This window comes from Paenibacillus sp. KS1, from assembly GCF_001680695.1.
Classification (GTDB): domain Bacteria; phylum Bacillota; class Bacilli; order Paenibacillales; family Paenibacillaceae; genus Paenibacillus_B; species Paenibacillus_B suaedae.
In genome coordinates, this window is sequence record NZ_MAIS01000012.1 from 1 (window position 1) to 90,449 (window position 90,449).

The following is a 90,449-nucleotide window of genomic DNA, read 5'->3' on the forward strand; positions in this document are numbered from 1 at the left end:
GAGGAATATAAAAAAGGAACAGTGCTCCTTAGACAAGGAGATGTCCCTACGAATTGCTATTTTGTATTACAGGGATGTGTAAGGCAATACTTGATTCATGAATCGGGCAAAGAGGTTACGATCAACTTCTATACCGAGGAGCAAGCCATCACCAGCATTAATGCTCACAAGCAGGATAAGTCGTCCGAGTACACCTTTATATGTCTGGAGGACACCGTGTTGGTTGTTGGCGAGCTGGCTGTTGAAAAGGACATGTTTCGAAAATATGGTCAATTGGAATCCTTAACGCGTCAGATGGTCGAAGAAAAGTTTGGCCAAGTCCAAGATGAATATGCTGCGTTTATCGCCTCGACGCCGGAAGAGCGCTTTAAGGCATTGCTGCGAAATCGGCCCGGACTAATCGACCGTGTGCCGCAGCACCAGCTGGCGAGTTATCTGGGCATTACGCCAGAGTCTTTAAGCAGAATCAAGAAGCGGGTACATCAAGGCAAGGAATAATCAATAGTCAGGCCGCAATAGGGGTCTTTCCGTCCTTCCCACCTTTGAACAGCATCCATAAACCTAAGCCTAATTCGCCGGCGATCATGGGTATCGTAAATACGTAAGTAAGAATGGTTTTAATCCCCTCATATTGAGGGAAGAACACGTTGCATAAGTGGACGAGCATGTAGCCTGTACCGGCAAGCAGCAGCAAGATACTGATGATTTTCGATATGTTGGCAGATCTCAGGGCCACACAACCGACAATCAACAGATGCCCGCCAAAAATAATTAGCCCAATTGACCAGATAGCGTCAAAAGCTCGTACATACAACATCGCTTGCGTCTGAAGCTGATCGGAGATTGCAGAATGATCTGGACTGCCCGTGAGCAACAGCACGAATAGTAAGTTTAGAATAGCGATCGCAAGTATTCCTGTATAGATGAGTCGGAACCATGCGCCGAGCAAGGAAAGTCCTTGATGGATAGGCTTTAGAACCATATAGAAAGCCCAGGCAACCACGATATCGGCTATCAGGATCAACAGCCAACCAAAGATCTCAGCCTTGAATAGCATGGTGGATGACAGAATGTTATGAAAGGTGGCGCTGGCATCTCCTTGTACCACAAGGCCAGCATGGACATAGCCGTATGAGAAAAAGGAAGCTAGCGTCATGATGATCAGCGCAATGCCAGCAGTCAGGGCAGCTGTACGCTGATCGGTTCGTTGCATGTGTGTCGTAACCATCATCAAATCCCTCCAGGTGTTCTTTATGAATCCTATTGTAAGCAGAGGGTGATGATGGAGCATTGACTTAAATCAAGAGGAAATGAAAAGTGCCTAAGAGAACGTTTAAGCGCCTAAGCCAAGGAAAGAAGTCTTCGGCTTAGGCGCTTAATGTCCTTGCCCCGCACTGATCCACTACAGGCTTAGGGCTGTTCATGGAAAGCATGAAAGAAACGATCATAGAATGTTGTTCGATCGCTACTAATTGGATGTTGTAGCAAATTCGATTCAGATTGATCGGATTCCTTCAAATGCGTTGATCACCAATTGTTGCACATAGGGCTCGTCCAACGCTTCGCCTGTTACAAGCAAGCGATAGAAAATTGGACCATAAATGAGATCAATGCATATACCAATGTCGAGATTTTTTTTCAATTCTCCGCGTTGAACCCCTTTCTCCAAAATACCCCTTGCTTCAAGTCGACGGGGACGGAAAAACCGAGCTCGATAGGCCTCCGCCAACCCAGAATCAAACTGACCCTCGCCTAATAATTCCGTAATGATAATACCTTCCCGACTTGTTAAAAACCGGGTTAAATTCGTTGCATGAATTTGAATATCTTGAAATGTCGAACCCGTATCAGGCACAGGCAATCTGGCCGTGGCGGCGTGCAGGAAGCTATCCATTATCACGGCAGCCTTGTTAGGCCACCATTTATAAATTGTGGCCTTACTAACTTGGGCACGATCGGCAATTTTATCGACTGTTACGGCTTGAAAGCCATTCTCCAACAATAAATCGTAAGATGCGGAAAGGATAGACATTTGCGCTTCTACATTACGCGGCCTACCTCTTTTTCCATTCATCTAATCATCACCTTTCATCCATACATATCTTGTCCGAGAAAAATAAACTATACGTTCAGTATACCAATTATGAATAAAAAATAAAGTTGAGGTCACCTATTTACAAAACTAAACGTTCAGTATATTATTTGGTTATCAAATTTCTAAACTAAACGTTCAGTATTTAAAAAAAGGGGAGGAATCTACATTGTCTGCTTCAAAAAAACAAACAGTCGAGAAGCATATCCCGACATGGTTAATCATGTTGCTGGCTGCCGCATGCGGTATCATTGTAGCTAATCTTTATTACGCGCAGCCCTTAGTTGGGGTAATTAGTTCTTCAATCGGGTTGTCTGCAAACAGTTCCGGATTTATCGTGACATTAACGCAGATTGGTTACGTAGTCGGGTTGCTATTTGTCGTACCTATGGGGGATATTATTGAAAATAAAAGACTGATTATCGTTTCCTTACTTCTTACAGCGGTTGCCCTTGCCATTACGGCATTGTCGAAGCAATCTTTGCCGTTTTTAGCCGCTTCGTTTGTAATCGGTGTAGGATCAGTCGCTGCACAAGTGCTCGTACCTTTTGCGTCATACCTTGCACCCGAATCTTCACGCGGTCGTGTTGTCGGCAATGTTATGAGCGGATTGTTACTTGGGATCATGCTCGCTCGCCCTGTATCTAGTCTGGTAGCTGACTTCTTCGGCTGGCATGCCGTATTCGCTTTGTCCGCTGCAGCTATACTTATTTTGGTGATCGTACTGTGGAAGGTGTTGCCTGCAAGAAAGCCTTCTTTAGATACTTCCTATACAGCTCTGCTGGGTTCGATGTGGCATTTGCTGCGAACAACCCCGATTTTACGCCGCCGGGCTGCATATCATGCATGTGTGTTTGCGACTTTTAGCTTATTTTGGACAACAGTTCCATTGCTTCTATCCAGCCCGATCTTTGGTTTTTCTCAGAAAGAAATTGCATTGTTCGCGCTTGTTGGAGTTGCGGGTGCAGTAGCTGCGCCTGTGGCAGGGCGTTTGGCCGACCGCGGCTGGACTAGACCCGCGACAGGGATTGCACTTGTCACTGTCATCATTTCGGTTCTGCTGCCGCTTCTGATCCGGACGGGCTCACCTATCGGAGTGGCTGTTCTCGTCATTTCGGCCATATTACTGGACGCCGGTGTATCCGCAAATCTGGTGCTTGGACAACGTGCAATCTTTTCATTGAACCCGGAAATCCGTGGTCGTCTGAATGGGCTCTTCATGGCCATTTTCTTCTTTGGCGGTGCTATCGGATCTGCAATTGGGGGATGGATATACGCCACGGGAGGATGGAGTGCCGCGTTATGGATCGGAATGGCATTCCCGATCATTGCCATCCTTTATTTTGTTACAGAGAAGAAGTAGGGGGACGATGACTCATTCGATCAGTGGGGGGAGGGTAAACATTTTACATTCTGTCCCCCAAAAAATCCCCTTTCCGTTCACTCGTAGCTCAGGGCGGCCTGATCTCACGTTGAGTGCGTAAAGGGGATACTGATTCATATCTATGCTTTTATTTTGTTGGCAGAAATACGCTCTGTAATTTCAGTAACATTTTGCAGACCAAAGTCCAAGTTTCTAGCCATATACTTCTCGAAAAAGCTTGGGTCAATTCCTGTCAAATGATGAAAGAAGGATACTTCAACCTTCCAATCGTGTTCGATCATGTGGCCAATATCCACTATTCCCTTTTTTGAAACGAAATCAATGATTGTTTTGATTTTCATTGGTTTCTGGATCGGAATGATATCATCAAGTGGCTCCATTTTCAAATAACCTTTGCGGTGCAGTGCTGCGTAGAAATTCCGATGTTCTTTGGCCTCAATGATTCCAAGGTTTGCGGCTCTATAGCCTAACACTTGCAGAGACGTCTTCCATTTCTTTTTTAGATCGATGTAGCCATCTGGATTGGTGGGTCGAGTAATATCCTTCATGTCTAGCGAGTATTCTTCTTCCGGCAACAACAAAGCTCCGGCGAATAGATTTGCTTCATTCTCTATATTCTTGTGCTCTTTCCGATCTAAGTTAATGAAGTCAAGCTTGTAATGGAGCAGCAAATGCCCGAGTTCGTGGGCAAGATCAAAGTTTCGCCTAGCGGCGGATCGCTTCATATTTCCTAACATAATATAGGGGCGTTCATTTCGAGTCCACAGGCTATAAGCATCGATCTCCTCGCCAATCGCCTTTTCGAACACGAACACACCGCTTTTCTCGATTTGGAACAGGAGATCATCATTGCTGGATGTCGATAAATCGAGCCGTTTCCTCGCTAAATGAGCAACATAGGCGATTTGGACAGATCTATCGTCATCCGTATGAATTACATAATCCATCACTTCGTCCCGAAGCTTGATGATTTTGAGGGTCGGATGGCTTACATTAGCCGTTGCATAGTTCACAAAAGAATCTAGATATTCGAGATGCTTTGCTTCGGCCTGAGTTTTTGAGATGACATTCAACACCTTGGAACGATAAGCAATATTCATGACGTCGACATTTGCAGGTGAGCTATATTTTGCAAGCATGTCTTTCGAATAAAAGTATTTGCTTTTTACGTTAAAAATTCGTTTCAATTCATTCACGATCTGCATTTTCGGTGTAGTATACGCGTTCTCGTATTGCCAGACTGCTTGTTCGGTAACACCTAACATGTCGGAGAGCTGTTTGCGCGAATATCCGTGCATGATCCGTAAATTGGCTAGATTTTCGCCAATGAACATGCCTGTCCCTCCTAACAGCAAATTTAATGGTATATAGACAGGTATATTTTAACAGATATAGGGTGTAAGGATATTACTTAGTCTATAAAAAACAAAAACCCCCTCCGCCATTTGGGCGGAGAAGGTCGGTTTAATAAGATAATGTTGTTTTAACTCGTATAATTATCGAAATAACCTTGGATAAAGATAATTGGTGTACCTTTATCTCCGCTGCCGGAAGTCAAATCGGACAGAGAGCCGATGAGATCGGTCAATCTGCGAGGAGTTGTGCCTTGCGCTTCCATCGCACCGACGAGATCTGCACCTTTATTGGTAATGTATTCGGAGATTGCTTGCTTCAACTCTTCACCTTTTAGATGCGCGAAGTTATTATCGGCAAGGTATTTCAGTTTCACTTCATTCGGAGTACCGTCCAGTCCTGCTGTGTAGGCTGGCGATACAACTGGGTCAGCAAGCTCCCAAATCTTGCCCACAGGATCCTTGAACGCTCCATCCCCGTAAATCATGACTTCAACCTGCTTGCCTGTCTTTTCCTTGATTGCGCGCTGAATATTGTCCACGATCGGCTGGCAGTTGCGCGGGAACAGCTTTACGCTATTCTCTGTCGATTTGTTGGAGCCTAACAGGCCATATGATTCATTGCATCCGCTGCCGTCAATCGATGCAGTCAGGATGTCGTCGAGACCATATACGTTTTCCCCGCCATTGGCCCTCAAAATCTTCTTCGTTCTAAAACGCGTATGAATGTCGCAAGTCAGCACGTTTTTCGTGTACTCCAAGATTGTCTTTGGATGGTTGGAGAAAATAACTTCGCATTCCACGCCGTACTCTTCGATCAACGATTTATAGTAATCGATATAATCGACGCCAGTAAAGGTATGCTTGTTATAGCCGAACAGATCACGGAATTGCTGTTCTGTCAGTACATCCGTCCAAGGATTGATCCCTTTTTCATCGAGCAGGTCAAGATCCACCAAGTGGTTGCCTACTTCATCCGATGGATAGCTGAGCATGAGCACGATTTTTTTAGCTCCCTTCGCAATACCGCGAAGGCAGATCGCGAAGCGATTGCGGCTCAAGATCGGGAAAATAACCCCAACTGTTGCATCTCCAAATTTAGCACGTACATCCTGCGCAATGTGATCGATTGTCGCATAGTTGCCTTGCGCACGAGCAACTATGGATTCCGTAACCGTAACGATATCTCTATCTTGAATGTGGAAGCCTTCCGCTTCGGATGCCTTCAACACACTATCTACTACAATATCCTCGATGCTGTCACCTTGATTGATGATGGGGCAACGAAGGCCTCTTACTACAGTTCCAACGACTCTTTCCAATATAATCGCTCCTTAGATCGCTTATAGTGAATACATGACATGGCGTTCCTATTTGTACTATACACCCGTCTAATGGTATAAGTGAAATTAATATATCGAATATTAGGTATAAGGAGTGCTTATGTAGTGAGTAAGTTAGATTTATATAAGGTATTTTGTACGGTTGCAAAACGTGAAAGCTTCTCTAAAGCGGCACAGGATATGTATATGACGCAGCCAGCCGTTAGCCAAGCAATCATGCAGCTGGAACGGGAGTTGGATACTCGTCTATTCACGCGGACATCGAAGGGGGTATTTTTGACGAACGAAGGCCGACTCCTATTCGAATATGCGAATTCAGCGATGAATCTAATTCACGTCGGCGAGGAAAAAATGCTGGAGTTAAAAAATTTAACAACAGGCGAGTTGAAAATAGGGGTTGGTGATACGATTTCAAGATACTTCTTGCTTCCCTATCTGGAGGAGTTCCATAATCGGTATCCCAATATTAAATTCAAGATTATTAATGGAACCACCCTTGAAATATGTGCGCTGATCAAGTCAGGCGGGGTGGATATTGGCATATGCAATTTTCCGCTGGAGGATCCTGCATTGGAGTTAAGACCGTGTGCGGACATTCAAGATATTTTTGTATACGGGGAAAAGTTCAAGCATCTGTTAACTGGCCCAATCAGTCTAGATACAATCGCCAAGCTGCCGCTCATTTTCCTTGAGTCGAAGTCCAATTCCAGAAAGTATGTTGAGGATTATATCTTGTCAAAAGGCATACAGATTTCGCCGGACTTTGAGCTGGGTTCACACCATTTGCTATTAGAGTTCGCCAAAATTAATTTAGGCGTCGCCTGTGTGACGAGGGAATTCTCCCAAGAGTATTTGGACAAGGGGATTTTGCAGGAGGTTCAATTGGTGGAGGAAATCCCGAAGAGAAGCATTGGCATATGTTTTTTGAAAAGCGTATCCTTGTCTCCAGCGTCAACGAAGTTCGTTGAGATTATCGAAAGTAAGAGACTTTGATTTTATGCGTCTATATGCGTCGAAATTGTTACAAAACTCCAAAATGAAGTTTCAATAAGAGAGTAGATGAATGGAGGAGAGGCCTGTCCTATGGTAGACTTGTGTTATTAATATTTACCAATTACTAATGAGATGAGGGAATAAGATGGGGTTTCTGAAGAAGGTATTCGGCGGCAAGAATAATGGGGAGAAAGCGAATGACGGCACTACCATTTACACATATGGCGAAAGTGCCAATGATGGTTATGAGCCGCCTGCACCGATGGAATACATGGAAGAAATCGTTGCCCATTTCGAAAAGGTATTTCCGGGGAGGAACAGTGGTGTCTTTCATGAGCTTTATATCCGATATTGTACATATTGATGTTAATGTAATGGAGCCTACGGAAGAAGAACCGTTCTGGGTACTGTACACGACCGGCATGAGTGATTTGCCGATGACGATTCCAGATGAGATACGAGCGGAAATGGATGGAAATTACGATCGGGCGGAAGTGATGATGTTCCTTCCGGCTTCGTGGGAGCTAACCGAAAATGCCTTTAAGGATGACAACAATTACTGGCCGATCCGACTTATGAAGCAGATGGCTCGTTTTCCACATGAATATAACACGTGGCTCGGATATGGACATACGATCCCGAATTTTCAGGACTACGAGCCTTATGCTGATGGGACAGGCTTGAATGGGGTTGTATTTTATCAATTAAAAGAGGAAATCAGTGTCATCCCGACCAAGGATGGCAATCACGTTCATACTTATTTCCTGATTCCTCTGTACAAGGAGGAAATGGATTATAAGTTAGAGCACGGTATGGATGCCTTAATAGACAAATTATCAGAATTGGAAGATGGAGTACTCGAGCTAGATCCGAAACGAATCAATACGTGCAAGTCATAATAAGTAATTCTAGTTCTTGTCTAGAATCTAAAACGCCAGCTCTTTCACATCATTGAGAGAGCTGGCGACTTTTTTAGGTTAAGTACCTTCCATTTTGTATGACCAAATCGCGGCAGTCGTAATACTTTCACCCTGTTCGCGTGGTGTGAAGTATGTGATGATGGATGCATCAAAGGTTTGAAGCCACTCGGCTTTGAGCTCTTGATTTTCAGGCTATTGCGATCCTTCCTTCTACATTCATTGGCGAACTAGGGTCGCAGCTTTCCTGAAGATGTTAATTAGGAAAGGGGGCATCCAGGCTATCATATTCCTTCCTTCTATTGAATCTTCCATTGAAATTAGGGATATGGCTTTCCTGGAGTCTTTTTTATGATGATGAATACCATCTATCTGCGAAGAGCGAATAAGTTGATTGTGAACCAAGGGCAAGGAGAATATCGAATCTCTAAATCCCATTTGGCTACGGCGTTGAAGAATATAGAGCAGCTTGGGTATACGTTCTCCAAGCCATTAATAAATGCTGTCCGTACTTTGTCCAGGGATCAGTTCACTGTGTTCTATCAGGAGCTGGTCGCGGATCTTAAGGTAATGGTAGGTGCCCATGTGGCATACACACCGATGTATCCGGATTTCCCGGAGCAGGTGATGCAGGAAGATGATGTAGAGCTGTACCTGAATGCGATTTATCATTATGTGACCTTGGATGTGCCGCGCTACGAGGCAGCGGATCGACCGCCTCTGCTCGATCAGATCGATCTGAAGGTAATTGGTCTGGGCAGCAGAGCAGAGTTCCATAGGATGATTCGCCAGCTTATTCAGGCTAAGGGATCCATTTCCGAAACAGATCAGAACGATATCGACGCCGCTATCGAAAATGCGGATGCAGATGAGTTGGGGGATATTCTCCCTGACGAGATTCCATTCAAGGAGAACGTCGGCTTCGTGGCCGGTTCCTTATTGAAGCATGACAAGGCGAACCTGAATGTGATCCGCCCGTACTTCAAGACGGCTACCGATGTCCTGCGCCTCGCGGTTGCTTGGTCGTCTGGCGACGTTAGTCTGGCTGAGCCTACGCGCTTCCGCAAGTTCAAGCGGCCGGAGAGACGGCTGCTGCTCGGCCTGCTGGAACAATGCGGAGCGATTACCGAGGATATGCTGAGATATAAGCAGCGCTGGATTCGGTTAGGCGAGATTTTGCATCCATCGGAATATAAGCAGCAATTTGCGAGCAGCAAGGAAGCCTTTGATATATTGCGCAATAACAAGCCCTTCACGACTTATAACAGCAGCGTGGAGCTTGCCTTCCAATATCAGAATGTGTGGACGCTGATTGATCTGTTGACGAAGCGCCCAGGCGAGTTCGCCAGAAGACTCGATCACCTGCTGCGCATTGCGGAACAAGCGGAGTACGTGGTATTGGCATTCGGTGAAATTGCGAATCAAGTGTCAACACCTGTGCTCATGCAAGTGAAGTCCCATTTTACCCATCGCAACGAGCCCAAGGAACTTCGTACCTTTTTCCCGAAAGGGAATGTTGCCAAGGCTGTAGCGATTCCCAATACGCTTCCAGAGCTCGATACAGCGGTATGCCAAGATATTGTGCAGCTGTGCGAACAGACGCTTATGGAGCGGTTCTCGGCGCTTCCATCGCTCGGAAAGGTGTATGTCGATGAACGCATGAAGCGGTATAATGTTCCGTTCTCCCAGCGTTCGGCGAGCAAGGCGCTGCGCACGATTGTTCGGGGAAGCCGCATGCCGATGGAAGAAGGGGATACGGTTCGCTTCTTCACCTGGTGGAAGGAAGGTAAGGTGAACGGCATTCCTACGGGCCGTGTGGATATTGATCTGTCCGCTGTCATGTACGATCACAATTGGCAGTATGTCGAGCATATCTCATACACGAATCTGCGATCCTCGAAGTACCGAGCTGTGCACAGCGGTGACATCGTATCCGCTCCACAAGGAGCCTGTGAATTTATTGATCTGCACATTCCATCCATTGTGGATTATGGCGGCCGATATATTGTCGCTTCACTTCACTCCTTTACGATGCAGCCGTATTGCGAATTGCCAGAGTGCTTCGCAGGTTGGATGATGCGCAAAAAGCCCGGTTCCGGCGAGATCTTCGAGCCAACGACAGTTTCCAATAAAATCGACGTCACAGCTGATACGAAAATCGCAATTCCTGTTATTTTGGATTTGGTAGAGCGAACTGTAATTTGGACCGATCTCTCGCTGACAAGGCATCCAGACTTCTCTAACAATGTAGAAGGAAATCAAAAAGGGATGGTATTGATCGGCAAGGCGATGACTACTCTGCAGAAGCCGAATCTGTATGATCTGTTCATGCTCCATGCCCAAGCAAGAGGGGAAGTCGTTGCATCGGCAGATCAAGCGGATACGATTTTCTCAGTAGACGAAGGAGTTACTCCATTCGATATCGAGCAGATTATGGCAGAATTCCTTGTATGAGTGCATATATTTAGGCTCTATAGATGGCGGCGAGCCAGGATCCGGTTATCCGGTCTTGGCTTGCCGCCCTTGTTTTTAATAGTAATCCGGTTTCACAACTCCTTTATCTTTCACGAATTTCTGAAATAGAAATCGAACGATTGGCCCTACAATAAGAAGCTGGAGCGGGAATGCGAAAATAAAGTTCTGGAACACCAGTGAATAGTAATTTTCCAACCAAGATCCGCTCATCAATGGATTCGACAAGTACGCGGTTCCCAATCCATACAGAGACATGCAGAGAACCATCCCGCATACCATAAAGAAAGCCACAGATACAATCACGAACAACTTCTTGGACTTGTCATAGGGTAAGGAGAAAGCAATCTTCTTCGCTATGGGCCCCACAATAAAAGATTCTAGTATGAAAGCAATGGAGAAGGTCAGAATGAGTTGAACCAGTATGTTTCTCCAAGACAGTGTTTCGAGCAGGCCGTGCATGTATAGGTTATAAAACGTCATGAATACGACCATCCCGGAGCACATCATTAGGCCGAAATAGAGCTGCTCTTTTTTTTGTTGTCGGCATTTGATCATCCTTTCTTTTTAGACTTCGTCATTATAGAGAAAGCAAACACCACCACATAAGTGAACAATTTGTGATTTTTTTGATCTACCGAAGAAAATTTCTTGGAAACGCACGAGGAAGCCCACTATATGCTGAACACAGCTTATGTGGGCTTCTGTATGTTCTTATTTGGTTTCACAGCATAATTCGAATTTCCCCATTCGATTCTTCGTACGTTCGCTTAACAGGAAGGAATAGGACGCTGTAACGAAAGCAATAAGCACCATTACACTGCTAATCCAACCGAAGTGGAAAATCGGCACTCGTTCAACCAGTACGCCTCCTACGGCCGCGCCTAAGGAAATGCCAATGTTCAATACGGCTGTCTGATAGCTTAATATGATTTCGGAAGCGGACGATTTTAAGGAAATGAGATAGATTTGATTGGCTGTGGTTGTCGTCCAAGAAGAGAAACCCCATATCATGATTGTGACCATAGCCCCCCAAGTCGAACCAAACGCCACAGGCAAAGCAATCAGCGCCAGTACGTGCAGGATGAGGCTGGATCGAATCGTTACGGCTGTGCCCCATTTGTCAGATGCATAGCCGCCGAAGCGAGAGCCGATAAAGGCAAATATCCCTAAAACAAGGAGTGCCGTACTAATCATTTCAACGGAAAAATGCCCTATCTCCTGTAAAAGCGGAGAAATGTAAGTAAACGTAATCGTATACCCAATGATCCAAAATAATGTCGTTAATAAACCACTGAAGATTCGCTTATCTTTCATAATCAGCAGATGCTGTTTTAGCGAAATGGGTGTCTGCCCTGGAGCAGTCGGGATCATCCGTCCAAGCATGATAAAGAGAAGCACGGTGATTGCACCTATGATAAGGAATATGAAGTGCCAATCCATGTATGACGTTAGCAGCGTGCCAATGGGCATTCCGAACACAAGTGCAGCGCTAAAGCCAGTAGTCACTGTAGCAATAGCAGCACCTTGCTTGCCAGGCGAGGCCAGCTTAGCAGCGAACACGGTAGCGATGACGGTGAACAGACCGCCGCTAGTAGCCAGAAGAACGCGTGAAACCATAAGCATTTCAAATCGGGTGCTTAGAAACGCTGTAAGATTGCCAACCAAAAAGATAGCAAGGGAATATAACAATACTTTTTTCCGTTCAAATCGGATCGTCAACGCTACGAGGATCAATGATCCGATAACAAATGAAATAGAAAAAATAGTGACAAGCTGGCCTGCCATCCCAATGGACACATTAATGTCCGCAGCTATCATATTCAAAATCCCCACCGTGATAAAATCCACTGTTCCGATAATAAAAGCGCCTAACGCCAATAAATAGATGCCTACACGATTCATCAACTTGGTCTCCTTTACTGTCAGGGCGCGCGCCAAGTATGAATATCGATTTCTTGCATCAGTATATATCCCGTGTTAGCATGAATCAAACAAATCCTATTCATATATGACATGAGGTTTTACTTATGACAATAGCCAGGTTTGAAGTTTTCTCCCATGTAGTGGAGCAGGGAAGCTTTACGAAAGCAGCGGGAAAGCTGAATATGACCCAGTCTGCCGTAAGTCACGCAGTAGCTAGTCTGGAATCGGAGTGGGGCGTTGCACTATTAATTCGTGATCGTCGAAGAGGTCTTCTGCTGACAGAGGTTGGCCAGAAGATGCTGATACCGATGCGAGAAATATTGAACCAAATGGAAACCATCAAGCAAGAAGCCGCCTTGGCTTCCAATCTGGAGGCAGGCACGATCCGGATCGGCAGTTTTCCCAGCGCATCAGCTAATATTTTGCCAAGCATCATTTCGAAGTTCAATCAAAAGCATCCCAACATTGCCTTTACATTTTATGAAGGAACCTATGAGGAGATTTTGGAATGGTTCGAGACAGGGGTCATTGATATCGGCTTCGTCATCCAGCAGAACAAGGAACTGAATTTGCATATCGTACCCTTAGTCAAGGATAAGATGGTTGTCGCTTTCCCTGCAGATCATCGCTTTCAGCATGAAGCTGTAATTGATGTGCATGACCTGCAGGAAGAGGACTTTATTATGCCAAAAGGGCTTTATCGCGCAAATGTAGAGGAAATTTTTGAGCAAGCTCAAGTTACTCCCCGTATCCGCTTCGAGGTGCAGGACTGTAACACCATCTCCAGCATGGTTCAGGAAGGGCTTGGTGTTACCATCGGGCCTGAGCTGTCGTTCAAAAATCAGCCCAACATCGGTATCGGTAATCTTAAGCAATCGAGTTGGCGTAAAGTGGCCTTAGCCAGTCCTCCTCTCCAATGCACGTCGCCAGCCGTACAAGCCTTCTTCGCTGTCGCAAAGACAATGTTTGTGCGCACAGGAGAGCATGCTCAAGTATCAGGATCGGCAGATGACGAATGTGCCTACACAGAGATGTCCAGTTTATAAGAGCAATCGTAAGGAGCAATTTCACCGAAATGTGCGGCAAATGCTAAAAATAGAGTAGCAGTGCATCTCTTGGCATAAAGGTAAGAAGGACATAGATTTCAATGACTGAAAACGCTTCAAAAAAAAGCATTGACTTAACAGCGCTGGGAAACTAATATTGGTTACGTAAACGTTTAACTAACAGATAATATATTCACTGGTCTTATTCAGTTTCGAATTATGAAAAACGTTTACCCACGAGAGGTGGTTAGATGGCAGCTACGATCAAGGATATCGCACGAGTTGCTGGTGTCTCTACCGCGACCGTATCGAGAGTCATTAATAATCTTGGCGGATATAACGAAGAGACGGAGAAGAAGGTTATCGCCGTAGCCAAGGAATTGGGATATCGAAAAAATGAAAATGCAAGAAGCTTAGTGCAGAAGTCGACCAATACAATAGGTGTCATTATGCCGGATGTGGCAACGTCCTTTTATGGGGATATTATTAAAGGGATTGAGGACACTTCGTATGCGCATGGTTACAGTGTAATTCTAACTCATGCCGGCAGCCATGGCTCCCGAATTCAGGATTGCCTGAAGTTGATGGGAGAGCGCAGAGTAGATGGGCTCATTATCGTGTCCATCGAGCTGCAAGAGGTTGCAATCGACGCTATGACGTCACTGAGTATTCCCTTTATTTTGCTATCTACCAAGTCGGATCGGGAAGATGTACCTTATCTCAAAGTGGATGATTTCCGTGCTGCATATACCGCAGTTCAGTATCTCACCCAGCATGGACACCGGAAGATAGGGATGGCCGGAGCCAATCCAAGAGATCCGATATCTGGTGCCCCGAGAATCGATGGATATACGCATGCATTGCGTGATCTGGGGATCAAGGTAGACTTGAACCTGATTAAGTCAGGGGACTTTAGTTTCGAATCCGGCAAACAGGCCATGCAGGAGTTCCTTGAAGACGAAGTCGATATTACCGCAGTATTCTGCGCAAGCGATGAGGCTGCACTAGGCATTATATCGACATGCTTTGAGCACGGCATTAGGGTGCCAGAGGAGTTGTCCGTGGTCGGCTACGATAACTCTAAAGTATCGCGTATGTCGATTCCCCCGTTAACGACAGTCGCACAGCCCTTGTATGATATGGGAGGAGAAGGCTGCCGGAAATTGATTGACGCGATTCAGCATAGGATAAAGATTGAGTCCGAAGCGATACCCCATGAATTAGTGGTACGCAAGTCGGTCAAATCATTGAATGCAAAGTAATGGTTTGTACAACATGCGCAATTGCGCGTGAATGACATAGAGATGCCCTTTACGCATTACGTAAACGTTTACGTTTCGTCAGATAGCTTCATATTTCAACCCGAGAGGATTGGTATCCGATGAGTGAAACAATGAAACAAGCAAAAGACGTGAAATGGTGGCAAACCGCCGTTGTCTATCAAATTTATCCGCGCAGCTTCCAAGACAGCGATGGAGATGGCATTGGTGATTTGAGAGGGATCATCAATCGGATCGATTATTTGAAGCTGCTAGGCATTACCGCAATCTGGCTGTCCCCTGTATATAAATCGCCGAATGATGATAATGGCTATGACATTAGCGACTATCAAGATATTATGGACGAGTTCGGTACAATGGATGACATGGATGAGCTGATTGCGAAGGCGAATGAGGCGGGCATCAAGATCATTATGGATCTTGTCGTAAATCATACCTCTGACGAGCATAAATGGTTCATTGAAGCGAAAAAAGGTAAAGACAACGAGTACCACGCTTACTATATTTGGCGTGATCCGGTGAACGGAGGCGTTCCAAACGGACTGGGTTCTATATTCAGCGGCCCCGCATGGGAGTTCGATGAAGCGAGCGGCCAGTATTTCCTGCACCTATTCAGCAAGCGCCAGCCAGACCTGAACTGGGAGAATCCCAAGGTTCGCCAAGAAGTGTATGACATGATGAACTTCTGGCTGGATAAAGGTGTCGGCGGCTTCCGCATGGACGTCATCGATCTCATCGGCAAAATTCCGGATCAAGAAATTACGGGCAACGGACCGAAGCTGCATGAGTATTTGCAGGAAATGCATGAAAAGACATTCGGCTCCCATGACGTCTTGACAGTTGGTGAGACTTGGGGCGCGACGCCGGAAATCGCAAAGCTGTATTCCGATCCGGCACGCAAGGAAATGTCGATGGTGTTCCAATTCGAGCATGTCGGATTGGATCAACAGGAGGGCAAGGATAAGTGGGATCTGAAGCCACTGGAAATTGCGGAATTGAAGCGAGTGCTGGCGAAGTGGCAGACTTCGCTAGGGGACCAGGGCTGGAACAGCTTGTTCTGGAACAATCATGACTTGCCGCGCATCGTGTCCAGATGGGGAAATGATAAGGAATACCATGAACAAAGCGCAAAAATGTTCGCTGTACTTCTGCACATGATGAAGGGGACGCCGTACATTTATCAAGGTGAAGAGATAGGGATGACGAATCGCCCTGTGCCGAGCATTGATGAGGTAGAGGATATTGAATCCATCAATATGTATCATGACCGTTTGTCCAAGGGATACGCGGCAGAGGACATTATCGCCTCGATCAATGCCAAAGGGAGAGACAATGCTCGTACGCCAATCCAATGGGATGACAGCAAGAACGGAGGCTTTACAACGGGTACGCCTTGGCTGCATGTGAACGACAACTACAAGACAATTAACGTGCAGCGTAATCTCGACAACCCGAATTCGATCTTCTATACGTACCAGCGCTTAATCAAGCTGCGCCAAGAGAATCCGATTATCGTATGGGGCGACTTCGAACTGATTGAGCATACGCCTGAAGAGGTATTTGCATACTACCGCATCTATGAAGGCGAGAAATGGCTCGTGGCAGCAAACATATCCGAGCAGGAGCATGGAATCGCTGTCGATGGTAAGGTATCCGAGATCATTATGAGCAACTATGATCGCGCTGAAATCGACGTTACTACATTTTCGATGAAGCCATACGAGGTGTTCGCGGTAAAATTATAATCGTATATGTGATGGAGGCTCACACATCCTTTGTGTGGGCCTTTTGTTTCGTGGATAATAGAGTGGGAGTGGGGATTTGTCGCCTCCAGACCTTTCACGTAAAGGATGAGCTACTATTGGCGGATGATATCATACAATCAATAAATTATAATCAGGCACCTGCAACCCTACGGAGAGAGATTGCCGTCTTGCTGCATCGCGTATGGCCGGAGGAGGATGGATTGCTGGAGGATACGATACCGGCTGCCCATCATGAAGCGCTGAATGCGCGTTCCTTCTATGCCTATGCAGATGGAAAATTAGTCAGCTATACGGGAGTTGTCTCCAAAGCGATCGAGCATGAGGGAGAGAAGTTCAGGCTATCAGGACTTAGCTGTGTAGCGACTGACCCTGACTATCGAGGTCAGGGATATGGGTTAAAAACGGTCGCTGCCGCTACCCGATGGATGGAGCAGAGCGGCGTGGATCTTGGCTTATTTACATGCCATCCAGATCTGGCTGGTTTTTACTATCAAGCCGGCTCCTGGCCGGCTGTGCCCGATGTAAGCCTTATTGGCAGTCGTGATGAAAGGGCGTTGACGAGCGACTCGCTGCAGGTCGCTGTGCTGATGCGCCTGTTTTCGGCAAAGGCTATTGCCCATAAGAAGGTACTCCGCAACACGACGATCAATCTTGATCTCCCTGTCGGAGAGTTTTTGTAGGGATGGTTCAAAGCCATCCCTTCTCCTCGGCAATGGATGCGGCCTGCTGTCTCGATTCAGCATCCAGCTTTTGAATGGCAGAAGATAGATAATTTCGTACTGTGCCAATCGTCAGGAAGAGGGATTTGCTGATTTCGCTTGTCGTCATGCCTTCCTTCGTAAGCCGCAGCATCTCCGCTTCTCTCTCGCTTAATGGATTCTCGTTGTTCATGAAGAGCACTGCAGCCAGATCGGTGCTGATCACCCGTTCTCCAGCCATGACCCTACGAATGGATTCAATGAGATAGTCGATCGGTTCATCCTTAAGCAGATAGGCATTCACTTGGGCATTCATTGCCTTTTGTAAATAACCAGGTCGTGCAAAGGTGGTAACGATCACAATTTTGCAGGGAAGCCCGGCGTTTCTGATTTGCAATGCCAACTCTAAGCCGTTCATGTGCGGCATTTCAATATCCATCACGCATACGTCTGGCTTATGCTGCTGTATGGCTTCCCATGCCTGCTTGCCATCCGCCACTTCCGCCAATACTTCAATATCGTCTTCGAACTTCAGCAATGAGGCAAAGGCACCTCGCAGCATCTGCTGGTCTTCAGCAATCACAACGCGAATCATGTAGCTGCACTCTCCTTTCCGAGATGATGGAGGGGGAGCATCATTGCAACCGCAGTCCCTCCGGCAGGCGAGCATTCCACTGTAAGAGTGCCGTTCAGCGCGTGCATTCGTTCCTTCATTGACAGGATGCCATTTCCGCCTTCTTTGTGGCTTAGCCCGACACCATCATCAGTTATGTATATGGTGTACCTGTTATCTATCATTTGAAGCTGTATCGTGCAGTGCTGCGCCTGACTATGCTTAATCGTATTTGTAATTGCTTCCCGCACAGAGAGAGCATTCATCGTTTCCTCGACACTGGATAGCAGTGGGGAAGGGCCATGCTCTATAATTTCAAGTTCAATGCCAGCCGTATGCAGCAGCTTGCGCGAATGTGTCAGCTCACTTGTCAGTGAAATGAACTTCATCTCGGAAACGAGTTCCCGTACTTGCTTAAGGGCAATTCGCGAGGTGTTGAGGATGTCGTTCAGCTCTTCTTTGGCCTGCTTAGGGTCTTTATCTACCCATCTAGCAGCCAGCTCGCTTTTCAGTTTGATCATCGTTAAGGTTTGTCCCAGCGTATCATGGAGATCGCGTGCGATGCGGTGCCTTTCCTCCTGCAGGGCATATTGTTCAAGCTGTTCATTGGCGGAATCCAGCTGGCCTTGCAGGCTGGCCGCTCTCGCTCTTATGTATAAGATTGAAGGCAGGAGTAACTGGATAATGATAATGGGGAGATGCATCATATACCTGGCATAGAAATCACTTACTCCCCATCTTGCGACTACCGCGTACATAAGGGCTATGGCTGCAGTTCCGACGCCGATTTGCCATTTGGACTTCGATCTGCCCAGCAGATCGGCAAATATAAATCCGAACATGAGAAGATTGGGGTCAATAAAGATACTGAGTACCGCAATCGTGCCGAGACCAGATACAACAGCTGCCAGCAGATAGATATTCCGATGCCATAATGCAATATAGAAGGAAATCAAAAATAAGCTTAGGATCATAAGGGATCCCAAGAGACCAAGATCGGAACGCGTGCTTAGGACAAAATAGCACAAATATACGATCGCAATTACATCTATGAGCAGAAACTGTTTCATCTGATCTCTTGGGTAGATCTTCATCGATAGCCTCCAGATTCACCTAGACTGAAAAATGCCTACCGCACGCTTGCGGACAGACTCCATAGGGCCAAGCTTGAAGATCCGCAGCCACCTTGAAGCGAACCATAGCTGGAACACGGAGATCTCAACCCAGATTGCGATAATGGTTAACGAATTCAACTTGCCGCCTAATGCTAAGCCCCAGCCATAACAGAGCACGGATGCAATCACATTTTGCATAACATAGCAGCTTAACGACATCTTCCCTGTGTTTTCAAGCAGGCGCCACAGTCGATCCAATTTGTTATATTGTACCATTATACCAATGAGTGCTATATACCCAATTGACAGAAAGGGGGCAAATAAATAGCGGACGGGCATGTCGAAAATGCCGCCGGGTATGAAGATAAGCAGGTTCAATGGCACTCCGACATAGATGCCCAACTTCATAAGCTTGCTGCGTTGCTTCTGCCCATTCTCATCTGGAGCGAACACTCCGGAGCGCATAAGGCGAACGCCGAGTAAAAACAGAAACACATTCAACGGAATGACAAAAATGGGCTCAAAGCGAAGCTGTGCGAAATGAGATAGTCGATATTGGACTTGCTCCAGCCATGAACCGTCCTTGTAGAGAGTGGCCACCTGATCAAAGTTCCCCAGTGACATATTGGCGCCCATTAGCCCAAGCAGAAGCATACCCAAAATTGCGATGACATGTACGCTGCCAATCACTTTCATCGTGTTGGATATGGCGCGATCGCCACCACGAATAATGAAGGCGGCAATCATGCCTGTTATGCCGTAGCTCATTAAGATGTCATACTCCATTACGAGAATAAAATGAAGCAAGCCTTCCAATAGCAAAACAAGAAGCACCCACATATAGACGCCCGGCCAGGCCTTGCCTGCGCGTTTCGCCTGCTGATACTTCATTTCCATGCCTACTCCGAACATGATCGTTAATAAGCCGAGCATCTTGCCATTTACGAAAAATAATACGATCATGCGGAGCAGATCATCGAGCTTCCACCAGCCCGTATACGCGTACGTAGTGAGATAAGATAAATCTCCTAGATGTGCAAATATCCAAATATTTGTCCCCAATGTGCCTAGAATTGCGAATCCCCGCAATATATCGAGCAGACGGATTCTCTCCTGACGTTGTTCCACAATTACTCATCCTTCCCTCATATTCATCATGCAGCTTTATTGTAGTGGGGAAGAGGGGCGGTGGAATATTCACAGCTGTAAAGGAATTAGGATGACAGGTGTCATATTGTTCGAATTTGGATAGCAAGGAATATTGTTGCGCAGGATAAGGCTACAGGATTTTGAAAGAAGGAGATAGCCGCCATATGGATCATATGATTTTTCAGGTTGGAACCGCCTTGCTGTTAGTTACCGCCGCCTCGCTAATCGCTGGGAAACTAAAGTTTTCGATCATACCATTCCTCATCGTTCTCGGTATGTTGGTCGGACCGCATGCTCCAGTGATTGGCTTGTTCGACTTAACCTTTATAGAGAGTCAGTACATAATAGCTTTTCTCGGGCGGATGGGAGTACTATTCCTGCTCTTCTACATTGGTCTAGAGTTCTCGGTTTCGAAGTTAATTAAGTCTGGGCGCAATATTGTATTTGGTGGTACCGTATATGTCGTACTGAACTTTGTGCTGGCAATGGCTTACGGATTTTTGGTTAATTTTCCGCTGTATGAAACGCTAATCATTGCAGGGCTGATGTCTGTATCCTCCACTGCCATCGTAGCCAAGGTTTTGGTTGATCTTAGACGTACAGGCAACTCCGAAACAGAGCTGATATTGGGCATGATTTTGTTCGATGATCTCTTTCTGGCCGTGTTCTTATCCGTTATGTCCGGCCTTCTACTTGGAGGGGCCACATCTATTGGCGGAGTTCTGCTCTCCGTAGGGATTTCCATGGGGTATATGCTCGTATTCTTCATCATCGCAAGAGTGGGGCCGCCAGTATTGAACAAGCTGTTAAATATCACATCGAACGAAATCTTTATTATAGTCGTGTTCTCCCTGCTATTCTTCATTGCCGGGTTCTCGGAAACTCTGCATGTAGCTGAGGCTATCGGTGCGCTCTTATTTGGACTTGCATTGTCAGAATCAGAGCACAGCAAACGAATAGAGCATCTGGTTGTTCCTTTCCGGGATTTCTTCGGTGCGATATTCTTCTTCAGCTTCGGTCTAAGCATAGATCCGCTGACGCTGGGTGATGCTGCATGGATGGCACTAGGGGCTGTGCTGCTCACGGTGGTGTCCAATATGGTTGCAGGCTGGATGGCAGGACGTAAGGCAGGATTATCCTATAAGGCTTCGACGAATATTGGACTTACTATTATGGCACGGGGGGAATTCACCATTATAGTGGCGAACTTAGGTATATCAGCCGGTTTGATGCCTTTACTTAAACCTTTCTCCGCGCTGTATGTACTCGTGCTGGCTATAGTTGGCCCACTGCTGGCGAAAGAGTCGAAACATGTGTATAGTGGTCTGAACCGCATATTCAAATGGAGCAATAACAAAGAAAAAGCAAACGTACCAAATAAATAGGATTGAAGGGAGATGTCAGGCCATATGGCAACGATAAGGGAAACGGAACTACCGGGTATCGGGAAAAAGTATCAGATGGAAGCTGCGTCGGGGGATAAAGTAGTCGTCGTTATCCATGATGATGGCAGAAGAGAAGTATACCATTTCGAAGATAATGATCCAGAGCAGAGCATTTCCCAAGTGACACTGGAGGATGAAGAAGCAAGACAGCTTGCGTCTATTATCGGCGGCATGAGCTATAAGCCGAAGGCGTTGGATACCATCCAAGTGGAGCTTGATGAACTGGTCATTGAATGGTGCAAGGTGGGGCCGTCCTTTCCATGCATTAATAAATCTATTGCCGAGCTGCAAATTCGCCAGCGCACGGGAGCGACGATCCTGGCTGCTATTGAAAAAGGAAAACAGTATATCAATCCCGATCCTGAGGTACAGCTTACGCCCAATATGACGCTTGTGATTGCAGGAGAGCGCAAACAAATCAAGCAGCTCAAAGAGCTGCTCGCACAAGGATAACGAATCATGGTAGTCGGAGAGCATCTGCTTGGATAAAAGCAGGTGCTCTTTTTTATTTTGCTGAGATAAGACTTACCTTTGTCTGCTGCCTCTCTCAATTTCCTTTCTAATGATCTGCATGAGCAGATTAGCAGAGGACGACTGCATATATTCCTGGGCGCCTCGCCTCTGCAAGAAGCCGATTTGAATCAGGGGATCGGCTATGGTGACATCAATTGCTATGACCTCCTTCGCCAGCGGTGTAGTATCCAATACGACGCCCACGGCAGAAGTATTCTTCACAAAGTGTGGAATTGAAGAAATCTGACTTACAGTGTTCAGGTTAGGTGATGATTCGAATCTGGCGAAATGCTTTGCTAAACGCAGCGAATATAAGCAGTTTGGTCCGCCAGCTATGATTGGGTAATGGAGAACCTCTTCCAATGAGGTGTTCTCCTGTGCACACAAAGGATGCGCCTGATCTGCAATGAACGTGATCCTCTCGTGATATAGCGGCTGAAAATAGAAGTGAGACGCGTCGGAAGGCTCGCCACAGATGGCAAAGTCCAGCTCCTTTTGCAGGATAGATTGGGAAAGGAAATCGGTATTTCCCGCCACAACGTGACATTGCATGTTCGGCTTATGCACTCGGAACTTCCGCAATGCATTAGGGAACACCGTCTCCATCATGGATTCAATTCCTCCAATCCGTACAGACCCAATTTCGTCCTGCTGCAATGCCTTCGCCTGTTCCGAGATATAGTTCCAATGCTGAATGAGACTGTCAATCTCCGCTGCCAGCATGTGGCCGGCACGGGTCAATTCCGCATCCCAGCCTCTGTTGAACAAGGGTATGCCCAGCTCTTTTTCCAAGCGTTGAATTTGACTCGTAATGGTAGATTGCGCGTAATTCAGCTTCTCGGCTGCTCGGGAGAAAGTCCCTTCTTCAAGTATGGTTTTGAATGCGGTTAGTTCTTTGAGATCCATTTGTTTGTTGTCACCTCTATCGAAATAATCGAATAAGATCATGATTTTATTCAATTATACAAATGAAATTAGCGGGCGTACAATGGAGGCATCTCAGAGAAGGAGTCGATCGGATATGCCATTCATTCGGGTTAGTTACATGGAGGAGCAATATGACACCCGCCTACTTGAACAAATCAGTAAGTCAACCATGTGCGCTTTAATAAGGCACTTCAATGTGCCGGAAGATGATTATTTTCAAGTCTTTCATGCCCATAGGGCGGGGGAATTTTTCTACAGCAAGAATTACTTGAATGTTGAACGGAGCGATGGCTTGCTCTATATCCATATCACACTTAAATCGGGGAGGACGGAACAGCAAAAAACAAGCTTTTATGCGATGCTGGCTGAGGAGTTGTCGAACACGGTGAGTATAAGAAAAGAAGATGTATTTGTCGTGCTTGTTGATAATGAATTCGATGATTGGTCGTTCGGCAATGGCATTGCTCAAATGCTGGATCGTCAGACAAAGAGGGGTGATTAGCATGGCACATCGAGCAATTAAACCACAGGTAAGCGAGTCGTTAAGAGAATTAGCTCCGGCATTTGTTGATTACTCGGAGAACGTGTTGTTCGGGGACTTGTGGCGACGGGAGCAATTATCGCTGCGGGATCGGAGTCTGATTACGATTTCCGCGCTAGTTGCCGGCGGATTGATGGAACAGCTCCCTTATCATTTGCGACTAGCGGTAGAGAATGGACTGCAGCAGGAAGAAATCGTGGAAGTGATAACACACCTTGCGTATTATGCAGGCTGGCCGCGTGCAGCCTCGGCGCTGCAGGTCGTAGAGGCGATCTTTCAGGAATAAGGCGTAATCATGGATAGAGAAAGCACAGCGCCTAGCGAGTGGCTAAGCACTGTGCTTTTTATGTTCAAGCAACTATTGCTGATCTACGAATTCTGTAGCTCCAAAGGCAAAAATGCATAATCTCCGTCCCTTACGATCTCACATTTGCGAACTGGAATCGGATGCTCAAATAGAGGGCCGTCGATTACGGTCGTATGGAACTCTCCACCTTCACCACATGGATCAATTCCGCGTGCGAGAAGCTCCTCCACGAACTCGTGAGTCAGCACACGTCCTAAATCTTCTTCCTTCATGCCCTTCGACAGATTGACTGTCACCAGCATCGTAACAAATCCGAGACTGATGAACTCCTGAACTGCCCCCAGATGATCCATTTCCCAGAGAGGCATTCCTAAGCCTAACCCTGCATTCTTTGTCACTCGATCATGCCAGCAGCCGTGTTCCGGTACGTCCAAGTCTCCCGTCACTAATACTGCGGCGCCTTGCTCCTTCGCATGCGCCAACAGCCCCATAAATACGGACTCATAGTCTGTCCAGCTTGCCGCACCTGCAAATATAGGCAGCCCGATGGACTCGGCTTGTGCACGGATAAGCTCAGGCGGCATGCCGTGAGAGCGGGAACGTTTGCCCTCTTCTTCAAGCATGACGATTAAGCCGACTGCTTCTCCGCCCTGCATGGCCTTATAGAGTGCCAATGTACTGTCTTTTCCTCCGCTGAAGGATGCAATGAATCTATGTCCGTGAGCACCGTTCTTCCAAGTTGTTGCGTCTGTCATGGTTGTACGCTCCTTTGTATGTGCAATGTAGATGTGGCTCGGTTGATAAAAGAATGTCGCACGACATGTGTTTTAGGTTTGGATACTTTATTTTAACACTATTAGGTGTGAAGAAATATGCGCAATGCAATAGTAGGCGTTTCTGATTTTAGGCATGAGAACCTTCGATGGAGACCGCCTTTTGATTGCAATTATAGTAAAATGGTAGGATGAACCAAGTTGAGGTGATAGAGATGATATATAATCTTGAAGCGTTACAGAAAGCGCACCAAGCGGGGAAGAAGTTCAAGTACTTATTCTTCTGGGGGCATACGCCTCCTGCTGACGGAAGCATCAATCAGAGCTGCTTCAGCCAATGGTGGACAGCTAGCTTTACAGTAGATGGCGATAAATATAGCTGCACGGAGCAGTATATGATGGCAGAAAAGGCAAGGCTGTTCGGTGATAACGAGATGTTGGAAGCCATTATGAACGCGAAGCATCCGAAGCAAATGAAGGCGTTCGGGCGCGCCGTGAAACGTTTTGACAACGAGGTGTGGAGCCGCGAATGCTATGACATCGTGAAGCGAGGTAACTTCGCGAAATTTTCGCAAAATGAGGAACTGTGTGCGTTTCTCAAGGCGAGCAAGCAGCGGATTTTAGTGGAGGCAAGCCCAGTCGACCGCATCTGGGGTATTGGAATGGCTAAGGATCATCCAGATGTGGAGAATCCGATGAAATGGCGGGGCAATAATTTGTTGGGATTCGCCCTAACCGAAGTGCGAGATCAGTTATTGGCGAATGGAACGGAGTGACGCCGCCACAGCCAAATAGGCTGCCCCTAATGTTAGAAGGCAGGGGGCAGCCTATTTACTTAACCGTTAGTGATTCTCCTTGTCAACCATAACGATAGATTGCCCACGATACATACATGCGGAGCTCCATTTTTATCGTAGTACCGGTAAGGCGAGCGCATATATCCCTGCCATGTAGATCGTACGCGGCTTATGCATCGTTGTGGTGCGATTCATTCGATTTCCCTCCCACTTATTTAAATCCGGTTAAGGCTGAGCCAGACTGCATGAAGTATTTCTGCCCGAAGAAGTAGAGGACGATCATCGGCAGTGTCATAATGGTGGAGGCGGCCATGAGCTTCTCCCACTGAGCCCCGTGATCCTGCTGGAAGCCTTGCAGGCCAAGCGTTATCGTCCATTTGGCTGAGTCGTTCAAATAAATAAGCGGCCCCATAAAATCCACGTACGACCATACGAAAGAGAACAATGCCACGGTAACGAGGGCGGGCTTCAGGATAGGCAGGATAATTCGGATATAAATTCGAATCTCAGAAGCCCCGTCTATCTTAGCCGCCTCAGACAGTTCTGTCGGTATACCCATTAGAAATTGCCGCAACAGGAAGATAAAGAAGGGCGCCCCGAAGAAAGCCCCGATCGTTAACGGCAAAATCGTATTCACCCACCCAAGCTTTGTGAAGATGATATATTGCGGGATCAACTGTACCTGTGCGGGCAAAATCATCGTGGCAACCACGATCGAGAAGATGATGCCGCGCCCTTTCCACGGTATTCTTGATATGGAATAGGCAACAAGCGGCGCTGCGAATAATTGTCCGACAATATTGACGGCACAGATGATGAGCGTGTTGGTCATATACCGGGCGAAGGGGATGGTTTCTAGTGCGGCTGCATAGTTGGACCATTGGAAAGTGTCCGGCAAAAGGTTAGGCGGGAGCTGAAAAATCTCGTCCGGTGTCTTTAGGGAGGTCATGACCAGCCATAGAAACGGAAATAGAAACAGAAACGAGAATAGAATAAGCACGGCATGCGGCAAAATCGATTTTCGAAGCTTCGCGGCCACGTCAGTCACCTCCGTAATAGACCCAGCGTGCCGAGGTCTTCATGAGCACGAATGTAATGAACAGGACAAGGATGAATAGAATCCAGGCAAGAGCAGAGGCATAGCCCATTTTCAAGTACACAAATGCTTCTTGATACAAGTTAACTGCATAGAACAGCAGGGATTGATCCGGCCCGCCGAGTGATTTGCCCCCGTCTACCTTCCCACCAGCCAGGATGTACGATTCCGTGAAAATCTGAAATGATCCGATCAAGCCCATAATGAGCTGGAAGAGGATAATAGGTGACAGTCCGGGAATGGTGATGTTCCAAAATCGATGCCACCAGTTCGCCCCGTCAACTTGAGCCGCTTCGTAATATTGCTTCGGCACGCCCTGCAAGGCAGCGAGGAAGATGAGAGCTCCTGCACCGGTTCCCCATAAGCTCATGAGAATTAATGAGGGCTTCGTTACTGGGGATCCAGCAGCCAAGCGGGATCGGGGAGTCCTAAGGAGCGTAGTAGGGTATTGATTAAGCCAAAATCCGGGTTCAGCATCCATGTCCATAAGAGGGCGCTGGCGACGATCGGAATGACGGAAGGCAAATAGAAAATCGTCCGATAATAGTTGATTCCCTTCACCTTCGTATTCAACAGCAGGGCAATCAACAGAGAGACAATAAGCGTAATAGGCACGGCAATGAAGGTCATGAACAAGGTGTTGCGAAGTGAACGATAGAAGCTCTCATCCTCAAATATTTGCTTATAGTTATTCAATCCAACCCACTTGGGCGAGCTGAACAGATCATACTCTGTCAGGCTGAAATATAAGGAACTGAAGAACGGATATACCGTAAAGGCTAGAAATCCGATAATCCATGGGGCAGCGAACGCTAGACCGAGGAGGAAAGTATGCCGCTCCTTCTTCGACCAGCCTCTCTTCTGCTTAGGTGGGGCAATGGATGAGGAGACGTTCATCTTGAGTGCCCTCCTTTCGTCAACAATACGTGAATCGGCCCTGGCTTTGCTGCAAGTAGCCGGATGCGAAGGCCATAAATCTGCACAACTTTATTTCACAAGCGGCTGAATCTTGTCTTTCACCTTCTTCAATCCTTCTTCCATGCTTACGGTACCCCTCAGAATGGCATCAACCTGTACGGCGAACTCCGCAATATACTCGTTGGCGAAGGAAGTGGCAGGGAAAGAGCGCAAGTTCTGGCTCGTGGAGTAATCCAAGAACTCCTTAAATCCAGGCACGTCATGATAGGCGGGATTCTTCAGCGCAGACAGCTTCGTCGGCAAATTCCCAATCGCTGCCGTGAATTCGGCCATCTGCTGCGGCTCTGTCATCCACTTCAAGAACTTCCAAGAAGCATCCGGATGCTTCACACCCTTCGGGATGTAGAATACGCTTGTCGTTACATTGCCCGGTTTCTTCAGCTCAGGGTGATTCTCGTCGTAAGGAATAGGGGCGATGCCGTAGTTGAGAGTAGGAGAGAACTGCTTAATGAAGGTTGGCAGCCATTCGCCGTCAATCGTCATGGCATACTTGCCGGAGAAGAACGGATTCTGAGCAGACATATACTGTCCGAGACCGGAAGAGAACCGATCCAAGTTAGCTGAGCCGTACTGATTCCAGATGCCCTTGGATAGTTCGAGTGCAGCTTTGACCCCAGCATTGTCGGGTGTTACCTGCTTCGCAGCCTCATCGTAGAACGAGCCATTGTACGCATTCGCGAAGGTGTACGTGTCCATTCCCGGCCATAATCCGAGCCGTTGCAGGCGGCCGCCACTTTCCACAATGCTAAGTGCCTTAATGTACTCCTTAAGTTGGCTGATCGTCTCCGGCGGCCCGCTGAAGCCGGCCTCTTTCAAAATATCTTTGTTATAAAACAGCATCGTTACATGCATGGCAATCGGTATGGCATATGTTTTGCCATCGTGCTGTGAAGTGCTTATAGCAGCGGGAACGAAGTCTTTCATATCGACGCCGTCCTTAGTGATGTAATCATCAAGCGGCATCATGGCACCGCGAAGTCCCCAAGGTACTACGTTTTGCCCGAATTGGGACGCGATATCGGGGGGATTTCCTCCCGTGATGGCGGTCAACTGCTTCTGATAATCACTCTGGGACAACCCCTTCACCTGAATATCCGGATTGGCAGAGTTCCACTTGGCAATCAGCTTCTCCAGCGCTGCTGCCTCCGGCCCAGTCCATCCATACCAGAAGCTTAGTTCTACCTTGTCCTTGGAGGATGAATTGCCAGACGCTCCTTCTTCGCTGGAGGTGTCCCCCCCAGAACAACCTGCAAGCATGGAGAACGCGAGAATGAATGCAAGACACCACATCAATGGCTTTCTTTTCATGACTTTTCCCCCTCCATCATTCAAAAATGTATACTTCCTCTCTTCTCCTATTACACAGAGTGTGCGCGTAGGGAATGCTGCCTGAAGCACCTGGAAGTGTTCAAATATCGTCGTCAATTTCCCTCCCTTCTGGGCTTGGAGTATTCCTATGGTAGCATGTATGCGCTTTATTTTGATTTCATTTTCGTGTGCAAAAGTGGGATTATCGTATGCGTGGCGTGCCTGGCTCCTGCTGGATCGCTTGCTTGCGGTAGGAGGTAGGGGAAATGCCGGTGTATTTCTTGAAGATGCGGCAGAAATAAGAAAGTTCGTTGAATCCGATCGCATAGCAGACATCGGTAACGGACAGTTCGGGCTGCTTCAACATCGTAAGGGCATGAAATATGCGAAGATCCGCTAGATAACGATTGAACGTCTTGCCTGTCCATGCCTTGAATATGCTGCAAAAGGTGGAGCGGGACAATTTCGCGAGCGAGCAGAGCGTGTCCAAATGGAGGTCCTCATGATAGGCTGCATGGATATAATCGATGACCCCTGTCATAATCGACCGATATTTCTCGGTTTTCTCGTATCCTTCCTGCACAAGATCCTTGTTAATTTCCCGGATGAGCATCGAGAGGAGGAGGAGCAGGTTGGATTTCAGTACGATTTGGAAGAAGGGGGATCGCCGCTCATATTCGGCAAGCATTTATTGGAGTACATGGTGGACGCGCATTTCCGTAATGTGTTCGAGCGTAATTTTTGATTGCACGCTATCATCGCGGCTGAGGAAATATTCCAGATAGGCCACATCGAAAAAGAGGGGTTCCATCGGCTTTTCCTCGAAGCGCTCGTTAATAAAAGAAGGCATAAACTCACAGCCATAGATTTCAATGTTCTGCTCAGGGGGAATATCAATACTGTGCAAGGTAAATGGGGGGATAACAAAAATATCACCCTGTTCAATCTCGAATCGCCGATTGCTGACGGTATGCCGGAAAGCTCCTTTCGCCACATACCAAATTTGAAAATAGTCGTGGCAGTGATAGGTCAGACTATGCTGCTTGTACAGCCTGTACATTTTGCAGGGCAAGTCTTCGAGCATTTCCATTTTGGATGTGAAGTAGATAATGCCTGAATGAGTCCATTTCCCAATGTCGGCTGCTTTCCACTGAATATCCAATGCCGTTCACTCCTTTGCATCTTGTAAATGGGGATCGTCTGAAGAGAATGCCATTCCATCAAGCATGCTAGTCAGTTAGCTGTAAGATGCAAATATCCTCCCGCAGAAGAAGTGCAGGAGGATATTTATCTTATTGCAAGTATATTCGCGTGCCCCTCGTAACCTTGACTACGTTTCACAGATTATAGGGTTTGTCCGCTGTCTACCGTGATGATTTGCCCCGTCATCGCTTCTTGCTCCAAGGCGGAGCAGATGAACTGAGCAATATCTTCTGGCGTGGAGATCCGCTGCAGCAACAGATTCGGAGCCAGACGCTGCATCCGTTCTTCCTGACCGAGCCACCATCTTGTCGCTACCGCCCCTGGAACGACGCAATTGACCCGAATGCTGGGTGCAAGCGCTCGAGCTAAGGATTTAGTCAAGCCATGGACTGCCGCCTTGGATACCGCATAGGGAAGGGAAGAGCCGAGTCCCGTCTGTCCAGCTATACTGCCGACGTTGACAATCGCGCCGCACTGCTTCTCCTTCATATATGGTGTGACGGCCCGCGCACAGTAGAACATCCCCTTCACATTCACGTCGAACATCTCATCCCATACGTCCTCCGTTGCAGCGTCGAGATCCTCCATCGGAATATGCTTTGTAATGCCTGCGTTGTTCACCAATACATCTATCGTCCCGAAGGCCTGCACAATCTTATCTATCATTGTTCTAACTTCATCATCTTGTGAAATATCGGCTTGAACCGCTATGGCGCGTCCGCCACTTGCACGAATAAGTTGTACGGTTTCTTCTGCATCGGCCTCGGAACGCGAGTAGTTAATGGCAACCGCTGCTCCACGCTTTGATAGAGCAAGAGCGACAGCCCTGCCAATTCCGGTGCCTCCGCCCGTTACGACTGCCACTTTATGCTTCAAGTTCATACGTATTCCCCTCTCCTTGTTCATCCTATGTCCATTGTATCGGCTGCCTGTCTATTTGTATAATTGAATGATATGAAGAGATGATTCAAAAATATTGAATTTATAAGGAGGAGTACGCTAATGGATATCAAAACATTAAAAACATTCCAGTGTATCGTTAAATACGGCAGCTTTAACCGTGCGGCAGAGGAAATGAACTACGCACAATCTACCATTACGATGCAAATACAGAAGCTGGAGAAAGAGATAGGCGCACAGCTTTTCGACCGAGGAAAAACGATTCAACTGACAGAGGCAGGCAGAATGTTCTTTGAGCAGAGTCTGGATATTGTACATCGCATGGAACAGCTGCAGATCAATATTGCGGATATGAACAACGGGGAAGCGGGATCAGTCCGCATTGGCGTAACGGAACCGACGGCTAGCCATCGGCTGCCTATTCAGATCGCACAATTCAAGAACAACTATCCGAGGATTCGTATTGCTATGGAAATTGCGAGCACGCCTGTATTAGCGGAGAAGCTGCTTCGCGGTGAAATTGATTTTGCGATTTGTTCGTCTCCAGAAGTAGGCACCGATCTTCACTTCGAACCATTATTCGTAGAGAAGTTTGTTCTGTTATTGCCAGAAAATCATTCGCTAACTGCACACAATGCCGTTCAACTGGCAGATATCGAGGGGCATCGCTTATTGATCACGGCAGCGACTTGTCCGTATCGCAAAAAGCTTGATTTCATCCTGCAGGAAGCCGGACAGATATCTATGGACACCATGGAGATTGGCAGCATGATGGCACTACAGCATTACGTACAAAGGGGGCTAGGAATTGCTTTAGTCCCAGAAATAATGGTGAACCCGATACCTGAAGGAATAACTGTACGAGCGATAGGCGGAATCGAAGTGGATATGCTGTCCGGCATGCTCAGTAGATCAGGGGAACATCCGTTAAGGTGTGCAGCCGCAAATATATATCAGTTTTTGGAAAAGGAACTTCGCCAGAACTGATGTGGAAGGGTGTTCAGCTTATCTGTAACAAGTCTGCAAGACGTTGCAATTATTGTTAAGGGGTCAATATTTATTGACTAACAATAAATATTGATCTACAATGGGTCTCAAATCCATAGAAAACGGAAGTTGAGGCTGGGGAAATGAAAACATCCATGAGTTCAAGAGTTGTGAACATCATTGTGGCATGCGGTATTGTGTTAACCTTGCTCGCGCTTTTGGCGACTCCTTTACTGCTGACTGCCTTTTTAAAGAGTGCCTATTCTATTCTCGATCAGGACATGGTGACCGTGATAACGTGCAGTATCTATTTATGCGCGGTGCCGTTTGTAATGGCTTTATTTCAGCTCAAGAAACTTAGTAAAATAGCGTTAGGGGGCAATCCGTTCACCCATCATACCGCAAAGGCATTGAAAGTCATTGCAGTCTGTGCATTTATTGAGATTGTCTTGTTCAATGGTTGTTCCGTATTTTTGATATACGCTTACGATCTATTCTTATATGCGGCGACTATCGTCCCGATGGTAGTCGTAACGTTCATTGCGCTAACAGGTGGGTTATTGAGCTTAACCTTGGCTCAGTTGTTTGAGGAGGCTGCGACAATCAAGGAGGAAAACGATCAAACGATATAAAGCGAGGTTATAGTTGTGGCAATTATCGTGAATCTGGATGTAATGATGGCCAAGCGAAAGATGAGCTCAACCGAGCTCTCGAAGCAATTGGGCATCACGATGGCTAACCTGTCGATATTGAAGACGAATAAGGCGAAGGCGGTGCGCTTCTCTACACTCGATGCACTATGCAAGATTTTGGACTGTCAGCCAGGCTATATTCTCGAATATGTTGAGGACGAAGAAGGGAATGAAGACAGCTCTCACATCTAAGAAGTGCGGGATATCCGTCAATAAGCTGAACACCACAAAAAGCAATCAACAGCCGTCCGAATGGCCTCGGGGCAAGTGGATTGCTTTTTTTGTTTTTTATTGTACCGTCACAATCGTAACACCCTTCATCACATTGGCGGGCTTATCCTTGTTATACAGCCAATAGGCAGGTGTATCCGCAATCTGTTGAATTCGCAGGAAGAATGTTGACTGTGGCAGTTGATCCGATTGGATGATAAGCATATTGCCGTCGACAGAAATAAGTTCTGGTGGGAGGGGGAGCTCTGCCTTGCCCGTCACGACGCTCACACTGCCGGGACGCTTGGCGGAAGCTTCATCAATCCGCTTTTGGAACGAAATCACGACCTTGTCTCGCTGTGGTCTGGCGACCGCAGTCGGAACAGGGGCTTCGTCGTACATATACTTGCCGAGATGATATTCATAGGCAGTCCAAGTAGAGAACCCCATGTCCTGTGCTACCTCGCCGAATTCTTGAAGCCAGCTGCGATCCTTCACCATTGACAGGGTAGAGCCAATATCGGCTTGCACACCTAGTGGGACGTTCGGATGGACGGCACGTATCTGATCCACGAAGTTCTGGTAGCTGCGAATATACTGTGGCGGCAGCTTGCTCTGCGGTTTCATCCAATCTGGCCAATGCGTCTGCAGGAAGTGAAGGTTAGGCTGAACGGCCGAGATCATCGCTGCAGCATCGAGTCCTTGCAGCTCGCGCAGTTTGGCAACAGAGTCAGGTCCGGCGTCTATCGCCAGCGACCAAGTAGCCACTAGGATGTCGCATCTGGCTTCTCGCACGCCTCCTTCTCCGTTCATGACCTCATTCAGGAAGCTATTCACCGCTTTGACGCGAAAATCGATCCAATCCTGATATAGCGCCTTATTGGTCAGATAATAGTCTGGATCGCGTGGATTGGTGAAGTTCGGTATGCGTGGGTGCCCGTACTGTTCCTTGAATGCCGCTTGGGCAAGGGGGCCGACATCTCCGTATACACCACGCTTAATTCCGTCCCATTCAGGGAAATACGGTTCTGCCACCTCGATCCCGTCAAATGGATAATCGCGTACCAATTGAGCGAGCTTCCGCTTCTTCCATTGGACATAGTCCTTACTATGCGGGGAGAAGCGGTAGTAACCGTCATTCACAGGCTTCAGCAGTTCCATCTGCCAGCTCGGCCATTCCGGCGGGAAACCCTCAACGGAGTAAGATCCGTTGCCGAGTACAAGCGCCCATACGTACAACCCTCTTTGTTTGAATGCCTCAATGAGTTCGCGATTGACGTTGTTTTCGTTCACGACGAAATAATGGACGCCCACAAAGCCATTCTGGATAATCTCATCGGCAATGCTGGCTGCAGAGCGATCTTGATAATAGCGGAAAGTCGGATCTACCTGAATCGTAGGCCCTACAAGGGCAGGGGAATGTTGCTTCGCAAGTGGTGAGCAGGGATGAAGCTTCTGCTTGGGCGATGTATTCGTGATCGATGACAGCAAGATGGGAGGAGGTAAGCGATCCGTATGGGAACCGGATAATCCGAAATTGCGAAACGAACGAAATGAAAACATCACAATACCTCCTCTTATGCCGCTTCTTGCTGCACTGCATCTGCCTCTTGTTGAACCAAGCTATTGCGGCTCAATTATTATTGTTCCTTTATAACGAATTGGTTCATGAAATGCAAATTGTCCATTCCACTCTTCACCTGCATTACGAATGGACAGCAGCGCACGGGAGCTCAATCCATTCATACGGCTGCTGCAATGCTTTCATTCCATTTTCAATAATGGAAATAATCGCAATCGTCTGCTCAGGCGGAACGGTCGCATGACCAGACGCGAAGAAAGCAACCAAGTCGCGGGCGAACAGCTGGAAGAAGTCCGATTCCGCCTTCAAGATGCGGCTGCTGCCAGAGCGATATTTCACCGCCATCGTAAATGGGCATTCGTCGCCAAGATGGCGAATTGTTGCTTGCCTGCCATCCCCGAATTCAATCAGCAGCGCAGGGGCTGTCTTCGTTCCGATAGACATTACTCGCTGCGCGTCTGCACCCATCAGCGAAACAATCGGTTCGATCTGATGGATGGAATAGTTATGAAATGCACCAGGCCCCAAGCTGGCTATTACTTCAATCCCATCACGATCTGTTTCGGTATATTCCGCTGCATAACGCAAGGCCGATGAGGAGTACAGCGGCGTGCCGTGCTTAGCAGCATGTTCGAACAAGCGAATGGCCGCAGCCCGATCAGGGGCGAACGTCTTATCAATATACGTCGGCTTGCCAGAAGCCAGCGGCAGCTCAGCAAGGATTTCGTGCTGCTCTGGATGGTCAGGGGCGAGCACGATTAGGTAATCACTCTGCACGACAACTTGCTCAATGCTGTCCAATAGCTGAACACCATGCTTCTCCGCCCATGCAGCATTGCTGAGTCCATGTTCCGAATCCTTCAGGCCATAGGCGTAGGCGACCTCCATGGTTCCACCAGAGGCATTGCGAATCCATGCTGGATAATTATTGGCATGCCATTCGTCTAAGTAATAATCGATAAATCCGATCTTCTTCATGCGAATGAACCTTCCTTCGCGAACGAAATTTCCTTTCTTTGCTCGGATGAATCGTAAATAGCTTGCAGCATCTTGGCAGTCAGAATGACCGTGTCAATATGGGAAGGAAGTTTCTCGCCGGATTGGATGCAGGAGATGAAGCTGTCAATCTCGTTCTGGAACATATCTGTCTTATTGAACTTCGGCGTGCTCTCCATCAGAGCCCCGTGCTTCGCGCTGTAGATCGTGAAGTCTGCGCCGTACTGCAGGCGGATGCCGGCCTTGTCGCCGAGGAAGTCGATGTACATTTCATCCACGCCAATGTTCTGCGCCCAAGCGCCATTGACTGTAATGGAAGGGCCGGAAGTGCGGATCATTGCCGTTACAAAGTCATCTACATCGTACGTGCCTGTATAATTCGGAGGCCCTGCCCACATGTTGATGTAGGAGTAGTTCTCCATATCCTTGCCCAGCTTGCTATAAGCCTGGCCGGTTACGGTCTGCGGATCTGGATCGCCCGTGCAGTACATTACGATATCAAGGAAATGTACGCCCCAATCGATGAGTGCGCCGCCGCCGGCAACAGCCTTGTTCGTGAAGTCCCCGCCAAGACCAGGGATCGAACGCTGGGAGCGGAAGCTGACGTAGACGTGGTACAGTTCGCCCAGATCGCCGTCGGCAATCATCTTTTTAATAATATTCACGCCTGTATTGAACCGATTTACGACCCCGATGTTAAGTGTCATGCCTGTCTCATGCTGTACCTTCTGCATCTCCAATGCCTCTGCATACGTTCTGGCAGCTGGCTTCTCGCACAGCACATGCTTGCCTGCACGCATGCAATCAATCGCGATGGAGGCATGGCAGTAGTTCGGTGTACAGATGGACACAGCTACGACTTCCGGATCATCGAGAATGATATGATAGTCCTCAATTGCTTCCCCACACTCGTGCTTCTCGACAGCTTGCTCTGCCCGTTCCTTGCGAATATCGCAGAAATACTTAATCTCCACCTCTGAATTCGCCATATAAGACGGGATGTGGGCACTGTTCGCAATCGTCCCGCAGCCGATAATGGCAACAATCGTTTTACTCATATCGAATCCCTCCAAGGTATGGGGCCAGTAAGGAACTAGGCCGAATTAGTTCTAGTGACTTGCGCAATAAGTACTCCCATGGTAGCATGTATGCGCTTTAATTAATTTGACTTTCGTATATAAAATTGGGATTATCGTTCGATTTTCGAGTAGGGATCGCCTCAATCTACGTCTTCTACAGAGCTGATACAATAGGCATGCATATTTTACAGATTCCGAACAAATCCCATATATAGTGGAATCCTTGCCATCTATCCCATATACTTAGAGCTTACTGATTTGAAAATATAAAATGAATGGGGATATGAATAATGTCTAATTTGCCTAACTGCCCTTCCTGCCAATCGGAATATACGTATGAGGATCGCAATATGCTGGTATGCCCGGAATGCGGGCACGAGTGGTCTGCGAATGCAGATGCTAGCCATTCGGAAGATGACAAGGTTATTCGCGATTCGAACGGCAATATATTGAACGACGGCGACACGGTATCTGTCATTAAGGATTTGAAGGTAAAGGGGAGCTCTTCCGTAATCAAAATCGGAACTAAGGTGAAAAATATTCGCCTTGGTGACGGCGATCATGATATTTATTGCAAAATCGATGGCTTTGGCGCAATGAAGCTGAAGTCTGAGTTTGTAAAAAAGATATAAGCGAGCAACGCCAAAAGGATAAACCCACCTAGATGGTCACAGGTGGGTTTTATTGTGTCCGCTATTCAATTTGTATGGGTTGAATTGGACATCGCTGAGCGACGAGTGTGTCACGCTGTCAACGTTGTTCTATATGCTCAGCTTTCAGTCATGATACCTCCATTTACATGAAGCACCTGACCTGTGACATAGGAGGAATCATCGGAAGCTAAATAAATATAAGTCGGTGCAAGTTCAAATGGCTGACCGGCACGTCTCATTGGGGTGTCACGTCCAAAGGTTGAGACATAGTCAGCTGAGTAACTGGATACGGTAAGCGGCGTCCATATCGGGCCCGGAGCGACAGCGTTGACGCGTATGCCTTTATTAACAAGCTGCAGTGACAATGAACGTGTAAAGGATACAACGGCTCCTTTGGTAGAGGAATAATCAACTAACAATGGAGCGCCTGCATATGCGGTTACAGAAGCGGTTGAGATGATGGAGCTTCCCGGCTGTAGATGAGGGAGGGCAGCTCTGGTCAAATAAAACATTGGGAATATGTTCGTGCGGAACGTATTTTCCAGCTGTTCGTCAGAAATGCAGAGCAGACTTTCCTGAGGGAACTGAACGCCCTGGTTCAGCACAAGCACATCGAGCCGACCATAGTGTTCGATTGTTCTGCGGACGACCTCTTGGCAGAATGCTGGCTGACGGAGATCAACTTCAAGCAGCAAGCATCGCGCTCCATAGCCTTCAACCATTTGGCGGGTTGCCTCTGCATCTATACGTTCGTATAGATAGGCGATCGCAACGTCTGCCCCTTCTTTGGCAAAGCCGATGGCAACAGCACGTCCGATGCCGCTGTCACCACCAGTAATAATTGCTACCTTGCCCGCCAGTTTGCCGCTACCCTTGTAACCTGGATTATCGGATATTGGCTGAGGGTGCATCAAATATTCAAGTCCTGGCTGCACATTCTGATGCTGCGGCGGGAAGGTAAGGGGGACTTGGCGACATTGTGTTTCGTAGCTGTAATAAGGAATCATAGGAATCATGACAAGATCCTCCTGTAACTTTGTAAACTTACAGGCAGGATATTCGCCTACTTCCAGATTGGTGCTTCGGAAGTACGATCGTGACACATGGCGGAGTCTTTATTGCGCAAACGGAATGCGAACAGGTTATACAAATAAGTTTAAGGAACCAGCAATATTCTTCCTGCGGATTGGCGTTGTTCGAAGCGGGAGTGAGCTTCGGCGGCTTCCGATAGCGAGTATTTGCGATCAATTGGGATATCGAGTTTCCCTTCCTGCAACCACTTAATCAGCAAGCTCATGAATTCGTGCCAATGCTGACGATAGGGCAAGCCGTTCGTGCGAGTAATGAACAGGGATCCCTTTTCTTGCAGCATCATAAGGTCTACAGGCGGTATGAAGCCGCTTGCTTGCCCGTAAATAATGAGGCAGCCGCCAAGACCAAGACTATCTAAGTTGGCCTCGAATGTATCTTTGCCGACGCCGTCATATACAACGTGCACACCCCTTCCGTCGGTAATTCTCCTAGCTTCCTCAGCTATATTTGATTCGGATGACACGATGACTTCATCCGCTCCGTATTGTCGGGCAATTTCACCTTTCACCGCTGTTGAGGTAACCGCAATAACACGGCCGCCCCGCAGCTTTATCATTTGCACGAGCAGAAGCCCCAGGCCGCCCGCAGCGGCTTGAACAAGGCACCAATCGCCTGGATTGACAGGATAGGCTCTGTGAGTGAAGGCGTAGGCAAGGAAGCCTTGGGTAAGACCGGCTCCAGCCTGATCGTCGTTTAGTTCGCTTGGTATTGGCATAACGCGGTCTGCCTTCGTGACGGCGTGTGTAGCATACGTACCAGTGCCGCCAAAGAGGAGAACCCGATCTCCTGCCGTAAGATGAGGAGGACAGTGAGATCCAAGCTGTTCGATTGTCCCGACACCCTGGCTTCCAAGCGTCAATGGAAGGAAAGTCGAAAGTCCGCCCTTCTCTTGGTAAAACGCTTGATGTACGAGTTCGCCTCGACGATGTTGAACATCAAGGAAATTGACGGAAGCTGCATGAATGCGGACAAGCACTTCACCTGATTCCGGAACTGGTGTTGGAGTTTCTTGAAGCTGCATGACTTCTGGCCCCCCGTAAGCGTGAATACAAATGGCCTTCATAGAAAATCGCTCCTCATTAAACATTATAGTTTCCTGGAAACAATAATAGCGGAACCTGCCTTTCTTTGTCAATATTGTTTCTTGGAAACTTTATTTGTGTTTTGTATATTGCTATACTGAAGAAAAGAATGAAACATAGGTGATTGGAATGGAAATAAATCATAATCAAGGATCAGAAGAAGAGGATAAGCGCCCGCTGATTGAGCAGGTTATGGTACTCGTTGAGCAAGTAGGGAAGCAAATGCAGGCAGAGGATGATGAGGAAAGCCGGTGGGCTTCAGCAGCATTGCACGAATCCGGAATTAGCTAAGATACTGAAGGAGATGACAGTCATGGAGCTTCATGTCATAGATGCGATTGGCCGTCTAGAGCCTGTAAACGGCATAACCATCTCGAAGCAGTTCGGTATCCTGAAGGGCAGCGTATCCAAAATTACGCGTAGATTAGTCGGGCGCAAGCTGCTGCAGACTGAGTTCCTCCCCAACAACAAGAAAGAAATTCTATATCGTACTACGCCTCTCGGCAAAGAGTTATTTAATCTCCATCATGCAATGCACCAGCAGATTGAGCGAAGCGCGACGCAGTTTTTGCAAAAGTACGAAAGCGGAGAATTGGAGTTCGTGATCCGTATCCTACAGGATGTGTTGGCGACGTCTTGGGTGAATCCTGATCGGAACGATAAAGACTGATTAGAGGCACATTGCCGTATCTTTGGCGATGTATGAATATCTCCTTTATGTAAGCCGTGCTGCGCCATTCTCGTATTTCCTCATTTTCATATACAGGGGGAATACATTTTCAGAGGGCTCTATTACATGGATGAACAAGAGAATGAGATAAATGGGATGGATTAATTGAAGAGATAGATTAACGAAAGCGATCAAGAAGATTTTGAAGAACATTGCCAGATAATGATCACACTCAAGCGGGGAGTTCGCATGGGCCTGTCAGGAGGGAGATGGTATAATACGAGGTAGAACAACAGGTTGAGGTGGCTATTATGGCAACGGCAATTTCCTTTTTTGCAGGTGCTGGTGGACTCGATACAGGCATTCACCAGGCAGGCTTCGATATTAAACTATCACTTGAAATAGAATCTGTATTTTGCGAGACGCTTCGGGCAAATTATCCGGATATGAATGTGGTCGAGGGCGATATTTCGGACTATTCTCGGGAACGCATCTATAGAGAGGCGGGCTTGGATGAGGGGCAGGACATTGATCTCATGTTCGGCGGCAGTCCTTGTCAATCATTCAGCACAGCGGGCAAAAGGCAGGCATTTGAAGATCCGCGCGGCAATGCGATGTTGAAGTTCGCGCAGCTGGTGGAGGAGACACGCCCCAAGGTATTTCTATTGGAAAATGTGCGCGGACTGCTGTCAGCTTCTTTGAAACATAGACCGCTGCGCCAGCGGGGAGAGGAGCATGCTCCGCTTGAGCCGGAGGAGATGCCCGGCAGTGCGCTCACACATTTGCTCCAGCATTTCCATGAATACAATGTGACCTATGAACTGCTGAAAGCAGCTGATTACGGGGTTCCTCAGTCGAGGGAGCGGGTATTCTTTGTTGGCGTACGCAAGGACTTGAGTACAACGTATGCGTTTCCTGCCAAGACACACGATGCTGAGGGCGGCGAAGGGCTGCCGAGATGGGTGACGCTTGGAGATGTTTTGCGCGACTTGAACGTAGAAGAGCACCATTACCCTCGGTATTCACCGGAAAGATTGTATTACATGCACATGATTCCGCAGGGTGGAGGCAACTGGCGAAGCTTGCCCGAGGAGTTCGTAGAACTGGCTATGGGCGGCGCCTATGAATCAGGCGGAGGCAAGGTAGGCTTCTATCGGCGCCTATGGGTCGATCGGCCAGCCCCAACGCTACTGACCTCGCCCATTCAGAAGAGTACGAATCTTGGACACCCGTATGAGGATCGTCCGATAAGCATTGAGGAATACATTGCCCTGCAAGAATTCCCGAAGGAATATCATGTAGCAGGCACATTATCTCAGCAGTATACGCAGATTGGAAATGCAGTTCCCGTCCGTCTTGCAAGAGTGCTGGGCAGTTCAATTATGCAGCTGCTTGAGCGCATTACAGAGATACAAGAGGCTAATCGAATGGAGGCAACAGCAAGCAGGTAACATGGGTTGCTAATAAGGTCTACAAGGACTTCAAGGTGCAGAGATCATTTCTGCACTTTTTTGTGCATCCATACGTGTAGAAAAATAAGTAGAATTACCTTTCGTGGTTAGGACTTTAAGAGGTTTACATGATTCATCCAATAACCCATATAGGCTGATTGACATGCATATGATACAATAGGTGAAACCAATAATTAGGAGGTCTATTCATTTGATCGGACGTAGCGGAAATCCAACACTTAATGAAGAAACGTTTGCAAATCAGGGTAACTATGAAAATCAAGAACGAATGACGATCGGCGGTACCGTCAATAAATCGTTCATGGCGCTGGCGCTGCTTGTTGGAGCGGCAGTCATATCGTGGACCATGTTCGCGAATGGATACAATATGAATCCATATTTAATAGGTGGAGTAATAGGCGGCGCGATTCTAGCACTTATTATCAGCTTTGTTCCGACAACGGCCCCGTTCCTTACGCCGATTTATGCGATAGCCAAGGGACTTTTCTTAGGTGCTATATCTGCAAGGTTCGAAGCATGGCAAGGAGGAATCACCCTTCAGGCAGTATTGCTGACAATGTGCGTATTCATGGGCATGCTGCTGGTGTACAGACTTGGACTAATCAAGGCAACAGACGGATTCCGTAAAGGTGTCATTACGGCGACAGCAGGGGTTGCCCTTGTCTACTTATTCAGCTTTATTTTAGGATTTTTCGGTATTACCATTCCTTATTTGCATGAGAGCTCGCTTATAGGCATTGGAATATCTGTCGTTATCATCATCATTGCAGCATTGAACTTCATTCTTGACTTTAATTTGATTGAAGAAGGTGCGGAACAGGGCGCTCCAAAGCATATGGAGTGGTATGGTGCATTCGGATTGCTCGTGACGCTTGTATGGCTGTACATTGAGATTATTCGTTTGCTTGCCAAGATCGCTAACCGAGATTAATAGATCTGCATGTATTTTTAAGCCATTCCTCTCTAGGGATGGCTTATTTCGTTTACTTCTGTAGAAATGAGTAGGCTGACATAAGCTGTTCACTCTTAGGCATATGGGGAGTGCTTTGCTCATTTACAGCTAATATAGGCTCCGTTTTCGTTAAATTTATCCCTCGAGTAGAGGAATTCACCCTTGTAGTGGCATCCTGTATCCCTCTACAATGTAAGCAATTAGACCTAGTAGTTATCGAGCCTGCATCACCAGCCACGAGCAGTCTCGGTACTACCGCTTATCCATTCCTATACTCACATCCAAATTTACTTTTACCCGAACAGACATTTTCCATTTTCTTATCACCGTGTAACGCAATCATCTTCTCACCTAGTTTCGTAAGCGCTTTATTTAATCGACTCTTCATTCATTTCGTAAGCGCTTTAATTATTGCCAGACCACACTTTTATATCTTCTCGGTAGCATTCGCCTACATCATGATCATATTTCATTCCACTTTTGACTCTGGCAAGGAGGTGATCGCTGCCACAATGACTGTGTAACATCCCCGTAACAATTCAAAAGAGGGTTATACCAACAACAGTCAACAAGATACAGCCTCATTTCGCTAACTCCAAGATACGCAGAAGCTTGAATGGTAGGATAGTGCCATTTTTTTAGGCTTGGACAAATTTGAACATGCGGGAGTGTTATGAGATGAAAAAAAGCTTGATGTTGTTAATGATTATCGCCTTGATGGGCATGATGGCTTTGTCTGGTTGCGGCAGTAAAGATGCGGGAAAACCGGCTGAACCAGCGAAGGAGCAGGCAACAACGACAACACCGCAGGAGCCTGCGAAGCAAGAACCTGCTAAAGAGGAGAAGGTTGAAGAATTCTCTATGGTCATTCGTCACATCAACGTTCGTGACACTGCGAAGGCGACGCTGAAGCAGCTGGAGGATGTTGTGGCGAAGACAGAACAGGATGTTCCTGGCTTGAAGTTCAAGTTGGACGGGGTAGAGGATACAGTTAACCGTGACGTGAAGCTGAAGGCGGAGATGTCTGCCGGTACACAGCCTCCGATCTTCAACCTGTTCGGTGGCGATGACACAGTGAAGTACTCTAAGGCTGGACGTTTGCTTGATTTGACTGGGATTTTGGATGAACTGGGCTTGAAGGATGCATTCTTCAACTTAAGGGAATTTACAGTGGACGGTAAAATTTATGGCCTCCCTGAGGCTGGTTATATTGAAGGCTTCTTCTACAACCAAAAACTGTTCAAGGATGCGGGCGTAGAAGTGCCTAAGACATGGGATGACTTGATCAAAGTGTGTGAAGCCTTGAAAGCAAAAGGTATTACACCAATCGCGTTGGGCTCAGGCGCAGGAGATGGCTGGGCAGCCAACATGCTTGTGAATTCTCTGTTCGTCGGCTTGGGCGGGCCAGAGCTGCAAGAAGGCTTTGCATCCGGAAAGACAAAGTGGACAGATCCAGCAATCATCGAGACATTTAAGCGTGTTCAAGACTTCAAAAATAAAGGCTACATTGACCCGAACGTACTTGGTCTCAAGTATCCACAAGGTCAAGCGAATTTCTACACTGGCAAGGCTGCGATGCTGTTCGATGGCAGCTGGGCAGCGAATGCAATTACAGGAGATACTTCTACAGTGAAGGATGTAGCTGGATTCTTCCGCATGCCGGATGTTGGCGGCCCTGGCGACGGCTTGATCAATGGTGGTTGGTCGAACGGCTATGGCTTCTCCGCTACGCTGAAGGACAATGAGCTGAAGGCTGTTAAAGCATTCATTAAAAATTTATACACGATCGAGGAACAAAAACGAAGCCTCGTTGAATCCAGCCGTATCCCTGCTATGAAGGGTGTGAGCGGTGTCGAGGGTGGTACGGAATTAGTGAAGGCGCTCGGCGAATCCCAAGGATCGGCGAAGGGTGCATTCCCGGCATTCGATGCGCTCGTACAGAAGAGCGTGAAGGTAACATTGGAGCAAACGGTACAAGAGGTTCTTGGCGGCAAGCTTACGCCTGAGAAGGCAGCTGAGCGTATGCAGCAAGCACAAGAAAAGGGAAATAAGGAAGGGAAATAATCTCGTCGTATTGCATAGTTGGGGGCCGCAGCAGCGCTGTGGTTCCCCTTTCTTATCAGGGTTGATGCGTACATGCTGGTTCGTTAGGCATTACAGCTCTGACCAGGAAGAAATAGCAGCTGCTCAGGCAGCTTCATCTATGAACGGACTCCAGCAGGTGTTTTCCTATCATTTTGTCCCGGTTATGGCCCCACGCTCACCGGATAATGGGAGATGTGAATCATGAACAAGATACTCCGGAATCGTGTCGCTTTCTTTCTGTTTGTAGTTCCGGCACTGGCACTTTACATTACGTTCTATTTAGTGCCTCTATTCAAGTCGCTTCAATATTCCGTAACGAGTTGGGACGGCATTACGGAGCCAGTCTTTAACGGATTCGATAACTTCGCCAAGGCATTGTCAGATGAGAAGTTCTGGATCGCGTTCAAGAACAATATTTATTTTGTGTCTTTCTCCGTATTCATTCAGGTACCAATTATTGTGTTCGTCTCCATATTGGTCAGCGGTGTAAGACGTATGCTTGATTTCTACAAGCTGACTGTATTTATGCCGAGTATCCTCTCAACCGCTTCGATTGCGGTTATTTGGCAGTTCATTTATTCACCCGATGCAGGTCTGCTCAATCAAATCTTGAAGGCAGCCGGCCTCGATACATGGACAAGATTGTGGCTGGGGGATGAGAATACCGCAATGCTGTCCGTGCTCGTGACCAATGCTTGGCAATGGACGGGATTCTACATTGTCCTTGTGTTGGCGGGCATATTCGCGATTCCGAAGGAAATGTTGGAGGCCGGAGAAATAGACGGTGCGGTCGGCTGGCGCAAGGCATGGCTGCTAACCATTCCGCTCATTCGCCCTGTCATTGTAGTAACGATGCTGCTCTCCATCACGGGTGCCATGAAGGCGCTGGATATTGTACTCATCATGACTAATGGCGGTCCATTCGGCAGCTCTGAAGTTATGGCGACGTACATGTATCAGCAGGCATATGCGCTTGGTGACTTCGGTTATGCGAATGCCATAGCGATCATCATTACGGTATTTACCGCAATTCTCTCGCTCATTTACCATATCATTAACAAGAAGACGTCGAAGGAGGCGGAATACTAATGAGGGCTTATCGATCCAAGCGTATTCTGTCTCATGTCGTGCTTCTCATCTACGTAGTCATCGTTATTTTCCCTATATTGTTCGTTGTGCTCTCTTCCTTTAAGGACAATACAGAGATCTTCAATAATCCTTGGGGATTGCCAGCGAAGTTAAGCTGGGACAATTATGATAATGCCTTGTCGAGTGCACATATAGGCCGATACTTCGTGAACAGCTTATACATTAGCGTGATCGCGACGACCGCGACCATACTTCTCTCTACAGCGATTGCTTATGCAGTTACACGGATGAGGTTCCCGTCTCTAAGCAAGCTCGTAATGGGGCTCCTGCTACTGTCGATCCTCATTCCACCCGCATCGCTGCTTATACCGCTGTATATGATGATTAAGGACTTCGGCATCTACAACACACCGTTCGCCCTGATGATTCCGTATGCGGCATTCGGCATCCCGTTAACGACATTCGTCATCGCTGCCTTCCTTAAGTCGATTCCGACAGAGCTTGAAGAAGCAGGGGTTATGGATGGACTGTCCACTTACGGATTGCTGCGCCGTATCATTATTCCATTGACGATGCCAACTCTTGTCACAGTCTTTATCCTGAATTTCATCAGCCACTGGAACGAGTACATTATGGCGAACCTGTTCCTGTCTGATCAGGAGCTGCGTACACTGCCGGTTGCAGTCGTATCCTTTGCCGACAAGTTCAATATGAACTATGGGGCACTTACTGCGGCAATTACGATCAGCGTCGTGCCTGTCATTGTCATTTATGGTGTTCTGCAAAAGCAAATTATTGAAGGTGTGACAGCAGGAAGCGTTAAGGGGTAAGCAATTTAGGAAATAGCTAGAATTGGGGAATAGGGCTGTCTTCTAGTCATAGAGGGCAGCCTTTGTCATGTTGGATAGAGGAAGTGGATTGCATACAATTGTGCTTGTTCGTCATCGCATATCGGTTTCAGTACCTTGAAAGGGATGTTTTGGGGAAGGAGGATGCCCTCTTCCCATACGCGAGAAGGCCTACCCATGAGAGCAGGCCTTTGTTCGACGGAGGATGATACGAGGGTGAATAGGCGTGATTAGATGATGGATAGAGAACCGCTTCTAATCAAGTTCAATGTGGGGGAACCTTCTGTAAGCACAAGCTTCTCTTCCGCATCACGCGCTTCTTGCTTGGGCTCGACAACATATCGATAGTTTACGGCATGTTCAAGCAGATACGGCTCTTCTCCATTCACGTAATCGAGATAGCGTGCACGCAAATTCGTAGTCTGTTCCACGTAGATGACTTTGTACATCCGATTATCCAACTGCTTAGTCAGGAAAACGAATATGCCGATTTCTTCAGGGATAAGCTCCGCTGATTCAGGGGTAAATGGCAGTACTCGCGACCAATCCGCCATCTTCATCGCCTCCATTTCGTTTCAAATAATTCAATATGGTCAATATGGCGTGTAAACAAGGCCGTCTGCAGATACCCTCAGGCCTAGCTCAGAATTGATAGCACAAATAGCTGAGCAGTCCCGCATATTCACGGTAGATGACCTTAGCCTCGCGTTCTGGTTCTCCGCTTCCTAGTGCGATCAGGATCGGAACGAAATGCTCCGGTGTAGGCACAGCAAGCTTCGCGTGGGGAGCGTCTTCGGAATAGTTGAATAGAGCATCATAGTTCTTGCGTTCAATGTTGTCGATCAGCCAATCGTCGAATTCCAGCGCCCACGATTCTGTTACGTCACTATGCAGGCTCAGATTATGAACGGTCACGCCGCTTCCGATAATGAGCACACCTTCATGCTGCAGCTCCCGAATGGCACGGCCAATCAAGAATTGATCCTTGGCGCTCAGATTCGGATTCACTGACAACTGTACGACAGGAGTGGAAGCGTTCGGATCGAACTGCTTGAGCAAGGACCATGTTCCATGGTCAAGGCCTCGCTCGGCATCCAGATCACTCTGGATATCGTGTTGGTTGAATAGATTGTGGATGCGGATAGCCAGCTCTTTATTTCCCTTAGCAGGATACTGCACAGCAAACATCTCATCCATCCACCACGGACCGAAGTCATGAATGGTGTGGTAGGTATCGTCCGTGTACGTTATTCGCGTGCTGGATTCGACCTCCCAATGCGCAGTGAATACGACGAAGGCAGTTGGCTTTACAGGCAAATCCTTGGCAAATTGGGCTAAAAAACGGGTATAGTCATTCTCCTGAATGGCGATGAGCGGCGATCCATGTGCAAGAAATAATACAGGCGCCGAAGTCGTTGTAGCGGTGGACATGATTCACACACCTTCCTTTTTTTATATCTCTTAGCGTTAAATCACATAATCGGCAGGTCGGCTGACACGGGAGAGGAACTGCTTCGTCCGCTCGTGCTTCGCAGCTCTGAAGATTTCCTTCGATGTTCCTTCTTCCACGATCGAACCCTGATCGAAGAAGATCACTTTATCTGCAATTTCCTGAACAAACCCCATCTCATGAGACACGATAATCATCGTCCGTCCTTCCTTGGCAGCTGACCGAATAACGGCAAGCACTTAGCCAACCATCTCCGGATCAAGTGCAGAGGTTGGCTCATCGAGCAGAATTACCTTCGGTTGAAGGGCGAGTGCCCGGGCAATGCCCACACGCTGCTGCTGACCGCCTGATAGCTCGCGAGGGTAGTAGTCTTTCCGATCCTGAAGTCCGACTCGATCCAAGTAGCTGCTTGCGATGTCATGGGCTTGCTGTGTCTTCATTCCTTGTACCGTCACGAGACCTTCCATAACATTTTCAAGAGCTGTCTTGTACTTCAGTAAATGGAACTGCTGAAATACCATTGCGGTATTGCGGCGCAAGTACAGAATGTCGCGCTTCGTCGCCTTGGACATATTAAGCTCGTAGTCGCCTAGTGCAATTGAGCCCGCTTGCGGTGTCTCCAGGAAGTTCAGGCAGCGAAGCAGTGTAGACTTGCCTGAGCCTGAAGGGCCGATGATGGCGACAACCTGACCTTCTTCAACCGTCAGATCCACATGGTGCAGCACGACATGTTTACCGAATGTTTTGTGTAAGCCTTGGATTCGGATCATCAGCAGCCACCCTCCTCTCGTTAACCTTCAGCCGCTTCTCCCAGCGCGCAATTAGGCGCTCTAACACAATTGTCACGAGCCAGTAAATGATTGCAAGCGACACATACACTTCGAAGAAGCGGAAATTGCGGGAAGCCATCAGCTTGCCTGCGGCTGTCATCTCCACAACCGAGCATACAAAGGCAAGTGAAGTGCCCTTAATCAACCCGAGCAGAGAATTGCCGAGGGTTGGCAGTGCAACGACGAGCGCTTCGGGCAAAATGATGCGGCGCAGAACCTGCGTTGTCGTCATTCCCATAGAATATCCGGCTTCAATGCCACCCTTATCGACAGATTGGATTGCAGCCCGAATACTCTCTGAGTTGTAGGCTCCTTCATTCAAGGCAAAGGTGACGAGCACGAAGATCATCGGTGGAATATGGTTCGTATTGTAGTCCGTCCCGTAATAATAATTGATATACTGCATAGCCATCGGAACCGCATAGAAGGCCAGATAGAGCTGAACGATAATCGGTGTCCCTCTCATGAAGGAGACATAGAATGCCGCGAGAGAGCGGAGCACGGGAATTTGCTTAATCTTGATAAGCGCCGTTGCGAGACCGATCAGCAGGCTAAGGAGCATGGATGCAAAGGCGATTCCTAGCGTGATCGGCAAGTAGGCAAGCAGTTCAGGAATTTGACTGAACACGAGTTCTACATCAAATAAATTGGGCATCGCACATCACTTCTTTATGGATATTTGGAATGGAGCCGGGCTTAATTATCTCGTATAGTCGGCTCCTAAATATTGAATGGACAGCTCCTTCAGCTTGCCATTGTCCAGCAGAGTGCGCAGCGCACCATCGAATGCATCACGAATGGCAGGGCCGTCGCCTGTTTTGCTGAATATGAAATAGGCTTTCGGGTTTTGAATCTTTTCGATTTCTTCCTTAGGAAGCTCTACGGTATCGAGCGCAATGCCGTATTCCTTCTCAATGTCTCTCAGCATGACTTTCTCCGCAAAGGTGAAATCGGCTGCACCATTGGCAATGTCTTGATAGGTTTTGATCTGATCTTGATCGGTGTAAGCAGGTTTGATCTCTTTGTCCGGATGCTCCTTGTTGAATTGTTCGACAAACAACTGCTCGAATCCACCGCCAGGGCTGATGGGGATCGTTTTTCCTGAAAGATCATTAATGGATGCAATGTCTGTACGGCCTTTCTTCACCACTACCACGGTGCGATTGAAGTAGTAGTATTCGTTGCCGAACAGATATTTCTCTTCGCGTTCCGGCTTCTTGGTGATGTTATTGGCGCCAATTTGATATCGTCCAGAGTCGATGCCAGCGAATATGCTTGGGAACTCAGTTTTCTCAAACTGAATGTCATATTGCGGCAGCAGCTTGTCAATTTCCGTCCAGACAGCAATGTCGTAGCCATCTAGGTTGTTGTTCTGATCCACATACACATAAGGCTTCGGTCCGCCGCTCGTGCCGACTAGCAAGGTCTTGACCTTCTGCTCGCTGGTAGATGATGCTTGATCGGCTGCCTTGCTGCATCCTGTGGCGATCACGGTGAGTGCCACTGCAGCTGTGAAGGTCAGTGCCCAGAGTATTCTTTTCTTCTTGTTCATATTCGGCGTTCCTCCCTCGATTTCTATATCCGAGTAATTCTATATGATTATTTGTTTGCCATCATACGGGATAATGGGGTGTAAATATAGTAAAAATCGGAACAGATCTAAAATTGTCGATGAGGACGAGGGCTTCAGATGTGAGGGATAACGAGGAGGGAATGGGAGACGAGGATTGACAGCACACCGAAGTTTTGATTTTAATAAGATTAATCCGATGGGAAAAATATAAATTATTATGGGGGTGATCGTTGTCATGAGTGAACTGCCTGACAGCATAGGATATTTCCCTCACCAGCCATCCTTTGAGCAGAAGCAGATGAACTATTTCGATAATCGGCTGTCGGCTTACCCCAAACCGATGGGGATTCAGTATTATACGTTTTCACTGAATGAAGCAAGCAGCCATTCGATGATGATACTGCCGGATGGAAGTATTGATATTATGATTTGCTGTGATCAGGATCGCCCAAGCGCTAACGTATGCGGAACAGTGACTTCAGGCAAGCAAGGCGGGTTCCGCCAAGGGAACTGTGATGTGTTTGCGATTCGCTTCTTCCCCGGCTATGGCAGGCATGTGCTTCGCTATCCCGCCCATGAGTTCACTGATCGCGAGATCCCACTAGCTGATGTGATCCGCAATTCCTCCATACTGCTGGAGCAAATTGCGGCAGCGAACAATATGCCAGCAAGAATCGCGATATTCGAATCGTTCTATCGCCAGCTTATCCAAGGGGAGGACGAGACACCGCCCTGGCTGAAGCATGTAACGGAGCAAATCATTAGCAGCAGCGGATCGCGAAGTATGTCCGATTTATCGCAGCATACAGGGTATTCGTCACGATATATTGCGAAGGTATTCCAGGAATATGTAGGCATGTCCCCGAAGCTGTTCAGCCGTATCGTGCGCTTTCAGTATGTATTGGATTCATTGCTGCGTTCGAACTATGAGGGGGTAATGGAGGAGATGACGGAGCTGGGGTATTACGACCAGAATCATTTCATTAAGGAGTTCAAGGAATTCAGTTCGTTTACGCCTAAAAAGTACATGGAACAGCTATGAGTTCATCCGCCGCATCAATCACCCGATAGTTCGAATAGGAATAAGCCAAGACGGAAGATTAGATATTCTGTTCTTCATGCACGGTACTTGGATATATAAAAAGCCCCTCTAACTCGTTGAAGGAGTAGGAGGGGCATAACACGTATACTACTTTTTCAATAATAAATAGACGAAATACGGTGCACCAATCAGTGCGACGACGATGCCGACCGGAATACCATCAGGCTCCAACACGTTGCGTCCAATCGTATCCGCCACCAGCAGCATCCAGCCGCCTAGCAGTATCGCTACCGGAAGGAACAGCTGGTGCCTTGGGCCGACCAATGCTCTGGCAATATGCGGCGCCATCAATCCAATGAAGGCGATTCCGCCAGTCACGGAGACGGCTGCGGCAGCTAGTGCAACGGCAGCAATCAGCAATGTCAGTCGTTCCTTCTCGATGGATACGCCTACTCCGATTGCGACAGGCTCATTGAGTGCCAGCAGGTTCAGACGATTCGCTTTATATAAGGTATAGGGGATCAATACAACCAACCAAGGCAGTATCGCCCAGATAAATGGCCAATCTGCACCCCAGACATTCCCCGCAAGCCACTTCGAGATGAAATCAACCTTGGCTCGTTCCGACGAGGAGATAAGTACGATCATCGTTCCTGACAATGCCATGGAGAAACCGACACCAGTCAGCACCAGCCGTACAGGCTGCAGCCCTGAAGTCCGTTGATACGAAAATAGATAGATAAGAGCTGCTGTAAGCACAGCCCCGATAAAGGCGACAAGAGGCAGCATGTATGCGAATGAGCCCATGTCTATGGGAACGAACAGGAAGAACACCGAAATAGATACACCGGCCCCAGCATTAATTCCAAGTATTCCGGGATCGGCGAGATCATTGCGAGTCACACCCTGCAGAATGGCTCCTGATAAAGCCAGAGCCATGCCGGATAGAAGTGTAATCAGGATGCGAGGCATTCGGATAGAGAACAGCACGAAATCCTCCTTGAACGTCCCCTGCCCAAGCAGGGTAGGGAGCAGCCGATCATAGGACAATGATGAGTATCCGAGACCCATTCCGACGATGATGGTTAGCAGAATAAGCCCGAGCAGCAATACGAGAATAAGCCGCTGCTTTCTCAACAGAGAGGGTAAGATCATGAGAATGCTTTGCCTCCTTTATGTACAATGAACAGGAAGAAGGGCAGACCCAGCATGGCAACGATGGCTGCTACAGGTGTCTCGTACGGGCTATTGATTGTTCGTCCAAGCGTATCGGCAAGCAGCATGAAGGTAGCGCCCGTAAAGATGGACATTGGCAATATAAATCGATAATCCGTGCCTACCATAGCTCGTACAATATGAGGAATCATGAGTCCGATAAAGGCCATATTGCCAACAAGTGCTACAGATGCGCCGGCAAGCAGAACGATGACGATAAATAGGATGATCTTCACCATGAGTGTTTTCTGGCCTAATCCCACAGCGACCTCTTCATTCAGGCTTAGGATGGTCAGCTGTCTAGAGAAGCCAATGGCAATCAAGATGCCGCCGAGGACCACAGGAACGATAATTTGAAGCTGACTCCAATTGGTACCGATAAGGCCGCCTGCAGTCCATAAGGAAATTTCCCGAGATATCTTAAAATAAAGCCCTGTTCCTTCCGCTACCGCGACAAGGAAAGCAGTGACGGCAGCACCAGCCAGCACGATACGAAGCGGGGAGAATCCCCCCTTCTTCATTGCACCGATGCCGAATACGATAAATGCACCAACCGCTGCACCAATGAAGCAAGCAATCGTAATCGCATAATAGTTGGCGCCAGGAATCAATGCCAGTGTAATGGCCAGCGCTGCATTGGCACCAGCAGTAAGCCCGAGCAGGCCAGGATCAGCAAGCGGATTGCGTGTCATGCCCTGCATAATCGCACCTGCTACAGCTAGGGCGGCACCGACGACCATCGCGCCTATTTCGCGTGGAAGACGGATATCTCGTAAAACGGAAATGTTGTCACTTGCAGCATTCGACGTAAGGGCAAGCCACACATCGCGCAGCGAAGTGTCAGCGGCGCCGAATACCATTGCCACGACGAACATTCCTGCACATAAGAGGATTCCGACAATTAATTTGCCTATAAACGGAATCGTACGTTGATTCGAGTTCACCATGCATAATGTCCCTTTCTCATAATGGTGCTTAGAATACAGGAAAAGGAATTCTTAAAAATAAGAATTCCTTCTCCAGACGTTACTTGCTTGCCGCGAAATCTTTAATGAATGTCTCCAATTGGAAGTCCAATGTGAGCGGGTCATTGAAATAGAATTCATTCATATTAACCTCGAACACGCGATTGTTCTTCACGGCAGGGATATTTTTATACGATTCCGTTTCTTGGAATGAGTTATCGCCAACTATGTTTCTACTGAGAATGACATAGTCGCCTGCGAATTGCGGAAGAACCTCAGTAGAGAGTGCGAAGTAGCCAGGTCCCAACGCTTTTTCTTTGACTTTTTCCGGCATGTTCAGCTTCATCTCTTGGTACAGAATTTCCGTTCCACGGCCCCAGTTGTTGCCGTACACATACAATTGCTTATTGAAATTCTCGATAACCGAGACAGTTGCATTTTCACCGATTTTGGCTTTAATGTCTTTGCCAGCTTGTTCAGCGCGCTTCTTGAAGTCGTCGATCCAAGCCTTCGCTTCAGCTTCTTTGTTCAAAAGCTTGCCGATCTCCAGATGCTGTGTTAAATAATCGACCTTGCCGTAAGTGAATGTAACGGTAGGGGCAATTTGGTTCAGCTTGTCAATATTTTTAATGCCCGACAAACCAATGATCAAATCCGGATTGAGTTCAATAATTTTCTCCAGGTTCTCATCAGACACTTCAGCAACATCTTTCAATTTCGATTCAAAGCGAGGGTTCTGCTTCGCCCATGTATCTACACCGACTAGATTCACGTTCAGTGCCATGACATTCCCTGCGAAGGAAGATAATACGACAACACGCTTCGGATCAGCAGGCACCTTCACTGGCCCATTTTCTGCCTGATATGTAATCGTGTCAGATTTGCTTTCTTTGTTCTCTGCTGCATCTTTCTTCGGCTCGGCAGCAGGGCTTGTGCAGGCGCTAATTGCGAGCACGAATATGAGCATAAAGGGGATGAACCACTTCTTCATGATGCTGTTGCTCCTTTAATTAAGTTATATGTGATACACATCGGCTTGTTCGTTCGAGGATCCCGTCCGATTTCAGCATCGATTTGAAACACCTTTTTCAGTACATCTGAGGTCATAACCTCTTCACAATCGCCAGCCTTAACGATCTCGCCGTTCTTCATTGCGATGATGTAGTCGGCGAATCGTGCTGCTTGGTTCAGATCATGGAGAACCATGACAATGGTACGCTCCTGCTCATCATTCAGGCGCTGCAGCAGCTCCAATACTTCAAGCTGATGAGCCATGTCCAAATACGTTGTCGGTTCATCGAGGAAAATGATTTCTGTCTCTTGAGCAAGTGCCATGGCAATCCAGACACGCTGGCGCTGACCACCGGAGAGGGCGTCTACAGGGCGATATTTGAAATCAATCGTTCCTGTCACTTCCAATGCCCAGTCGATGACCTCGATATCCCTCTTCGTTAAGCGTCCGAAGCCGCGCTGATAAGGGAATCGCCCATAAGAGACAAGCTCGCCAACCGTTAACCCGCTTGCACTTTCCGGGGTTTGGGGCAGAATAGCCATCTTCTTGGCCAGCAGCTTCGTATTTTCTCTGGCAATGTTCTCACCGTCGAGGATGACATTCCCGGATTGGTGGGGAATAATGCGAGTAATTGCTTTGAGCAGTGTAGATTTACCGCAGCCATTGGAGCCAATGATCGTTGTGATCTTTTTATCGGGAATAGGTACACTTAGATTTTTGACAATTAAGCGTTCACCGTAACCAATGCTTAAATCATCTGTATATAGGCGAGCCATGCTTCAACCTCCATTTATGGAAACCAACCACCGTTATCGACATTAATTGATAATGATTATCAAGATCATTTCTTTCCATAATATAAATTCCAGCATATCGGATGTCAATAGTAATTTTTGTTGTAAAAGGGTAATGAATCGGATATCATTGATAATGATAATCAATACCAACGAGTTTCTGAGGAGTGAAAGGGAAATGGATCAGGAACAATTATTTGATGTGACGGTCATTGGAGGAGGCCCAGCAGGGCTGTACTCTGCTTTTTATAGTGGACTTCGTGAAATGAAAACAAAGCTGATCGAGTATCAGCCGCAGCTTGGCGGCAAGGTGCATGTATATCCAGAGAAAATGATCTGGGATGTCGGTGGACTAACACCTCTCACTGGAGCACAGTTAATTAAGCAAATGGTGGCGCAGGGTTTGACGTTTGACCCTGAGGTTGTGCTTAATGAGAAGGTAGAATCGATTGCTCGCAACGAGGATGGCATTTTCGTTCTGGAGGCAGCCTCCGGTCAGAAGCATTACTCCAAGACGGTCATCGTGGCAGTCGGGGGCGGGATTTTGAACCCGACCAAGCTTGATATTGAGGGTGCGGAGCGCTTCGAAGTATCGAATTTGAATTATACGGTGAAATCACTCCGAAAGTTTAAAGATAAGGTCGTGGTCATTTCGGGTGGCGGAAATTCTGCCATTGACTGGGCGAACGAGCTGCAGCCTGTTGCGAAGAAGGTATACTTGACTTATCGGAAAGATAAGGAGTCTTTGTCTGGTCACGAGGCAACGATTACGCAGCTGATGAACAGCTCTATTGAATGCTTCTTCAATACTTCCATTACGAAGCTGATTGCAGCGGACAACCATGAGACAATTGAGCGAGTAGAACTGACCAATCAAGCGACAGGCGAGAAGGCAGTATTGCCGATTGACGAAGTGATTATTAATCACGGCTATGAGCGGGATTCGAGCCTCATTGGCAACAGTGCATTGAAGATTGAGCAGGTAGAGGATTTCTATGTGGCTGGCAATGCCAGCAGTGAATCTTCGATTCCTGGGCTGTACGCAGCAGGGGATATTTTGCATCATGACGGGAAGCTGCACTTAATTGCAGGTGCCTTCCAAGATGCGGCCAATGCGGTGAACAAGGCGAAGCAATTCATTCAGCCGGATGCAAATAGCTGGGGAATGGTATCTTCCCACAACGATGTGTTCAAGGAGCGCAACCGTGAACTGGTGAAGCAGATGATGAATTCTTAAGAAATAAGTATAGGACGCCACGGCTTGCTGCTGCAAGCTATGGGCGTCCCTTTTTGTTCTATATTGGGATATCAATCTTTCAGCTTATTATAAGTGTGTGGATTCTATTTTGCAGGATTATATCTAAGGGATATGATTAAGACTTAACTGCCTGAGGCGAACAAACTCTAGAATTTGTACCAACTCACGGAAATGTTGATTAGAGGTACGGTGGTACTGCGTTTGAATATGGAAGGGATCATGAACCGTTATTTCCTTCGGTGTTCCATTTGGGTGATAGTGGGCATGGAATTTTATAATCAACTGCTGATTATGCGCATACCAGTCATACCAATATAATTCGATGTCATTCCCAGCATCGTTTATTATTTCGGTACAGTACATTTTCGATAAATCATGAAAAAGAATTACTTTACGGATTGTGCGTTTATCGCTATATGGGACACCTACAACATTTCGAATCTCCAAAATAATATCTGAGAAGTTTTGTTCGATAAAAAAATAGTTACTCCTCGGAATTCCTAGGCTCAAGGTTCATCCTCCCCAAAAAGTGTTTCCAAACTTGAGCGTCGGATTGTTCTTCAGGTGATAAATTACTTTTTGCGCCGAGCGTTTGTTCGAATTTCCCTTTATACTTCGTTTCATATATTTCAATTTGACGAGAGTAGTAGGATAGAGAATTTTCTTCGGGAGCTGAGGTCACGAGTTGTTGCTCGCTCTCCCACATATGTACAATATCGCAGACAAGTAGTCTTTTCCCAGCTGGTGTTATATATATCGTGTCTGCGGAAATATGATTGCGTTTGTTATCTCCAGCCAGATCTACACCTTCGAAGCGTTTCTGTTTGATCCAATTATGAATAGTGACCATGCTAACCCCAAAAAATGTAGCCAGCTCTTTGGTCGTATATTCTTTGGCATACCTTGTTGGAGACGAGATGGGTTCAGGTGAGTCAGTGGCAGAATTGGAATTACACGCCTGTAAAAGGGCGTGGTGCAGCAATACGGAGAATTTCTCTTGAAAAACCTCTGTGTTGTCGAAAATAGACTCATCGAAGGAATCAATAATAGGTTCATTATTCTTTAATGCATGTGCGAGAACTTTAAATAGCAGTACACTATTTTCGTAAGTGTTCATTTCTAGTAATTCGACGGCGATTTCACGGCATTTCATATCAAATATTTTCTTCTCCGCATATGTTATCGACATTAGCATCACCTCACACCTCCATCATATCCCATTACTTACCATGTATCAATTATTCTGATAATATTTCTTTAAGAAACTTAAACTTAGTTAAATCTTATTAATCATTATTACGCATTATTCATCGATTCAACCCTGCTATTAAAGATACCACTATTCAAAAGGATTGACGGATACATTTCATAGGCGTACAATCAGTTAAAATTTCAGGGGGGGATGGCATGTTGGAATCATGGAGCACAGCGGATGACTTGGTAAATAACCCTTATTTTCAACGGGACGAGGTGCCGTTCAATCTGCTGTACCGCATTTGCGAGCTGGATGGGGCAACTTGTCTCAAGTCGAAGGATGGAATGATGATTTACGCGCAGTCCCCCGGACAAAATGGATAGTTATGGACGTCTGTGGAGCTTCGCGACTCGGAACATGACGAGCGTTTGAGGGAGCTTGCAGCAGTGATTGAACTGCATGATCTGCCTGGGATTACGGGATTGCCGCACACAGTGGAACGATTCGCCAAGCTGTATGCGAATGCAAGACAGCTGCACTATGACACCCACATGGGGATGGAATCGTATTGCTGTCCAAAAGTGCTCAAGCCACAGCATGTAGGCGGAACAATGGAAAAGGCCTTGGGAAATCGTACGGGTATCGTGGCTTCGTTTTTGGCAGGATTCTCGGAAAGTGCATATGGAGTAACCGTCACGCCTGAGAGCCAATTGTCGGCGGCTGAAGGATTGATTGGTCAAGGGGATCTATATTTCTGGATGGTCGATGGTCGGCCGGAATCGATGGCAAATATTGCGCACCGATCGCCACGCCATGGACGGATTAATGCGGTCTATACGCCGCCTGCATCACGGAAACAGGGCTATGCAAGTGCCCTTGTAGCGGAGGTATGTGAGCTGCTGCATAGAGAGTCCCTGCAGCCGATGCTGTATGCGGACATGACTAATCCCGACTCCAATAAGGTTTACCAGCAAATTGGGTTTGTGGACAGCGGCAAAGTGACAGACATTAGATTTAATAGAGGGTAAGCACAACAGGGGCAATCATTAATGCATTTATGATGTACCGAAGAACTGAAGCATTGAAGCTATCAGGCAAGCGTGCCTATAATACATAAGAAGGGAAGCCTTCGGCAGTTCAATCTGATCCGAAGGCTTCTTATTGTTTGCGTAAAGCATACAGCTAGTTGATTAGTCGAGCGCTTGTACCAAGCTTGCACCGAATTGTGCGGCGCCATCCGGGCCGTCGGCGGTAATAATGTCATCATGGGCAACCACATGCTGGGCGATATACGTAACATGATTCGCTTTCAATTGATCAATTTGGATATCAAGCGGGTAGCATGTTGCTTCTCTGTCTGCAAGCAGTCCAGTACGGGCAACCGTAACAGCGCCTGCGCAAATGCCAGATACAAGCACACGATCCTGATGCGCCTGCTTCAAGTATTGCTGGAGCTCCTTGTTATCCCATAGATAATCATTCGTTCCAGAGCCACCGATTACAGCTACGACGTCATAGTCGGCAGCAGACACATCGGAGAAGATGACTTCTGCCGTGGCTTTCCCTTGGAAGTCGCCTGTGATCTCACCGGTTATGGTGCTGGCAATGGTGACGTTCACTCCTGCCTGCTCCAAGGCAGCTTTTGGCTGGAACAGCTCGTCTTCATTAAATCGTTCAGGTGGTATAATAAATAAAGCTTTTTTATTCATAAAATATGGCCTCCTATTCGTGGTACACAGTTAAGTTGGTGCCAGGTACATGCTGCAGCATGTACGGAATCACTTCTGAATATGAAGTGGATTTGATATTGCGATCATCGCTGTAAGATGTGTCTTATTGTACCGACACCTTTCTATGCTGTGAAGAATGCACTTTTTTGTGCGGAGGTTACCTATAGGTTACTTATTGAAGAAATGAGGAGTTTTGAAATCGATGTCAGATACATTGCGAGAAGAAATAAAGAAGAAAATCGTGAACGGTGATTTTAACTGTGAGAAGGAGTTGACGTTGTCCATTATCAGTGGAAAGTGGAAGGTCGTCATTCTCTGGCACTTGGGTGTTGAAGGGCCGCATCGCTTCAGTGATCTCCAACGTTTGTTCCCGAAGGTATCCCATAAAATATTGACCAACCAGCTGCGCGAGCTGATGGAGGATGGAATTGTGCATCGTGAGGTATATCCAGAGGTGCCGCCCAAGGTTGAGTATTCCATGACGGAGCTTGGCATGACGCTGCTGCCTCTCGTGGAAATGATGTATGAGTGGGGAAAAATGCGAATGGATCAAATCAAGCAGGGGCTGGGTATTGCCCATGAGGGCTGTTCGCATGAACAATGCAAGGAGCGGTTCGACTGAATCAGATAGAAGCGTTTGGCCATCGTGGGCTAAAAGCTATCCAATCACCAACGCAAAAATGACACTATTTTAGTGTCATTTTTACCTTTATGCGTTTTTTTCGAGCTGAGGAAACCCCGCGTTCTATAAGTACTGCTGCCAGAACTCCATCATCTTCGTCCAGGCGTCGCGTTCAGCGTGCGCTACATCCCGGAGCTCGACTTGCGGGGATAAGCTGACCGGTGGCAGGTTCGGGATGTGAAAAGAGTGGCCGCCATTCGGATAACGAAGGTGGAACGTCTCATAAGGATACGATTCGCGCTGTAAGATTTGCATGGCCTCCGCGGACATTTCCGACGTTGTTCCTAATTCGTCTTTATCACCGGAGATAAGCAGCAGATGGCATTTCATCCGCTCAACGGGGATTTGCGATTTTTGCTTTGCTTCTGTATTCTCAAATGCCCGATTATGAATATCTCTCAGCTTGGATTTATCGAAATTCATGGCAGTCTCGTAATCATCTGGATACGGGAGGAAATCGAGTGGCTTGCCTTGATACGACCAAGAAGAGCTCTTCTCAGAAGAGCCGATACGAATTCCTTGCAGCACATACAGCGATGGTGCGAATGCAACTACCGCCTTCAGTTCCTCTGGGAACGTGGCGCCAAGCAACAGCACCAGTTCTCCTCCCTTGGAGATGCCGGCTGCGCCGATGCGATTCTCATCGATTTCCTTCCGAGCCTGAAGCCATCGAATGCACTCCGCAAATGTCTCCAACGGAATGTTAGTCAATTCTCTTGATAGACCATAATGTCCGTAAAAATCGAAGTAAGCGACGGCTACCGCTGCAATCCCTCTTGCTGCAAGCAATGCCGCAACCTGTTCCGACCAGAAGAAACCGCCTCCCGATCCGCCGACGACAATGACGGCAGGCAGATTCGAACACTGGCCAGGGAAGAAGTACTTCCCGACGAAGCCTTCGTTGATTTCTTCTACTTGAACCTGATCGGATACGTACTTGGTGGTGAAGGTGGTTTGATCAAGCAAATGACTGTCGTCGTACAGCGATATGGTGATCGTTTGCGGCGATATGTTCATTTTCATGAAATAGGGAATGGAATTCGGATTATCGTAAGAAAGCTCACCTGTATCCATTTGCAGTTGCATCGACCAGAGCACGCCGCCAGCATCTACGCCTTGGTATGTTCCCGATTCCGGTGCTTGCTTTGACGTATCGATCGCCCCATGGATGTCGGCTGTAAATACAGCTTCAGAAAGCCACTTCCGCTCCATATCGTCGGGCATTGCAGCAGCTACCTTATACCGACTTCCGGCCTGCAGTCCGTTGACGCGAATGGCTATAGGTTCATCTGCCAGCTCTGTTGCTCTTACCATTTCAATGGTTGGCTTCAACATACATCAATCCCTCCATATGATAGTTGAAAATATCACTTTGCAACCGTTCCTGTCATTTTCTTTGCCATTAGAACTTACTTGGAGTTTCCTTTGTTAGAGAATCGGAGGCGGGATCTATGGGCATTCGCTCTACGCTTTCTCGCAATTTTCGGAGGAACCGCAGCTGAACTTCGTAATGCTCATACATATTTTCGAACGTTAGCAAGATGTATTCTTGAATCGAAGCCGCCTTCTCCTTCTCGACTTGGCCGGCCTTCATATCAGCTAGCTCCTGCTTCAGTAGCTGAATCTGCGCGTCAATGGCTGTAGTCGTTTCCTCTTTAGGCAATAAGTGCAGGAAGGAAACCGCTGTATACAGCGTGGTTGGCAGTTGAACGGAAGATAGTGCGAATGACTCCTTTAGCAAGCGAAGGAATTCCGTTCTGCCTTCTGGGGTAATGCCGTACGTAGCTTTTGTGCGATTCCCTGTCTGTTCTACATTTTCCACGCGAACGAGAGCTTCGCCCTCCATTTTCTTTAGCGCATGATAAATGGAGCCAGGGAGGATTCCCGCCCACTGGTCAGTCCTCGACTGCTGCAAAAACGATTGAATTTCATAGCCGGACATCGATCTCATCATCAATAATCCGAGTACCATTAAGCGGGTCATGTCATGATCTCCTTTTTCAATAGTCAACGTTGAGTATTCATTGTTGATTATAAGATAGCACGGCTTTCCAATCATTGTAAAGGGGGGTTATGGAAATAAATTCAGAGGATCTTTTTGCGCTCTTATGATGGAGGGAGCAATGATCGTGTGATCTAGATCATGTTGATTTTTCCATGCAGAGTGTTTACAATAGGTGGAAATCACGATGATAAGGAGTGGGAGTATGAATTGGAAGCCGAAGACGAACCGTTCATTCGCGAGTTCAATTTCATATTTCCATCCCATAAGAACACTAAGGCATTCGCTGCTTTAGTGTTTTTTTATTTTGCCAATTTCTACGGAGGTGTGGGGATGACGAGATACAAGCGAGTTATGATTAAACTTAGCGGCGGTGCTGTTGCAGGAAGCAGTGAATTCGGCTTTGCTCCTGACAGACTAGAGCATATTGCTAGTGAAGTGATGTCCGTCGTGGAGCTGGGTGTCGAGGTGTCGATCGTCATTGGGGGAGGAAATATATTTCGTGGAAATATGGCGGAAAGTTGGGGGATTGAGCGCGCAGAGGCCGATAATATCGGGACGCTTGCGACCGTAATCAACAGTCTCATGCTTCGAGGCGTACTGAAGGCGAAGACCGATAAGGAGGTTCGCGTCATGACCGCCGTGCCGGTTACTTCTGTTGCAGAGCCGTATATTCGCTTGCGAGCGATTCACCATTTGGAGAAGGGGTATATCGTCATATTTGCAGGGGGCAATGGCCAGCCTTATGTCACCACCGATTATCCCTCCGTGCAGCGGGCAATTGAGGTGAATTGCGACGCTCTGCTCGTGGCGAAGCAAGGCGTTGACGGTGTGCTTGAGGCGGATCCGAGAACGAACAAGGATGCGAGAAAGTTCGCCTCTCTCCATTACAACGATGTAATCCAGCATAATTTGAGGGTGATGGATCAATCCGCATTTATTTTGGCAAGGGACTTCCGTCTGCCCATCCATGTGTTCAACTTCGATCGACCGGGGACGATGCGCGACATATGTGAAGGGCAAAACAATGGCACATTAATTAGCGAAGAATCAATTCTACAGTTTGATTAATACAGACAAGGATCCACAAGCGTGAATCCTTTTTAAGTAGAGAACCGCGTTATAACTGGATTCTCGTCCGTTATAGCTGCTTTAAGTCATCCTATGGGATGGCTTTTTTTTATTCATTCAAAGCCAAAATTTCTCGTCCGTGCTCTAATGATATGAGAGGGAAGGGAGATAACGATGCCACATGGATATACATAAGCTCGTGAAGAAAGCGCAGAAGGGAAGCGACAAGGCGTTCCTGGAGCTATTCCAGCAGCACGAGGAAGCCATCTACCGGATGGCTTACATGTACGTGAAGAACAAGGAAGATGCGCTCGATATTGTGCAAGAAACTGCGTATCAAGCTTTTAAATCGATCGGCAGCCTGCGGGAACCGCAGTATTTTAAGACTTGGATTCTTAAAATCGCGATTAATCGTTCTCTTTATATATTGAAGCAGCGCAATAAAATCATTCCGTTTTCGCCCGAGTATGCCGAGCAGCAAATAGAAGGCTCCTGCGAGGAGGATATTCCCTTGGCCGTAACTTTGCAGGAGTTGCTCGACGAATTGGATGGCCAAGAGAAGAGCGTCATCCTGCTCAAGTTTTATCAGGGGTATACGTTCCAGGACATCTCGGACATGCTGGAGCTTCCCTTGGGTTCCGCGAAAACGATACTATACCGGGGATTGGGCAAGCTTCGGAAGAGTTTGAAGAGAGGTGAAATCTCATGAGCCAGCGCAATCGAATTATAGAGGAAATAGAGAAAATCGATATACCAGAGGAGCTGCGCGAGCGAAGCATCATGGGTGTGCGGCAAGCGAAGCGAGAGCTTCGGCAAACGGGCGGCGTCATGAAGATTGCGAAGGTGGCGGGAATCACCGCTGCAGGACTTGTTCTGGCCGTCGTGCTGGGTGCAGCTGCCTCTCCTACATTCGCTGAAGTCGTGAAATCATGGTTCTCGTTGAACAAAACGGATGAAGGCTTGAAGAAGGCGGCGGACGAGGGGTTTGCGGTGCCGATCAACCAGCAAGTAACCGATCAGGGAATTACGTTGAAGGTGAAAGAAGCGATTCACGATGTATTGCGCATTTCAATTCTGTACGGCATCGAACAGGGCGGGAAGTCCATGGATTCGGATCGGCTGTTCGATACGTTCATCCCGAACGGATCCGAAGATGATCCGTACGTGAACCGATACGAGATCGTGGACAGCGAGGGGAAGGTGCTTCCGCTTCGGTTGCAGCAGACCCATGCAGGGAACGATCGAATTCTAATCCTATCGCTAGACGATCTTGTGCCCGGCCAAGAGATTTCAGATATGTCAGATCTGCCAAACCAGATTACGGTGCGCTTCGATATCAATCAGATCGGCAAGACGCGGGGGAAATGGCACTTGGACGTACCTATTGATCTGATGAAGGCGAAGGCTTCTACAACTATCGTGCCACTTAACAAGCGATATGAATCACAGATGGGGTTCAGCGTAGATGTTAACCAGCTTCGTCATGGGCCAAGTAAATCAGAGCTATTGCTGCAAGTCAATGAGACACAGGCATGGAGAAGCGTTCAGAAAACAGATCCAATGTTCCGGTATGAAATTAAAGATGGGAAAGGAGATATAGTGGCTGCATATGATGGTTTGGTGCGCAGAGAATTAGCCATCGGAAATAAGAATGTTCTTCAACAGTCCTTGCATGGTCAAGGAACGTTGGGGCATATGAGGTACCGCCATGCGTTCGTTCCTTTTGAGGAGACAAAGGATTTGACCTTGGAAATGACAGCAATCTATACACAGGAACGATTCTCTAAAGGGGATTCTATAGCACTCGATCCAGCGGCGTTGATGAAGGAGCCGTTAAGGAAGGAGGTGAAGGGGAAGAGCATTGTTTTCAAGGCACGAATGAAGACAGAAGAAGTTCCTGAGCAGATGAAGGACGGCTACGAAGCCTTTCAAGGCAAGGGGTGGATACTGGAGGCTGAACAGCAGCTTGGTTCTGACACGCTAGATCTGGAATGGCGCATGATGGACAAGCAGGGGAAGGAAATTAGAGCGGAGTCGGCGACAGAACTGGAGCAGGATTCGCAAGGAAAGTATCGCAATCGTACGCTGTTCTTTTTCGAAGGTCAGTCCGAGATCCCTGGCAGCCTGAACGTATCCTTGGAAAGGTGGACGAAGAAGACACCAATCAGTTGGAGCATTCCGCTCGTGCCGTCGGCTGAACCGCTCCCTCCAGGTACCGATGAACCGATATATGAGATGACAGTAGCGGAGTTAAAGCCTGAAATCGTAAGCAAGGCGGAACAGGCAATGCATGATCTCGCTCCAAACAAGCCAGCCGAACTGTATGGCGTCGCAGATTACAGCGATCGGTGGTTCCTATATGCCAAGGATAACGGCGAGAGCTTTGTCATAATGCTCAAAGAAGCGGCAGAGCCCATTACTGTACAACGTGCCGTTCCATACCATGAATTGAATGACAAACTGCGTCAGACGGTTGAAGATACCTTGCGGCAAATGAAGCCTGAACAACCGATCGCATTCGCGAAGGCTGTCCGTGTGAGATCTAAGGAACTTAATAGCTGGTCGTTCCATAATGACCAAGCTTCCATTACGATTGATGCGGTAACGGGTCAGGTGGAAATAGCAGAACTGCGGTATGAACATGGAAGCTTCAATGAAAAGGCCAAAGCTGCAGCGGAGAAGGCGTATCCACTTTTTGCGGAAGGCAAGGCATTGCGATCCACAACCATGACGCAGAGAATGACTCCAACGGAACATGTATGGGAGATTGGGCGTGATAGGACTCTCTTTGCCAGAGTGGGGGTACGGACGAACCGAGTCTGGTCGGTTCAGCAAAGCTATAAAGATGATTATCCTGGCGATGAGCAAGCTGCACGGAAGAAATACGCAACTTTGCTTTATACGCCAGAACAGGCTATCAGTAAGGTCATTTCGACCGTTAAGCAGGTATTCGGCATCGATATGGAAGGCTACGATGTGAGCGTCAAGCTCAATGAATATACATTCACGAAAGAAGGTTCAACGACGATTAAAGGAACCGTCAATGCAAAGGGTGAGTTCTGGAAGTTGGAGCTGATTCCGGCAGAGGGAATACAAGATTAAACGGACTTATACGAGGAGGGTATTTTTCATGAAAATGAATACATTATTGGCGCTTTCACTCGCATGCAGCTTGTTCGCTGCAACTCCGGCTATGGCGGAACAGGCCGGCGGGAATAACGGAGGGACGGGAATTGTTCAGTATAGCGATGTAGATCAAAAGTTGACAGAGTCGGCTGAGAAGGCGATTGAGCAATACGGAAACGGAAAAGCATTTCAATTGGAGGAAGCGTTCAAGGATAGTTATTTTGTAGATAAAAAGAAAAAAGAGAATTGGATCATCCAATCCAAAGATCGGAGCGCCGTTGTATCGGTCGATGCAGTTTCCGGCAAGGTACTTACCATATCGCTGAGCTTCAAAATGGAGGAGGTAACTGATGAGTACGCATCGTACCTGAAGGCAGCACAGTCAGCAGCGGAGCAGTTTCGCAAAAATGCGGAGCTGGTCTTTACGGAAGCTCACTTTTTCCAGAACAATATCGCAGACAATAAAACAGAATCGATGACTTTCGGAGCGAAAGACAATCAATTCGTTCAGATCGATACGAAGACAAATAAGCCATTAAATTACCGCTTTACATACAAGGCAGCGGATATGGATCGCAAAATCATAAGCGTGGCAGAGCAGGCTGTAAAAAGTATGGGAATCGATAAGGTTCAACCATTTACGAACATTGAATACGAAAAATATGAAGGAAGAGAAGAATGGAAGCTAGCAAGGAAAATAGAGGTTAAAGGTGATTTCAGGAAAAATGGGGCTGTGATGATAGATGAGAATAACCGGGCGTTCGTGGTCGAGGCTGCTGCCACAATTGAAGCAAAAACGGGCAAGCTTATATCCATAAATGTTAAGCCTACAACGGATAATCAGAAGCGCAAATCATTGACAAAAGAGCAAGGTGTTGTGATCGCTAAGCCTATCGCGAAGAAATTGTGGGGCGTAGACTTATCTTCCTACGAGGTGAAGGTTAATAAGGACTGGGGCGACTACACGTTTAGCAGCAAGGGCAAGGACTCAATTGTAGCCAAGTTTGATAACTTCGGCAATCTCGTTCGCATGGAACGAAAATAGAATAAATAATATAGAGAGCAGAATGGTTATGTTATATATAATTATGGGTTCTAAATAATAGAAGAGAGGGCGCCACAACTGGCGCCCCTTTTCCATTTAAGCTAATTATATCTGATGGCATTCGACATCCCTTATGAAAACAATCACTTATTGACTATAACGGGAAAGACTCTTGTTATATTTCAGAAGTTCTGGGACAATAATAATCAGATTATAAGAGGAAGTTCAGTGATTTATAGAAGAACTTATAAGCAAGTAAGACAGAATTTTAACGTGTTGAAAAGAGGGCACTAGATGAATAAGCAATCCATCTATGGATTAACATTGGATCAGTTGGCCGCTTGGTTAGAGGAGCGGGGGCATAAGAAGTCACGGGCATCCCAAGTGTGGGATTATCTATATCGTAAGCGGGTCAAGGATTTCGCTGATATGACAGAAGTAAATGAAGCCAGCGTAGCACTGCTGTCTGAACACTTCGTTATTCATACGCTTAGCGAGCATGTGAAGCAGCAATCGGCTGACGGCACAATCAAGTTCTTGTTCAAGCTGCAGGATGGCAACTTGATCGAGACAGTATTGATGAGACACAAATTCGGGCTGTCGGTATGTGTGACGACTCAGGTTGGCTGCAACATCGGCTGCAGCTTTTGTGCGAGCGGACTGCTGGCGAAGAGCCGCGACTTGTCGAGCGGTGAGATTGTGGAGCAAATCATGAAGGTTCAGCACCATTTGGATGCAGTGGGTGAGGGTGATTTAGTCAGCCATATCGTCGTGATGGGTATCGGAGAACCATTCGATAACTTCGAGAATATCGTTGACTTCTTGCGGGTTGTTACCGACCACAAAGGTCTGGCAATTGGAGCGAGACGAATTACGGTTTCGACAAGTGGATTGGCGAATAAGATTAAAGACTTCGCAGATATTAATCTGCGGGTGAACTTGGCCCTATCCTTGCATGCGCCGAATGATGAGCTTCGCACGCGCATTATGAAGATTAACCGCGCGATTCCGATTGCGAAGGTGATGGAGGCGATTCGGTACTTCATCAACACGACGAACCAACGGGTGACACTGGAATATATTTTGCTGAAGGACGTGAACGATCAGCAGGAGCACGCGCTTGAGTTGGTGCAGCTGATTCAAGAGTGGAAGATGCAGGACGAGGTCAATGTGAACTTGATTCCGTACAATCCAGTTGATGAGCACAGCCAGTATCAGCGCAGTGAGCAGGAGTCAATTCGCGGCTTCTATGATGTCATGAAGAAAAATGACATTAGCTGCAGTGTACGGTTGGAGCATGGCACAGATATTGATGCAGCATGCGGACAGCTTCGCAGTAAGCAGATTAAGAAGGAAAGCGGTGCTGGTGCCGATCAGGCAGCTATGAGCTAAAATCAATTTGTAGTTTACAAAAAGCGTACCTACCAATGGGTAGGGCGCTTTTTTTCGTGCTGTCTATGAGAAAGTTCTTTGTCCGTCATGCTAAATTTTGCTACAATAAAACCGCGTATTCTTATCGCAATTACATAGAAATAGTTTATATGGTGCTGTGCATGCGCAGCTTAATAGGGAAGTCGATGCGAGTTCGACGCGGTCCCGCCACTGTAACGCAGAGCTGATAATCAAGGCTTTTATCCACTGTTAACTGAGTTAACGGGAAGGTAGATTGTCGAGCGATGATGCGAAGCCAGGAGACCTGCCATATAAGTGCTCTATATTTCTCACGAGGATGGGAGGGGGATGTTTATTCGTGCTGCTAGTAGGAGATTACTAGTGTATTTGGCTGCACAGAAGTGGTTACCTAACATCTTTCTAACAAGGAAAGGTGTTTTTTTATTGCCTTTATATTGATTTATAAGGAGAGCGGACATTGAAGATTACGAACAGAATGTTGAAGAAGAGCTTGTCTGCATTACTAAGTATCGTATTGTTGTTATCACTTGTACAGCCACAAGTCATAGGAGCGGCTAGTGGGCAGGGCAATACTCAGTTAAATAACATGATTGAACATACGGTTCAATATTATAAGGACTATTATAATGATGCTTCTAATCAAGACGCTGTAAGTGATTCATGGTGGGAGCTTGTTGCTCTGTGGAGTGCGGGTCAAGATTTGCATGATGGGACTTGGAAGTTGCCCGCGTGGGAAAAGAAGGAGCCGAGACGATATCGTCCCCAATCCAATGGAACGGAACAGATACAATACATATTCGGCTTGCTTTCGATGGGGAGAGATCCTGAACATGCTTGGGAAACAAATCGAAACCTGTGGTCAGATTTAGCATCACAGCAAAATCAAACAACAGGATCCTTTGGTGCCGTAAATAAGCATATTTGGTCCATACTTGCACTCAATGCCGGATTGAAGCGGGGACAGGATGTCGGGGTATGGAAGGATGACGCATCTCGACAGAAGGCTCTGAAGTATTTACTCAGTGCCCAGTACGCAGACGGCGGATTCGGACTTGAGGCTACGGGAAGCACAGGTGACACCGATATAACTGGAATGGCCCTGCTGGCATTAGGCCAATATCAAGGAGATAGCGCTGTTGAGCAGGCGATTGAACGTGCAAAGAACTTACTGATGAAGCGTCAGTTGAACAGTGCAGGATTCGCTTCTGAAAGTGAGGGTATCGTCGGGGACGAGAATTCGAATAGCTTATCTACTTCCGTATCCGGCTTAATCGCTTCAGGTGAAGATGTATTTGGCTCTAGATGGACGAAGAATGGGAAAACGTTTTTGGATGCGTATTCTCAATTTCAGAAGGCTGACGGTTCATTTGCTTGGCTAGTTAAGGACACTGATGGTAATGGCATGGCAACACAGCAGGCGCTTACTGCCTTGTTGGATATTCAAAGCGGCGAATCCGTATGGTCGCGTATTGCTGATGCGAAGCCGCTACAGAATTATCGTTCAAGCATCTTGACTACCTCTCAAATTGATAATGGCGCGGTAGATCCGGAAGTTGAGATTACACTGTCTGGCGATTTATTTAGAGTCGAGTCTACTAAAGCTGACAGCTGGTCTATCGATGTAGGAACGACTGGACTAAAGCTGAAGGAAATCTCCAAGCTGAGTAATGAAAAAGTAAAAATATCATTCAGTGGTCGTGCAAAAGCAGGCACTGTTGCGATACAGTCCTTGGCAGGAACGACTGCAGGCATTGTAAGCAGTAACGTAGTCAGTATTCGCATAGAGGCACCTAAACCGGTTGGTTTAGTTACTTTATCCGTGGAGAGACGCACCTTAAACGAGCCAGATATTCTAGTGCCAACTGCCGTACCGATCTATGAAGGAGAGACAGCCTTTTCCATCCTTAAGAAAGTGCTGGAGGAACAGGGGATCGAATTAGAGTTCCAAGGGAAAGGTGCTTCTGTATATGTAGAAAGTATCGATGACCTTTGGGAAAAGGATCATGGGGATGGAAGCGGATGGGTATATACCGTAAATGGAGTCGCACCGAAGTCTAGCGCAGGAGCATACCCATTAAAGGATGGAGATATTCTCCGTTGGCAATATACAAAGAACTTAGGCAAGGATATTGAGGATCAAGACAAGCCTAATCAACCGAACGACAAGGTGATTCAAGTCGATGAGAAGGAACAGAGAGTTGAAATAGGCTCTCCACAAGATGAATTGTCATCCAACAAGACAATACTTGTGTTTCCGAAACAAGAATTGCCACATGTTACTTCGGTAACGAGTAGTACATATCTTGAAATTGAATCGAATACTGTTGTCATTTCTCCGGCTTGGGACAAAAAACTGGAACTTCCTCATAGTGGGGATGCAAATAATGAGGCGCTTCTTGCAAAAGTGAACGAAGTTCTATCTCATGTGAAGAAGGAGACAGAGAACATTGATCTGCGTGTCAAACTAGGCGGAGATCAAGATATTCAATTCAATCAGCATGTAACGCTAGTGTTAAAGGGTCAGGGAGATAATGAAGCAGGATATTTGGATGCCAGTGGGACTTTTACTGCTATACAAAAATACGATGATGCATCTGTTCGTAATGATGATGCCTACTCCTATGGAGAACAAGGCGAACTCGTAATCAAGACAAGGCATTTTTCTGAATTTGTCACTTATATAACGAAAGCCAAGGAAGGTAACGGAGGAACCGAAGTACCCGGCGGAGATAATGGAACGGGTACCGAAAAGCCAGAAGTACCTGGCGGGGATAATGGAACAGGTACCGAAAAACCAGAAGTACCTGGTGGAGATAAAGGTACAGGCACCGGAAATGGTGGCGGCGTTGTCGTGCCACCTTTTGTTGCAGATACGATAACCTTTTCAGTAGAAAAGCGTTCAATCGGAGCGGGGGACATTATTGCCCCAATGACGGTACCACTTCAAGATGGAGATACAGCTTTTACTGTGTTGGAGAGAGTAGCCGCAAAATCAGGAATATCGATAGATAGAGAAGGTAGAGGAAGTTCTATTTATGTTTGGGAAATTGACGGGCTGCGAGCTAAGGATCTAAGTGGCTGGATGTATTCTGTTAACGGCACTTTCCCAAAATACAGCGCAGGAATCTATCGCTTAAATAAGGGAGACGTACTTCGCTGGCAGTATACGACAAACTTAGGCAAAGACATCGGAGACAACTTCGAAGGAGACACAAAAGTACCCGTTAAGCCTAACCTGCCTGGAGGCATCGGTGTACCGGACGTAACAGATCAAGGTGGGAAAGAGCTTACACCGAAGCAAAAAGAGACATCGGCTAAGCTGCAAGCGCTCTTGAACAGTACTTCTGCGTGGGTACAGAACAATCGACAATTTACCGCTCAAGACAGCTTTGTTGATTGGGATGCCATCGCTCTTGCTCGATCAGGCAAGCAAGTACCATCTGCGTACTACACAGCATTAGAGAACTTTGTGAAAGAGAAACAAGGTGAATTCCGCTTGGTGACCGACTACGAACGTATAGCTCTCGTAGTTTCAGCAATCGGCAAGGATCCAAGCAATGTAGCCGGCTATAATCTGCTGGAGAAAATTTATAATAATGCTCGCATGACGAATCAAGGCATAAATGGTCTCGTATTTGGCTTGTTGGCCTTGGATGCGAATAAATCCACCATTCCTAATGATGCACAATGGACAAGAGATAAGCTGATTCAGCAATTGCTGAATCAACAAAATACGGATGGCGGATTCCCTCTAAGCAAAGAGTCTAGTGCAGCGAGCGATATTGATATGACCGCTATGTCACTGCAAGCGTTAGCGAAATATCAGGAACGCAAAGAGGTCAAGGTAGCTACAGATAAGGCGTTAGCATGGTTGTCCTCCAAGCAGCTTCCTAACGGAGGATTCAAGGCGTGGGGCGTAGAGACTAGTGAGAGCATCTCGCAGGTGATCGTAGCACTGTCTAGTCTCGGTATTGATTTGGAAGATAAGAGATTTGTGCAAAATGGCGGGGGTTTGCTGCAAGCTTTGCGCACGTATGCTAATAAAGATGGCGGCTTTGCACACGGTCGTGGCGAAGCAAGCAATTATATGGCGACACAGCAAGCGCTGCTCGCGTTGGCAGCTTATGATCGCTTTGTGACAAATCGCAGTAGTCTTTATGATATGACGGACGCTGCATCAACAAGCACACAGAAGCCAAAAGACGTGAAAATAACGTATACGGATGAGACTTCGATTTCTGCATGGGCGAAGGAAGCGGTAAACAAGGCAACGGAGCTCGGATTTATGCAAGGGACGAACAAGGATAAGGATACGTCTAAATTTGAACCGAAGCGGGAATTGAGCCGTGCTGAATTTGCAGCCTTGATCGTGAAGTATGCGGGTCTACAGCCACTAGGCACAGACTCAGGGTTCACTGATATAAGCGCCAAGTCGTGGTATGCAGGCTATGTAGCTGCAGCGAAGGACAAAGGCCTTATTTCGGGCACCTCCGCAACGAAATTCGCACCGAATCAGGCAATCTCGAGAGAAGAGATGGCAACTGTGCTTGTACGAATGAAGGGATTGCCGAAGAGCACAGAAACTTCAACAGCACTGAAAGATCAGAAGCAGGTATCTGCCTGGGCGTTGCCATATGTTAAATATGCATATCAAGCAGGCCTGATGTCAGGCGATGATGGTTACTTTAAGCCTCAACAGCATGTGACAAGAGAAATGGCCGCTGTCGTCATGGTGAGATTGCACAGCGACAAATAATTAGCAACTGTGAGAAAGAAGGAGAGCAATCTCCTTCTTTCCTTATTCGAACTTATTCATAGGGTTATAACATGGCATCACGATGATGCCAGGCATGAGGTGAGGGTATGCGCGATTGGTTGGGAGTGCTTTGGCGTAAGAAGGGGCAGCTGCTTGGAGGCTTGGCCGTACTAGCGATCGTATTCTCCACGATATGGATTTACAGTGGTAGTCGTGTGCAGATGCCAGATGAGCAGTACACTGCTTCAACCACATCACAAAATAAAGAGGTCGAAGGCCAATCTATTGAGTATAGAGCGAGTGAAGATTCCAGTCCTCAGGAGACGAACCAAGAACTGGTTAAACCGCAATCACAGTTGGAACAGGATCCACACTCTGAATCTGTGCAAACGGAGTCGGAGAAGGAGAAGGACGAGGCCACTAGTAAGGCTAAATCGTCAGACAAGGTGGTGGAAGAGGATTCTGCGGTTAACGGGAAAGAACAAGTGTCTTCGGGCGTAGAGAAGAATAATGCTGCGGAGAAATCGAATACGAAGTCACAACCGTCATCCAGTTCATCAACGGATCTATCCAAGAAACCGAAAGACATACAGCAGGATGGAAAAGGATCAGATGTCTCTTCGCCTAAGTCGGTGAACAAGGATGCTGTACGGAAAGAGAAGCTGGACAATGAAAAGCAAGGGGCAGGGACTTCAAAGACGACGAAAGAAAAGAAAACGACCACGCAAACGGATGCTACCCCGCCTCCTTCTAAAACCGTTCAAATCACGATCGTTGGATCCTCTGAAATTGGAACAATTTTAAATACAGAGGAAATTGAAATCGGTGATTCGGAAACCGTGATGGATATATTGAAAAAAGCGACGCGCGCCAAGAAGATACAAATGGACTTCAGTGGTGCCGGCGCGGCTGCTTATGTTAAGGGCATTGATAATTTATATGAGTTCGACAAAGGGTCAGGCAGCGGATGGATGTACAGCATTAACAATAAATTTCCGAACAAAAGTGCTGGCGCGTGGGAGGTTAAGCCCGGCGATCATATTCAATGGCTATATACAGAGGATTTAGGCAAAGATTTAGGCGCAGGTACAGACGACGGATTATGGGACGGGAAGAGTTGATATGATACACGGCTTCTCTACCTTGCATCCACGATTATGTTTCGCCTATTTTGCCATACTGCTGCTCTCATGCATGATGTTCACGCATCCTGTATATGCTGTTCTCACGTTGATTGGGATTGTCCTGTTGAATCTATCCTTGGATGGAGGGAGATCGCTCAAGAAGGGAATTAAGGGATACTTGATTATGGCTATTATTATTTTCTTGCTCAATCCCTTCTTCTCTAGCCGTGGAGCTACGATTCTATGGTATGTATTCGACCGCCCGATTACATTGGAATCGATCATATATGGTGCTCTATTCGCATTATCACTACTGAATATACTGCTGGCATTTGTTGCTTACAATCTCGTCATCACGCCGGAGAAATTATTGTATCTATTAACGCCAATCGCCCCGCGAACGGCCTTTATCATTACGGTGACCTTCCGTTTTGTGCCGCTGTTGACGAGACGGCTGAAGCAAATTATGACGGTTCAACGTGTTCTTGGTTACCTGCATCCAAAAGCCAGCAAGAAGCACATTATGCGCGAAGGTATGGAGACCCTGCATACGTTAATTAGCTGGTCGCTGGAAGAAGCGCTTCAGACAGCTAGCTCTATGCGTGCGAGAGGATATGGCGTTGGGAAGCGAACGAGTGCAATATCCTACAAGATGGATAAAAGGGATGTCCTTGTAGCATGGATCATGGTCGTGACGGGAGCCAATATTGTGATTGGTGGCTTATTCGGCGTTAATCGGTTCCAGGTGTATCCACGGCTGCAGTCGTTGGAGTGGTCGCCACAGCTTTGGCTGCATGCAGCATGTTACTTGGTATTTATCTTCATCCCGATCGTCATGAACGGAAAGGAAGAACTGCTATGGCGCACTATCAGATCGAAGATGTAAGTTTTCAGTATCCCAATTGTTCAGAGAAGACGCTTGATCATATCACCATCACCATTGAAGAGGGAGAATTCGTGTTGCTGTGCGGCTCATCAGGATCAGGCAAAACTACACTGCTTCGCCAGCTTAAGCGGGAAGTACGTCCAGAAGGCAATCGGGGTGGCAGTATTTATTATAGAGGAACTTTTCTAGATCAACTTGATGAGCGACGGTCTATTGAAGAAATCGGGATGGTATTTCAAGATCCAGACAATCAGATTGTTATGAACACGGTGTGGCAGGAATTGACCTTTGGCATGGAGAATCTCGGCTATTCCACCGCGCAAATGCAGCGAAGAGTGGGGGAACTCGTACAGTTCTTTGGCATGGAGGAATGGCTCCATCTCCCGATACATGAGTTATCCGGCGGGCAAAAGCAGCTCGTCAATCTGGCGTCCGTCATGACGTTAAGACCGAGGGTGCTGCTGCTGGATGAGCCTACTGCTCAGCTTGATCCGATCGCAGCCAAAGAGTTCATCCAATTGCTCTCCCGAATTAATGAAGAATTCTCCCTTACGATTATAATCAGCGAGCACCGAATTGAAGAAGTTGTTCCCCATGCGACGCAGCTTGTCATGCTGAATCAGGGGAAGATCGCATATCTTGGCACTCCTGATCAGGTGATGAAGCAAATATGGGAGGATGAAGATGCATTATTTTTGCCGTATCTTCCATCTATCAGTCAGCTTTATTTGGGAATAGAGAAAGTCAGCGATGCCCGAGCAGTACCTATGAGTGTGAAAGAGGGAAGAAGATGGCTTGCTGGCAAGCAAGAACAGCGGTCAGCTGCTGGGAAGAGCCTGTCTGAATCAGTGAAGGTTGATGGGCAGCAAGTAGAGCCGTTGTTAACATGCAAAGAGCTTTATTTTACCTATGATAAAAATGCTCCCCTCGTCCTGAAGCGATTGTCTCTATCGATTCAAGAGGGTGAATTCTTCGCCCTGCTTGGCGCCAACGGATCTGGGAAGTCCACCTTGCTGCAGCAAATTGCGGGCGCACATAAGCCTCAGCGAGGAGACATCTTGTATGCGGGCAAGTCCTTGCTGCGGAAATCTACAGTAGAGCAGAGTCGGATAATCGGGTATGTCGCGCAGAATCCGATGCTCTATTTCACTAGAGACACGGTGAGGGGGCAATTGATGGATCGGCTAAGGCGTTTAGGCGAGCATAGCAGCATCGAGAAGCTGAATGAACTCGCAGCACGCTTTGATGTAGAGTCTATTATGGATAAACATCCGTTTGATATAAGCGGGGGGCAGCAGCAGAAAATCGCGCTCATGCTTGTCTTGTTGGCCGACCCGAAGCTGCTGCTGCTGGATGAGCCGACGAAGGGACTCGATCCTATTTCCAAGCACCAGCTGGCTGAATTGCTTGAAATGATACGCGCAGCGGGTACCACAATTGTCATGGTCAGTCATGACATCGAGTTCGCGGCCAGCTATGCATCAAGATGCGGCTTGTTATTCAACGGCGCCATGGTCGCAGTAGAAGACACACGCTCCTTCTTGCAGAGCAACTACTTCTATACAACAACGATTCATCGCACAGTGGGAGACGTCCTGCCCGAAGCGATCACGGTGAAGGATGTATGGGAACAATGGGGAAATTAAAGCGAACGATCTACGTGGGAAGTATGGCAGCAGCCGTAGTCGTAATGGCAGTTGTGCTATGGATGGACAAGTACTACTTGCCCCTGAGCTTTATGATGATCGGGCTAGCGATGCTGCCCTTCTTTATTCGCTTCGAGCGGAAGTCGATGAAGGCAGAGGAGATTCTCCTCATTGCAATGCTTGGCGCCATTGCGGCTGTGAGTCGCGTTCCATTTGCGCCGCTGCCAAGTGTTCAGCCGACATCCTTCGTCATTATGATGTCTGCACTCGTATTTGGACCAGAGGTAGGGTTCCTCGTAGGCAGTATCGCGGCAGTCGTGTCGAATATGTTCCTCGGGCAAGGGCCGTGGACACCGTGGCAGATGTTCTGTTGGGGGATGATTGGATTTACGGCAGGCCTGCTGCGAAATACACGATTCATGAAGAGCTTGTGGGGCAAGAACATATTCGGGTTCTCATGGGGATTCCTGTTTGGTTGGATTATGAATCTATGGTTTTTGATCGGCATGTATGAACATCTGAACTGGAAGGTATTCGCATCTGCTTATGTTGCCAGCTTTTATTTTGATCTTGCACATGCGCTGTCGAATGTATTTTTCATTTCAATTTTCTCAGCGATATGGATCAAGATACTGCTGCGGGTGAAAACGAAATACGGATTATTGCCCTCGAACGAAAAGTAAATGGGGAGCAATCACATGTCCATGTTTTATAGCTAAATCAATGTTCCGAGGGTCAGATCGATACATAAATTTAGTAATTTTATACCTTGACCCCTTGCACCTTCTTCGATTAACATAGGATCTATAAAGGGGAGTAGCTGTTACAATAAAGTCGTCATTACGAGGATAATCCTCCGGCTTTGTTGGCAACTTCGATTGTTAGCGAGACCTTTACCGACAGGGTAAAGGTCTTTATTTATGGCCTTTACCGTGATCGGTAAAGGTCATTTTTGTTTTTTAGGGGGGTTGTCCAGGGAAATTTCTCATAATTGTGCGCAATTGAAGAAAAGATATACATGACATGATAAGAGGAGAGGGTACTATGGATTTCTTTACACCAGAGTTCTGGTCCGCATTGATGGCGATTGTGGTCATTGATTTAGTACTGGCCGGGGATAATGCAATAGTTATTGGGTTAACCGCTCGGAATTTGCCGAAGGAACAGCAGAAGAAGGTCATATTCTGGGGTACTTTTGGAGCGATTGCACTTCGTTCCTTGTTGACGCTTGCTGTGGTATGGCTGTTGAAAATACCAGGCTTGCTCTTAGCCGGCGGCGTGTTGCTCGTCTGGATTGCGTATAAGCTGCTTGTGGAAGAGAAGAGTCATGATATCGGGTCTGCGGGAAGCTTGTGGGCAGCCATTAAGACGATCATTATTGCAGACACGGTTATGGGACTGGATAACGTGCTCGCAGTAGCGGGTGCTGCGCATGGTGATTTTATTCTCGTCGTACTCGGTTTGCTCATTAGTGTTCCTATCGTGGTATGGGGGAGCACGCTTATTATTAAATGGGTGGAGCGGTTCCCGATCATTATCTATATTGGTGCAGGTGTCTTGGCCTGGACAGCGGCGAAGATGATTGTAGATGAGCCAATGGTGAAGGGATTCTTTACAGCAAACCCCGTTCTGAAATGGGGTCTCATCGTTGTCATCATTGTCGGTGTATTGGCAGCAGGAAGAATGAAGAAGCAAAAGCAAGTGAAGCAGGCCGCTTAATAAGAGCGAACAACTGCATAGTTGAACGCGACAATCTGAGCACCCTAGCAGGGGTGCTCTTCTTTTTACTGGAATCAGATGTAAATGGGGATGCAGACTGCTACCTTATGCTGTATAATAAAACCATACAATAAAATGGAACTTTATTCCGCTAGATGGAACTAAGTGAACTTTGGCTTGTGCTCATATTTCATATCTACAGGAGTGCGATCGTATGGATAATAAGGAACGATTTTCAACTCGAGTCGATGCGTATGTGAAGTACCGACCAAGTTATCCGGCTGAGGCTGTGTCGTATTTATATGATACAGTGGGCTTCCAAGCGGGTGACGACATTGCTGATATTGGGGCAGGAACAGGAAAGTTTTCGAAGCTGCTGCTCGCCCAAGGAAGCCGTGTTGTAGCAGTTGAGCCAAATGAGCCGATGCGGGAGTCAGCTGTGAAGGAGCTTGGCGGAAATGCGAACTATCGTGCAGTCGACGGAGCAGCGGAGGAAACAGGACTGCCTGATCATTCCGTTGCTCATATCGTATGTGCACAGGCATTTCATTGGTTCGACCGCACCGCAGCCAGGGCTGAATTTCATCGTATCCTGAAGCCTGGCGGTAAGGTTGTCCTGATTTGGAATTCACGATTGCTTCAGGGCACTCCATTTTTGGAGGAATACGAGCAGCTGCTGCAGCGGTATGGCACGGATTATGAGAAGGTGCAGCACAAGAACATTTCAGAAGAAGCGCTGTCAGCCTTCTTCGCTCCGAATCAAATGACGGTGGCAAGGTACACGATGAGTCAATTGCTCAATGAAGAGGAGCTCGCCGGAAGACTGCTGTCCTCCTCGTACGCACCAGAGCCTGGGCACCCAAATTATGAACCTATGAGGGCGGAACTGCACCGAATATTTGAACGCAACGAGCAAGATGGCGTGGTGTCCTTTGATTATGAGACGGAAATCTTCTGGGGCGAAATGTAGGAAAAAAGCCAAGAATAGCATATTTCTTTAGATAAGAGAGGGGAAATACCTCTCTTTTTTTGCGTCTGTGTCATATTTGGTATTGACTCTGCCATACATTATGATAGAATCATTATCACTTATAAATCCTATTGTATTACTAGGTATAAATAAGGGGGATATACGATTTGGCACAAATGATCATTACTGGATTGTTATGCGGGATACTGCTCGGGTTTGTCATGCAGCGCGGCCGATTCTGCCTGACAGGTGGATTTCGTGATATGTATTTAGCGAAGGATAATCGGATGTTTTATGCGCTGCTCATTGCCATTACGGTTCAGAGTATCGGCGTATTTGCGCTCATTCAGCTTGGCTTGGTGGAGTTCACGGCAGGCTCGTTTCAATGGCTGAGCACGATCGTAGGCTCATTCATATTCGGCATCGGCATTATTTTGGCGGGAGGCTGTGCGACAGGAACATGGTATCGTGCCGGGGAAGGCTTGATCGGAAGTTGGATTGCCTTATTCGGATATATGGCGATGAGCGCCATTATGAAGTCAGGTGCGCTGCTGCCTGTCAACAATGGGCTAAAGGCGTACGCCGCCTCGAATAATTCCATCCCGGATACATTCGGTTTGTCCGTATGGCCGTTCATCGTTGTGCTCGCTCTCGTGACATTATGGCTTGTTGGCCAGCAACTGCGTAAACCCGCTGTTGCGATTCCAACCTTGCCAGCGAAACGGAAAGGACTCAATCATCTATTGTTCGAAAAGCGCTGGCATCCGTTTGCTACAGCTGCTCTTGTAGGAATCATTGCGCTGCTCGCCTGGCCGCTGAGCGAAGCGACAGGACGGATGTCCGGTCTTGGCATTACGACTCCGTCAGCTAATCTGTTGCAATACCTGGTTACAGGCGATAGTACCAAGTATATAAATTGGGGCGTTTTCTTGGTGCTTGGCATTTTTGCAGGCTCTTTCCTGGCAGCGAAGGGAAGCCGCGAGTTTCGCTTCCGGGCACCGGATGCAAAGACAGCTATATCCAGCTTCGGCGGGGGACTTCTTATGGGCTTCGGAGCGAGTTGGGCAGGAGGATGCTCAATTGGCAATGGGCTCGTTATGACGGCTATGATGACTTGGCAAGGATGGATATCGCTCATTTTCATGATTTTGGGTACATGGACGGCTTCGTATTTCGTATATGTACGGCCGCGTACCAAGGCAAGTAGCAAGCTAAGCACTTCTTATCATGCAAAGACCGTATAGGGGGAGAATGACATGAAAACGAAATTAGCCGTACTAGGCATGGTATGTCCATTTCCGTTAATTGAGGCGAAGGAGGCGATCCAATCATTGAACAGTGGCGATGAGCTGGTCATTGATTTCGACTGCACGCAAGCTACGGAGAGCATTCCTCGTTGGGCCGCCGAAGCTGGGCATACGATAACGAACTACGAACAAATTGACGATGCATCATGGACGATTACGGTACGTAAAAAATAACCGAGAACATCGGCGAACCGTAGCGGAGAGCTTTGCGATGCCGCTTCATGCAGCGAACTGAGAGGTTTGACATAAAGCAAGAAGGTCGAGTTGAGGACAAAGAGAGTCCTGACTCGACCTTTTTTTGGATCACGTTTTTTGATGACTGGACATTTTAGGTATGTATCCACTTCAAGCACTCCAAACTTCCAGCTCCCATGGTTGGAACGGCAAAAAAGAGGGAATTAAGCTTGAAAAACAATAAAAGCAAGTTGACTCTCACGTTACGTGATACTTTATAGTAGTTGTTGAAGGGAGGTTACATGGCGATTATGAGAGTAAAAGAAGTGGCGGACATCGTCGGCATTAGCGTGCGTACCTTGCACCATTATGACGAAATCGGACTTCTGTCCCCAGCTCAAGTTACGGATGCGGGCTACAGACAGTATTCAGATGAGGATCTGGCCATGCTTCAGCAAATCTTGTTCTTTCGAGAGCTGGGCTTCCCATTGAAAGAGATTAAAGACATTATTCATAGCCCAACATTCGATCAGACCGAAGCGCTCGAGCTGCACCGCAGCATGCTGCAAGAGAAGCGAAGGCGCTTGGATGTCATGCTGGAGACGCTGGATAAGACAATACAACATCGAAAAGGAGAAATTCAAATGACGAACAAAGAGAAGTTTCAAGGCTTCGATTTCAGTCATAATCCATATGAGCAAGAAGCACGCAAGCGGTGGGGAGATAAGGCTGTTGATGCGTCCAATGCTAAGGTTGGGAACATGACGAAGGAGGAGCAGACCTCCATGGGAGAGAAGATGAATGCGATATACTTCCAACTGGCAGAACTGCGCAGTACTGCACCGGATTCAGAAGAAGCGCAGGCTGGAATCAAGCAGTGGTATGATTTCTTGAATACAATGGGCAACTACTCTCCTGAAGCATTCAAGGGACTGGGGCAAATGTATGTAGATGATGCTCGATTCACCAAAAATATCGACAAATTCGGTTAGGGCCTTGCCGTGTTCATGCGCGATGCAATGGCAGTCTTTGCAGATCGGATAAACGAATAGGCATTGCAGCTTTGCACGAAATATGAGGGAAAGAGCATGAATGAGCGAAAGAGAGCCCCTAGCTGCTGTACGCAGCTGGGGGCTAATTCGTTTTATATCACGAGCGGGTGCTTCTATAGAACCGAACTGATGGCTCATAGATTCGAGCAGCTGCCTCTATAGATTCAAGATATCACGGATATCCTGCTCAGTTAGGGCGGATATTGCCTCTTCTCCCGGCTGGATGACCTCTTCGATTAAGTTCTTCTTCCGCTGTTGAATCTCATACATCTTGTCCTCAACCGTTCCTTGCGCCACAAGACGAATGACCTGTACAACCTGCTTCTGCCCAATACGATGGGCACGATCGGCTGCTTGCTGCTCCACGGCAGGATTCCACCAGAGATCATACAGAATAACGGTATCTGCCCCGGTCAAGTTCAATCCCGTGCCTCCTGCCTTCAAGGATGCCAAGAATAAGTCGCGCTCACCTGCATTGAATCGGCTGCACAGCTCTACTCGCTCAGCGCTCGGCGTCTGCCCATCCAAGTAGAAGTAGGACACTCCTTGTTCCGCCAGCTCACGCTTGATCAGTGCGAGCATCTCCGTGAACTGGGAGAAGATAAGCGGTCTTCTGCCAGCCTCTCTTGCTTCTGCGATTATCTCCAGCAGCTGTTCGAACTTTGCAGAGCTTCCTGTATAGTCTTCCATGAACAAGCCAGGGTGGCAGCAGAGCTGGCGAAGCCGTGTAATCCCAGCCAAAATCTTGATTCGACTCTTCTGGAACCCATCTTCATCCAGATGCTTCAAGGCATCCTTCTGCAGCTTAGCTAAATAAGCGATATACAGCCTCTTCTGCTCGGGCAGCAGCTCTGATGCCTGCAGGGATTCGATCTTCTCCGGCAGTTCCTGCAGTACATCTGTCTTCAATCTTCGCAGAAGGAACGGGCGGGAGCGCTTCGCTATGACGACACGCGGAAGATCGCTGAACTCTTTTCTCCCTGGGAACAATCCGGGAAATACAGCATCGTAAATGGACCATAGCTCCTCTAGCGAATTCTCCACTGGCGTTCCGGTAAGCGCGAAGCAATACTCGGCTTGGAGAGCCTTTACAGACTGGGCTGTCTGAGTCGTGTAATTTTTGAACGCTTGCGCTTCATCCAGAATGAGCGTGTGGAAAGAGTGCTTGGCGTACCATTCAACATCTCTGCGCAGTAGCGGGTAGGACGTAATAATAACATCGACTTGCTCAAGACGGTTCAGCTTGCGGATGCGTTCCGTCTTATTCCCGTCAGCAATGATGGTGCGAACCGATGGAGCGAAGCGCGTGAATTCGTTGCGCCAATTATACATGAGCGACGCTGGACAGACGACGAGCGCAGGGAGCTGCCGCTTTTGAATGTCCGGCAGAACAGACACCATGAAGGCGATGCTTTGCAAGGTCTTGCCAAGGCCCATATCATCCGCCAGAATACCGCCGAAGTGGTAGTGGGCAAGCGTCTTTAGCCACTGGAACCCATATGCCTGATATTCCCGAAGCACATCAACCAGACTATCCGGGATGGGGAATTCCAAATGATCCGGGTTGCGCAAATTCTCCAGCAGCTTGCGGAAGGATCTGCCGAATCGTACGGCTTGCCGCTCTCCCTGGGAGTCGATAAGATGCAGCCCGCGCATAACCGGGATACGGAACTCTGCTCCTGAAGCCTCTCCCTGACGAAGCCCCACCTCATTCATGAAGCGAATGATCTCTTGGAACTGTTCGCTTTCAAGCGGCATGAGCGCGCCGTTTGCCATTCGATAGTAGCGCCTTTTTTCCTCGATTGCTTTGAGCAGCCTTCGAATTTCCGCTTCCGATATTCCATCCATCTCAAACTTGAATTCAAGCCAATCGATACGTTCGTCCACATTGACTGAGATTTTGGGAGGAGCGTTCGGGATGAACAATCTCTCCTTCACAGCTGAAGTCGCATAGATGTGCAGGATTCGTTGCAGCTGGGGAACGACATGATACATGAAATTATATTCGGCATCCTCGTCCTCCAAGAAGTATCCGCCTTCCGTCTTCACAAAGGGCGACTGCTCCATGATTTCTAGTATCCGCTGCTCTTTTTCCGTATTCCGCATCAGAATCCGATTCTCTGAATGCATATGTCGATTGGGATCCAGTGGATTAATGGAGATATCTCCGTAGTGGAATTCCAGCCCCGCAAGCAGTCGATCTCGAATGCGATCAAGATACAGCTTCGCCTGCAGTTCCGGCTGCACGACTCGATCTGCTATCGCTTGCGCAACACGTACGTTGCCTAGCTTCTGCAGCCCCGGAACCACCTTGTCCATGATTGGGCCAATCTGATTAGGCGATATAAGAATCCGTTGCTGGCGACTACTATCCAACGTTTTCTTGAGGTCTATGAGCCGCTTGCATTGCTCAATCGGGGTCGAAATAAAGGCTCCATTAGCAATGACTGTCCCGTAGCTCTCCAGCACCGTCACTTGCTCTAATCCTTGTACATCAATGCAGTAGGCATCTTTATCCGCCTCATCTAGCCTGAACTGTATTGGGAGAGGCTCATCTATAACTGACAGTCCCTCAAATGTCGATCCGTCATGCGCAAGGAGCACAGAAGGAGCTTGTTGAAGGGCAGGAAGTAGGGCGTCCCACGAGTAAGGAGGGATGAGCAGCATCCGTTCGTCGTTGCCCTGCTTGGCAAGAATGGCGGAATGCGGCATGTTACGGTATACATTTTCGTTGCGGTAAATCGCGATCAACTGTTGGATAACGGCAAAATGCTCGGGATGAAAGCAGTGCAGTGACGGATCATAGGAGAAGTGCCTTGAAAATACATAGCATTCCCCGCGGTCGATGCATCGCAGCAATTCGCGAATATGCTTTACGATATATAGTCGCTGCGGCCCGACCCTCATTTCAACGGCCAAAAAGGCCTGCTCGTTGCCTGATGAAACCGGGAAGCAGGTGATTTCTACGTCAAGGAGTTGTCTGGTATCGAATAAGGGGCGGACACGGCTGGATTTGAGTGGAGTATCGTCAAATAAACCGAGTATTCGCTGGGCTAGCTGATCATTTCCCGATTCCATATTCATAGTTACGGCTCTCCTTTCTTTATGTGAGATGAGTATATATAAAGTGAACGCATGTTCGTGTATGTCGATAGCTATATGATATCAGAAAGCAATAAAAAAGAAACAACAGGACTTTGGAACTATGCGATTGTAGTCGAAATTGAGAATATATTCAGTGCCGATTGGTAAGATGGGAGTTAGGGTATATATTATGGTCAGTAATTACGTGTAAAGGCGTAATAGAGCCAATTATGGAAAGTTGACACCACTGACAGGATGTCTATAGGCATGTATAATAGGTGCTACGGTGAAATTATTGTTTTCAGAAAATACAAAATATCCCTCGAATCACCTAGGTAAAAGGATATCACCTGTCGAATGTAATAGCGATTATACTTTCTTGAGACTCATCTCGCGCAATTTAATTTTAAGACTATAGACTCATTTTTTTGAGTTGAATATAGGAAAAGGAGGCCTACCCGATGGCGGGCACATGGTGGAAGCTGAAAATCGGGCAGAGGCTTGAGTCCCTGCGCCGATATGTCTCGCCGGCACTGCTTGCTGCCGTGGGAGTATTCACAATTACTTGTATTGCATTATTTGTTCCCCCTTATATCGGAATGGCAGATAACGGCGACTATTTCCGAATTCTCTACAGCAATGGCCTGTACTTCAATGCACCCGATTACTACAGTCAGTATTTTGGATATTTTATTAAGGAATATGGAATATTCCAATACTACAATGAGAATGCGGCAACCTTATTCTCTTCCCAGTCCATATTCATCAAAGCGGCTATTTGGCTCAATCAATTATTTAATCCAGATGTATTCGATATCCGCTTCCAAGCTGCCATTTTTGTGGTGCTGTATACCGTTGCCGTATATTTGCTCGTGGAGAGCTTAACGTGGAAGGTAGCTTCCAAGTACGCATACCCAATTTCGATCATCGCGATATTTCTATTCGGTGATACCGCATATACCGCATACTTTAACTCCTTCTTTGGGGAGAGCATCGTGTTTATTATGCTGATATTTGTGTTCGCCTCGGGGCTGCTCATCTATCGCAATCGATACAATGACTATGTCATGATGGGTGTGCTTTTGGCCAGCGGACTGCTATTGACTACCAGTAAGCAACAGAATGCGCCTCTCGGCATCATTCTCGGCATATTTGGCATCTTCCTCATCTTTGTTCGGAAAGAAAGAACATTCCGGGCATTAATGTCTTCAACGCTCGTGCTTTTGCTTCTGGCTGGTATTGGCACTTACACGCTTATACCGAAGGAGTTCGTGAACATCAACCAATATCATGCGATGACGCGGGGGATATTGATGGGATCTGATGATCCGGAATCTACATTGGAACAATTCGATATGGACAAGCAGTACGCCATACTGAACAAAAGTATTTATTACGAGCTGTACACCACAGTAGATGTAGATTCTGAAATTCTAGAAAATCAGTTCTATAACAAATACGGATTTGTATCGATTCTTGGCTATTATGTAACTCATCCTTCTAAAGCTATCGACATGCTGGATTTGGCGGCCAAGAGCGCATTCAAAATCCGTCCTCCCGCAATGGGAAATTACGAAATATCGGTTGGAAAGCCATTCCGCGCGCAGACGACGTTTTTCTCGGGCTACAGCATCCTGAAGGCTAAAATGGCGCCGAAAACGTTCGGCTTCGTGATTTTGTGGATTGTGCTTGTTGCCGGATTGTACATGCCTTCCTTTGTTGCGGCTGCAAGAGCCAAGCAAATACGGCGCATGATCCGATTCTCCTTTATCTTTATCATGATTTTGATGGGATTGTCGGGAATTGCGGTGTCCATTATTGGTGCGGGGGATGCCGATTTGGCGAAGCATGAATTTGTATTTACAGCGGTGTTTGACCTTGTCACGTTTGTAACGGTGTCTGATGCTATACGCAGACGCTTATGGAGCAGGCAGGATGAAGATTCTGCACTGCTTACTTCTGATACCGGCACTCATGCTCATGAGGGGGCCAAGGTGGTGATGTAACGTGATCCAAAGAAAAATAATTGTATGCATGCTTGCATTGCTGCTACTGCTTGGATGTGGGATGCCTATGACCATTCACGCAGCAGAGCAAGCGGCCTCTAAGGTGCTTCTCATCTACGACAGCTTGGACAAAGGGACAACGAGAGAGGGAAATGTCGAGGCAATGCAGCGCCTGCTGGCATCCTATGGCGTGCAGGTTACGCTCGTTCGTTCTGACCATTATCAGCGGGGGCAGATGGACGCTTATGCGAAGGTGATAGGGATTCATAATCTGACTGATCTGAAGGAATCGAATCAGGATTTTCTTCAGGATGTCGAACAGTATCGAGGTGACTATTTGCACATCGGTACGAGAGTCCCAGCAGCGGTGACCGCAAGCTTAGAGCTTCGCGTTCACACTGGAGTGCCTGGCCCAATTCGAATAGCTATTGATCGCCTGGTTCAAGAGGCAATTCGTACCGAGCAAGTGACCATTATCGAACATGCTGTAGGCACCCGTTACGGGAGCCTGAGCCCAGCAGGCGCTCCGTCTGAGTTCCCTTACGGAGTGCAAAACGGCCGCTACGGTTATGCAGCTTATTTCGAGCGGGGCAATATCAGTGAACTGGCAATGTCGCATTTGTTGAAGGACTGGCTGGGCAAAGCAGGAGAGGCGCGCAGCTACGTTATTTTCAAGGAAGTATATCCGTTCTCCGACCTGCAGCTGCTGGAGCGGCTTGCCGACCGGATGTACGAGGTGGGGATTCCGTTCATCGCAAGTGTGCAGCCGGTGTTCATGAATACCGATTATCCGGCCATGAAGCGATATATGGAAACACTGAAGTATGTTCAATCCCGCAACGGAAGCATTATTGCAAATGCACCAGTCGTAGCCTCAACGGTCAATCTAAGCGATACGACATTAAAGGGAAAGATGGAAGGGTTCATTGACGTGCTTGCAGACTATGGGATTGCACCATTGGGACTTGGAGCGGACTTCTACTGGACGTATGACCAAAGATATGCAGAAGAGGGCATGAGCTTTACGGACTCGGTCGTGTTGTTTCCAAATAAGACGTTGAAGTACAGAATTCAGACGAATGAGTCCAAGGCATTCCCGTTCTCCGCATTCAGCATGCAGCCTGGATTTTTAGAGCAATTCGGTCATTCCGGGACTTTCATGCCTGCAATGCCTATGAATACCGCGTTAACCTTTGACTTTCCCGATACAGAGGAGAAGCTGGACGACATCGTAGAGCGATTGCAGAGCAGCTGGATAAGTTTTTCTGATTATAAACACGCCTCCCATACCGTTCGTACCCCCAACAGCATCATTATGTCTCGGAGCGGTAGTGTGACCATTAACGGACAGGGTGTAAACTTGGATGTCGTGATCAAGAAGGTAAGCTCGGATTATGTATATAAGGAAAAAGAAGTGAAGAGCTTTGAGACGTTGTTCAATGTACAGAACAAAATTTTTATTGTCATTATCGTACTGACGCTTATTGCATTCACAGGTTTCCTCATCGTGGGTAAGCGACTGTACAAGCGCAAATATTACAAATAAGGAGATAGCCATGACGACTGCAGATATTTTAATGCTCATAGCGGTTATCTGTATTTGGTCGCTCTTGCTCGTCAACGTCGTCCTGATCATTGCAGGATACTTGTATTACATCAAGATCGAGAACGAGGAAGTGCCGGAAATTAAGGGCGAGGCGCCATTCGTCTCCATCATGGTGCCCGCCCATAATGAAGGGAAGGTCATCACGAAGACGGTAGAGTCGCTATTGGCGCTGGATTATCCTCATGATCGGTACGAGATTATCGTTATCAATGATAATTCATCGGATAACAGCAGCGAGCTGCTGGGCGATTTGCAACGCAAGCATGACGGCCGCAACCTGATTGTCATCAACACGGATGCGGTGACAGGCGGCAAAGGCAAATCTAACGCGCTCAATATCGGATTCAAGCAGAGCCGAGGTGAATTGATTGCCATCTACGACGCAGACAATACGCCAGAGAAGACGGCTCTACGCTATCTGGTAGCAGAGATTACGAACGACGATACACTAGGTGCGGTAATCGGCAAGTTCCGTACTCGCAACCGCAACACGAACCTGCTTACGCGCTTTATTAACATCGAGACGCTGTCGTTCCAATGGATGGCTCAGGCAGGGCGATGGAAGCTGTTCAAGCTGTGCACGATTCCGGGGACGAACTTCATTATGCGGCGGAGCATCGTGGAAAGCATCGGAGGCTGGGACGTGAAGGCGATTGCAGAGGATACGGAAATTAGCTTTCGAATTTACATGATGGGTTATCGAATTAAGTTCCAGCCGAAATCTGTAACATGGGAGCAAGAGCCGCAGACGGTAAAGGTATGGTTCAAGCAGCGAACACGCTGGGCGAAGGGTAATATTTACGTCATCATCAAAAACATCCCGCTTCTTTTTGACCGCAAGGCACGAAATATCCGTTTTGATATCCTATATTTTTTATCGATTTACTTTTTGCTGCTTACCTCATTGGTCATGTCCGACATCTTGCTCATCTTACATGCTTTAGGCTACGTACATACGACGATAGCTGGCTTCAGTTCCTTCTTATGGCTGCTGGCCATCACGCTGTTCATCTTAGGTACCTATATTACGTTGATCACGGAAAAAGGGGAGATGGTGCTCTCCAATCTGTGGATCATAATGCTGATGTATGTATCGTATTGCCAAATGTGGATGGTAGTAGCCGCTTATGGGCTCTATAACTATGTGAAGGATTTATTATTCAAGCGAGAAGTCAAGTGGTACAAAACAGAACGCTTTTAGAAGGTCGGGTCGACTTTGATCACGTAGCATTTCAGGAAGTAACTCGGCATCGAATCTTGCAATCACTCTCGAAGTCCGCTGCTCATGTAGTC

The 90,449-nt window shown here is 47.4% G+C and carries 82 protein-coding genes, 3 pseudogenes and 1 riboswitch; of the genes and pseudogenes, 48 read left to right on the plus strand and 37 right to left on the minus strand.

The window, feature by feature from the left end:
• Positions 1 to 498: Crp/Fnr family transcriptional regulator (locus BBG47_RS05995; RefSeq protein WP_065290956.1), on the plus strand; the 498-nt coding region annotated here is incomplete at its 5' end.
• Positions 499 to 505: 7 nt separating this feature from the next.
• On the opposite strand, the gene BBG47_RS06000 is transcribed toward BBG47_RS05995, so the two are convergent.
• Positions 506 to 1,228 (minus strand): DUF4386 domain-containing protein, encoded by a 723-nt coding sequence (locus BBG47_RS06000; protein WP_065290957.1) that lies wholly within the window; start codon positions 1,226 to 1,228, stop codon positions 506 to 508.
• Between the two features lie 267 nt (positions 1,229 to 1,495).
• Positions 1,496 to 2,074, minus strand: coding sequence for a TetR/AcrR family transcriptional regulator (locus BBG47_RS06005; protein WP_065290958.1), 579 nt, complete (start codon positions 2,072 to 2,074; stop codon positions 1,496 to 1,498).
• A gap of 121 nt (positions 2,075 to 2,195) precedes the next feature.
• Between BBG47_RS06005 and BBG47_RS06010 the strand changes: the two genes are divergently transcribed.
• Positions 2,196 to 3,455, plus strand: coding sequence for an MFS transporter (locus BBG47_RS06010; protein ID WP_083189106.1), 1,260 nt, complete (start codon positions 2,196 to 2,198; stop codon positions 3,453 to 3,455).
• A 140-nt stretch (positions 3,456 to 3,595) separates the two neighbouring features.
• Here the strand turns inward: BBG47_RS06010 and BBG47_RS06015 are convergent, their stop codons facing one another.
• Positions 3,596 to 4,810 (minus strand): spr1629 family repressor/antitoxin, encoded by a 1,215-nt coding sequence (locus tag BBG47_RS06015; RefSeq protein ID WP_065290960.1) that lies wholly within the window; start codon positions 4,808 to 4,810, stop codon positions 3,596 to 3,598.
• A gap of 149 nt (positions 4,811 to 4,959) precedes the next feature.
• Positions 4,960 to 6,150 carry a coenzyme F420-0:L-glutamate ligase gene (locus BBG47_RS06020; RefSeq protein WP_065290961.1) on the minus strand — a complete coding sequence of 397 codons (1,191 nt, stop codon included), beginning with the start codon at positions 6,148 to 6,150 and terminating at the stop codon, positions 4,960 to 4,962.
• Positions 6,151 to 6,276: 126 nt separating this feature from the next.
• Here BBG47_RS06020 and BBG47_RS06025 point away from each other — a divergent pair, with 126 nt between their 5' ends.
• The 3 genes and pseudogenes from BBG47_RS06025 (at position 6,277) to BBG47_RS06035 (ending at position 10,535) form a co-directional block, all read left to right on the plus strand.
• Positions 6,277 to 7,164, plus strand: coding sequence for a LysR family transcriptional regulator (locus tag BBG47_RS06025; protein WP_021257456.1), 888 nt, complete (start codon positions 6,277 to 6,279; stop codon positions 7,162 to 7,164).
• 145 nt (positions 7,165 to 7,309) lie between these two features.
• A pseudogene (locus BBG47_RS06030) lies at positions 7,310 to 8,063 on the plus strand (suppressor of fused domain protein).
• 372 nt (positions 8,064 to 8,435) lie between these two features.
• Positions 8,436 to 10,535 carry a TerD family protein gene (locus BBG47_RS06035; protein WP_175400492.1) on the plus strand — a complete coding sequence of 700 codons (2,100 nt, stop codon included), beginning with the start codon at positions 8,436 to 8,438 and terminating at the stop codon, positions 10,533 to 10,535.
• 75 nt (positions 10,536 to 10,610) lie between these two features.
• On the opposite strand, the gene BBG47_RS06040 is transcribed toward BBG47_RS06035, so the two are convergent.
• The gene (locus BBG47_RS06040) at positions 10,611 to 11,036 is read right to left on the minus strand and encodes a DUF2798 domain-containing protein (protein ID WP_483310700.1); all 426 of its coding nucleotides are present in this window, start codon (positions 11,034 to 11,036) and stop codon (positions 10,611 to 10,613) included.
• Positions 11,037 to 11,267: 231 nt separating this feature from the next.
• Positions 11,268 to 12,458: an MFS transporter gene (locus tag BBG47_RS06045; RefSeq protein ID WP_065290964.1), complete on the minus strand. Its 1,191-nt coding sequence runs from the start codon at positions 12,456 to 12,458 to the stop codon at positions 11,268 to 11,270.
• Positions 12,459 to 12,583: 125 nt separating this feature from the next.
• Here BBG47_RS06045 and BBG47_RS06050 point away from each other — a divergent pair, with 125 nt between their 5' ends.
• From BBG47_RS06050 to BBG47_RS06065, 4 genes are all read left to right on the plus strand, one after another.
• A complete protein-coding gene (locus BBG47_RS06050) occupies positions 12,584 to 13,525 on the plus strand; it encodes a LysR family transcriptional regulator (protein ID WP_083189107.1) in 942 nt (313 codons plus the stop codon).
• A 251-nt stretch (positions 13,526 to 13,776) separates the two neighbouring features.
• Positions 13,777 to 14,787: a LacI family DNA-binding transcriptional regulator gene (locus BBG47_RS06055; protein WP_065290965.1), complete on the plus strand. Its 1,011-nt coding sequence runs from the start codon at positions 13,777 to 13,779 to the stop codon at positions 14,785 to 14,787.
• 119 nt (positions 14,788 to 14,906) lie between these two features.
• Positions 14,907 to 16,550 carry a glycoside hydrolase family 13 protein gene (locus tag BBG47_RS06060; protein ID WP_083189108.1) on the plus strand — a complete coding sequence of 548 codons (1,644 nt, stop codon included), beginning with the start codon at positions 14,907 to 14,909 and terminating at the stop codon, positions 16,548 to 16,550.
• Between the two features lie 116 nt (positions 16,551 to 16,666).
• Entirely contained in the window at positions 16,667 to 17,251 is a 585-nt protein-coding gene (locus BBG47_RS06065) for a GNAT family N-acetyltransferase (RefSeq protein ID WP_065290966.1), read from the plus strand.
• Between the two features lie 7 nt (positions 17,252 to 17,258).
• On the opposite strand, the gene BBG47_RS06070 is transcribed toward BBG47_RS06065, so the two are convergent.
• Genes BBG47_RS06070 through BBG47_RS06080 form a run of 3 tightly spaced genes read right to left on the minus strand, consistent with a single transcriptional unit; the run spans position 17,259 to position 20,125 of the window.
• Positions 17,259 to 17,864, minus strand: a complete 606-nt coding sequence (locus tag BBG47_RS06070; protein WP_065290967.1) for a response regulator transcription factor — start codon at positions 17,862 to 17,864, stop codon at positions 17,259 to 17,261.
• A complete protein-coding gene (locus BBG47_RS06075) occupies positions 17,861 to 18,976 on the minus strand; it encodes a sensor histidine kinase (RefSeq protein WP_065290968.1) in 1,116 nt (371 codons plus the stop codon). Before BBG47_RS06075 ends, BBG47_RS06070 begins: the two co-directional genes overlap by 4 nt.
• A gap of 15 nt (positions 18,977 to 18,991) precedes the next feature.
• Positions 18,992 to 20,125, minus strand: coding sequence for a DUF418 domain-containing protein (locus tag BBG47_RS06080; protein WP_065290969.1), 1,134 nt, complete (start codon positions 20,123 to 20,125; stop codon positions 18,992 to 18,994).
• 185 nt (positions 20,126 to 20,310) lie between these two features.
• Between BBG47_RS06080 and BBG47_RS06085 the strand changes: the two genes are divergently transcribed.
• Entirely contained in the window at positions 20,311 to 21,531 is a 1,221-nt protein-coding gene (locus tag BBG47_RS06085) for a cation:proton antiporter (protein ID WP_065290970.1), read from the plus strand.
• Between the two features lie 24 nt (positions 21,532 to 21,555).
• Positions 21,556 to 22,044 carry a cation:proton antiporter regulatory subunit gene (locus tag BBG47_RS06090; protein ID WP_065290971.1) on the plus strand — a complete coding sequence of 163 codons (489 nt, stop codon included), beginning with the start codon at positions 21,556 to 21,558 and terminating at the stop codon, positions 22,042 to 22,044.
• A 72-nt stretch (positions 22,045 to 22,116) separates the two neighbouring features.
• Here the strand turns inward: BBG47_RS06090 and BBG47_RS06095 are convergent, their stop codons facing one another.
• The gene (locus tag BBG47_RS06095; protein ID WP_065290972.1) at positions 22,117 to 23,010 is read right to left on the minus strand and encodes a LysR family transcriptional regulator; all 894 of its coding nucleotides are present in this window, start codon (positions 23,008 to 23,010) and stop codon (positions 22,117 to 22,119) included.
• Between the two features lie 115 nt (positions 23,011 to 23,125).
• Here BBG47_RS06095 and BBG47_RS06100 point away from each other — a divergent pair, with 115 nt between their 5' ends.
• Both BBG47_RS06100 and BBG47_RS06105 read left to right on the plus strand, forming a co-directional pair.
• Positions 23,126 to 23,533, plus strand: coding sequence for a tautomerase family protein (locus BBG47_RS06100; protein WP_065290973.1), 408 nt, complete (start codon positions 23,126 to 23,128; stop codon positions 23,531 to 23,533).
• 1 nt (position 23,534) lies between these two features.
• Positions 23,535 to 23,858, plus strand: coding sequence for a carboxymuconolactone decarboxylase family protein (locus BBG47_RS06105; protein ID WP_065290974.1), 324 nt, complete (start codon positions 23,535 to 23,537; stop codon positions 23,856 to 23,858).
• A gap of 83 nt (positions 23,859 to 23,941) precedes the next feature.
• Here BBG47_RS06105 and BBG47_RS06110 read toward each other — a convergent pair whose 3' ends face one another.
• Positions 23,942 to 24,634, minus strand: coding sequence for a Dph6-related ATP pyrophosphatase (locus BBG47_RS06110; protein ID WP_065290975.1), 693 nt, complete (start codon positions 24,632 to 24,634; stop codon positions 23,942 to 23,944).
• A gap of 233 nt (positions 24,635 to 24,867) precedes the next feature.
• Between BBG47_RS06110 and BBG47_RS06115 the strand changes: the two genes are divergently transcribed.
• Positions 24,868 to 25,428: a riboflavin biosynthesis intermediates N-glycosidase gene (locus BBG47_RS06115; RefSeq protein WP_065290976.1), complete on the plus strand. Its 561-nt coding sequence runs from the start codon at positions 24,868 to 24,870 to the stop codon at positions 25,426 to 25,428.
• Between the two features lie 232 nt (positions 25,429 to 25,660).
• Here BBG47_RS06115 and BBG47_RS06120 read toward each other — a convergent pair whose 3' ends face one another.
• From BBG47_RS06120 to BBG47_RS06140, 6 genes and pseudogenes are all read right to left on the minus strand, one after another.
• Positions 25,661 to 26,488: a carbohydrate ABC transporter permease gene (locus tag BBG47_RS06120; protein WP_065290977.1), complete on the minus strand. Its 828-nt coding sequence runs from the start codon at positions 26,486 to 26,488 to the stop codon at positions 25,661 to 25,663.
• Position 26,489: 1 nt separating this feature from the next.
• Positions 26,490 to 27,442, minus strand: a pseudogene (locus tag BBG47_RS06125) (carbohydrate ABC transporter permease).
• Positions 27,443 to 27,532: 90 nt separating this feature from the next.
• The gene (locus BBG47_RS06130) at positions 27,533 to 28,831 is read right to left on the minus strand and encodes an ABC transporter substrate-binding protein (RefSeq protein ID WP_065291023.1); all 1,299 of its coding nucleotides are present in this window, start codon (positions 28,829 to 28,831) and stop codon (positions 27,533 to 27,535) included.
• 202 nt (positions 28,832 to 29,033) lie between these two features.
• Positions 29,034 to 29,519, minus strand: coding sequence for a helix-turn-helix transcriptional regulator (locus BBG47_RS30610; RefSeq protein WP_254659756.1), 486 nt, complete (start codon positions 29,517 to 29,519; stop codon positions 29,034 to 29,036).
• Positions 29,520 to 29,993, minus strand: coding sequence for an AraC family ligand binding domain-containing protein (locus tag BBG47_RS30615; RefSeq protein WP_254659757.1), 474 nt, complete (start codon positions 29,991 to 29,993; stop codon positions 29,520 to 29,522).
• A gap of 182 nt (positions 29,994 to 30,175) precedes the next feature.
• Positions 30,176 to 30,916, minus strand: a complete 741-nt coding sequence (locus BBG47_RS06140; protein ID WP_065290978.1) for an SDR family NAD(P)-dependent oxidoreductase — start codon at positions 30,914 to 30,916, stop codon at positions 30,176 to 30,178.
• 120 nt (positions 30,917 to 31,036) lie between these two features.
• Here BBG47_RS06140 and BBG47_RS06145 point away from each other — a divergent pair, with 120 nt between their 5' ends.
• The 3 genes from BBG47_RS06145 to BBG47_RS06155 all read left to right on the plus strand — a co-directional run bounded on the left by BBG47_RS06145 (position 31,037) and on the right by BBG47_RS06155 (position 32,805).
• Complete coding sequence (locus BBG47_RS06145) at positions 31,037 to 31,921, plus strand: LysR family transcriptional regulator (RefSeq protein WP_065290979.1); 885 nt, start codon at positions 31,037 to 31,039, stop codon at positions 31,919 to 31,921.
• A gap of 143 nt (positions 31,922 to 32,064) precedes the next feature.
• A complete protein-coding gene (locus tag BBG47_RS06150; protein ID WP_065290980.1) occupies positions 32,065 to 32,553 on the plus strand; it encodes a DUF2975 domain-containing protein in 489 nt (162 codons plus the stop codon).
• Positions 32,554 to 32,568: 15 nt separating this feature from the next.
• Positions 32,569 to 32,805, plus strand: coding sequence for a helix-turn-helix domain-containing protein (locus tag BBG47_RS06155; protein WP_065290981.1), 237 nt, complete (start codon positions 32,569 to 32,571; stop codon positions 32,803 to 32,805).
• A 96-nt stretch (positions 32,806 to 32,901) separates the two neighbouring features.
• Here BBG47_RS06155 and BBG47_RS06160 read toward each other — a convergent pair whose 3' ends face one another.
• The 3 genes from BBG47_RS06160 to BBG47_RS06170 form a co-directional block, all read right to left on the minus strand.
• Positions 32,902 to 34,386: an N-acyl-D-glucosamine 2-epimerase gene (locus BBG47_RS06160; protein ID WP_083189110.1), complete on the minus strand. Its 1,485-nt coding sequence runs from the start codon at positions 34,384 to 34,386 to the stop codon at positions 32,902 to 32,904.
• A 142-nt stretch (positions 34,387 to 34,528) separates the two neighbouring features.
• Positions 34,529 to 35,383 carry a Gfo/Idh/MocA family oxidoreductase gene (locus BBG47_RS06165; RefSeq protein ID WP_065290982.1) on the minus strand — a complete coding sequence of 285 codons (855 nt, stop codon included), beginning with the start codon at positions 35,381 to 35,383 and terminating at the stop codon, positions 34,529 to 34,531.
• Positions 35,380 to 36,459 (minus strand): Gfo/Idh/MocA family protein, encoded by a 1,080-nt coding sequence (locus tag BBG47_RS06170; RefSeq protein WP_065290983.1) that lies wholly within the window; start codon positions 36,457 to 36,459, stop codon positions 35,380 to 35,382. The genes BBG47_RS06165 and BBG47_RS06170 overlap by 4 nt, the downstream gene beginning before the upstream one ends.
• Positions 36,460 to 36,770: 311 nt before the next feature.
• Between BBG47_RS06170 and BBG47_RS06175 the strand changes: the two genes are divergently transcribed.
• Complete coding sequence (locus BBG47_RS06175) at positions 36,771 to 37,112, plus strand: zinc ribbon domain-containing protein YjdM (protein WP_065290984.1); 342 nt, start codon at positions 36,771 to 36,773, stop codon at positions 37,110 to 37,112.
• Between the two features lie 137 nt (positions 37,113 to 37,249).
• Here the strand turns inward: BBG47_RS06175 and BBG47_RS06180 are convergent, their stop codons facing one another.
• A complete protein-coding gene (locus BBG47_RS06180; protein WP_065290985.1) occupies positions 37,250 to 38,149 on the minus strand; it encodes an SDR family oxidoreductase in 900 nt (299 codons plus the stop codon).
• Between the two features lie 140 nt (positions 38,150 to 38,289).
• Positions 38,290 to 39,288 carry a quinone oxidoreductase family protein gene (locus tag BBG47_RS06185; protein WP_065290986.1) on the minus strand — a complete coding sequence of 333 codons (999 nt, stop codon included), beginning with the start codon at positions 39,286 to 39,288 and terminating at the stop codon, positions 38,290 to 38,292.
• Positions 39,289 to 39,436: 148 nt separating this feature from the next.
• Between BBG47_RS06185 and BBG47_RS30620 the strand changes: the two genes are divergently transcribed.
• From BBG47_RS30620 to BBG47_RS06215, 7 genes are all read left to right on the plus strand, one after another.
• Complete coding sequence (locus tag BBG47_RS30620; RefSeq protein ID WP_254659758.1) at positions 39,437 to 39,598, plus strand: hypothetical protein; 162 nt, start codon at positions 39,437 to 39,439, stop codon at positions 39,596 to 39,598.
• Between the two features lie 22 nt (positions 39,599 to 39,620).
• A complete protein-coding gene (locus BBG47_RS06190) occupies positions 39,621 to 39,977 on the plus strand; it encodes a MarR family winged helix-turn-helix transcriptional regulator (protein ID WP_254659759.1) in 357 nt (118 codons plus the stop codon).
• A gap of 311 nt (positions 39,978 to 40,288) precedes the next feature.
• Positions 40,289 to 41,428, plus strand: a complete 1,140-nt coding sequence (locus tag BBG47_RS06195) for a DNA cytosine methyltransferase (protein WP_065290987.1) — start codon at positions 40,289 to 40,291, stop codon at positions 41,426 to 41,428.
• Positions 41,429 to 41,639: 211 nt separating this feature from the next.
• On the plus strand, positions 41,640 to 42,380 hold the full coding sequence (locus BBG47_RS06200) for a Bax inhibitor-1/YccA family protein (protein ID WP_065290988.1): 741 nt from the start codon (positions 41,640 to 41,642) through the stop codon (positions 42,378 to 42,380).
• 699 nt (positions 42,381 to 43,079) lie between these two features.
• The gene (locus BBG47_RS06205; protein WP_065290989.1) at positions 43,080 to 44,465 is read left to right on the plus strand and encodes an extracellular solute-binding protein; all 1,386 of its coding nucleotides are present in this window, start codon (positions 43,080 to 43,082) and stop codon (positions 44,463 to 44,465) included.
• A gap of 222 nt (positions 44,466 to 44,687) precedes the next feature.
• Positions 44,688 to 45,575, plus strand: a complete 888-nt coding sequence (locus BBG47_RS06210) for a carbohydrate ABC transporter permease (protein WP_065290990.1) — start codon at positions 44,688 to 44,690, stop codon at positions 45,573 to 45,575.
• A complete protein-coding gene (locus tag BBG47_RS06215) occupies positions 45,575 to 46,405 on the plus strand; it encodes a carbohydrate ABC transporter permease (protein WP_065290991.1) in 831 nt (276 codons plus the stop codon). Before BBG47_RS06210 ends, BBG47_RS06215 begins: the two co-directional genes overlap by 1 nt.
• Before the next feature lie 248 nt (positions 46,406 to 46,653).
• Here the strand turns inward: BBG47_RS06215 and BBG47_RS06220 are convergent, their stop codons facing one another.
• The 5 genes and pseudogenes from BBG47_RS06220 to BBG47_RS06240 form a co-directional block, all read right to left on the minus strand.
• Complete coding sequence (locus BBG47_RS06220; RefSeq protein WP_065290992.1) at positions 46,654 to 46,977, minus strand: hypothetical protein; 324 nt, start codon at positions 46,975 to 46,977, stop codon at positions 46,654 to 46,656.
• A gap of 88 nt (positions 46,978 to 47,065) precedes the next feature.
• Entirely contained in the window at positions 47,066 to 47,854 is a 789-nt protein-coding gene (locus tag BBG47_RS06225) for a DODA-type extradiol aromatic ring-opening family dioxygenase (protein WP_065290993.1), read from the minus strand.
• Positions 47,855 to 47,890: 36 nt separating this feature from the next.
• Positions 47,891 to 48,643: pseudogene (locus tag BBG47_RS06230) on the minus strand (amino acid ABC transporter ATP-binding protein).
• The gene (locus tag BBG47_RS06235; protein ID WP_065290994.1) at positions 48,606 to 49,358 is read right to left on the minus strand and encodes an amino acid ABC transporter permease; all 753 of its coding nucleotides are present in this window, start codon (positions 49,356 to 49,358) and stop codon (positions 48,606 to 48,608) included. The pseudogene BBG47_RS06230 and the gene BBG47_RS06235 overlap by 38 nt, the downstream one beginning before the upstream one ends.
• Positions 49,359 to 49,403: 45 nt before the next feature.
• A complete protein-coding gene (locus BBG47_RS06240) occupies positions 49,404 to 50,255 on the minus strand; it encodes a transporter substrate-binding domain-containing protein (protein WP_065290995.1) in 852 nt (283 codons plus the stop codon).
• 256 nt (positions 50,256 to 50,511) lie between these two features.
• Between BBG47_RS06240 and BBG47_RS06245 the strand changes: the two genes are divergently transcribed.
• Positions 50,512 to 51,318 (plus strand): helix-turn-helix domain-containing protein, encoded by an 807-nt coding sequence (locus tag BBG47_RS06245; protein WP_065290996.1) that lies wholly within the window; start codon positions 50,512 to 50,514, stop codon positions 51,316 to 51,318.
• A gap of 147 nt (positions 51,319 to 51,465) precedes the next feature.
• Here the strand turns inward: BBG47_RS06245 and BBG47_RS06250 are convergent, their stop codons facing one another.
• The 4 genes from BBG47_RS06250 to BBG47_RS06265 all read right to left on the minus strand — a co-directional run bounded on the left by BBG47_RS06250 (position 51,466) and on the right by BBG47_RS06265 (position 55,286).
• Positions 51,466 to 52,473 carry a FecCD family ABC transporter permease gene (locus BBG47_RS06250; RefSeq protein WP_065290997.1) on the minus strand — a complete coding sequence of 336 codons (1,008 nt, stop codon included), beginning with the start codon at positions 52,471 to 52,473 and terminating at the stop codon, positions 51,466 to 51,468.
• Positions 52,470 to 53,480 carry a FecCD family ABC transporter permease gene (locus tag BBG47_RS06255; RefSeq protein WP_065290998.1) on the minus strand — a complete coding sequence of 337 codons (1,011 nt, stop codon included), beginning with the start codon at positions 53,478 to 53,480 and terminating at the stop codon, positions 52,470 to 52,472. Before BBG47_RS06255 ends, BBG47_RS06250 begins: the two co-directional genes overlap by 4 nt.
• A gap of 79 nt (positions 53,481 to 53,559) precedes the next feature.
• Positions 53,560 to 54,489, minus strand: a complete 930-nt coding sequence (locus BBG47_RS06260) for an iron-hydroxamate ABC transporter substrate-binding protein (RefSeq protein ID WP_065290999.1) — start codon at positions 54,487 to 54,489, stop codon at positions 53,560 to 53,562.
• Positions 54,486 to 55,286, minus strand: coding sequence for an ABC transporter ATP-binding protein (locus BBG47_RS06265; RefSeq protein WP_065291000.1), 801 nt, complete (start codon positions 55,284 to 55,286; stop codon positions 54,486 to 54,488). The genes BBG47_RS06260 and BBG47_RS06265 overlap by 4 nt, the downstream gene beginning before the upstream one ends.
• A 196-nt stretch (positions 55,287 to 55,482) precedes the next feature.
• Between BBG47_RS06265 and BBG47_RS06270 the strand changes: the two genes are divergently transcribed.
• Entirely contained in the window at positions 55,483 to 56,541 is a 1,059-nt protein-coding gene (locus BBG47_RS06270; RefSeq protein ID WP_065291001.1) for an NAD(P)/FAD-dependent oxidoreductase, read from the plus strand.
• A gap of 123 nt (positions 56,542 to 56,664) precedes the next feature.
• Here BBG47_RS06270 and BBG47_RS06275 read toward each other — a convergent pair whose 3' ends face one another.
• Together BBG47_RS06275 and BBG47_RS06280 are read right to left on the minus strand one after the other, a co-directional pair.
• Positions 56,665 to 57,072: a toxin-antitoxin system TumE family protein gene (locus BBG47_RS06275; RefSeq protein ID WP_065291002.1), complete on the minus strand. Its 408-nt coding sequence runs from the start codon at positions 57,070 to 57,072 to the stop codon at positions 56,665 to 56,667.
• A complete protein-coding gene (locus BBG47_RS06280; protein WP_065291003.1) occupies positions 57,047 to 57,757 on the minus strand; it encodes a helix-turn-helix domain-containing protein in 711 nt (236 codons plus the stop codon). Before BBG47_RS06280 ends, BBG47_RS06275 begins: the two co-directional genes overlap by 26 nt.
• A 212-nt stretch (positions 57,758 to 57,969) precedes the next feature.
• Here BBG47_RS06280 and BBG47_RS30625 point away from each other — a divergent pair, with 212 nt between their 5' ends.
• Complete coding sequence (locus BBG47_RS30625) at positions 57,970 to 58,140, plus strand: hypothetical protein (protein ID WP_254659760.1); 171 nt, start codon at positions 57,970 to 57,972, stop codon at positions 58,138 to 58,140.
• A gap of 63 nt (positions 58,141 to 58,203) precedes the next feature.
• The gene (locus BBG47_RS06285) at positions 58,204 to 58,785 is read left to right on the plus strand and encodes a GNAT family N-acetyltransferase (RefSeq protein WP_254659761.1); all 582 of its coding nucleotides are present in this window, start codon (positions 58,204 to 58,206) and stop codon (positions 58,783 to 58,785) included.
• 162 nt (positions 58,786 to 58,947) lie between these two features.
• Here the strand turns inward: BBG47_RS06285 and BBG47_RS06290 are convergent, their stop codons facing one another.
• A complete protein-coding gene (locus BBG47_RS06290) occupies positions 58,948 to 59,466 on the minus strand; it encodes a DJ-1/PfpI family protein (RefSeq protein ID WP_065291004.1) in 519 nt (172 codons plus the stop codon).
• 223 nt (positions 59,467 to 59,689) lie between these two features.
• Between BBG47_RS06290 and BBG47_RS06295 the strand changes: the two genes are divergently transcribed.
• Positions 59,690 to 60,109: a winged helix-turn-helix transcriptional regulator gene (locus tag BBG47_RS06295; protein ID WP_065291005.1), complete on the plus strand. Its 420-nt coding sequence runs from the start codon at positions 59,690 to 59,692 to the stop codon at positions 60,107 to 60,109.
• Between the two features lie 123 nt (positions 60,110 to 60,232).
• Here the strand turns inward: BBG47_RS06295 and BBG47_RS06300 are convergent, their stop codons facing one another.
• Both BBG47_RS06300 and BBG47_RS06305 read right to left on the minus strand, forming a co-directional pair.
• Positions 60,233 to 61,504, minus strand: a complete 1,272-nt coding sequence (locus tag BBG47_RS06300) for an acyl-CoA thioesterase/bile acid-CoA:amino acid N-acyltransferase family protein (RefSeq protein ID WP_065291006.1) — start codon at positions 61,502 to 61,504, stop codon at positions 60,233 to 60,235.
• 67 nt (positions 61,505 to 61,571) lie between these two features.
• Positions 61,572 to 62,153 carry a PadR family transcriptional regulator gene (locus BBG47_RS06305; RefSeq protein WP_065291007.1) on the minus strand — a complete coding sequence of 194 codons (582 nt, stop codon included), beginning with the start codon at positions 62,151 to 62,153 and terminating at the stop codon, positions 61,572 to 61,574.
• Positions 62,154 to 62,504: 351 nt separating this feature from the next.
• Between BBG47_RS06305 and pyrH the strand changes: the two genes are divergently transcribed.
• The 15 genes from pyrH to BBG47_RS06380 all read left to right on the plus strand — a co-directional run bounded on the left by pyrH (position 62,505) and on the right by BBG47_RS06380 (position 82,400).
• Positions 62,505 to 63,242, plus strand: coding sequence for a UMP kinase (pyrH, locus tag BBG47_RS06310; RefSeq protein ID WP_065291025.1), 738 nt, complete (start codon positions 62,505 to 62,507; stop codon positions 63,240 to 63,242).
• Positions 63,243 to 63,423: 181 nt separating this feature from the next.
• Positions 63,424 to 63,951, plus strand: a complete 528-nt coding sequence (locus tag BBG47_RS06315) for a sigma-70 family RNA polymerase sigma factor (protein WP_065291008.1) — start codon at positions 63,424 to 63,426, stop codon at positions 63,949 to 63,951.
• Entirely contained in the window at positions 63,948 to 66,344 is a 2,397-nt protein-coding gene (locus BBG47_RS06320; RefSeq protein ID WP_065291009.1) for a DUF4179 domain-containing protein, read from the plus strand. The genes BBG47_RS06315 and BBG47_RS06320 overlap by 4 nt, the downstream gene beginning before the upstream one ends.
• 28 nt (positions 66,345 to 66,372) lie before the next feature.
• Positions 66,373 to 67,413: a hypothetical protein gene (locus BBG47_RS06325; RefSeq protein ID WP_065291010.1), complete on the plus strand. Its 1,041-nt coding sequence runs from the start codon at positions 66,373 to 66,375 to the stop codon at positions 67,411 to 67,413.
• 294 nt (positions 67,414 to 67,707) lie between these two features.
• Positions 67,708 to 68,805, plus strand: a complete 1,098-nt coding sequence (rlmN, locus tag BBG47_RS06330; protein ID WP_065291011.1) for a dual-specificity RNA methyltransferase RlmN — start codon at positions 67,708 to 67,710, stop codon at positions 68,803 to 68,805.
• A gap of 133 nt (positions 68,806 to 68,938) precedes the next feature.
• A riboswitch (cobalamin riboswitch) is annotated at positions 68,939 to 69,131 on the plus strand.
• Positions 69,132 to 69,283: 152 nt separating this feature from the next.
• Positions 69,284 to 73,582, plus strand: a complete 4,299-nt coding sequence (locus tag BBG47_RS06335; protein ID WP_065291012.1) for an S-layer homology domain-containing protein — start codon at positions 69,284 to 69,286, stop codon at positions 73,580 to 73,582.
• Between the two features lie 107 nt (positions 73,583 to 73,689).
• A complete protein-coding gene (locus BBG47_RS06340; protein WP_065291013.1) occupies positions 73,690 to 74,703 on the plus strand; it encodes a DUF4430 domain-containing protein in 1,014 nt (337 codons plus the stop codon).
• A 1-nt stretch (position 74,704) separates the two neighbouring features.
• Entirely contained in the window at positions 74,705 to 75,592 is an 888-nt protein-coding gene (locus tag BBG47_RS06345; protein WP_065291014.1) for an energy-coupling factor transporter transmembrane component T, read from the plus strand.
• Positions 75,565 to 77,238 (plus strand): ABC transporter ATP-binding protein, encoded by a 1,674-nt coding sequence (locus tag BBG47_RS06350; RefSeq protein WP_065291015.1) that lies wholly within the window; start codon positions 75,565 to 75,567, stop codon positions 77,236 to 77,238. Before BBG47_RS06345 ends, BBG47_RS06350 begins: the two co-directional genes overlap by 28 nt.
• A 23-nt stretch (positions 77,239 to 77,261) precedes the next feature.
• Positions 77,262 to 77,921 carry an ECF transporter S component gene (locus BBG47_RS06355; RefSeq protein ID WP_254659763.1) on the plus strand — a complete coding sequence of 220 codons (660 nt, stop codon included), beginning with the start codon at positions 77,262 to 77,264 and terminating at the stop codon, positions 77,919 to 77,921.
• Positions 77,922 to 78,282: 361 nt separating this feature from the next.
• Positions 78,283 to 78,957, plus strand: a complete 675-nt coding sequence (locus tag BBG47_RS06360) for a TerC family protein (protein WP_065291017.1) — start codon at positions 78,283 to 78,285, stop codon at positions 78,955 to 78,957.
• A gap of 214 nt (positions 78,958 to 79,171) precedes the next feature.
• Positions 79,172 to 79,927, plus strand: coding sequence for a class I SAM-dependent methyltransferase (locus tag BBG47_RS06365; protein WP_065291018.1), 756 nt, complete (start codon positions 79,172 to 79,174; stop codon positions 79,925 to 79,927).
• A gap of 176 nt (positions 79,928 to 80,103) precedes the next feature.
• A complete protein-coding gene (locus BBG47_RS06370; protein WP_065291026.1) occupies positions 80,104 to 81,171 on the plus strand; it encodes a YeeE/YedE family protein in 1,068 nt (355 codons plus the stop codon).
• A 12-nt stretch (positions 81,172 to 81,183) separates the two neighbouring features.
• Positions 81,184 to 81,408: a sulfurtransferase TusA family protein gene (locus BBG47_RS06375; protein ID WP_021257395.1), complete on the plus strand. Its 225-nt coding sequence runs from the start codon at positions 81,184 to 81,186 to the stop codon at positions 81,406 to 81,408.
• Between the two features lie 302 nt (positions 81,409 to 81,710).
• Positions 81,711 to 82,400, plus strand: coding sequence for a MerR family transcriptional regulator (locus BBG47_RS06380; RefSeq protein ID WP_083189114.1), 690 nt, complete (start codon positions 81,711 to 81,713; stop codon positions 82,398 to 82,400).
• 216 nt (positions 82,401 to 82,616) lie between these two features.
• Here the strand turns inward: BBG47_RS06380 and BBG47_RS06385 are convergent, their stop codons facing one another.
• The gene (locus tag BBG47_RS06385; protein ID WP_065291019.1) at positions 82,617 to 85,544 is read right to left on the minus strand and encodes a DEAD/DEAH box helicase; all 2,928 of its coding nucleotides are present in this window, start codon (positions 85,542 to 85,544) and stop codon (positions 82,617 to 82,619) included.
• Between the two features lie 461 nt (positions 85,545 to 86,005).
• Here BBG47_RS06385 and wsfD point away from each other — a divergent pair, with 461 nt between their 5' ends.
• Genes wsfD through BBG47_RS06400 form a run of 3 tightly spaced genes read left to right on the plus strand, consistent with a single transcriptional unit; the run spans position 86,006 to position 90,357 of the window.
• The gene (wsfD, locus tag BBG47_RS06390; protein ID WP_065291020.1) at positions 86,006 to 87,550 is read left to right on the plus strand and encodes a glycan biosynthesis hexose transferase WsfD; all 1,545 of its coding nucleotides are present in this window, start codon (positions 86,006 to 86,008) and stop codon (positions 87,548 to 87,550) included.
• 1 nt (position 87,551) lies between these two features.
• Positions 87,552 to 89,096 (plus strand): hypothetical protein, encoded by a 1,545-nt coding sequence (locus BBG47_RS06395; protein ID WP_083189115.1) that lies wholly within the window; start codon positions 87,552 to 87,554, stop codon positions 89,094 to 89,096.
• Between the two features lie 10 nt (positions 89,097 to 89,106).
• Positions 89,107 to 90,357 carry a glycosyltransferase family 2 protein gene (locus BBG47_RS06400; RefSeq protein WP_065291021.1) on the plus strand — a complete coding sequence of 417 codons (1,251 nt, stop codon included), beginning with the start codon at positions 89,107 to 89,109 and terminating at the stop codon, positions 90,355 to 90,357.
• Positions 90,358 to 90,449: the final 92 nt, after the last annotated feature.

Bases quoted from the DNA above. Each gene is read 5' to 3' on its own strand.
- BBG47_RS06000 (WP_065290957.1), bottom strand. From the start codon at position 1,228: ATGGTTACGACACACATGCAACGAACCGATCAGCGTACAGCTGCCCTG.
- BBG47_RS06005 (WP_065290958.1), bottom strand. From the start codon at position 2,074: ATGAATGGAAAAAGAGGTAGGCCGCGTAATGTAGAAGCGCAAATGTCT.
- BBG47_RS06015 (WP_065290960.1), bottom strand. From the start codon at position 4,810: ATGTTCATTGGCGAAAATCTAGCCAATTTACGGATCATGCACGGATAT.
- BBG47_RS06035 (WP_175400492.1), top strand. From the start codon at position 8,436: ATGATGAATACCATCTATCTGCGAAGAGCGAATAAGTTGATTGTGAAC.
- BBG47_RS06040 (WP_483310700.1), bottom strand. From the start codon at position 11,036: ATGACGTTTTATAACCTATACATGCACGGCCTGCTCGAAACACTGTCT.
- BBG47_RS06045 (WP_065290964.1), bottom strand. From the start codon at position 12,458: ATGAATCGTGTAGGCATCTATTTATTGGCGTTAGGCGCTTTTATTATC.
- BBG47_RS06050 (WP_083189107.1), top strand. From the start codon at position 12,584: ATGACAATAGCCAGGTTTGAAGTTTTCTCCCATGTAGTGGAGCAGGGA.
- BBG47_RS06055 (WP_065290965.1), top strand. From the start codon at position 13,777: ATGGCAGCTACGATCAAGGATATCGCACGAGTTGCTGGTGTCTCTACC.
- BBG47_RS06060 (WP_083189108.1), top strand. From the start codon at position 14,907: ATGAGTGAAACAATGAAACAAGCAAAAGACGTGAAATGGTGGCAAACC.
- BBG47_RS06070 (WP_065290967.1), bottom strand. From the start codon at position 17,864: ATGATTCGCGTTGTGATTGCTGAAGACCAGCAGATGCTGCGAGGTGCC.
- BBG47_RS06075 (WP_065290968.1), bottom strand. From the start codon at position 18,976: ATGAAGATCTACCCAAGAGATCAGATGAAACAGTTTCTGCTCATAGAT.
- BBG47_RS06085 (WP_065290970.1), top strand. From the start codon at position 20,311: ATGGATCATATGATTTTTCAGGTTGGAACCGCCTTGCTGTTAGTTACC.
- BBG47_RS06090 (WP_065290971.1), top strand. From the start codon at position 21,556: ATGGCAACGATAAGGGAAACGGAACTACCGGGTATCGGGAAAAAGTAT.
- BBG47_RS06095 (WP_065290972.1), bottom strand. From the start codon at position 23,010: ATGGATCTCAAAGAACTAACCGCATTCAAAACCATACTTGAAGAAGGG.
- BBG47_RS06100 (WP_065290973.1), top strand. From the start codon at position 23,126: ATGCCATTCATTCGGGTTAGTTACATGGAGGAGCAATATGACACCCGC.
- BBG47_RS06105 (WP_065290974.1), top strand. From the start codon at position 23,535: ATGGCACATCGAGCAATTAAACCACAGGTAAGCGAGTCGTTAAGAGAA.
- BBG47_RS06110 (WP_065290975.1), bottom strand. From the start codon at position 24,634: ATGACAGACGCAACAACTTGGAAGAACGGTGCTCACGGACATAGATTC.
- BBG47_RS06115 (WP_065290976.1), top strand. From the start codon at position 24,868: ATGATATATAATCTTGAAGCGTTACAGAAAGCGCACCAAGCGGGGAAG.
- BBG47_RS06130 (WP_065291023.1), bottom strand. From the start codon at position 28,831: ATGAAAAGAAAGCCATTGATGTGGTGTCTTGCATTCATTCTCGCGTTC.
- BBG47_RS30610 (WP_254659756.1), bottom strand. From the start codon at position 29,519: ATGCTTGCCGAATATGAGCGGCGATCCCCCTTCTTCCAAATCGTACTG.
- BBG47_RS06140 (WP_065290978.1), bottom strand. From the start codon at position 30,916: ATGAACTTGAAGCATAAAGTGGCAGTCGTAACGGGCGGAGGCACCGGA.
- BBG47_RS06145 (WP_065290979.1), top strand. From the start codon at position 31,037: ATGGATATCAAAACATTAAAAACATTCCAGTGTATCGTTAAATACGGC.
- BBG47_RS06150 (WP_065290980.1), top strand. From the start codon at position 32,065: ATGAAAACATCCATGAGTTCAAGAGTTGTGAACATCATTGTGGCATGC.
- BBG47_RS06160 (WP_083189110.1), bottom strand. From the start codon at position 34,386: ATGTTTTCATTTCGTTCGTTTCGCAATTTCGGATTATCCGGTTCCCAT.
- BBG47_RS06165 (WP_065290982.1), bottom strand. From the start codon at position 35,383: ATGAAGAAGATCGGATTTATCGATTATTACTTAGACGAATGGCATGCC.
- BBG47_RS06170 (WP_065290983.1), bottom strand. From the start codon at position 36,459: ATGAGTAAAACGATTGTTGCCATTATCGGCTGCGGGACGATTGCGAAC.
- BBG47_RS06175 (WP_065290984.1), top strand. From the start codon at position 36,771: ATGTCTAATTTGCCTAACTGCCCTTCCTGCCAATCGGAATATACGTAT.
- BBG47_RS06180 (WP_065290985.1), bottom strand. From the start codon at position 38,149: ATGATTCCTATGATTCCTTATTACAGCTACGAAACACAATGTCGCCAA.
- BBG47_RS06185 (WP_065290986.1), bottom strand. From the start codon at position 39,288: ATGAAGGCCATTTGTATTCACGCTTACGGGGGGCCAGAAGTCATGCAG.
- BBG47_RS30620 (WP_254659758.1), top strand. From the start codon at position 39,437: ATGGAAATAAATCATAATCAAGGATCAGAAGAAGAGGATAAGCGCCCG.
- BBG47_RS06190 (WP_254659759.1), top strand. From the start codon at position 39,621: ATGGAGCTTCATGTCATAGATGCGATTGGCCGTCTAGAGCCTGTAAAC.
- BBG47_RS06195 (WP_065290987.1), top strand. From the start codon at position 40,289: ATGGCAACGGCAATTTCCTTTTTTGCAGGTGCTGGTGGACTCGATACA.
- BBG47_RS06205 (WP_065290989.1), top strand. From the start codon at position 43,080: ATGAAAAAAAGCTTGATGTTGTTAATGATTATCGCCTTGATGGGCATG.
- BBG47_RS06210 (WP_065290990.1), top strand. From the start codon at position 44,688: ATGAACAAGATACTCCGGAATCGTGTCGCTTTCTTTCTGTTTGTAGTT.
- BBG47_RS06215 (WP_065290991.1), top strand. From the start codon at position 45,575: ATGAGGGCTTATCGATCCAAGCGTATTCTGTCTCATGTCGTGCTTCTC.
- BBG47_RS06220 (WP_065290992.1), bottom strand. From the start codon at position 46,977: ATGGCGGATTGGTCGCGAGTACTGCCATTTACCCCTGAATCAGCGGAG.
- BBG47_RS06225 (WP_065290993.1), bottom strand. From the start codon at position 47,854: ATGTCCACCGCTACAACGACTTCGGCGCCTGTATTATTTCTTGCACAT.
- BBG47_RS06235 (WP_065290994.1), bottom strand. From the start codon at position 49,358: ATGCCCAATTTATTTGATGTAGAACTCGTGTTCAGTCAAATTCCTGAA.
- BBG47_RS06240 (WP_065290995.1), bottom strand. From the start codon at position 50,255: ATGAACAAGAAGAAAAGAATACTCTGGGCACTGACCTTCACAGCTGCA.
- BBG47_RS06245 (WP_065290996.1), top strand. From the start codon at position 50,512: ATGAGTGAACTGCCTGACAGCATAGGATATTTCCCTCACCAGCCATCC.
- BBG47_RS06250 (WP_065290997.1), bottom strand. From the start codon at position 52,473: ATGATCTTACCCTCTCTGTTGAGAAAGCAGCGGCTTATTCTCGTATTG.
- BBG47_RS06255 (WP_065290998.1), bottom strand. From the start codon at position 53,480: ATGGTGAACTCGAATCAACGTACGATTCCGTTTATAGGCAAATTAATT.
- BBG47_RS06260 (WP_065290999.1), bottom strand. From the start codon at position 54,489: ATGAAGAAGTGGTTCATCCCCTTTATGCTCATATTCGTGCTCGCAATT.
- BBG47_RS06265 (WP_065291000.1), bottom strand. From the start codon at position 55,286: ATGGCTCGCCTATATACAGATGATTTAAGCATTGGTTACGGTGAACGC.
- BBG47_RS06270 (WP_065291001.1), top strand. From the start codon at position 55,483: ATGGATCAGGAACAATTATTTGATGTGACGGTCATTGGAGGAGGCCCA.
- BBG47_RS06280 (WP_065291003.1), bottom strand. From the start codon at position 57,757: ATGCTAATGTCGATAACATATGCGGAGAAGAAAATATTTGATATGAAA.
- BBG47_RS30625 (WP_254659760.1), top strand. From the start codon at position 57,970: ATGTTGGAATCATGGAGCACAGCGGATGACTTGGTAAATAACCCTTAT.
- BBG47_RS06290 (WP_065291004.1), bottom strand. From the start codon at position 59,466: ATGAATAAAAAAGCTTTATTTATTATACCACCTGAACGATTTAATGAA.
- BBG47_RS06295 (WP_065291005.1), top strand. From the start codon at position 59,690: ATGTCAGATACATTGCGAGAAGAAATAAAGAAGAAAATCGTGAACGGT.
- BBG47_RS06300 (WP_065291006.1), bottom strand. From the start codon at position 61,504: ATGTTGAAGCCAACCATTGAAATGGTAAGAGCAACAGAGCTGGCAGAT.
- BBG47_RS06305 (WP_065291007.1), bottom strand. From the start codon at position 62,153: ATGACCCGCTTAATGGTACTCGGATTATTGATGATGAGATCGATGTCC.
- pyrH (WP_065291025.1), top strand. From the start codon at position 62,505: ATGACGAGATACAAGCGAGTTATGATTAAACTTAGCGGCGGTGCTGTT.
- BBG47_RS06315 (WP_065291008.1), top strand. From the start codon at position 63,424: ATGGATATACATAAGCTCGTGAAGAAAGCGCAGAAGGGAAGCGACAAG.
- BBG47_RS06320 (WP_065291009.1), top strand. From the start codon at position 63,948: ATGAGCCAGCGCAATCGAATTATAGAGGAAATAGAGAAAATCGATATA.
- BBG47_RS06325 (WP_065291010.1), top strand. From the start codon at position 66,373: ATGAAAATGAATACATTATTGGCGCTTTCACTCGCATGCAGCTTGTTC.
- rlmN (WP_065291011.1), top strand. From the start codon at position 67,708: ATGAATAAGCAATCCATCTATGGATTAACATTGGATCAGTTGGCCGCT.
- BBG47_RS06340 (WP_065291013.1), top strand. From the start codon at position 73,690: ATGCGCGATTGGTTGGGAGTGCTTTGGCGTAAGAAGGGGCAGCTGCTT.
- BBG47_RS06345 (WP_065291014.1), top strand. From the start codon at position 74,705: ATGATACACGGCTTCTCTACCTTGCATCCACGATTATGTTTCGCCTAT.
- BBG47_RS06350 (WP_065291015.1), top strand. From the start codon at position 75,565: ATGGCGCACTATCAGATCGAAGATGTAAGTTTTCAGTATCCCAATTGT.
- BBG47_RS06355 (WP_254659763.1), top strand. From the start codon at position 77,262: ATGGCAGCAGCCGTAGTCGTAATGGCAGTTGTGCTATGGATGGACAAG.
- BBG47_RS06360 (WP_065291017.1), top strand. From the start codon at position 78,283: ATGGATTTCTTTACACCAGAGTTCTGGTCCGCATTGATGGCGATTGTG.
- BBG47_RS06365 (WP_065291018.1), top strand. From the start codon at position 79,172: ATGGATAATAAGGAACGATTTTCAACTCGAGTCGATGCGTATGTGAAG.
- BBG47_RS06370 (WP_065291026.1), top strand. From the start codon at position 80,104: ATGATCATTACTGGATTGTTATGCGGGATACTGCTCGGGTTTGTCATG.
- BBG47_RS06375 (WP_021257395.1), top strand. From the start codon at position 81,184: ATGAAAACGAAATTAGCCGTACTAGGCATGGTATGTCCATTTCCGTTA.
- BBG47_RS06380 (WP_083189114.1), top strand. From the start codon at position 81,711: ATGGCGATTATGAGAGTAAAAGAAGTGGCGGACATCGTCGGCATTAGC.
- BBG47_RS06385 (WP_065291019.1), bottom strand. From the start codon at position 85,544: ATGAATATGGAATCGGGAAATGATCAGCTAGCCCAGCGAATACTCGGT.
- wsfD (WP_065291020.1), top strand. From the start codon at position 86,006: ATGGCGGGCACATGGTGGAAGCTGAAAATCGGGCAGAGGCTTGAGTCC.
- BBG47_RS06400 (WP_065291021.1), top strand. From the start codon at position 89,107: ATGACGACTGCAGATATTTTAATGCTCATAGCGGTTATCTGTATTTGG.